Annotated in this window: 108 protein-coding genes and 1 pseudogene (2 of these 109 only partly in view); 46 read left to right on the top strand and 63 right to left on the bottom strand. The window is 66.0% G+C overall.

Annotated elements, in window-relative coordinates:
* Both BTJ49_RS12640 and BTJ49_RS12635 read right to left on the bottom strand, forming a co-directional pair.
* Window positions 1–1,091 carry the 5' portion of a glycosyltransferase gene (locus tag BTJ49_RS12640; protein ID WP_240601830.1) on the bottom strand. The gene continues 1 nt to the left of window position 1, outside the view, so only the first 1,091 of its 1,092 coding nucleotides appear in the window; the start codon lies at window positions 1,089–1,091; its stop codon straddles the left edge of the window (only 2 of its three bases are visible, at window positions 1–2).
* A gap of 184 nt (window positions 1,092–1,275) precedes the next feature.
* Window positions 1,276–1,485: a zinc-finger domain-containing protein gene (locus tag BTJ49_RS12635; protein WP_113065762.1), complete on the bottom strand. Its 210-nt coding sequence runs from the start codon at window positions 1,483–1,485 to the stop codon at window positions 1,276–1,278.
* 224 nt (window positions 1,486–1,709) lie between these two features.
* Here BTJ49_RS12635 and BTJ49_RS12630 point away from each other — a divergent pair, with 224 nt between their 5' ends.
* A complete protein-coding gene (locus tag BTJ49_RS12630) occupies window positions 1,710–2,888 on the top strand; it encodes a Yip1 family protein (protein ID WP_168184743.1) in 1,179 nt (392 codons plus the stop codon).
* A 46-nt stretch (window positions 2,889–2,934) separates the two neighbouring features.
* On the opposite strand, the gene BTJ49_RS12625 is transcribed toward BTJ49_RS12630, so the two are convergent.
* Window positions 2,935–3,492, bottom strand: a complete 558-nt coding sequence (locus BTJ49_RS12625; protein WP_240151780.1) for a YceI family protein — start codon at window positions 3,490–3,492, stop codon at window positions 2,935–2,937.
* 187 nt (window positions 3,493–3,679) lie between these two features.
* Here BTJ49_RS12625 and BTJ49_RS12620 point away from each other — a divergent pair, with 187 nt between their 5' ends.
* The 4 genes from BTJ49_RS12620 (at window position 3,680) to BTJ49_RS12605 (ending at window position 8,256) form a co-directional block, all read left to right on the top strand.
* Entirely contained in the window at window positions 3,680–4,666 is a 987-nt protein-coding gene (locus BTJ49_RS12620; protein WP_113065759.1) for a mitochondrial fission ELM1 family protein, read from the top strand.
* Between the two features lie 51 nt (window positions 4,667–4,717).
* On the top strand, window positions 4,718–6,436 hold the full coding sequence (dnaG, locus tag BTJ49_RS12615; protein ID WP_113065758.1) for a DNA primase: 1,719 nt from the start codon (window positions 4,718–4,720) through the stop codon (window positions 6,434–6,436).
* Between the two features lie 94 nt (window positions 6,437–6,530).
* The gene (locus BTJ49_RS12610) at window positions 6,531–7,172 is read left to right on the top strand and encodes a DedA family protein (RefSeq protein ID WP_113065757.1); all 642 of its coding nucleotides are present in this window, start codon (window positions 6,531–6,533) and stop codon (window positions 7,170–7,172) included.
* A gap of 103 nt (window positions 7,173–7,275) precedes the next feature.
* Window positions 7,276–8,256 carry a bile acid:sodium symporter family protein gene (locus BTJ49_RS12605; RefSeq protein ID WP_113065756.1) on the top strand — a complete coding sequence of 327 codons (981 nt, stop codon included), beginning with the start codon at window positions 7,276–7,278 and terminating at the stop codon, window positions 8,254–8,256.
* Here BTJ49_RS12605 and BTJ49_RS12600 read toward each other — a convergent pair.
* Window positions 8,253–9,443, bottom strand: a complete 1,191-nt coding sequence (locus BTJ49_RS12600) for an FAD-dependent oxidoreductase (protein ID WP_113065755.1) — start codon at window positions 9,441–9,443, stop codon at window positions 8,253–8,255. The two genes, BTJ49_RS12605 and BTJ49_RS12600, sit on opposite strands and share 4 nt — an antisense overlap.
* 164 nt (window positions 9,444–9,607) lie before the next feature.
* Between BTJ49_RS12600 and rmuC the strand changes: the two genes are divergently transcribed.
* From rmuC to BTJ49_RS12580, 4 genes are all read left to right on the top strand, one after another.
* Window positions 9,608–11,047: a DNA recombination protein RmuC gene (gene rmuC / locus BTJ49_RS12595; RefSeq protein WP_113065754.1), complete on the top strand. Its 1,440-nt coding sequence runs from the start codon at window positions 9,608–9,610 to the stop codon at window positions 11,045–11,047.
* A gap of 68 nt (window positions 11,048–11,115) precedes the next feature.
* Complete coding sequence (gene folE, locus BTJ49_RS12590; RefSeq protein WP_113065753.1) at window positions 11,116–11,709, top strand: GTP cyclohydrolase I FolE; 594 nt, start codon at window positions 11,116–11,118, stop codon at window positions 11,707–11,709.
* Complete coding sequence (locus BTJ49_RS12585; protein WP_240601829.1) at window positions 11,709–12,053, top strand: hypothetical protein; 345 nt, start codon at window positions 11,709–11,711, stop codon at window positions 12,051–12,053. The genes folE and BTJ49_RS12585 overlap by 1 nt, the downstream gene beginning before the upstream one ends.
* The gene (locus tag BTJ49_RS12580) at window positions 12,050–13,228 is read left to right on the top strand and encodes an NAD(P)/FAD-dependent oxidoreductase (RefSeq protein ID WP_113065752.1); all 1,179 of its coding nucleotides are present in this window, start codon (window positions 12,050–12,052) and stop codon (window positions 13,226–13,228) included. The genes BTJ49_RS12585 and BTJ49_RS12580 overlap by 4 nt, the downstream gene beginning before the upstream one ends.
* A gap of 24 nt (window positions 13,229–13,252) precedes the next feature.
* Here BTJ49_RS12580 and BTJ49_RS12575 read toward each other — a convergent pair whose 3' ends face one another.
* From BTJ49_RS12575 to BTJ49_RS12525, 11 genes are all read right to left on the bottom strand, one after another.
* Window positions 13,253–13,561, bottom strand: coding sequence for a hypothetical protein (locus tag BTJ49_RS12575; protein ID WP_113065751.1), 309 nt, complete (start codon window positions 13,559–13,561; stop codon window positions 13,253–13,255).
* An 83-nt stretch (window positions 13,562–13,644) separates the two neighbouring features.
* Window positions 13,645–14,958, bottom strand: coding sequence for a TolC family protein (locus BTJ49_RS12570; protein ID WP_113065750.1), 1,314 nt, complete (start codon window positions 14,956–14,958; stop codon window positions 13,645–13,647).
* The gene (locus BTJ49_RS12565; protein WP_113065749.1) at window positions 14,955–15,266 is read right to left on the bottom strand and encodes a DUF3240 family protein; all 312 of its coding nucleotides are present in this window, start codon (window positions 15,264–15,266) and stop codon (window positions 14,955–14,957) included. The genes BTJ49_RS12570 and BTJ49_RS12565 overlap by 4 nt, the downstream gene beginning before the upstream one ends.
* Window positions 15,263–18,346, bottom strand: coding sequence for a CusA/CzcA family heavy metal efflux RND transporter (locus tag BTJ49_RS12560; protein WP_113065748.1), 3,084 nt, complete (start codon window positions 18,344–18,346; stop codon window positions 15,263–15,265). The genes BTJ49_RS12565 and BTJ49_RS12560 overlap by 4 nt, the downstream gene beginning before the upstream one ends.
* A 1-nt stretch (window position 18,347) precedes the next feature.
* Complete coding sequence (locus BTJ49_RS12555; RefSeq protein WP_168184742.1) at window positions 18,348–19,400, bottom strand: efflux RND transporter periplasmic adaptor subunit; 1,053 nt, start codon at window positions 19,398–19,400, stop codon at window positions 18,348–18,350.
* A gap of 80 nt (window positions 19,401–19,480) precedes the next feature.
* Window positions 19,481–20,875 (bottom strand): histidine kinase dimerization/phospho-acceptor domain-containing protein, encoded by a 1,395-nt coding sequence (locus BTJ49_RS12550; protein ID WP_113065746.1) that lies wholly within the window; start codon window positions 20,873–20,875, stop codon window positions 19,481–19,483.
* Entirely contained in the window at window positions 20,862–21,524 is a 663-nt protein-coding gene (locus BTJ49_RS12545) for a response regulator transcription factor (RefSeq protein WP_113065745.1), read from the bottom strand. The genes BTJ49_RS12550 and BTJ49_RS12545 overlap by 14 nt, the downstream gene beginning before the upstream one ends.
* Before the next feature lie 26 nt (window positions 21,525–21,550).
* Window positions 21,551–22,459 carry a heme o synthase gene (locus tag BTJ49_RS12540; RefSeq protein WP_255420388.1) on the bottom strand — a complete coding sequence of 303 codons (909 nt, stop codon included), beginning with the start codon at window positions 22,457–22,459 and terminating at the stop codon, window positions 21,551–21,553.
* A gap of 64 nt (window positions 22,460–22,523) precedes the next feature.
* Window positions 22,524–23,681: a COX15/CtaA family protein gene (locus BTJ49_RS12535; RefSeq protein ID WP_113065744.1), complete on the bottom strand. Its 1,158-nt coding sequence runs from the start codon at window positions 23,679–23,681 to the stop codon at window positions 22,524–22,526.
* Window positions 23,681–24,244 (bottom strand): hypothetical protein, encoded by a 564-nt coding sequence (locus BTJ49_RS12530; protein WP_113065743.1) that lies wholly within the window; start codon window positions 24,242–24,244, stop codon window positions 23,681–23,683. The genes BTJ49_RS12535 and BTJ49_RS12530 overlap by 1 nt, the downstream gene beginning before the upstream one ends.
* Window positions 24,237–24,974 carry an SURF1 family protein gene (locus BTJ49_RS12525; RefSeq protein ID WP_113065742.1) on the bottom strand — a complete coding sequence of 246 codons (738 nt, stop codon included), beginning with the start codon at window positions 24,972–24,974 and terminating at the stop codon, window positions 24,237–24,239. Before BTJ49_RS12525 ends, BTJ49_RS12530 begins: the two co-directional genes overlap by 8 nt.
* Before the next feature lie 59 nt (window positions 24,975–25,033).
* Between BTJ49_RS12525 and BTJ49_RS12520 the strand changes: the two genes are divergently transcribed.
* A complete protein-coding gene (locus BTJ49_RS12520; RefSeq protein WP_206098413.1) occupies window positions 25,034–25,249 on the top strand; it encodes a twin transmembrane helix small protein in 216 nt (71 codons plus the stop codon).
* 137 nt (window positions 25,250–25,386) lie between these two features.
* Here the strand turns inward: BTJ49_RS12520 and BTJ49_RS12515 are convergent, their stop codons facing one another.
* The 5 genes from BTJ49_RS12515 to BTJ49_RS12500 form a co-directional block, all read right to left on the bottom strand.
* Entirely contained in the window at window positions 25,387–26,253 is an 867-nt protein-coding gene (locus BTJ49_RS12515; RefSeq protein WP_113065740.1) for a cytochrome c oxidase subunit 3, read from the bottom strand.
* A 57-nt stretch (window positions 26,254–26,310) separates the two neighbouring features.
* Window positions 26,311–26,439 (bottom strand): hypothetical protein, encoded by a 129-nt coding sequence (locus BTJ49_RS16055; protein ID WP_255420387.1) that lies wholly within the window; start codon window positions 26,437–26,439, stop codon window positions 26,311–26,313.
* A gap of 5 nt (window positions 26,440–26,444) precedes the next feature.
* Entirely contained in the window at window positions 26,445–28,064 is a 1,620-nt protein-coding gene (gene ctaD, locus BTJ49_RS12510; protein ID WP_113065739.1) for a cytochrome c oxidase subunit I, read from the bottom strand.
* Between the two features lie 31 nt (window positions 28,065–28,095).
* A complete protein-coding gene (gene coxB / locus BTJ49_RS12505; RefSeq protein WP_113065738.1) occupies window positions 28,096–29,010 on the bottom strand; it encodes a cytochrome c oxidase subunit II in 915 nt (304 codons plus the stop codon).
* Between the two features lie 145 nt (window positions 29,011–29,155).
* Entirely contained in the window at window positions 29,156–29,644 is a 489-nt protein-coding gene (locus BTJ49_RS12500) for a DUF2244 domain-containing protein (RefSeq protein WP_240151768.1), read from the bottom strand.
* A gap of 239 nt (window positions 29,645–29,883) precedes the next feature.
* Between BTJ49_RS12500 and putA the strand changes: the two genes are divergently transcribed.
* Complete coding sequence (putA, locus tag BTJ49_RS12495; RefSeq protein WP_240601828.1) at window positions 29,884–33,039, top strand: bifunctional proline dehydrogenase/L-glutamate gamma-semialdehyde dehydrogenase PutA; 3,156 nt, start codon at window positions 29,884–29,886, stop codon at window positions 33,037–33,039.
* A 112-nt stretch (window positions 33,040–33,151) separates the two neighbouring features.
* Here putA and BTJ49_RS12490 read toward each other — a convergent pair whose 3' ends face one another.
* Entirely contained in the window at window positions 33,152–34,588 is a 1,437-nt protein-coding gene (locus tag BTJ49_RS12490; RefSeq protein ID WP_113065737.1) for an outer membrane protein transport protein, read from the bottom strand.
* A gap of 202 nt (window positions 34,589–34,790) precedes the next feature.
* Between BTJ49_RS12490 and BTJ49_RS12485 the strand changes: the two genes are divergently transcribed.
* The 3 genes from BTJ49_RS12485 to BTJ49_RS15780 all read left to right on the top strand — a co-directional run bounded on the left by BTJ49_RS12485 (window position 34,791) and on the right by BTJ49_RS15780 (window position 38,770).
* Window positions 34,791–35,030 (top strand): YcgL domain-containing protein, encoded by a 240-nt coding sequence (locus BTJ49_RS12485; protein WP_113065817.1) that lies wholly within the window; start codon window positions 34,791–34,793, stop codon window positions 35,028–35,030.
* Window positions 35,031–35,161: 131 nt separating this feature from the next.
* Window positions 35,162–38,578: an ankyrin repeat domain-containing protein gene (locus tag BTJ49_RS12480; protein ID WP_113065736.1), complete on the top strand. Its 3,417-nt coding sequence runs from the start codon at window positions 35,162–35,164 to the stop codon at window positions 38,576–38,578.
* 24 nt (window positions 38,579–38,602) lie between these two features.
* On the top strand, window positions 38,603–38,770 hold the full coding sequence (locus BTJ49_RS15780) for a hypothetical protein (RefSeq protein ID WP_168184741.1): 168 nt from the start codon (window positions 38,603–38,605) through the stop codon (window positions 38,768–38,770).
* Window positions 38,771–38,792: 22 nt separating this feature from the next.
* Here BTJ49_RS15780 and BTJ49_RS12475 read toward each other — a convergent pair whose 3' ends face one another.
* Together BTJ49_RS12475 and hemB are read right to left on the bottom strand one after the other, a co-directional pair.
* Window positions 38,793–40,610: a monovalent cation:proton antiporter-2 (CPA2) family protein gene (locus BTJ49_RS12475; RefSeq protein ID WP_304598394.1), complete on the bottom strand. Its 1,818-nt coding sequence runs from the start codon at window positions 40,608–40,610 to the stop codon at window positions 38,793–38,795.
* A 318-nt stretch (window positions 40,611–40,928) separates the two neighbouring features.
* The gene (gene hemB, locus BTJ49_RS12470) at window positions 40,929–41,924 is read right to left on the bottom strand and encodes a porphobilinogen synthase (protein WP_113065734.1); all 996 of its coding nucleotides are present in this window, start codon (window positions 41,922–41,924) and stop codon (window positions 40,929–40,931) included.
* A gap of 286 nt (window positions 41,925–42,210) precedes the next feature.
* Between hemB and BTJ49_RS12465 the strand changes: the two genes are divergently transcribed.
* From BTJ49_RS12465 to BTJ49_RS12435, 7 genes are all read left to right on the top strand, one after another.
* Window positions 42,211–42,669 carry a hypothetical protein gene (locus BTJ49_RS12465; protein ID WP_240151767.1) on the top strand — a complete coding sequence of 153 codons (459 nt, stop codon included), beginning with the start codon at window positions 42,211–42,213 and terminating at the stop codon, window positions 42,667–42,669.
* A gap of 59 nt (window positions 42,670–42,728) precedes the next feature.
* Complete coding sequence (rsmG, locus tag BTJ49_RS12460; RefSeq protein ID WP_113065733.1) at window positions 42,729–43,364, top strand: 16S rRNA (guanine(527)-N(7))-methyltransferase RsmG; 636 nt, start codon at window positions 42,729–42,731, stop codon at window positions 43,362–43,364.
* 82 nt (window positions 43,365–43,446) lie between these two features.
* The gene (locus BTJ49_RS12455; RefSeq protein WP_113065732.1) at window positions 43,447–44,238 is read left to right on the top strand and encodes an AAA family ATPase; all 792 of its coding nucleotides are present in this window, start codon (window positions 43,447–43,449) and stop codon (window positions 44,236–44,238) included.
* A 10-nt stretch (window positions 44,239–44,248) separates the two neighbouring features.
* Window positions 44,249–45,127, top strand: a complete 879-nt coding sequence (locus tag BTJ49_RS12450) for a ParB/RepB/Spo0J family partition protein (RefSeq protein ID WP_113065731.1) — start codon at window positions 44,249–44,251, stop codon at window positions 45,125–45,127.
* Window positions 45,128–45,165: 38 nt separating this feature from the next.
* Window positions 45,166–45,708, top strand: a complete 543-nt coding sequence (locus BTJ49_RS12445; RefSeq protein ID WP_113065730.1) for a sigma-70 family RNA polymerase sigma factor — start codon at window positions 45,166–45,168, stop codon at window positions 45,706–45,708.
* On the top strand, window positions 45,695–46,435 hold the full coding sequence (locus BTJ49_RS12440; RefSeq protein ID WP_168184740.1) for a DUF3379 family protein: 741 nt from the start codon (window positions 45,695–45,697) through the stop codon (window positions 46,433–46,435). Before BTJ49_RS12445 ends, BTJ49_RS12440 begins: the two co-directional genes overlap by 14 nt.
* Window positions 46,436–46,504: 69 nt before the next feature.
* On the top strand, window positions 46,505–46,885 hold the full coding sequence (locus tag BTJ49_RS12435) for a VOC family protein (protein ID WP_113065815.1): 381 nt from the start codon (window positions 46,505–46,507) through the stop codon (window positions 46,883–46,885).
* Window positions 46,886–46,975: 90 nt separating this feature from the next.
* Here the strand turns inward: BTJ49_RS12435 and BTJ49_RS12430 are convergent, their stop codons facing one another.
* The 4 genes from BTJ49_RS12430 to BTJ49_RS12415 are packed head-to-tail and all read right to left on the bottom strand — an operon-like array spanning window position 46,976 to window position 49,420.
* On the bottom strand, window positions 46,976–47,464 hold the full coding sequence (locus tag BTJ49_RS12430; protein WP_113065728.1) for a DoxX family protein: 489 nt from the start codon (window positions 47,462–47,464) through the stop codon (window positions 46,976–46,978).
* Window positions 47,461–48,264, bottom strand: a complete 804-nt coding sequence (locus BTJ49_RS12425) for a putative DNA-binding domain-containing protein (RefSeq protein ID WP_113065727.1) — start codon at window positions 48,262–48,264, stop codon at window positions 47,461–47,463. Before BTJ49_RS12425 ends, BTJ49_RS12430 begins: the two co-directional genes overlap by 4 nt.
* A complete protein-coding gene (locus BTJ49_RS12420) occupies window positions 48,239–49,105 on the bottom strand; it encodes a DUF692 domain-containing protein (RefSeq protein WP_113065726.1) in 867 nt (288 codons plus the stop codon). The genes BTJ49_RS12425 and BTJ49_RS12420 overlap by 26 nt, the downstream gene beginning before the upstream one ends.
* Before the next feature lie 3 nt (window positions 49,106–49,108).
* Window positions 49,109–49,420 (bottom strand): DUF2282 domain-containing protein, encoded by a 312-nt coding sequence (locus BTJ49_RS12415; protein WP_113065725.1) that lies wholly within the window; start codon window positions 49,418–49,420, stop codon window positions 49,109–49,111.
* Between the two features lie 159 nt (window positions 49,421–49,579).
* Between BTJ49_RS12415 and BTJ49_RS12410 the strand changes: the two genes are divergently transcribed.
* Entirely contained in the window at window positions 49,580–50,296 is a 717-nt protein-coding gene (locus BTJ49_RS12410) for a glycosyltransferase family 2 protein (protein WP_113065724.1), read from the top strand.
* Between the two features lie 27 nt (window positions 50,297–50,323).
* On the opposite strand, the gene BTJ49_RS12405 is transcribed toward BTJ49_RS12410, so the two are convergent.
* Window positions 50,324–51,316, bottom strand: coding sequence for a patatin-like phospholipase family protein (locus tag BTJ49_RS12405; RefSeq protein ID WP_113065723.1), 993 nt, complete (start codon window positions 51,314–51,316; stop codon window positions 50,324–50,326).
* A gap of 17 nt (window positions 51,317–51,333) precedes the next feature.
* Window positions 51,334–52,317 carry a YafY family protein gene (locus tag BTJ49_RS12400; protein WP_113065722.1) on the bottom strand — a complete coding sequence of 328 codons (984 nt, stop codon included), beginning with the start codon at window positions 52,315–52,317 and terminating at the stop codon, window positions 51,334–51,336.
* 293 nt (window positions 52,318–52,610) lie between these two features.
* Between BTJ49_RS12400 and BTJ49_RS12395 the strand changes: the two genes are divergently transcribed.
* Together BTJ49_RS12395 and BTJ49_RS12390 are read left to right on the top strand one after the other, a co-directional pair.
* Window positions 52,611–54,380 carry an SLC13 family permease gene (locus BTJ49_RS12395; RefSeq protein WP_113065721.1) on the top strand — a complete coding sequence of 590 codons (1,770 nt, stop codon included), beginning with the start codon at window positions 52,611–52,613 and terminating at the stop codon, window positions 54,378–54,380.
* Between the two features lie 124 nt (window positions 54,381–54,504).
* The gene (locus BTJ49_RS12390) at window positions 54,505–55,329 is read left to right on the top strand and encodes a DUF481 domain-containing protein (RefSeq protein WP_338042921.1); all 825 of its coding nucleotides are present in this window, start codon (window positions 54,505–54,507) and stop codon (window positions 55,327–55,329) included.
* A 72-nt stretch (window positions 55,330–55,401) separates the two neighbouring features.
* On the opposite strand, the gene hemC is transcribed toward BTJ49_RS12390, so the two are convergent.
* The 5 genes from hemC to BTJ49_RS12365 form a co-directional block, all read right to left on the bottom strand.
* Window positions 55,402–56,322, bottom strand: a complete 921-nt coding sequence (hemC, locus tag BTJ49_RS12385) for a hydroxymethylbilane synthase (RefSeq protein WP_113065720.1) — start codon at window positions 56,320–56,322, stop codon at window positions 55,402–55,404.
* Between the two features lie 90 nt (window positions 56,323–56,412).
* Window positions 56,413–57,120, bottom strand: coding sequence for a LytTR family DNA-binding domain-containing protein (locus BTJ49_RS12380; protein WP_113065719.1), 708 nt, complete (start codon window positions 57,118–57,120; stop codon window positions 56,413–56,415).
* Complete coding sequence (locus BTJ49_RS12375; protein WP_113065718.1) at window positions 57,117–58,163, bottom strand: sensor histidine kinase; 1,047 nt, start codon at window positions 58,161–58,163, stop codon at window positions 57,117–57,119. The genes BTJ49_RS12380 and BTJ49_RS12375 overlap by 4 nt, the downstream gene beginning before the upstream one ends.
* Window positions 58,164–58,213: 50 nt before the next feature.
* Window positions 58,214–58,912, bottom strand: a complete 699-nt coding sequence (locus BTJ49_RS12370) for an alpha/beta hydrolase (RefSeq protein WP_113065717.1) — start codon at window positions 58,910–58,912, stop codon at window positions 58,214–58,216.
* Window positions 58,913–59,092: 180 nt separating this feature from the next.
* Window positions 59,093–61,264, bottom strand: a complete 2,172-nt coding sequence (locus tag BTJ49_RS12365) for a prolyl oligopeptidase family serine peptidase (protein WP_240601826.1) — start codon at window positions 61,262–61,264, stop codon at window positions 59,093–59,095.
* Window positions 61,265–61,410: 146 nt separating this feature from the next.
* On the opposite strand from BTJ49_RS12365, the gene BTJ49_RS12360 reads away from it, so the two are divergent.
* The 7 genes from BTJ49_RS12360 to BTJ49_RS12330 all read left to right on the top strand — a co-directional run bounded on the left by BTJ49_RS12360 (window position 61,411) and on the right by BTJ49_RS12330 (window position 67,546).
* The gene (locus BTJ49_RS12360; protein ID WP_113065715.1) at window positions 61,411–63,855 is read left to right on the top strand and encodes an LpqB family beta-propeller domain-containing protein; all 2,445 of its coding nucleotides are present in this window, start codon (window positions 61,411–61,413) and stop codon (window positions 63,853–63,855) included.
* Between the two features lie 137 nt (window positions 63,856–63,992).
* Window positions 63,993–64,580 carry a GNAT family N-acetyltransferase gene (locus tag BTJ49_RS12355; RefSeq protein ID WP_113065714.1) on the top strand — a complete coding sequence of 196 codons (588 nt, stop codon included), beginning with the start codon at window positions 63,993–63,995 and terminating at the stop codon, window positions 64,578–64,580.
* A gap of 35 nt (window positions 64,581–64,615) precedes the next feature.
* Window positions 64,616–65,200: a DUF1003 domain-containing protein gene (locus BTJ49_RS12350; protein WP_113065713.1), complete on the top strand. Its 585-nt coding sequence runs from the start codon at window positions 64,616–64,618 to the stop codon at window positions 65,198–65,200.
* Between the two features lie 36 nt (window positions 65,201–65,236).
* Window positions 65,237–65,710, top strand: coding sequence for a GNAT family N-acetyltransferase (locus BTJ49_RS12345; RefSeq protein ID WP_113065712.1), 474 nt, complete (start codon window positions 65,237–65,239; stop codon window positions 65,708–65,710).
* Window positions 65,711–65,940: 230 nt separating this feature from the next.
* Window positions 65,941–66,429, top strand: coding sequence for a DUF2165 family protein (locus BTJ49_RS12340; protein ID WP_113065711.1), 489 nt, complete (start codon window positions 65,941–65,943; stop codon window positions 66,427–66,429).
* A gap of 12 nt (window positions 66,430–66,441) precedes the next feature.
* A complete protein-coding gene (locus BTJ49_RS12335; RefSeq protein ID WP_113065710.1) occupies window positions 66,442–66,885 on the top strand; it encodes a DUF1801 domain-containing protein in 444 nt (147 codons plus the stop codon).
* A gap of 166 nt (window positions 66,886–67,051) precedes the next feature.
* Complete coding sequence (locus BTJ49_RS12330; protein WP_113065709.1) at window positions 67,052–67,546, top strand: DUF427 domain-containing protein; 495 nt, start codon at window positions 67,052–67,054, stop codon at window positions 67,544–67,546.
* Between the two features lie 26 nt (window positions 67,547–67,572).
* Here the strand turns inward: BTJ49_RS12330 and BTJ49_RS12325 are convergent, their stop codons facing one another.
* On the bottom strand, window positions 67,573–68,346 hold the full coding sequence (locus BTJ49_RS12325; RefSeq protein ID WP_113065708.1) for a sulfite exporter TauE/SafE family protein: 774 nt from the start codon (window positions 68,344–68,346) through the stop codon (window positions 67,573–67,575).
* A 195-nt stretch (window positions 68,347–68,541) separates the two neighbouring features.
* Window positions 68,542–69,417: an MBL fold metallo-hydrolase gene (locus BTJ49_RS12320; protein WP_113065707.1), complete on the bottom strand. Its 876-nt coding sequence runs from the start codon at window positions 69,415–69,417 to the stop codon at window positions 68,542–68,544.
* 237 nt (window positions 69,418–69,654) lie between these two features.
* Between BTJ49_RS12320 and BTJ49_RS12315 the strand changes: the two genes are divergently transcribed.
* From BTJ49_RS12315 to BTJ49_RS12295, 5 genes and pseudogenes are all read left to right on the top strand, one after another.
* Entirely contained in the window at window positions 69,655–70,113 is a 459-nt protein-coding gene (locus BTJ49_RS12315; protein ID WP_113065813.1) for a MarR family transcriptional regulator, read from the top strand.
* 28 nt (window positions 70,114–70,141) lie between these two features.
* Entirely contained in the window at window positions 70,142–71,623 is a 1,482-nt protein-coding gene (locus BTJ49_RS12310) for an efflux transporter outer membrane subunit (protein WP_113065812.1), read from the top strand.
* The gene (locus BTJ49_RS12305; RefSeq protein ID WP_113065706.1) at window positions 71,620–72,813 is read left to right on the top strand and encodes an HlyD family efflux transporter periplasmic adaptor subunit; all 1,194 of its coding nucleotides are present in this window, start codon (window positions 71,620–71,622) and stop codon (window positions 72,811–72,813) included. The genes BTJ49_RS12310 and BTJ49_RS12305 overlap by 4 nt, the downstream gene beginning before the upstream one ends.
* A gap of 130 nt (window positions 72,814–72,943) precedes the next feature.
* Window positions 72,944–74,476, top strand: coding sequence for a DHA2 family efflux MFS transporter permease subunit (locus BTJ49_RS12300; RefSeq protein ID WP_113065811.1), 1,533 nt, complete (start codon window positions 72,944–72,946; stop codon window positions 74,474–74,476).
* A gap of 218 nt (window positions 74,477–74,694) precedes the next feature.
* Window positions 74,695–75,108: pseudogene (locus BTJ49_RS12295) on the top strand (MFS transporter); the annotation flags it as partial.
* 197 nt (window positions 75,109–75,305) lie between these two features.
* Here the strand turns inward: BTJ49_RS12295 and BTJ49_RS15555 are convergent.
* The 5 genes from BTJ49_RS15555 to BTJ49_RS12280 form a co-directional block, all read right to left on the bottom strand.
* Window positions 75,306–75,848, bottom strand: coding sequence for a hypothetical protein (locus tag BTJ49_RS15555; protein ID WP_146742338.1), 543 nt, complete (start codon window positions 75,846–75,848; stop codon window positions 75,306–75,308).
* Window positions 75,841–76,188, bottom strand: a complete 348-nt coding sequence (locus BTJ49_RS12290; RefSeq protein WP_168184738.1) for an RHS repeat domain-containing protein — start codon at window positions 76,186–76,188, stop codon at window positions 75,841–75,843. The genes BTJ49_RS15555 and BTJ49_RS12290 overlap by 8 nt, the downstream gene beginning before the upstream one ends.
* Window positions 76,189–76,244: 56 nt before the next feature.
* A complete protein-coding gene (locus tag BTJ49_RS15550; protein WP_146742337.1) occupies window positions 76,245–76,700 on the bottom strand; it encodes a hypothetical protein in 456 nt (151 codons plus the stop codon).
* Between the two features lie 3 nt (window positions 76,701–76,703).
* A complete protein-coding gene (locus tag BTJ49_RS12285; RefSeq protein WP_168184737.1) occupies window positions 76,704–81,314 on the bottom strand; it encodes an RHS repeat-associated core domain-containing protein in 4,611 nt (1,536 codons plus the stop codon).
* Between the two features lie 663 nt (window positions 81,315–81,977).
* Complete coding sequence (locus tag BTJ49_RS12280) at window positions 81,978–82,673, bottom strand: YdcF family protein (protein WP_113065703.1); 696 nt, start codon at window positions 82,671–82,673, stop codon at window positions 81,978–81,980.
* Between the two features lie 154 nt (window positions 82,674–82,827).
* On the opposite strand from BTJ49_RS12280, the gene BTJ49_RS12275 reads away from it, so the two are divergent.
* From BTJ49_RS12275 to BTJ49_RS12260, 4 genes are all read left to right on the top strand, one after another.
* Window positions 82,828–84,021, top strand: a complete 1,194-nt coding sequence (locus BTJ49_RS12275; RefSeq protein ID WP_113065810.1) for a beta-ketoacyl-[acyl-carrier-protein] synthase family protein — start codon at window positions 82,828–82,830, stop codon at window positions 84,019–84,021.
* Window positions 84,018–84,824, top strand: coding sequence for a beta-ketoacyl synthase chain length factor (locus tag BTJ49_RS12270; protein WP_113065702.1), 807 nt, complete (start codon window positions 84,018–84,020; stop codon window positions 84,822–84,824). Before BTJ49_RS12275 ends, BTJ49_RS12270 begins: the two co-directional genes overlap by 4 nt.
* Complete coding sequence (locus BTJ49_RS12265; RefSeq protein ID WP_343125531.1) at window positions 84,821–85,588, top strand: glycosyltransferase family 2 protein; 768 nt, start codon at window positions 84,821–84,823, stop codon at window positions 85,586–85,588. Before BTJ49_RS12270 ends, BTJ49_RS12265 begins: the two co-directional genes overlap by 4 nt.
* Before the next feature lie 131 nt (window positions 85,589–85,719).
* Window positions 85,720–87,303, top strand: a complete 1,584-nt coding sequence (locus tag BTJ49_RS12260; protein WP_113065701.1) for a tryptophan 7-halogenase — start codon at window positions 85,720–85,722, stop codon at window positions 87,301–87,303.
* A 14-nt stretch (window positions 87,304–87,317) separates the two neighbouring features.
* On the opposite strand, the gene BTJ49_RS12255 is transcribed toward BTJ49_RS12260, so the two are convergent.
* The 9 genes from BTJ49_RS12255 to BTJ49_RS12215 all read right to left on the bottom strand — a co-directional run bounded on the left by BTJ49_RS12255 (window position 87,318) and on the right by BTJ49_RS12215 (window position 94,264).
* On the bottom strand, window positions 87,318–87,755 hold the full coding sequence (locus BTJ49_RS12255) for an Sbal_3080 family lipoprotein (protein ID WP_113065700.1): 438 nt from the start codon (window positions 87,753–87,755) through the stop codon (window positions 87,318–87,320).
* A 64-nt stretch (window positions 87,756–87,819) separates the two neighbouring features.
* Complete coding sequence (gene fabG, locus BTJ49_RS12250; RefSeq protein WP_113065699.1) at window positions 87,820–88,557, bottom strand: 3-oxoacyl-ACP reductase FabG; 738 nt, start codon at window positions 88,555–88,557, stop codon at window positions 87,820–87,822.
* 59 nt (window positions 88,558–88,616) lie between these two features.
* Window positions 88,617–89,072 carry a phosphotransferase gene (locus BTJ49_RS12245; protein ID WP_113065698.1) on the bottom strand — a complete coding sequence of 152 codons (456 nt, stop codon included), beginning with the start codon at window positions 89,070–89,072 and terminating at the stop codon, window positions 88,617–88,619.
* Window positions 89,056–91,455, bottom strand: a complete 2,400-nt coding sequence (locus BTJ49_RS12240; protein WP_113065697.1) for an MMPL family transporter — start codon at window positions 91,453–91,455, stop codon at window positions 89,056–89,058. Before BTJ49_RS12240 ends, BTJ49_RS12245 begins: the two co-directional genes overlap by 17 nt.
* Entirely contained in the window at window positions 91,445–92,080 is a 636-nt protein-coding gene (locus BTJ49_RS12235; protein WP_240151765.1) for an outer membrane lipoprotein carrier protein LolA, read from the bottom strand. Before BTJ49_RS12235 ends, BTJ49_RS12240 begins: the two co-directional genes overlap by 11 nt.
* Complete coding sequence (locus BTJ49_RS12230; RefSeq protein ID WP_113065695.1) at window positions 92,034–92,993, bottom strand: acyltransferase; 960 nt, start codon at window positions 92,991–92,993, stop codon at window positions 92,034–92,036. Before BTJ49_RS12230 ends, BTJ49_RS12235 begins: the two co-directional genes overlap by 47 nt.
* Window positions 92,990–93,301, bottom strand: a complete 312-nt coding sequence (locus BTJ49_RS12225) for a hydroxymyristoyl-ACP dehydratase (RefSeq protein WP_240601825.1) — start codon at window positions 93,299–93,301, stop codon at window positions 92,990–92,992. Before BTJ49_RS12225 ends, BTJ49_RS12230 begins: the two co-directional genes overlap by 4 nt.
* Window positions 93,298–93,966: a xanthomonadin biosynthesis protein gene (locus BTJ49_RS12220; RefSeq protein WP_113065694.1), complete on the bottom strand. Its 669-nt coding sequence runs from the start codon at window positions 93,964–93,966 to the stop codon at window positions 93,298–93,300. Before BTJ49_RS12220 ends, BTJ49_RS12225 begins: the two co-directional genes overlap by 4 nt.
* Window positions 93,967–93,991: 25 nt before the next feature.
* Complete coding sequence (locus BTJ49_RS12215; RefSeq protein ID WP_113065693.1) at window positions 93,992–94,264, bottom strand: phosphopantetheine-binding protein; 273 nt, start codon at window positions 94,262–94,264, stop codon at window positions 93,992–93,994.
* Between the two features lie 124 nt (window positions 94,265–94,388).
* On the opposite strand from BTJ49_RS12215, the gene BTJ49_RS12210 reads away from it, so the two are divergent.
* Window positions 94,389–95,378 (top strand): pteridine-dependent deoxygenase, encoded by a 990-nt coding sequence (locus BTJ49_RS12210; protein ID WP_113065807.1) that lies wholly within the window; start codon window positions 94,389–94,391, stop codon window positions 95,376–95,378.
* Window positions 95,379–95,580: 202 nt separating this feature from the next.
* Here the strand turns inward: BTJ49_RS12210 and glmU are convergent, their stop codons facing one another.
* Together glmU and asnB are read right to left on the bottom strand one after the other, a co-directional pair.
* Entirely contained in the window at window positions 95,581–96,954 is a 1,374-nt protein-coding gene (gene glmU / locus BTJ49_RS12205; protein WP_113065806.1) for a bifunctional UDP-N-acetylglucosamine diphosphorylase/glucosamine-1-phosphate N-acetyltransferase GlmU, read from the bottom strand.
* A gap of 57 nt (window positions 96,955–97,011) precedes the next feature.
* Window positions 97,012–98,706: an asparagine synthase B gene (gene asnB / locus BTJ49_RS12200; RefSeq protein ID WP_113065692.1), complete on the bottom strand. Its 1,695-nt coding sequence runs from the start codon at window positions 98,704–98,706 to the stop codon at window positions 97,012–97,014.
* 141 nt (window positions 98,707–98,847) lie between these two features.
* Here asnB and BTJ49_RS12195 point away from each other — a divergent pair, with 141 nt between their 5' ends.
* The gene (locus BTJ49_RS12195; RefSeq protein WP_113065805.1) at window positions 98,848–99,279 is read left to right on the top strand and encodes a GtrA family protein; all 432 of its coding nucleotides are present in this window, start codon (window positions 98,848–98,850) and stop codon (window positions 99,277–99,279) included.
* Here the strand turns inward: BTJ49_RS12195 and BTJ49_RS12190 are convergent.
* Window positions 99,251–99,838 carry a TonB family protein gene (locus BTJ49_RS12190; RefSeq protein WP_113065691.1) on the bottom strand — a complete coding sequence of 196 codons (588 nt, stop codon included), beginning with the start codon at window positions 99,836–99,838 and terminating at the stop codon, window positions 99,251–99,253. The two genes, BTJ49_RS12195 and BTJ49_RS12190, sit on opposite strands and share 29 nt — an antisense overlap.
* Before the next feature lie 541 nt (window positions 99,839–100,379).
* Here BTJ49_RS12190 and BTJ49_RS12185 point away from each other — a divergent pair.
* From BTJ49_RS12185 to BTJ49_RS12170, 4 genes are all read left to right on the top strand, one after another.
* A complete protein-coding gene (locus BTJ49_RS12185; protein ID WP_205300839.1) occupies window positions 100,380–101,348 on the top strand; it encodes a hypothetical protein in 969 nt (322 codons plus the stop codon).
* Between the two features lie 146 nt (window positions 101,349–101,494).
* Entirely contained in the window at window positions 101,495–103,204 is a 1,710-nt protein-coding gene (locus tag BTJ49_RS12180) for an AsmA family protein (protein WP_113065690.1), read from the top strand.
* 169 nt (window positions 103,205–103,373) lie between these two features.
* Complete coding sequence (locus tag BTJ49_RS15775; protein WP_168184736.1) at window positions 103,374–103,886, top strand: DUF3016 domain-containing protein; 513 nt, start codon at window positions 103,374–103,376, stop codon at window positions 103,884–103,886.
* A 164-nt stretch (window positions 103,887–104,050) separates the two neighbouring features.
* On the top strand, window positions 104,051–105,406 hold the full coding sequence (locus tag BTJ49_RS12170) for a DUF2252 domain-containing protein (protein WP_113065688.1): 1,356 nt from the start codon (window positions 104,051–104,053) through the stop codon (window positions 105,404–105,406).
* A gap of 173 nt (window positions 105,407–105,579) precedes the next feature.
* Here BTJ49_RS12170 and BTJ49_RS12165 read toward each other — a convergent pair whose 3' ends face one another.
* From BTJ49_RS12165 to queD, 10 genes are all read right to left on the bottom strand, one after another.
* Window positions 105,580–106,002 carry a F0F1 ATP synthase subunit epsilon gene (locus tag BTJ49_RS12165; protein ID WP_113065687.1) on the bottom strand — a complete coding sequence of 141 codons (423 nt, stop codon included), beginning with the start codon at window positions 106,000–106,002 and terminating at the stop codon, window positions 105,580–105,582.
* 20 nt (window positions 106,003–106,022) lie between these two features.
* A complete protein-coding gene (gene atpD, locus BTJ49_RS12160; protein WP_113065686.1) occupies window positions 106,023–107,459 on the bottom strand; it encodes a F0F1 ATP synthase subunit beta in 1,437 nt (478 codons plus the stop codon).
* A gap of 108 nt (window positions 107,460–107,567) precedes the next feature.
* A complete protein-coding gene (atpG, locus tag BTJ49_RS12155; protein WP_113065685.1) occupies window positions 107,568–108,488 on the bottom strand; it encodes a F0F1 ATP synthase subunit gamma in 921 nt (306 codons plus the stop codon).
* Window positions 108,489–108,555: 67 nt separating this feature from the next.
* Complete coding sequence (gene atpA, locus BTJ49_RS12150) at window positions 108,556–110,103, bottom strand: F0F1 ATP synthase subunit alpha (RefSeq protein ID WP_113065684.1); 1,548 nt, start codon at window positions 110,101–110,103, stop codon at window positions 108,556–108,558.
* Between the two features lie 27 nt (window positions 110,104–110,130).
* Window positions 110,131–110,664, bottom strand: a complete 534-nt coding sequence (locus BTJ49_RS12145) for a F0F1 ATP synthase subunit delta (RefSeq protein ID WP_113065683.1) — start codon at window positions 110,662–110,664, stop codon at window positions 110,131–110,133.
* Window positions 110,661–111,131: a F0F1 ATP synthase subunit B gene (locus tag BTJ49_RS12140; protein WP_113065682.1), complete on the bottom strand. Its 471-nt coding sequence runs from the start codon at window positions 111,129–111,131 to the stop codon at window positions 110,661–110,663. The genes BTJ49_RS12145 and BTJ49_RS12140 overlap by 4 nt, the downstream gene beginning before the upstream one ends.
* Before the next feature lie 100 nt (window positions 111,132–111,231).
* Entirely contained in the window at window positions 111,232–111,537 is a 306-nt protein-coding gene (gene atpE, locus BTJ49_RS12135) for a F0F1 ATP synthase subunit C (RefSeq protein ID WP_113065681.1), read from the bottom strand.
* Between the two features lie 50 nt (window positions 111,538–111,587).
* Window positions 111,588–112,397, bottom strand: coding sequence for a F0F1 ATP synthase subunit A (atpB, locus tag BTJ49_RS12130; protein WP_113065803.1), 810 nt, complete (start codon window positions 112,395–112,397; stop codon window positions 111,588–111,590).
* A gap of 18 nt (window positions 112,398–112,415) precedes the next feature.
* Window positions 112,416–112,778 (bottom strand): ATP synthase subunit I, encoded by a 363-nt coding sequence (locus BTJ49_RS12125; protein ID WP_113065680.1) that lies wholly within the window; start codon window positions 112,776–112,778, stop codon window positions 112,416–112,418.
* 163 nt (window positions 112,779–112,941) lie between these two features.
* Window positions 112,942–113,032 carry the 3' end of a 6-carboxytetrahydropterin synthase QueD gene (queD, locus tag BTJ49_RS12120; protein WP_113065679.1) on the bottom strand. The gene runs 269 nt beyond the window's last position, so the window shows 91 of its 360 coding nt (coding positions 270–360); its start codon lies off the right edge, out of view — the gene reads right to left on this strand; the stop codon is at window positions 112,942–112,944.

The following is a 113,032-nucleotide window of genomic DNA, read 5'->3' as shown; positions in this document are numbered from 1 at the left end:
CAATCCGTGTCTGTATGTGTGAGCAGTTCGTCGTACAGGCGCAGCACATCCATCTGCATGTCCTGCAGACGATAACGATCCAGCGGCGCAATCGACGGCGCCAGACGCAGCAACTCGGCGGCGCGCTCGACCAGCCGCTCCTTGTCGCCCAGCGGCACGCGGCCGGCGGGATACAGCTCGGCGAGCAATTCGCCGACACCGCCGTGGGCATAGCCCAGCACGGGACGGCACAGCGAGAGCGCTTCGATCACGGTGCGACCGAACGATTCGGGCTTGTTGGACAGCTGCAGGATGAGCGATGACACCGCAAAGATGTCGCGCACATCATCGCGCGGCGGCGTCATCACCACCTTGTCGTCCATGCCGCGCGCTGAAATGCGTTGCCGCAACTCGGCGACGTAGGCTTCGCGCCCAGGCTCGATCACGCCCAGCAGCAGCAGTCGTGCCTCGATGCCGCGACTGTGCAGCCCGGCCAGCAGTTCGATGGCGTCGTCGTGTCCCTTGAGACGCGTGCCGCGACCCGGCAGCGTCAGCAGCGGAAACGCATCCAACTGCGGATATTCGCTGAAGAAGCGCTCGCGCCATTCGTCCTCGGGCCGATAGCCATACGGAAAGGCCGCACTGTCGACGCCGCGCGGAATCACGTCCAGGCGCGAACGGTCGAAATCCGGATAGTGCTTGATGACGTAATCGCGCACGCTCTGCGACACCGCGATCACGCGGTCGCCACGCAGCATGATGCGGCTGTAGAACCCCGGCGAGTTGAGCCCGTGCACGGTAGTGACGAAGTGTGGTCGCGGTTTCATGCCGCGAAGGGCCAGGTAGCCCAGCCACGCTGGCATGCGCGAGCGCGCGTGCACGATGTCGGGCTTGATCTCGCGCAGCAGACGGCGCAGCGCGCGCACCTTGCCAAACACGCCCAGCGACTTGCGGCCGATATCCAGGGTGATGTGCCGGCTGCCGCCTTCCTCCAGCTTGTGCACCAGCCGTCCGCCCGCCGAGATCACCACCGAACGATGCCCGGCGGCAACCAGCGCGTTGGCGATTTCCAGGGTCGACCGTTCCGCCCCGCCCGAATGCATGGCAGGCATCAATTGAACCACGGTCATCGGCGACGACGACCGGGCAACGGTAGGTACCCGGTTTGGCATGTTGAAGGGACTCTGCGGCCCGGTGTTGTACATGGCGTCACTGCCTATGTCCCAAGCATCCCTGGAATGTCAAGCAAAGAACATGCCGAATCAGGAGTCAAATATGTGATCCGGAACGCAGATTTCAGTCCGTCAGCACATATTGCGCGGCGCAATAGGGACATACGGCAGTTCCGCCCTCGTCCTCGATGGGCAGATACACCCGCGGGTGCGAGTTCCACAGGTACATGCCCGGCATCGGACACGACAGCGGAAGGTCGCTGTGCGTCACTTTGTAACGATGTTCGGCATTGGCCGGCACCAGTTTTTCCGCGGCCGGATCTTGGCGCTGCATGGGTCAGGCTCCAGGGTCGAAAGTCAGACCGACATGGTACCGCAGCCGGGGTCGCGTCGGCACGATCCGGCCAGGAGCCTGGGCGATAGAAACACATGCGCCTAGTGCCTACGGCCGAATCGGCATCCGTGCACGATGTCCTAGAATGCTACGGAGCGCGACAGGGGTGGAACGCGCCTCGCATGCGCCGTCACGGCCATCGACACATCATCAGGGAGAACGCCATGGATTTCGACAGACTACTGACCCGGATCAAGGGCATTTTGCTGCAGCCGAACCGGGAATGGCCCGTCATCGCAGGCGAAGCCGAATCCGTCGCCTCGCTGTACAAGCGCTACATCCTGATTCTGGCCGCCGTGCCGGTGGTCTTCGCGTTCATCAAGTCCAGCCTGATTGGCTATTACGCATTCGGCATGCACGTGCGCGATTCCTTCGGCCACGGGATTTGGCGACTGATGCTGGGCTATGTCCTCAGCCTTGTGCTCGTGTACGTGGTCGCCGCCGTGGTCAATGCGCTGGCGCCGACCTTCGAAGGCCGCAAGGACCCTATCCAGGCGCTGAAACTCACGGCCTATGCCTGGACCGCATCGTGGGTCGCCGGCATGGCCGTGGTCATTCCCTGGATCGGCTGGCTCGTCATGTTCGCCGGCGGCCTGTACGCCATCTACCTGTTCTACCTGGGTCTGCCGCACACCATGCAGTGCCCGGCCGAGAAGCGTCTCGGCTACACCGCACTGAGCGTCTTGATCGCGATCCTCCTCGGCTGGGTGCTCGCCGCGATCCTCGGCGCCGTGACCGGAGCCGGCATCCTGATGCATCGCCTTCACCACCACGCGGACCGCGCCGCGCAGGCGGATGTCGCCAGCGCGATGGCGCAGCTCGAAGACCGGAACAAGCGAGCGGACGACGCGGACAACAGCGACAAGACGGCCGCCGAGCACATCCAATCGATGGCCCCCGACCGCATGCGCGCCCTGCTGCCCGGCGGTCTGGACGACCTGACGCGCAACAACGCCCGCGCCAGCCGCCAGGACGTGATGAACATGCAGATCAGCCAGGCCCGCGCCACCTACCTCGGCGAGAACGGCCAGCGCGTCGATCTGACCATCACCGACACCGGCGGCGCGCGCTCACTGCTCGCGCTCAGCGGCATGATCACGCAAGACATGGAAACCGTCACCGACGACGGCTTCGAGAAAGTCCGCCACGACGGCGACCGCATCGTGCACGAACGCTGGAACGACAAGACCCGAAGCGGCGAATACGCCGTACTGGTCGGCGGCCGCTATGCGGTGCGCGCACAGGGCCATGCAAAGGATTTCGAGGTACTCAAGGATGCCGTCGACGCGGTGAACCTGGATGCGCTGGAAAAGCTGCGCGACGCGGGCGTCGGCGGGAAGTGAAACGATAGCGCCCGCCGCCGGCTCACGACGGCGGGCGCCGTGGCAATCACTCGCCCTTCATCATCTTCTGCATCTTGGCGTAGGCTTCCGCGCCCAGCGCCTCGACAGTGATATGCACCTTCACCTCGTCGCTGACCATCGGCGCGTAGGCACCCACGCCGAAGTCGCTGCGCTTGAGCGTGGTGGTGGCGTCGAAGCCGGCCGCCGGCGCCTTCAGCATCGGCTGGATGCCGACCTTGTTGACGGTCACATGCAGCGTCACCGGCTTGGTCACGCCGTGCACACTGAGGTTACCGTCGACCGTCAGCTTGTCCTTGCCCGCGGGCGTCACCTTGGTGCTGACGAAGTGCGCGGTCGGGAATTTCGCGACGTTGAAAAAATCGGCGCCCTTCAGGTGCTCGTCCAGCTTGGTGACGTGCGTGTCCAGCCCGGACAGCGGAATATCGACCTTCACCGACGACTTCGCCGGATCGGCGGCGTCATACACCAGCGTGCCGGTGATGTGGGTGAAGTTGGCGTCCGGGTTGGAGAACCCGAAGTGATTCCAGACCACACGGATCTGGGTGTGGTTGGGATCGAGTTTGTAGGTGACCGGCTTGGCCATGACCGGCGCGGCGGATAGCAGACCGATCAGCAGGGTGGCGAAGAAAGTACGCATAGCATCAGACTCCATGAAGGTGAGGACGGGTCGAGGCCGCGCAGTCGATCCGCAACAGCCATGATTCGACATCGGCGTTTCCCAGTGTAGGGGTCCCGTGCGACCCTTCCACCCCCGCCACCGAGAACAGACTGTGCTCGAAAACGACACAAAACCCGTTTCCGGCACCGCACAACGTTGCTGGGTGCTCACCGATGGCGCGGCCGGCAACGAGCGGCAGGCACTGGCCCTGGCGCAGGCGCTGGAACTGCCGGCGCGCAATCTCGTGCTGCCGCTGCGGCCACCCTGGTCATGGCTGGCGCCACGCAGGCTGCCCGGCGGCCGTCTCGCTGTGGACGCCGGACACCGGCACCACCTGGCGCCGCCCTGGCCGGACCTGGCCATCGGCTGCGGACGCGCCGCGGCCTTGCTGACCCGCCTGCTGCCCGACCTCTCCGGCGGCACCACCCGCTGCGTGCAGATTCTCGATCCGCGCATCGACCCGAAGCACTGGGATGCCGTGATCGCACCGCAGCACGATGGGCTGACCGGCCCCAACGTGCTCAACCCGCTGGGTTCGCTGAATCCCATCGACGATGCCTGGCTGGCGAGTGGCCGCGAAGCCTTCGCCCACCTCGGCGAGCTGCCCGGCCCGCGTCTTGGCGTCCTGCTGGGCGGACCGCGGCGCGGCGCACCGCTCGACGAGGCCTGGACCAACCGCCTGGTCGCCCATCTCCGCGCGCGCCGGCAGCGAGACGGCGGCAGCGTGCTGCTGCTGGCCTCGCGTCGCACGCCGGACGCGCTGTTCGAACGCGTGCGCGACGCACTGGAGGGCGTTCCGGGTCTGCAGTGGCGCAACGTCGCGGACGGCCCCAACCCCTACCCCGGCGTGCTCGGCTGGGCCGACCGCCTGATCGTGACGCCCGACTCCGTCAACATGCTCTCCGAGGCCGCCGCCACCGGCGCGCCCGTGCACACCCTGGTTCCGGAGACGCTGCCGCCGAAGCTGGCGCGCTTCCATGCCGCGTTGCGCCAGCGCGGCTTGCTGCACGATCTCGAAGACGAGGCCCCGACCACGACAGCCCCGCTCCGCGAAACCGCCGCCATCGCCGCCGAACTGCGCCGAAGACTCGGGCTCTGAGCATCAAAAGTACGCGCATGCCACGCCGCGGCGTGGCATCCTAGCGGTCCCATGCGTGGCCTGATTCCCGAAAGCTTCATCGACGACCTGCTTACCCGCATCGACATCGTCGAAGTGGTGGAGCGGCGCGTGCCGTTGAAGAAGGCCGGCCGCGAATGGACCGCCTGCTGCCCATTCCACGACGAACGCACGCCGTCCTTCTACGTCAGCCCGCAGAAGCAGTTCTATCATTGCTTCGGTTGCGGCGCGCACGGCAGCGCGATCAAGTTCCTGATGGAGTACGAGCGCCTGGAGTTCCCCGACGCGGTCGAGGAACTGGCGCAGTCGGTGGGACTGGAAGTGCCGCGCGAGGGCGGCGACAACCGTCCGCGCGAGGACCGCAGCGGCTGGTACGAACTGCTCGACCAGGCCGCGACCTTCTACGAGAAGGCCCTGCGTGAAAATGCACCGGCCCGGGCCTATTGCGATCAGCGCGGTCTCGACGCCGACACCATCGCCCGCTTCCGCATCGGCTGGGCGCCGGGCGGCAGCAGCCTGCTGAACCGACTCGGCACCACGCCCGAGCGCAAGCAGTGGCTGGAGCAGGCCGGCATGATCTCGACCGGCGATCGCGGCAAGTACGACCGCTTCCGCGCGCGCCTGATGTTCCCGATCATGGACCGCCGCGGCCGCGTCATCGCCTTCGGCGGGCGCATTCTCGACGGCGACGGCCCGAAATACCTCAACTCGCCCGAGACACCGCTGTTCCACAAGGGCCGCGAGCTGTTCGGCCTGTGGCAATGCAAGCAGGCCAACGCCTCGCTGACGCGGTTGCTGGTGGTCGAGGGCTACATGGACGCCATCGCCCTGCATCAAGCCGGCCTGCCCATCGCCGTGGCCACGCTGGGCACCGCGACCACGCCCGAGCACACCGAGCGCCTGTTCCGCAGCGCGCCCGACGTGGTGTTCTGCTTCGACGGCGACCGCGCCGGCCGCGCCGCCGCCTGGAAGGCGCTGGAAGCCGCGCTGCCACGCCTGCGCGATGGACGCCAGGCGTTCTTCCTGTTCCTGCCCGAAGGCGAGGACCCGGATTCGCTGATCCGCGCCGAGGGCAAGGACGGCTTCGAGCGCCGTCTAGCCGACGCCACCCCGCTGTCGGAATACTTCTTCGATCACCTCGGCGAGGACATCGACCTGCGCTCCATCGACGGGCGGGCTCGCCTGGCCGAACGCGCCCGCCCCCTGATCGCGCGTCTGCCCGACGGCGCGTTCCGCGATCTGATGGGGCAGGAACTGACCGCACGCACCGGCGCGCAGACACGCTTCGAACCCGACGCGCCACCGCGCGCCGAGCGCCCGATGCAGTCGCGCAGCGTGCGCCGGACCCTGGTGCGCAGCGCCATCGCCCTGCTGCTGGCGCGCCCAAGCCTGGCCGAGGAACTGGAACCCCCGTACGGCTTTTCGCGCCTGGACAGACCAGGCGTACCACTGCTGATCGAACTGATCGAACTGATCCGCACCCGCCCCGGCATCCGCACCGGCGTGCTGCTCGAGCACTTCGCCGAGCGCGAGGAGGCCGCGGCCCTGCAGAAACTGGCCATGGCAGATGTCGTCGGCGACGCCGACATGCAGCGCAATGAATTCCTCGACGCGCTGACGCAGATGGAGCGGCAGGCTGACCTGCAACGCATCGAATTCCTGCAGGCGGCCTTTGCCCAGGGCCGCATCGACGCGGACGGCAAGAGCGAATTGCGCGCCCTGCTCGCTGCCAAGTCGAAGAAGGCCTCCTGACCGTGACGCGCGACCGCAGTCTTCGCTCTGTGATCGCACCGCGATCCATGGGAAGATCGTCGTTTCACGCACCGGACGGCCCCTGACGTCACGAATGGACCTGCTCACCCGCCTCATCACCTTCTTTGCCGAGAACGGCTATCTGGCCGTGTTCATGGCCTTGCTGGTATGCGGCATGGGCGCGCCGATCCCCGAGGACGTGACCCTGGTCGCCGGCGGCGTCATCGCCGGCCTGGGCTACGCCAACGTACACGTGATGTTCGCCGTGACCATGCTCGGTGTGCTGGTGGGCGACGCAGGCATGTTCCTGGCCGGTCACCACTACGGTGTGCGCCTGCTGCACAAGCGTCCGCTGAAATGGGTGCTCACGCCCAAGCGCTACAACGCGGTACAGAAGCAGTTCGAACGCTACGGCAATCGGCTGCTGTTCACGGCCCGCTTCCTGCCCGGCATGCGCACAGCGGTGTTCGTCAGCGCCGGCCTTACCCATCGCGTCTCGTTCACCCGCTTCCTGCTGCTGGACGGACTGGCCGCACTCATCAGCGTGCCGGTGTGGGTCTACCTGGGCTATTTCGGCGCCAACAACCACGAATGGCTGCTGACCTGGATACACCGTGGCCAGACCGGCCTGTGGATCGTGCTCGGCGCGCTGGTCGTCGGCATCGCCATCTACGTCTGGCGACGACGCAAACGGCGTCATGCCGCTCCCGGAAACGTCGAGGACGAATCGGCCTGAGTTCCACCCGCGCATCGGGTACCTGCGGGTAGACTTCAGACATCGCCATCGCCTTCGCTTCGCACCGCCATCCGTGTGGATCGCGGACCGCCCGGGAACACGCATGTCCCGCCCCCTGCTCCGCCGCCTCCGCCCGGACAACTTCTCCCTCGCGCTGATCGCCACCATCGTGCTGGCGTCGCTGCTGCCTTGTCGCGGCGGATTCGCACACTTCATGGATGTGCTCACGGACGCGGCCATCGCGGCACTGTTCTTTCTGCATGGTGCCAAGCTGTCGCGGCAATCCGTACTGGCCGGCGCTACGCACTGGAAACTGCATCTGACGGTGTTCGCCTGTACCTTCGTGCTGTTTCCGGTACTGGGACTGCTGACCCGGCCGCTCGGCGAATGGCTGCTGACACCGGGGCTGTACGCCGGCGTGCTGTTTCTGTGCACCCTGCCCTCGACGGTGCAGTCGTCGATCGCCTTCACATCGATGGCGGGCGGCAACGTGCCGGCTGCCGTGGTCAGCGCCTCGACGTCGAGTCTGATCGGCGTGTTTCTGACTCCACTGCTGGTCGGACTTCTGCTGGCACAGCATGGTGGCGTGTCGGGGAAGGCCGTGGTCGACATTCTTCTGCTGCTGATGCTGCCGTTCGTGCTCGGCCACCTCTCGCGACCCTGGACCGGCGTGTTCATGGACCGTCACGCGCGCATGCTCAAGCTCAGCGACCACGGCACCATCCTGCTGGTGGTCTACACCTCCTTCAGCGCGGCCGTGGTCGGCGGTTTGTGGCACGAAACACCGACCAGCGCACTGATCGCGACGTTCGCCATCGACGCGGGCCTGCTCACGGCGGTCATGCTCATCAACGTCTTCGCCAGCGGCCGCCTGGGCTTTTCCCGCGAGGATCGCATCGCGATCTTCTTCTGCGGCTCGAAGAAAAGCCTGGCCAGCGGCATGCCGATGGCGCGCGTGCTGTTCGCCGGCCAGGCCGCGAGTTTCGGCGCGCTGGTGCTGCCGCTGATGATGTTCCACGTCACGCAGCTGATGGTCTGCGCAGTCATCGCGCAACGGCTGGCGGCACGCGCCCGCGTTCGCTAACTCATCGGAATGCGATGCCGCAGATTGTCGCCATCGTACGGCCCCGGCGCGGCAATCAGCTCGGCCGCCGCATCGGTCTGACCCCAGACGTTCCACAGCAGCACGCCGCACACGCGGCCGCCGTCCATGTAGTAGGTCACGCCGCGTTTGTAGGGCTCGGCCCAGTGCTCGACCACTTCCAGGTGCCGCGCGTCGAGATCGCCCACGGCCTCGTAGCCGAGATCGAACAGGTCGGAATAGAAAAACGGCTGCGTGGTGTAGGCGCGATCCTCGCCGGCCATGCCACACCCGGCGTGGTGGCCCATGCTGATGGCGGCATTCTCGTGTTCGACGCGGCGACGATGACCCAGCGCCAACGATGGGAAATTCGCCACATCACCGGCGGCCCAGATGGCCGGATCCGCCGTGCGCAGGCGCGCGTCGACGATGATGCCGTTCTCGACCTTCAAACCGGACTGCTCGGCTAACTCGGTCTCCGGCTCCACGCCCAGCCCCGCCGCCACGGCATCGACTTTCAGCTCGCTGCCGTCCGACAGCTTCAGGGTGACGCCCTCATCGTCGGCCCGACCATCCTCGACGGTCCGTCCGGGACGCAGGTCCACGCCGCGCTCGCGGTAGTACTCGTTGAGAAAATCGCCCAGGCCGTCGGAAAAGCGTCCGGCGCCGATCGCGTCGCCCGGAAAGATCATGCTGACCTTGCAGCCGGCATCGGTCAGCGAGGCCGCCAGTTCGGCGCCGATGAAGCCACCGCCTACCACGGCGACGTGCGCGCCCTCCACCGCAAAACGACGCAGACGCAGATAGTCGTCCTGGATGCGGAAATTCACCACTCGCTCGCCGGAAAACGGCAACGTGCGGGCACGCGCGCCGGTCGCCAGCAGCAGCTTCTCGTAGCGGTAGGTGTCGCCCTGGTCGTCGCGCACGACCCGTTCGGCGCGGTCCAGTGCGACCGCGCGACGGCCCAGATGCATATCCAGCGTGTGCCGGCGCGTGTCCAGATCGACAGATGCCACGTCCTGGTCGCCCTTCCACAGCGCTTTGCTCAGCGGCGGGCGCTCGTACGGCGGCTCGCGTTCGGCGCCGATCAGGCCGATGCGCCCCTCGGCGTCACGCTCGCGGATCGCGCCGACCGCGGCGTCCGCGGTCATGCCGCCGCCGATGATGAGGTACTCGTAGCGGTGTTCCATGTCGCCTCCACTGCTCGAAAAGAGATTGATTCATCTATGCTTTATGGTGGCATGTACGTATATCGCGGGGATGAACCCGACGTGGCTGGCCGATCCGGGCTCACCCTTGGCTCAGCATCTGCGACACGGCGTCGTACACTGACGGGCAACGCCCCGGAGTCCTCATGCCCGCTCAAGAAACCCTGCTGATCGTCATCGCCGCCGCACTCGGCCTCGCCGTACTGCTTCTGCTCGTGATCCTGTGGCGCCAGCGCGCTCCGCAGGCGCTGCTGAACCGCCTGGACGCTCTCAAGGGCGACGGCGAGCGGCTGGAACGCGTGCTGCGCGAGGAACAGCGCGGCGGACGCGGCGAGCTGGCACAGGCCTTCGAGCAGTTTCGCGGCCATGTGCAGCAGCAGCTAAACAGCGCGGGCGCGCAGCAGCGCGAGCGCATCGACGGCTTCGGCACCCGCCTGCAGCAGCTGACCGAGCGCACCGACCGCGGCCTGGAAACCCTGCGCAACGGACTCATCGAGGACGCCCGCAAGGCACGCGAGGAAGCCCAGACCGGCCAGCAGCGCTTCGGCGAACTGCTGCAGCAGCGCCTGAACGCGCTGACCGAACAGAACGAGAAACGCATGGGCGAGATGCGCGGCACACTGGAAGCACAGATCAAGGCGCTGCAGCAGGACAATGCGCAGCAACTGGACAAGATGCGTCAGACCGTCGACGAGAAACTCCAGTCGACCCTGGAAACGCGCCTGGGCCAGTCGTTCAAGCTCGTATCCGAGCGTCTCGAAGCGGTTCAGCGCGGTCTCGGTGAGATGCAGAGCCTGGCCGCCGGTGTCGGCGACCTCAAGCGCGTGCTGACCAACGTGAAGACGCGCGGCACGTTCGGCGAAGTGCAACTGGGCATGCTGCTGGAACAGGTCCTGGTGGCCGAACAGTACGCGGCCAACGTCGCCACCGTGCCGGCCTCCAACGAACGCGTGGAATTCGCCATCCGCATGCCCGGCCAGGAAGCCGACAAGCCGGTGTGGCTGCCGATCGACGCCAAGTTCCCGCGCGAGGACTACGAACGCCTGCTTGACGCGCAGGAAAATGCCGACGCCGACGCCGCCAACGCGGCTGCGCTGGCGCTGGAACGTCGCGTGCGCGATGAAGCCAAGACCATCCGCGAGAAATACATCGCGCCGCCGCACACCACCGACTTCGCGATCCTGTTCCTGCCCACCGAGGGACTCTACGCGGAAGTGATCCGCCGCCCCGGCCTGTTCGAGCAGCTGCAGCGCGAACACCGCGTCACCGTGGCCGGACCGACCACGCTCAACGCCCTGCTCAACAGCCTGCAGATGGGCTTCCGCACGCTGGCCATCGAGCAGCGATCCAGCGAGGTCTGGGAACTGCTGGGCGCAGTGAAGAACGAATTCGGCAAGTTCGGCGGCATCCTCGATTCGGCCATCAAGCAAGTCGACACCGTGCGCAATACGCTCAAGCGCGCCACCGGCAAGACCACCACCATCACCCGCAAGTTGCGCGGCGTGGAATCGCTCTCGGGCGAGGACACTCAGCGCCTGCTCGGCGCGTCGCTGGACGCCCCCGAGCCCGATACGGACGACGGCTGAGCCGTCCGAATGCCGGGCACTCCAGCCGGTTCACGGTACACTGTGCGTCTGACCGCAAAGGATTCACCATGAGCGACCCGACCCATTCCGACGTCACCCGCGAACAGGCCGAGGACGCCGTCCGCGTGCTGCTGCGCTGGGCTGGCGAAGACCCTTCGCGCGAAGGCCTGCTGGATACGCCCAAGCGCGTGGTGAAGGCCTATCGCGACTGGTTCTCCGGCTACGAGGAAGATCCCGGCGAGTACCTGCGCCGTACCTTCGAGGAAGTCGAGGGCTACGACGAACTGGTGGTGCTGCGCGGCATCGAATTCGAGAGTCACTGCGAACACCACATGGCGCCGATCATCGGCCGCGCCCACGTTGGCTACCTGCCGGACAAGAAGGTCGTCGGCATCAGCAAACTGGCGCGCGTGGTGGACGGCTTCGCGCGGCGCTTCCAGGTGCAGGAAAAGCTCACCGCGCAGATCGCCCACTGCATTCTGGAGACGCTGCAGCCGCGCGGTGTCGGCGTGGTCATCGACGCCAGCCACGAGTGCATGACCACGCGCGGCGTGCACAAGCGCGGCGTGTCCATGGTGACCAGCCAGATGCTCGGCACCTTCCGCGAGGACGCGCGCACCCGCGCCGAGTTCCTGCGCTTCATCGACATCGACGGGCACTGATGCACGGCCTGCGCCTGCTGTTGGCGGCGTCCCTGCTGACGCCCGCGCTGGCGCTGGCCAGGCATCCCACCACACTCGGCGCCTACGTGCGCATCATGGACCGCAACGGCGATGGCCGCGTCAGCCTGGCCGAATACCAGGCGCACATGAGCCAGGGCTTCCGCAGCATGGACCGCAATCACGACGACGTGATCGAGGTCGCCGAGCAGCCGCCCGGCCCGCGCCGCCACGGCGCGATCACGCTGGCGCAGTACCGCCATAATCTCGCCGCGACCTTCCAGCGCCAGGACGCCAACCACGACGGCTTTCTCGACGCGCGCGAACTGGCCGCACCACCACGATGAACACCGATGTCATCGTCATCGGCGGCGGCGCCGCGGGACTCATGTGCGCCCTCGTCGCCGGTCAGCGCGGCCGCCGTGTCACCGTGCTCGACCACGCCAATCGCGTCGGCAAGAAGATCCTCATGTCCGGCGGCGGACGCTGCAACTTCACCAATCTTGGCGTGACGCCGGACAACTACCTGTCCGCCAACCCGCACTTCGCCAAGTCCGCACTGGCGCGCTACACGCCGCACGACTTCATCGCCCTGGTCGAGAAGCACGGCATCGCCTACCACGAGAAGGAACGCGGACAGCTGTTCTGCGACATCTCCTCGAAGCTGATCGTGCGCATGCTGCTGGACGAATGCGCGCAGGCCGGCGTGGACATCCGCACCCGCTGCACCATCGAGAAGGTGCAACGCACCGGCGAAGGTTTCGCGCTGCGCACCACGCACGGTCCGATGACCTGTACATCCTTGGTGGTCGCCAGCGGCGGACTGTCGATCCCGAGCATGGGCGCCAGCGGCTTCGGCTACGACCTGGCGAGACAGTTCGGGCACACCGTGCTGCCGACACGAGCCGGTCTGGTGCCGCTGACGCTGAGCGGCAAGCACCTGGATCGCTATCGGGACCTGTCCGGCGTCGCCGTGCCGGAAGTCGAAGCGCGCAGCGAGCGAAAAGCCTTCCGCGCCGGTCTCCTGTTCACGCACCGGGGCGTGAGCGGACCGGCCATCCTGCAGGTGTCCTCGTACTGGCACCCCGGCGAGACCGTGCACCTCGATTTTCTTCCCGGCGAAGATGCTGAAGCCTGGCTCGCCGCCGAGCGCCATGCGCGCCCGGACCGCGAACTCAAGACCACACTGTCCGAACGCCTGCCCAAACGCCTTGCACAACGACTGTGCGAACTCGACTTCGGCAGCCGTCCGCTGCGCCAGTACCCGGCCGCGGACCTGCAGCGCATCGGCCAGCGCCTGCAGGACTGGCCCATCGTGGCCAGCGGCAGTGAGGGCTACCGCACCGCGGAAGTCACGCTCGGCGGCGTCGATACCGACGGTCTCTCGTCGAAAACGATGGCATCGCGCAGTACGCCCGGCCTGTATTTCATCGGCGAGGTCGTGGACGTCACCGGCTGGCTGGGCGGCTACAACTTCCAGTGGGCCTGGGCGTCGGGTCACGCCGCGGGCTTGGCCGTCTAGCGCGAGCTCGACCCGCTAGAGCCATCACTCGATCTTCCGATACACCTTCGGATGCGCAAACGCGTTGTATTCGTGCTTGGACAGCGAACCGTTGCCGTCACGATCGTACTGCCGGAAGTGGCGCCGGAGCCGGTGCATGTCATGCGGCACCTCCGAACGCATCAGACGGCCATCGTGGTTGCGGTCCAGCTGACTGAAGGACGGCGGCGTGGCGTGCTCGGACCGCGACGTTCCCGCACTGTCCAGAACCGGTGCGCTACGCACTGCCGTCGTCGAAAACGCCAACACACCGAGTGCTGCCGCGACGATGATGCTGATTCGTTCCATTGCCATGGCGTCTCCTTTTTCGTGTAGCAGAATCCTTCAAACGATTCAGCATGAGGATAACGACCGAAAAGGCGACTGACCAATGACGATCACAGGTCGGGCAGATGCATAGCCTCGCCCGCATGCTCATCGGGATCCGAACCGCCGGTATGGTGATGCCACATTTCGTGCGCATCGATGCGCACCCGCGCGACACCCTCCAGCGCGTCGACCGCGGCTCGACGCTCGGCCAGCGCCGCATCGAGCGCCGTGCGACGAGCCGCCAGCAATTCGGCCAGACCGCTCTCACCCAATGCATAGGCGCGCTCCGCCTTGGCCGCACTGTCGTCAGCCGCCTTCAGCGCCTGCTCGCGGCTGCGCCAGACGGCACGCGCCGAGCGTGCGCGCGCCACCACTTCGCGCGCATCGCGGGAGACATCGCGCTGCACCATGGCCGAATCAGCCTGTGCGCTGAGCGCATCGGCATCGGCGGCGGCCGCCTTCGCACCCCGCTGCCGCACGCCGATGGGCATGCTGAAGACCAGGCCCACCGCACGCTCGCGCCCACCGAGATCATTCAGCACGCGCACACCCACAGTCGGGTCCGCCAGGCGGTCAGCGCGAGCGCGGCGCGCTTCGGATTCGCGCATGCGCACCACGGCTTCCGCGGCGCCGATCTCATGACTGCGCTGCACGATGAGCTGACTCCAATGCAGATTCGTGCCGCTCAGCTCGGGAGGCATGGCATCCAGTCGGACGCGCGGCGGAAGCGGCAGCCCCGGAAAGGCGCTCTGCAGCATCCGTCGCGCCGAAGCCTCGTCAGCATCGGCTTGAAGCGCCGCGGCACGTGCCTGCGCCAGCGCGGCATCGGCGGCAACGCGGTCGCGCAACGCGGCATCGCCCAGTTCGACACGGCGGGCGATGGCCTTGCGATCGCGCTCCCACACATCAACCTGCAGGTGCTGCTGCCGCGCCGTCACGCTGGCGCGCTGCCACATAGCCCACAGCGCCAGCAACCGACGCGCACCGGCATGATGAGCATCGGCCAGATTCAACTGCGCCGCCTCCACGCCGTACTGACCGATCTCGCGGTCCAGCCGCGCCTTGCCCGGCCAGCGCACGGCACGACTGATTTCGGCTTCCCACTCGTTGAACGTGGGGCCTCCCTCGACACGGCGACGCTGCGGGATCGCGCTGAGCTGGAATTCGTGCGGCCCCACCCTGCGCAGGCGCGCATCGGCTTCCGCACGCGCCAGAGCCGCCGCGGCTAACTGCACTTCGGGCGTCCGTTCGATCGCGCGTAGCGCCAGGGAAGCCGGTGGCAGCGACGAAGGCTTCGCTGCGGACTCCTTATGCTGCGCCCAGGACGACACCGGAATCAGCGCGATCACGAACATCATTGAACACAAAAAGCTGCGCTTCATGCCAGTTTCCCCATCGCATCCACGGGTTCCACCCACCAGATGATGTCCGGATGCGGCATGCTCCGGCTCAACTGCGTGAGCGTGCGTTCCACGTCCTCTTCCGGCAGCACCAGCCAGACCATGCTGCGATCGATGCGCCCGCGCACCTGCTCCTGCGCACGCGCGCCCTCGAAACTCTCCCCGTGCCCGGAGACCGCCAGCGTGGTGAAACCCGGCAGTGCCGGTTGCATCTCCAGCAGCGTCTCCAGTACGGGATCCTCGAGATCCCGCGGCGACAGGATGGTCAAACGTTTCAGTTTCACGTTCATGCGTTCTTCTCCACCCGACGCGCCTCACCGAAGCGGCGGAACAGGGTCGGCAGCAGCAGAAGGGTCAATGCCGTGCAGGTCACCAGGCCGCCGATCACCACGATGGCCAGCGGCTTCTGCACTTCCGAGCCGGGACCGCTGGCGAACAGCAGCGGCACCAGACCGAGCGCGGCGATGGAAGCGGTCATCATCACCGGCCGCAGACGACGCAGCGCACCCTCGCGGACCACCTCGTTCATGGCCATGCCGGTGGCGCGGAGCTGATTGAAATAGGAGACCAGGACCAGACCGTTCAATACCGCAATGCCCAGCAGCGCGATGAATCCGACCGAGGCCGGCACCGAGAGGTACTGCCCCGAAAGCCACAATGCGACGATGCCGCCGACCAGCGCGAACGGCACATTGCAGAGGATCAGCACGGCCTGGCGAATCGAGCCGAACGTGGAGAACAGCACCAGGAAGATCAACGCCAGCGAGACCGGGATCACCAGCGTCAAGCGCGCAGCGGCCCGCTGCTGGTTCTCGAACTGGCCACCCCAGGTCACGCTGTAGCCGGTCGGCAAATGAATATCGCGCTCGACCGCAGCCCGCACTTCGTCGACGAAACCGACCAGATCGCGCCCGGCTACATTGGCCTGCACCAGGGCGAAACGCGATCCGTTCTCGCGCCGGATCTGCACCGGACCCGTGGTCGCCTTGAGTGCGGCGATGCGATCCAGCGGCACCTGTCCGCCATCGGGGGTCGCCAAGTTCATGCGCTCGAACAGGGTCGGCGTGTCGGCCATGCGGGCGTCGCCGCGGACCAGAACCGGGACGCGACGCTGCTGTTCCAGCACGGTCCCGGCACGCATGCCCTCCAGCTGACCGCGCAATTCGTCCTGGACCGCCGACACATCCAGCCCATGACGACCGGCCGCCTGACGGTCAATGCGCACGCCCAGGTAGCGCACGCCCTCCTGCGTCTGCGCGATCACGTCCTGACCGCCCGGCGTCTTCTGCAACATCGCGGCAATGCGGTTGGCAATCTGGTTGAGCGTGGACAGATCCGGACCGAACACCTTCACCGCGATGTCGCCGCGGCTGCCCGTCAGCATCTCCGAAACGCGCATCTGGATCGGCTGGGTGAAACCGTACTCGATGCCGGGAAAATCCTTCATCACCGCGCGCAACTGATCTTCCAGCCAGACCTTGTCGGGCACGCGCCAGCTCGCCTTCGGCTTGAGCTCGAGGAACATGTCGGTCTCATTGAGGCTCATCGGGTCCAGACCCAGCTCGTCCGAACCCAGTCGGGCGACCACGTGCGCGACTTCCGGAATACGCGCCTTGATCGCGCGCTCGATGGCCATGTCCTGATCGCGCGATGCCTGCAGGCTGATCGACGGCTGCTTGGTCAGCTGCATCAGCACGTCGCCTTCGTCCATGGTCGGCATGAAGGTCTTGCCGGTACCGACATAGGCCAGCACACCGAGTACCAGCGCAACGCCGGCGATCGCCCCCATCCAGCGCGTGTGCTTCAGCGACCAGTCGAGCAGCGGCCGATAGCCGCGTTCGATCTGACGCATCAGCCACGGCTCCTTGTGCGGCCGCTCGCGCAGCAGCATCGAGCACAGAACCGGCACCACAGTCATCGACAGCAGCAGCGAAGCGGCCAACGCGAAAATGATGGTCATCGCCACCGGACCGAACAGCTTTCCTTCCAGTCCCTGCAGCGTCAGCAGCGGCATGAACACTAGGCAGATGATGGCAATGCCCGAAACCACCGGGCTCGCCACCTCGCCCACCGCGCGATAGATGCGATGCGGTTTTGGCAACTCGCTGGCACTGCGTCCGGGCACCAGGTGGCTGACGGTGTTCTCCACCACCACCACCGCGGCATCAACCAGCAGGCCGATCGCGATGGCCAGGCCACCCAGGCTCATCAGGTTCGCGCTGAGACCGAACACATGCATCATCAGGAACGCGATCAGCACCGCCAGCGGCAGGGTCAGCGACACCACTACCGCAGCGCGGACGTCACCGAGGAACAGCAGAAGCAGGATCACCACCAGCACGGTGGCCTCGATCAGCGCGCTGCGCACGGTGTCCACGGCGCGCTCGATCAATGCGCCGCGATCGTAGAACACTTCGATGCGCGCACCCTTCGGCAGGCTCGACTGCAACTGGTCCAGGCGCGCACGCACGGCGTCGACCACCTTCGAGGCATCGGCGCCGCGCAGTCCGACCACCAGTCCTTCCACCGCCTCACCGAGGCCATCGCGAGTGACTGCACCGTATCGGGTCAGACTCCCGTAACTGACGCGGGCCAGATCATCCACGCGCAGCGTCATGCCGTCCCGGGTCGCCACGACCACGCGCCGCAGATCGTCCAGGGTAGAAACCGCGCCCTCGGCACGCACGATCAGCGCATCGTCACCATCGCGCAGGCGACCGGAACCGTCATTGCGATTGTTGCGTTCGATCGCATCGACCACATCGCGAAAATGCAGGCCGGCGGCGGACAGACGCGCGCGGTCCGGCGTCACCAGGAAAGTACGCACCTTGCCGCCCAGCGCGTTCAGATCGGCCACGCCCGGAATCGTCCGCAGCGCCGGACGGATGGTCCAATCCAGCAGCGTGCGGCGCTCGGCCAGACTCAGGCCTCCGCCTTCGATCGTGAACATGAACATGTCCGACAACGGCGTGGCGATCGGTGCCAGACCGCCGCTGACATCGCCGGGAAGCTCTCCGGCCGCGGCCGCGAAACGCTCGGAAACCTGCTGCCGCGCCCAGTAGATGTCGGTGCCTTCGTCGAAATCGAGCGTGACATCGGCGATCGCGTACTTCGACGTCGAACGCAGCATCTGCGCATGCGGAATGCCCAGAAGCTCCATTTCCAGCGGCACCACCACGCGCGTCTCGACTTCCTCCGGCGTCATGCCCGGCGCCTTCAGAATCAGCTTGACCTGCGTGGGGGCGATGTTCGGATAGGCATCGATGGGCAGCTTCAAATAGGCCCACACGCCCGCACCGACGATCGCCAGTGCGCCCAGGAGCACCAGCAGTCGCTGCGACAGAGAGAATCCGATCAGGCGCTGCAGCATGTCACTCTCCCGCCACCAGCATGGCCTTCAGGGCGCCCGCACCCGCGATCACCACGCGGCTGTCCGCAGCCAATGCGCCGGTGACCACGCTGCGGCCCGCTCCAGTCTGTGCCTGCACCGCCACCGGCACGGCCTCGAAACCCGTACCCCTGTCGACGAACACGATCTTGCGGCCGTCGAAGTCGGCCACGGCGTCGGACGCCAGTGTCCAGGCGTGCGCCGGCGGCGGCAGCTGGATCGTGGCGCTGGTCTGCTGGCCGGGCAGCAGCATTTCGCCCTTCACGCTGGCGCGCACCAGCACCGTCTGGCTGGCGCGATCGATCGCCGCGCCGATTTCGCTCAGCGTGCCGGACGCCCCGTCGGCGGTACGCACCGGCAATCCCGGTCGCAGACGCGAGGCGTACCGGGCCGGCACCTGCATTTCCAGCATGCCGCGGCCGGGCTCGGCGACCATGAACGCCTTGTCCAGCGCCGCAACCGGCTCGCCCAGGCGCAGACTGCGCTCGATGACACGCCCCGCCAAGGGCGAACGCAATTCATAGGTGCCCGGCGCCGCTCCGGCCGCTTTCGGCGCCATGGCCCGGGCCGCCTTCAATTCCTGCAGACGCGCCGCGGCCGCATCGCGACGCGCATCCGCGGCCTGCGCACGGCTCGAAGGGATGATGCCCTCGGCCAGCAGCTGACGATCGCGCTCGGCCTGCGCACGAGCCACACGATAGTCGCCCTGCGCCGAGGCCAGATCAGCGCCCAGTCGCATCGCCTCGCGGCTCTGAATGCGCGCCAGCGGCTGACCGCGCTCGACCTGCGCGCCCTCGCGCGCCAGCACTGCGACCGTGATGCCGGCATAGGGCGCCGTGACCACGGCACTCTCGTGCAGCGGCGCGCGTACCGTCGCCGGCAGGCCGTCCACCGGCACGTGTCCCGCCGCTTTCACCGCGGCCGTACGAATGCCCATGGCCTGACGCTGCGAAGCGGAGACCTTCAACAGCGTCCCGGCCATCACGGGACTCGCGAAAACAGCCAGCAGCAGGCCGGCCAGCAAACCTCGACGCATGACGAACCTCGATATATCCATCCGTATGATCGAGGATCCGGAGATCGGCTTTGAACAAGCTTAAGATGCCGCCAAAGCCCTCAATCGGGCACGTCCAGACGATTCAGACCGCCCAGTTCGGCCCACAGCCAGCCACCGTCCAGACGGAAATCCAGACGCAGCCCGAGCACCTCGGCCAGACTCTGCGCCAGCGCCAAACCCAGCCCTCCATGACGACTGGCCTCACGCGCGGGCGACTTGCGCCAGAAGCGTTCGCCGAAACGCTGCAGATCGCCCGGCTCCAGGTCCGGCGCCGGATTGCCGATGCGCACATCGACGTGCGTCCCCGCACATCTCAGTCGCACCAGCACCTCACTGCCTTCCGGGGTGTAATCGGCGGCGTTCAACAACAGATTGTCGATCACGCGCTCGAGCAGCGCCGGGTCGGTCTGCGTCCAGCATTCAGGCGGCGCATCCAGATGCATGCGCACACGCCGCCGTTGCGCCGAGCCGGCGGCCAGTTGCAGGGAACGTTGCACCGACGCCGACAGATCGACCGGCTCGAGCTGGGCTTCCTGCATGCCCGACTCATAGCGAGACAGGGACAGCAGACCGTCGATGCACCGGCTCATGCGCTCGGTGGAGTCCAGCGCTCCTTCCAACGCCGGCGACGCCTGCGCATCGCGGCGCGCCAACTCCACCGCGGTACGGATTTCGGCCAGCGGCGTGCGCAGTTCATGCGCCACGTCGCGCGCGAAACGGCGCTCCCGCTGCAGCGCGCGACGCAGACCGCCGAATGCATCGTTCAGCGCATGCGCCAACGGACGCAGTTCGCGCGGCAGCGTGTCCGCCTGCAGGTCCGCCGACTCGGCCCCGTCCCGTGCAGCACCGCCGAACGCGAGCAAAGGGCGCAGGCCGCCGCGAACGGCCAGGAAAGCCAGCACCACGGCCATCAACGATGTCAGCATCACGCCGCTCACCAGCGCGACGTGCACCTGCCGCTCGAGCGCATCGACCTGCTCGCGCTCCTCGGCCACGGCGAGAATGGCGTCGCCGCTGCGCCCCTGCAGCGTCACACGCACAGCGATCGCACGGCCGTGATGCCCATCGGGAAGCACCAGATCGTAGTAATACGGCGCGTTGGCCGGCACCGCATCCGGCGGCGTCAGCTTGGCGTCGCGATTGCTCCCCGACGTCAGCAGCGTGTGTCCCGACGCATCCCACAGTTGCAGGAAGTCGGTATGCCCGCCGCCGGCGTACTCCGGACTCATCGCCTGCAGCTCCGCCAGCGCTTCCTGGGTCGGGCGCGACTCCAGCAGCACCGTGATCGCATGCGCGCGGGCTTTCAGGCCTTCATCGAGCCGTCCGTAGATCTGCCGATCCAGTCCGCGATCGAGCAGCAGAAAAAGCCCGAGCATGACGATGCCCAGACCGGCGAAAAGAAACAGCAGCAGGCGTAGGCGGATCGAAAGCGGGTGCCGTTCACTCGACCACATAACCGTACCCTCGGCGAGTCTGGACCAGGTCGGTCACCCCGGCCTTGGACAGTTTCCCGCGCAGCGTGCTGACCAGCACCTCAATGACCTTGTCCGAGGATTCACTGCGCGCATCGTACAGATGCTCGAACAGCGCCGTCCGCGTCATGACCCGCCCGCGCTCGGTACTCAGAGTCTCCAGCAAGGCGTATTCCTTCGGCGTCAGCGCCAGCACCTCGCCGTCCACGCGCACCTGCCGCGCGCGCGGATCGATCTCCACCGCGCCCAGGCGCAGCACGGGATCCGACTGCACGCTGCGCCGCGCCAGCGCCTGCAGGCGGGCGGTCAGTTCCTCGTAGGAGAACGGCTTGACCATGTAGTCGTCAGCGCCCAGATGCAACGCCTCGATGCGATCCTCGACCTGATCGCGTGCCGACAGCACCAGAACCCGCGGTCGCGGCTCACGGCCGTTCAGCCAGCGCAGCACCGCCCAGCCGTCCACACGCGGCATCATCAGGTCCAGGACCACGGCGTCGTAGGCATAACTGGCCAGAAACTGCTGCGCCTGGGCGCCGTCGGCGGCGAGATCCACGGCATGTCCGTCCCGCGCCAGCGATTCGCGCAGGTCGCGTCCCAGGTTCGGCGAATCCTCGACCACCAGCAGACGCATGCCGTGCCTCCCTCGTTCAGTCCATCCTAGCCGGCCATCGTGCCCAGATGCACCATCGGGTCGACCAGCCAGTGATCGAGCAGCAGGAAGGCGAACAGCGCCATCAGGTAGGTGATCGAGTAGCGGAACACCTTCATCGGATAGAACTCGTCCGGCGGATTCATCAGGCGCACGGCGTAATACAGGAAGCCGCCGCCCAGCACCATCGCGCCGCCCAGGTACAGCACGCCGCTCATGCCGGTCAGCACAGGCAGCAGCGTCGCCACCACCAGCAGGATGGTATAGAACAGCACATGCCAGCGCGTGTAGTGCACGCCGTGCGTGACCGGCAGCATCGGCACCTGCGCACGCGAGTAGTCTTCGCGGCGGAAGATCGCCAGTGCCCAGAAATGCGGCGGCGTCCACACGAAGATGATCAGCACCAGCAGCAGTGCATAGGCCCAGTCGCGCTCGCCGGTCATGCCAGTGATCGCCGACCAGCCCAGCAGCGGCGGTGCGGCGCCGGCGATGCCGCCGATGACAATGTTCTGCGGCGTGGCGCGCTTCAGGAACGCGGTGTAGATCACCGCGTAGCCGATCAGCGAGGCGAAGGTCAGCGCCGCCGTCATCCAGTTGACCAGGAACACCAGGATCAGCATCGACACCACGCCCAGCGCAAACGCGAAGGCGAACACCTGACGCCCCCGCAGCTGGCCAGTCGCCAGCGGACGGTGCGCGGTGCGGCTCATGAGCTTGTCGATGCGCTCGTCGATGAGATGGTTGAAGGCCGCCGCCGACGCCGAGGCCATCCAGATGCCCAGCGAGCCGAACACCAACGGCTTGAGCGGGGGCAGCCCGGGCACGGCCAGGAACATGCCGATCACGGCGCAGAACACCAGCAACGCGACGACGCGTGGCTTGGTCAGCTCCCAGTATTCGGCGAATGGCATCTTCACGGCGGCTCCGGTCGGCTTGCGGCGCGCGCAGCGGTCAGCGACCGTCACGCGCGAACCGCACAGTCTACACGGCTTCGAGCCGCTTCTGGGTCCGCGCCAGGGTCGCCAACAGGCTGAACAGCAGCAGCGCAGCCATGCCGTTGTGCGCGGTCGCCACCGGCAGCGGCAGACCGAAATGCACATTGCTGATGCCCAGCAGCACCTGCGCGATCAGGGTCGCGCCGATGGCGATGCCGAACCCGCGCAGGCCGGCGCGGGCGACCTTGTGCGACAACCAGCCCAGGTACACAAACACCACCAGCGCGCCGATGCGGTGCGCCATCTGGATCGCGGTGCGCGCCGGCCCGTCGAGGATGCCGCCCTCGTAGTTCACCCCGATGCCGCGCCACAGGACAAAGCCCTGGTGGAAATCGGTCGCCGGCCACCACTGCCCCAGGCAATGCGGAAAGGCGCTGTCGCCCACGCCGCAGGCCAGTGCCGCGTAGTTGGTGCTGGTCCAGCCGCCAAGGAAAATCTGCGCCGCCAGCAGCACGATGCCGACCGCCACGAACCGGCGCAGCCGCGCATGCTCCTCGCCCACGGCGCCGATCGGCGTCAGTCGAAGGGCGATGTAGCCCAGCAGGGCGAACGTCGCCATGCCGCCGAGCAGATGGCCGGTGACCACGATCGGCTTGAGCAGCAGCGTCACCGTCCACATGCCGAGCATGGCCTGGAAGATCACCAGCGCCAGCGCGACCACGGCGATGCGCCATGGCGGCGCACGGGTCAGCTTCGCCGCCACGAACAGCGGCGCGGCGATGGCGACCGCCGCAAGCACCGACGACACCACATGCTCGCCACCGATGTACATGCCCGTGCCCAGCGCCGCCGCGACAGCGCTGCCGATCACCGCCCAACGCGCCCACCGGCGACGCCAGACGGCCACCAGCGCCAGCGTCAGCACCAGCACGCCGAGCGTGCCGGCGATCATGCGATGGAACTGCTCGCGCCAGGGCTTGCCCGGCTCCACCGGTCGCTGCGGGAAGGCCGCATCGGCCTGCGCGACTTCATGCGCGTGGTGCGGCCAGGCGATCTGGCCATAGCAGGTCGGCCAGTCCGGGCACGACAGGCCGGCGTTGGACAGGCGCACGAAGGCGCCGAACATGACCACGCCGAACGCGAAGATAGCGGCGAACCAGGCCAGCCGCGCCGGCCACGAAAGACGGGAAATGGCACGCAGCATCAGCGGATCACCTTCTGCAGATCTTTCTTCAGACCATTCGGATCGAAGCCGGCCCGGTACAGCGTCAATGCCGTGCCGTTGGACTCGACCAGAATCGCGGCCACGCTGTCCGGACCACGCGGGCGGAACGAGGCCAGCTTGTCGCCGACGTCGCTACCGATCTGCCAGTCCCGCATCACCGCCGCCGCCTTCGGACCGTGCGGCGGCTCGCCCACGTAGAGCAGGCGCAGCCGGTCGGCGTTCTTGTTCAGGGTGATGCGCGCATTGCTCATCAGGTGCAACAGGCGCATGCAGTTGTCCATGCAGTCGCTGCCGGGCAGCGCCAGCAATGTCATGCGCGGCTCGCTGTCCTTCCACGGATAGTTCTTGCCGTCGGCGAGACGGATGTCGATCTTGGCGAAGCTGCGCTGCGGCTTAATCGCCGCACCATGGCTGCTCGTACCCGGCTGCCAGCCGACCAGCGTCAGCACCATCGCGACCAGCAGCGGTGCGGCGAACACCGACGCCACCAGCAGCAGCTTGATGCGACTCATCTTGCGCGCGTCGGCGCGGGGTTCATTCATCGTCGTCTCCGGTTTCGTCCTTCTTTCGATGAAGGATCACGAAGATCGCCAGCGCCGCGACGGCGAAGGCGAACCACTGGAAGGCATAGCCGTAATGCCGCGCCGGCGGCATGAAGCCCGGCGTCCACTCGCGCACGTAGGCCGCCGCCGGGTCGGGATCGAGCAGCAGCGCACGCGGATACAGTTTGGCGTCGAGATCCGTGGCAATCTGATTCAGGTCGATGTAGGTCGTCAGCTTCGGCCACGTCTGCTGTTTCTTCAACGCGTCGCCACCCAGCTTCAGACCCGCCGCCGGCGGCGGCACATAGATGCCACGCAACGTCGTTTCGCCCGGCTTGATCGGCGGCAGCTGCGGCAGCTTCAGGTCTGGACCTTCGCGGGGCAGAAAACCCAGGTCGACCAGCACCAGGCGCGCATAGCCGTCGGGGCGGAACGGCGCATAGACCTGCACGCCCGGGCGATGCCCGTGATTCTGGTCGTCCAGCATGTAGCTGCGCCCAGGCACGAAATGCCCTCGTACCTGCAGATGCGGGTAGCGTTCGGGCAACGCCCCGCGCTGCACGGTGGAAAAATCCTGGATCGGTGCGGACGCCGCTGTGGCGAAGCGTCGCAGCAACACTTCCTTCTCGGCGGCGCGATGCAGCTGCCAAATGCCCAGTCGCACGAAAAACATCACACCGACCAGCGTCAGCAGCACGGCGAACCATGAAGGGCGGCGCAGACCCATCATGCAGCGGCCTGCAATCGCGGCGTTATACTGCAGAACTGGAGTCGCACTGGAATCATCCTGTGGAAACCGCAACCAAAGTGGTCATCATGATCGTGGTGGCCATCGTCATCTTCAATCTGGGCCAGGCGCTGTTCTTCATGATGAAAGGGTCCGGTGACAGCGACCGGGTCGTGAAAGCGCTCACCCGCCGCATCGCCCTGTCGCTGCTGGCGATCGTGCTGGTCATCATCAGCATCTGGGCCGGCTGGATCCATCCGCACGGCGTCGGCGGATAAGCCCGACATTCTACCGCCCCGCACGCCCGAACGCTCGCGGGGCGCGACAGTTGGTCGCGTAACCGCGACCGCCTGGCTTTCGCACCTACGAAAAACCCGCCATTCGGCGGGTTTTTCGTAGGTGCGGAAGCGTTCCGCTACATGATGTAGACGAACAGGAACAGGCACAGCCAGACCACATCGACAAAATGCCAGTACCACGCCACGGCCTCGAAGCCGAAGTGGTTCTCCTTGCTGAAGTGGCCCTTGGCGCAGCGGAACCAGATCACGATCAGCATGATCGTGCCCAGGGTCACGTGCAGGCCATGGAAGCCGGTCAGCATGAAGAAGGTCGAGCCGTACACGCCACTGTGCAGCGTCAGGTTCAGATGCTCGTAGGCCTCCATGTACTCATGCGCCTGGAAGTACAGGAAGGTCGCGCCCAGCAGCACAGTCAGCGCCTGAAACACCAGCAGCTGCTTGCGACGACCGGCGCGCAGCGCGTGGTGAGCAATGGTGATGGTCACGCTGGAGGTCAGCAGGATCAGCGTGTTCAGCAGCGGCAGGCCCCACGGCGACACCGTGCTGAACGGACCGCCGACATCGCCCGGGCCGTTGGTCGGCCATGCCGGCGCGTACTGATCCCACAGGTAGTGATGGGTGAAGAGGCCGTGTCCTTCGCCGCCCAGCCACGGCACCGAGAACACGCGGGTGTAGAACAGCGCGCCAAAGAACGCCGCGAAGAACATCACCTCCGAGAAGATGAACCACATCATGCCCATGCGGAAGGAAACGTCGACCTGGCTGTTGTAGTTGCCCTTGATCGACTCGCGGATCACCGAGCTGAACCAGCCGAACAGCGTGAAGATCACAACGGCCAGACCGATGAAGAACATCGGGCGGCCAAGCGCACCCTGGTCGTTCAGCCAGTGCGCGGCGCCGAACATGGTGGTGAACAAGCCGACGGAGCCGACGATAGGCCACACGCTGTGATGCGGTACGTAGTAGGCGCCTTGCTGAGCCATGGTTTCAATTCCCGTGATGAACTTGGGCGGGGCAAGCCCCAATGCACTCGATCCGTTTCAGACGATGAACTGCAGCAGGAACAATCCGAGGATCACGACGATCACCGCGACCAGAATCCCCACCGTGCGGCGCACCGCAGCGCGCCGCTCGGCCGGATCGAACTGTGCCTGCTGCGGACGATTCATGCCGCTCAATGCGTCACGTCGCCGTGGGCCAGCTGGCTGTCATCGATCACCGGCGGCACCGCGAAGGTGTGATGCGGCGCCGGCGACGGCACGGTCCACTCCAGACCCTTGGAGCCTTCCCACACGCGGTCGGTCGCCTTCTTCTTGGCGAAGAACACACAGTGGATGATGACGCCGACGAAGATCAGCTGGGTGGCGCCGAACACGAAACCGCCGATCGAGCTGATCATGTTGAAATCGGCGAACGCCACGTTGTAGTCCGGGATGCGACGCGGCATGCCGGCCAGACCCAGGAAGTGCTGCGGGAAGAACAGCACGTTGACCGAGACCACGCTCAGCCAGAAGTGGATCTTGCCCCAGCGCTCGGAATACATGTTGCCCGACCACTTCGGCAGCCAGTAGTACACCGCCGCCATGATCGAGAACGCCGCACCGGTCACCAGCACGTAGTGGAAATGCGCCACCACGAAATAGGTGTCCTGGTACTGGAAGTCGGCCGGCACCAGCGCCAGCATGATGCCGCTGAAGCCGCCGATGGTGAACAGGATCACGAAGGCGACCGCGAACAGCATCGGGGTCTCGAAGGTCAGCGAGCCCTTCCACATCGTGGTGACCCAGTTGAACACCTTCACACCCGTCGGCACCGCGATCAGCATGGTCGCGTACATGAAGAACAGCTCGGCGCCCAACGGCAGGCCGACCGCGAACATGTGGTGCGCCCACACAATGAACGACAGGAACGCGATCGACGCAGTGGCGTACACCATCGCCTTGTAGCCGAACAGCGGCTTGCGGCTGAAGGTCGGGATAATCTCCGAGATGATGCCGAACGCCGGCAGAATCATGATGTAGACCTCGGGGTGCCCGAAGAACCAGAACACGTGCTGGAACAGCACCGGGTCACCGCCGCCTGCGGCATTGAAGAAGCTGGTGCCGAAGTACTTGTCGGTCAGCAGCATGGTCACCGCGCCGGCCAGCACCGGCATCACCGCGATCAGCAGGAACGCCGTGATCAGCCAGGTCCAGACGAAGATCGGCATCTTCAGCAAATCCATGCCCGGCGCACGCATGTTGAGGATGGTCGCGATGATGTTGATCGCGCCCATGATCGAGCTGATGCCCGACACGTGCACGAAGAAGATCAGGAACGCGATGGAATCGCCGCCCTGGATCGACAGCGGCGGATACATCGTCCAGCCACCGGCGGGCGCGCCGCCCGGCAGGAAGAACGAGGACAGCAGGATGGTGAAGGCGAACGGCAGCAGCCAGAACGACATGTTGTTCATGCGCGGCAGCGCCATGTCGGGGGCGCCCACCATCAACGGGATCATCCAGTTACCCAGACCGACGAAGGCCGGCATGATCGCGCCGAAGATCATCACCAGCGCGTGCATGGTGGTCAGTTCGTTGAAGAAGTACGGCTGGACCAGCTGCAGACCGGGCTCGAACAGCTCGGCGCGGATCAGCATCGCCATCGAACCGCCGATGAAGAACATCAGCAGGGCGAATATCAGGTACAGGGTACCGATGTCCTTGTGGTTGGTGGACATGAACCAGCGACGGAAGAACCCGGAGGGCGCCTCGTGATGGTCGTCGTGGTGGTCCTGGGAGGCTGCGTGCGCCATGACCTTCTACCTCTGCCTAAAGTTTGTCCGGTTAACCCTGGCTGTCGTCGCCGGGCGTGCTGTCGGCCTGCGCGGTGCGCGAAGCCTTGTCGAGCTGCGCGGCGCTCTCCTGAGCGGCCAGCCACTTCTCGAACTGCGCCTTCGGCACAGCCTTGACCACGATCGGCATGAAGCCGTGGTCCTGACCGCACAGTTCGGCGCACTGGCCCCGGTAGATGCCGGGCTTGCTGATCTTGGTCCAGGCGGCGTTGACGATGCCCGGGATGGCGTCCATCTTCCAGCCCAGATCCGGCACCCACCACGAATGGATGACGTCGCCGCCAGTGATCAGGAAGCGGATCTTCACGCCGGCGGGCACCACCAGCGGATGATCGACATTGAGCAGATAGTCGTTGGTGCCGTTGGCGTCGACGACCGCCTTCGGGTCGAGGCCGGAGTCGAGCTGACGCGTGGCGTCGCTCTTCTTGTCCAGACGCGACATGAAACCGACCTTCTTCACGGTCTTGCCGTCGTAGTCGACGTAGTCGTAGCGCCACTTCCACTGATAGCCGGTGACCTTGACGGTCATCTGGGCGTCAGCGGTGTCGGTGGTATTGACCAGCACCTTGGTTGCCGGCCAGGCCAGGCCGATCAGGATCAGCACCGGGACGATGGTCCAGACCAGCTCCAGCTTGGTGCTGTGCGACCACTTCTCGGCCACCGCACCCTTGGACTTGCGGAAGCGGAACATGGCGATGATCATCGCGCCGAACACGATCACGCCGATCACGACGCAGACCAGGAACGAAGCCATGTTCAGGTCCCACACCTCATGCGAGGTCTGGGTCACGCCCTTGGTCAGGTTCAGCTGCCACGGATGGGGATTGGCCCACGCCGAGCCACTGAGCAGCGCACTTGCCGCCACCGCCCACGTGGTCGCTCGTCCTCGAATGCCGCCAAATTTCATGTCTTGCACCCTGAAATTGAATTTCCGCCAGGCGAGACCGTGATCGTCTGCCGACCGGTTCGCGACGCAGCGCCGCTTCCCCCGTCCGGACCCGCACCGCTGCATGCTACCCCCGCTGCGCCACGGTCACCGAATCGCCGATTGTTCAGTTGGTGCGCCGCGGCGCGGTCTGTTGCGCCAGCAGCACACGCAATCTGTGCATCGCATCGACCCGTTCCTCTTCCCCCAGGAACGCACCGACTTCCACCTCGCCTCCGTGCGAAGTGAGAACAAGCCGTTGCCTGTTGCCGGACTCCCGCATGCGTACACGCACCCAGTAGGACTGGAACGTCGCGCGGCGATGCCCGGGCAGGCTCTCCACTTCCAGCGAACGTTCATCGATGGTGATGCGTTCGCTGCGACCACCGGCACGCCAGGCCAGCGTCAGGGCGTACACCACGGCGGCTGATTCGACCAGCGCGAACAGCGGGGCGTAGACATTGCCCGCACGCGCGCAGAGTGTCGCGACTGCAACCGTGACCCCCACCAGCACCGCGCTCCAGCGACGCAAACCACGCCGACTAAGCGAGCGATTCGGCCGCAGCCACATCGTGACGCGCGCCGCTTCCCCAGTGGTTGACTCGAGGACAATCATGCGTTCATGGCCTGTCCTGATTCGTCCAAGCATAGTGTGCCCCCTGCACAGGGGCAAGACTGTTTGCCGCACGCGGCATATTGTCGCAGGTCATGCGGCGGCATTCAGCAGGGAACCGCTATCAGGCTGCGCCGCAAAGCGATCGGAACGGGGCCAAAAAAAGAGGTTGGATAGCCCCCTCCGCGGGGCATACAATCGCGCAATTCGCCCTCCGCCCTTATTAAGGTACGCGCACGCACGTGAACGCTCAGATCCTCAGCCCCGAACTCGTCGACGTCGATCAACCGGCGCGTCAGCGCATCACCGAAGCCTGGCTGCGCGACGAGTCCGAAACCGTCCAGGCCCTGCTGGCCGAAGCCGAACTGCCCGAAGCCGAGCGCAAGCAGATCATCGAACGCGCCACCAATCTGGTACTCCGCGTGCGCGAGCGGGCGGATGATCAGGACGCGATCGAAGCGTTCATGCGCCAGTACGACCTGTCCAGCGAGGAAGGTGTGCTGCTGATGTGCGTGGCCGAGGCATTGCTGCGCATTCCCGATACCGACACCATCGACATGCTGATCCGCGACAAGCTCGGCGATGCGGACTGGCAGAAGCACCTCGGCGGTAGCCACTCGGTGCTGGTCAATGCGTCTACCTGGGGCCTGATGCTGACCGGTCGCATGGTGCAGATGGCCGAAGACACGCGCACCGATGTGCGCGGCGCCATGCGCCGCCTGGCCGGCCGCGCCGGCGAACCCATGATCCGCGCCGCCGTACATCAGGCCATGCGCATCATGGGCAAGCAGTTCGTGATGGGCCGCCGCATCGACGAGGCCGTCGAGCGCGCGGACAAGAAGGCGAACCGCCCCTACCGCTACTCCTTCGACATGCTCGGCGAAGCGGCCCTGACGCAGCCGGATGCCGAGCGCTACCAGCAGGCCTACCGCAACGCCATCGTCGCACTGGGCAAGGATCCGGACGCCGGCAACCTGATCGAGGCGCCGTCGATCTCGGTCAAGCTGTCCGCCCTGCACCCGCGTTATGAGCACGGCAAGCGCGAGCGCGTGCTCGTGGAACTGACCGGGAAAGTGCTGGAACTGGCGCAGATGGCCAAGGAACAGGGCATCGCCCTGACCATCGACGCCGAGGAAGCCGACCGCCTGGAACTGTCGCTGGATGTCGCCGCCGAGGTCTTCGCGCATCCCTCGCTGGAAGGCTGGGACGGTCTGGGCATGGCCGTGCAGGCCTACCAGAAGCGTGCGCCCGCCGTCATCGACTGGCTGGCCGACATGGCGCGCCGGCACAAGCGCCGCTGGTTCGTGCGCCTGGTCAAGGGCGCCTACTGGGACACCGAGATCAAGCGCGCGCAGGAACTGGGCTTCACCGGCTATCCGGTCTACACGCGCAAACCGAACACCGACGTCGCCTACCTGGCCTGCGCCAAGCGCCTGCTGGATGTCGGCGCGGACCTGATCTATCCGCAGTTCGCCACGCACAACGCCCACACCATCGCCTACGTGCACCACATCGCCGAAGGCCGCCCGTACGAATTCCAGCGCCTGCACGGCATGGGCGAGGACCTGTACGCGGAAGTGATCGGCAAGAACAAGCTGAACGTGCCGTGTCGTGTCTACGCGCCGGTCGGCAGCCACGAGGACCTGCTGCCGTACCTGGTGCGCCGCCTGCTCGAGAACGGCGCCAACACCTCGTTCGTCAACCGCATCTTCGACGAGGACGTCAGCATCGACGAGCTGGTGGCCGACCCGTGCGAAACCGTGCGCGGCTTCAAGACCTTCAACCATCCGCGCATTCCGATGCCGGTCGATATCTACGGTGAACAGCGGAAGAACTCCATGGGCGTGAATTTCTCCAACGAAGACGACATCCGGCAGCTGGCCGAGGACATCAACGCGCACAAGGGACCGTGGAAGGCCGCGCCGCTCGTTCCGGGCGCGAAGATCGGCAAGGAAACGGTGAAGGTCACCGACCCGGCCGACCACCGTCGCGTGGTCGGCGAATGGATCGGCGGCGACGAGAGCGTCGTCGACACCGCCATCACCAACGCTGTCGCCGCGCAGCCGGACTGGGACCGCGTGCCCGCCGAAAAGCGCGCGCAGATCGCCGAGCGCGCCGCCGAGATGATCGAGGCCAACCGCGGCGAATTCGTCGCCATGTGTGTGCGCGAAGCCGGCAAGACCCTACCCGACGCCATCGCCGAAGTACGCGAGGCGGCGGACTTCTGCCGCTACTACGCCGGCATGGCGCGCAAGCTGTTCGGCCAGCCCGAAGACATGCCCAGCCCGACCGGCGAAACCAATCGCCTGTTCCTCAACGGCCGCGGCGTGTTCGTGTGCATCAGCCCGTGGAACTTCCCGCTGGCGATCTTCATGGGCGAAGTGATGGCCGCGGTGCTGGCCGGCAATACCGTCGTCGCCAAGCCCGCCGAGCAGACCTCGCTGATCGGCTACGCCGCCGTGAAGCTGCTGCACGAGGCTGGCATTCCGCAGCACGTGCTGCAGTTCATTCCGGGCGACGGCGCCAGCGTTGGCGCGGCCCTGACCCGTGATCCGCGCATTGCCGGCGTGGCCTTCACCGGCTCGACCGAGACCGCCTGGGTCATCAACAAGACGCTCGCCGCGCGCAAGGGTCCGATCGCCACGCTGATCGCCGAGACCGGCGGCCAGAACGCCATGATCGCCGATTCCTCGTCCCTGCCCGAGCAGCTGGTCAAGGACGTCATGGCCTCGGCTTTCGGATCGGCCGGTCAGCGCTGCTCGGCCGCGCGCATCCTGTTCATCCAGGACGACGTCGCCGATCGCGTGATCGAAATGCTCGGCGGCGCGATCGACGAGCTGAAGGTCGGCGATCCGGGGCTGCTGTCCACCGACGTCGGCCCGGTCATCGACCACGACGCGTTGGAAGGGCTGCAGAAGCACGTCGACCGCATGAACCGCGAAGCGAAGCTGATCCGCAAAGCGACCGTCGACGCCGAGGTGGCCGAGCACGGCACTTTCCTGGCACCGCACGCCTTCGAGATCCCCTCACTGGACATGCTCGAGCGCGAGGAATTCGGTCCGATCCTGCACGTGGTGCGCTGGAAGGCCGGCGAGCTGGACAAAGTGCTGGACCAGATCAACGCCACCGGCTACGGCCTGACCCTGGGCATCCACAGCCGCATCGACGACACCATCGCCTACGTGCAGAAGCACGCCCGCGTGGGCAACTGCTACGCCAACCGCAACCAGGTCGGCGCGGTGGTCGGCGTGCAGCCGTTCGGCGGCGAAGGCCTGTCCGGCACGGGCTTCAAGGCCGGCGGTCCGCACTACATGCTGCGCTTCGCGACCGAGCGCGTGCTGACCGTCAACACCACGGCGGCCGGCGGCAACGCCAGCCTGATGATGCTCGGCGACTGAAGCACGCCGCGGACACCGAGGCACAGCTCAAAGAAAAGCCCCCGCATCGCTGCGGGGGCTTTTTTGTTGCTCGTTGCCGACCGGCCCGCGCAAGGCGGGCCGTCGCGACCGATCAGAAGTGATAGGCCGCCGAGAACGCCAGCAGGTTGCCCTTGTCGCTGAAGTTGCCGACCAGACGGTCGCCCGTCGGGCTGAGGTTGTTGACGTGCGCATCGCTGACGAAGATGTGCGCGTAACCGACGTTCAGGTCCAGCTTCTGCGTAGGCTTGTAGCCCAGACCGACGCTGATCCAGCGACGGGTGCCGTCCGGCACGCGCGGATCACGATGCGCCTGCGAAGTCGGCGAGCCGTCCACGGCCACGCCGCCGCGCAGCGTCAGCTTGTCGTTGACGTAGTACTCGCCGCCGACCGAGACAAACAGGGTGTTCTCCCAGTCGAAGGTTTCCACCGAAGCCGGCTGCGCCGGGTTCGCGTAGTTCACCCGAAGCTCCTTGAAGGTGCTCCACTTGGTCCAGGTCACGTCCGCACCGACACCGTACTTCTCGCCCTGATGCCAGTAGCTCAGGTTGGCGAAAGCAGGCGTGGTGAACGGCGCGGTGCCCGTGGTGTTGCTGAACGGCACGCCGCCGGCACCCGCCAGCAGCGGCGCCACCGTCGGGCTGCTGAGCAGCGCGGTAACGTTGCTGGGCATGGTGAAGCGTGCGTTGCCTTTCAGCGTGTGCGAGATCTTGGAATGGTAGTCCAGCGCCAGACGGTCACTGTCGGTCAGCTTCCAGAACGCGCCCAGCTGCCAGCCGTAGCCCCAGTCGTCGCCCTTGATGCGCGCCTCGCCATCACTGCCCGGCGGCACCACAGCATTGATGGTCGACAGGTAGGTCGGCGCCGCGGCGGCCGGCAGCACGCCACCGGCGACGGCCTGCTGGATCAGTCCCGCGGCCACGCCGTTGTAGTTCACCGCCGAGGTCAGTTCCGCCTTGGTGTGCTGGGCGATGACGCTGGCACCGATGCTGAAGTTGTCAGTCAGGTCGTAGGACGCCGACAGCGTGGCGTCGAGCGACTGGAAATCCGACTTCAGCGCGTGATAGCGACCCACCCAGCCCGGGTTGTAGTTGGTCTTGAAGCCGAACGGCGCGGTGACAGCGAAGCCGATGTGCGTGCGGTCGTTGACCTGCGTGGACAGGAAGAACGCCGGCACCGGGATCGTGGTACCGCCGTCGCCGCCGTTGCCGCCACCCAGCGGACGACCGAAGGCATCGGTGCCCGTGCCGCTGAACTTGGTGCTGAAATTGATGGCCGTGACATCGGCCTGGAACACCGTGCCGGTCAGCATGGTCATCGCGGCCGGATTGTTGACGACGACCGAAGCGTCATCCCCCGCCGTGGCCGAACCCGCGAACGAGCGACCGAGCGCCTTGGCGCTGTTTTCCTTGAGCTGAAACGCGCTGGCGTGGGCCGCCTGCGGCATCCCCAGCGCCGCGGCTACGGCCACCGCCAGCACGGCGAATGCCGTGGGACGGGCAGCTTTGACAAACGAGTTTCTGATGGACATGTATACCTACTCCTGACGTTCGGACGCCTTCGAATCTGCGACCCTGAAACGGGCCCCTCCTCCATTCATACAGACGTTTGAAGCCTGTCGCGGCACTTTGACGAGAGCGCAGCGCGAATGCAAGTGCCTGCTTGCATGCCCGGCACTGACGACCGCGCCCCGAATGCGTATGCTGTGCAGCCCGCACCGTCTACGATCCATCATGCACTGCCACGTCTACGCCAGCCGCCGCAAAACCGAAACCTATCTCTGGCTGCGCGACCCGGAGCAACTCGAACACCTGCCCGAAGCGCTGCAGACGCTGCTGGGCGAACTGCGTTTCGTGCTCGAGGTCGAACTGGACGCTGCGCGCAAGCTGCCGCATCAGGATACCGAGCAGGTACTGTGCAATCTCCGCGAGCAGGGCTGGCATCTGCAGCTGCCTCCGGGCGAAAACGCCTGAACGCCCGCTGACGTCCGCCACCCGATCTGTCCTGCCTCGTGCGCCCGAAGGTTTCGGGCGCACCGCACATGCGCGTAGTATCGTGACGCGCAAGCCCAATCCTCGCCCCGACCCGGATCGCACCGCCCGACATGTCGCCGACCAAACCGCGCCGCCGCACACCGCTGCAGACCATCCTGGTCTGGTTCCTGCCTGCTCTGGCCATGATCGCCGCCGCCGTCGTCGTCGCTTCGCCGACCGCCCTGATTCCGCTGCTTCTCGCCAACACGCTGATGCTGGGCGCCATGTGCCACGCCATCGGCTTCGATCCGGAACCCACCTTCACCCGCACGGTGCTGCGCCGCGGCGTGGCGCATCTGATCCTGTTCACGGCCTATACCGCGCTGGTGCTTGTGCTGATCGCATGGCCGCTGGTCATGCTGACGCAGACGCCCTCGCTGGCCAGCAGCATCGTGCTGTCGATCGCACTGGCCCTCGGTGCGGCCCTGCTGTGGCGGGCCTGGCCCGCCTTCGGTCTGGCGTTCCTGTGGGACGACGCGTTTCCGGGCAGCGCCGGCAAAGGTTCGCTGATCCGCGCGGCGCTGTCGCGCAGTCTGCAATTCGCCCGCCACCTGTCCGGCGAGGAACGTTTCTTCAGCCACTTTCTTCCCGTTTCGCTGTGCACGCTGATCGCCGCCTTCGGCGCGCTGGCGCTCAGTGTGCTGGTCGGCGTGGTACCCGATGAGCTGCGCACCGCCGGCGTGCTGTTGTACGGGCTGATCCTGCTGCCATTGTGCTGCCTGGTCATTACCAATCGCACGCTGCGCGCACTGCTCTACGAAGGACAACAGCGAGGCGGAGGTTCATCGACGACCGCCGAGCCGGACCCGGACCGGGAACGAAGCCGCGAACTCGATGAGGCGCCCGCCGCGAGTTCGCCGGAAACCGAAACGGGCGCGGCAAGCGACGATGACCTGCTGGAGGCCGTGCGTGCCGGCCGCGTCGATGCAGCGCTGACGCTGCTGGAAGCCGGCGCCGATGCCGACGCCATGGCGCATCCATCGGACCGCGATCAGCGCTCGGCGCTGATTCTCGCCGCCCTGCTTCCGGAAACTCGGCTGCTGCGCGCAATGATCGCGCACGGCGCGGACGTCAACCGCGTCCAGGCCGGCCTGACGCCCTTGCTCGCCGCCACGCGCGACAGCTATCACGGCCGCGCCGAGGCGGTGATGACGCTGCTCGCGAACGGTGCCGACCCGTGCCAGGCCGATGCCGACGGCAACACCCCGCTGCACGGCGCGGCGCTGAGTGCCGAACCGACGGTGGCGGCCATGCTGATCGACGCCGAAGCCGACCCCAACGTACTCAACCGCCAGGGCCTCACGCCGCTCGCCGCTGCCTGCCGCGCCGCCAACTGGCCGCTGGCGCAGTTCCTGCTCGAACACGGCGCCAAGCCGGCGCTGGACAGCGGCGAACCCGCGCTGGTCGCCGCTGCCGGCATCGCCGAGGACGATCCGGAAGGCGTGCGCCTGCTGCTCAAGCACAAGGCCTCCGTGCACGCCGCCAACACGATTGGCCGCACCGCACTGATGGCCGCGGCACTGGAAGGTCACGCCGACATCGCCCGCGCGCTGGTTGGCGCCGGCGCCAAGACCGATGTCGTCGACCATCACCAGACCAGCGCACTGATGGAAGCCTCGCGCTCGGGTGCACTGGGCGTCGTGAACGTGCTCGCCGCCGCCGAGGCGAGCGTCGACCTGCGCGACAAGCACGGTCGCGACGCATTGATGCTGGCCTGCCAGTCACCGCGCACGCAAGCTGGCATTGTGCGCGCGCTGCTCGATCTCGGCGCCGACCCGCGCGCCGTGGGCAACGACGAACGCAGCGCGCTGGACCACGCCGCCGCCACCGGCCGCTGGGACCTGGTCGCGCTGATGGACCCGCAGACGCCGCTGCCGGCCAATCTCGACATCGGCGCAGAACCGGAAGCCGGCGCGGACACGCCCGAACACCTCGCCGACGCCCTGCGCTTCGGCCACTGGGCCATCGCCTCGACCTTTTCTCGACGCGCCCGCGAGTGGCCGCAACGCGATCTGGCGAACATGTATCGGCAACTGGCCGGGGATGCACCGGCCACCGCGCGCCGCTGGCTGCTGGAACATGGCCTGTCGCCACACGCCACGCTCGAGGACGGTCAACCGCTGCTGGATGCCTTGCTCGATGCGCTTCCAGACAGCGCCGATGCCGTTCACGACCTGATGGACGCCGGGGCCAGCTGTGCCGGCGCCGGGCGCATCGCACGCAGTCTGGACAACCTCGACAACGACGCCTGCAGCGAACGCCTCGTGCTGCGCATGCTCGACGCCGGCGGTGACCCGTTCGGCGCGCACCGCGACGGCATCACCCCCCTGCACCACGCGGCCGCCAACGGCCAGCGGACCCTGCTGCAGGTCTTGCTGAACCTGGGCAGCAACCCCAATGCGCAGGATGCCGCCGGACGCACACCGCTGCACGCCGCGCTGGAGCACGCCGATCCACTACCGCAGATTCGCGCCCTGATCCGCGCCGGCGCCGACCCGGAAGCCCCGGCGGCCAACAGCGAAACGCCGCTGGGCAGCGTGCTCGATCAGGCCGACCCGGAACTCACTCGCTGGCTGCGCTGGGACGAGCGCTGGCCGTTGCCGCGCCGGGCACTGCGCCCGCACGACCTTCCCGCCGCCGCGGCGACCGGCGACAACGAAGCCGTCTGCAAGCTGCTCGACCTCGATTTCGCCGTGGACAGCCGCGACAGCCAGGGTGCGAACGCCCTGCTGCGTGCCGCCGGCATGGGGCATACCGAAACCGCGCGACTGTTGATCGAGCACGGCGCCGACCTCACCCTCAGCGCCCGCTCCGGCGTGACCGCGCTGGCCGCCGCCGCCAATGCCGGGCGCAGCGACATGGTGGCGCTGCTGATCGAGAGCGGCACGCCGATCGACCAGCCGCTACCCGGCCAGGCCACCGCACTGATGCTGGCGGTGGCACGTGGACACGTCGATATCGCCGAGCAGATGCTCGAAGCCGGCGCCAACGTCCATGTGCGCGACATGTACGGACGCAGCGTGCTGCACCCCGCCGCGCAGCTGTGTTTCGCCGGCCGCGACAGCCTGCGTGCACGGCGTCTGCTCGATGTGCTGCTGAAACGCGGCGCCGATGCCAACCATGCCGACCAGGACGGTCGCACTCCCTTGCTGCTGCTGCTCGGCTCGCATGCCAAGCCCGGTGCGGACTGCGACAGCACCCACATCGGCGCGCTGCTGCCCGCGCTGCTGGACGCCGGCGCCGATCCCCGCCACGCCGACCGCCGGGGCGTCACGCCGCTGCATGCCTGCGCCATGCATATGCTGACCGCGCCGGCGCGGGTTCTGCTATCGCGCGGCGCGGCGCGCGACGCCGTCGACGAACTCGGTCGCACGCCGGCCGAGCTGGCCCGGGCGCTCGGCTACATCGATGTCGCCGTGGAACTGGAAGCGCGCGGACATGCCGTGCCCGGCGTGCACCAGACGCTGCGCCAGCCCGCGGCCGACTGACACCACCGATCCGCATCCAGCGCGGTGCACGATGGTTTTCTCGACGGCTTCGCCGCCTGCCTGGAAGCCTGGCTCGATGCCGGCCTGACCTCAGCGATCCTGCGCAACGGCGGCATGGCCTCACCCGCACATGCCATCGGTGCGCTACACCAGACCGTGTCGAAGCAACAGCTTGCCACGCTGACAACCTGAAGACACCGAGCGAAGGTCGTCTTCAGATACGCTCGCCCTCTTCCTCGCTACCCGCATCGCGCTGCCCGCTGTCGGCCTCGAAGATGCGCTCCAGATCGGCCAGCGCCTCGCGCGAGGACTGTACCAGCGCGGTCTCGTCGTCGTAGACGAGATACTGGGTCTTCAGCAGCGCCTCGTCGTGCTCGCGGAAGCGCTCGACCTGCTGCGCCGCGTCGGCCTCCGACGCACCCAGCGCCGACAGCACCTGTCTGGTCATTTTCAGGCTGGAATCGAAGGTCTCGCGCACCGGCTCGTCGATGCTCAGATCCATCAGGCGGAAGACATGCTGACGGTTGCGCGCCCGTGCCACGATCTTGAGGTGCGGAAACTGCCGCTTGACTACGCGCGCCGTGCGCAGATTGGCCTGCGGATCGTCCGTGGCCAGTACGAAGACCTCGGCCTTGTCGGCCTGTGCCGCGCGCAGCAGTTCCGGACGCGCCGGGTCGCCGAAGAAGATCGACGTGCCGCCGAAGCGGCGCGAGAAATCCACCTGCTCGACCGAGGCCTCCAGCGCCACGAACGGAATGTGCTGGGCGCGCAGCACGCGCGCCACGATCTGACCGACGCGGCCGAACCCGGCGATGATGACCCGCGGCGCATCGGTGTCGATGTGATCGTATTCGCGCGTCTGCGGCGTGTCGCGCTCGCGCAGCAGACGCGCCAGCGCCGTCACCAGCAACGGCATCAGCGCCATCGACAGACTAACCGCCAGCACCAGAAGATCGCGCTGGCGCGGCTCCAGCAGATGCTGACCCAACGCCAGGTTCAGTACCACAAAGGCGAATTCGCCGCCGCTGGCCAGCAATACCGCCATGCGCAATGCATCGGCGCCACTCAAACTCCCGGACAGGCGCCCCACCGGCCAAAGCAGGACCCCCTTGACCAGCAGCAGTCCGAGCACCAGTCCGGCCACGACCCACGGTGCCTGACGCAACAGCGACAGATCCAGCGACATGCCGACGCTGATGAAGAACAGGCCGAGCAGCAGCCCCTTGAACGGTTCGATGTGCGATTCCAGCTCGTGCCGATATTCGGAATCGGCCAGCAGCACGCCGGCAAGGAACGCGCCCAGCGTCGCCGACGCACCCGCCAGCTCCATGACCCAGGCCGTGCCCATCACCACCAGCAGCGCGGTCGCCGTGGACACCTCCTGCATGCGCGTACGCGCGACGATGCGGAACAACGGCCGCAGCAGATACCGGCCGCCGACCATCACCACCACGATCGTGGCGACCACGCGCAGCGCGCCCATCCACATCGGATCGCCCGTTTGCGCGGTGCCGTACCCCAGCAACGGCACCACCGCAATCAGCGGAATCGCCGCCAGATCCTGGAACAGCAGCACCGCGAAAGCCTGCCGGCCGTACGCGGAACCGGCCTCCTTGCGCTCGGCGAGAATCTGCAGACCGAATGCCGTCGACGACAACGCCAACGCCGCCCCCACCACCACGGCCGCACGCAACGACAAACCGAAACCGTAATAGGCGACGGCCAGCAATGCCGCACCGCACACCAGCACCTGCAGCAGACCGGTGCCGAACACCGCGTGGCGCATCACCTTCAGGCGCGACGGCGAAAGCTCCAGACCGATCACGAACAGCATCAGCACGACGCCCAGTTCCGACACCTGCGCGACGCGGCCGGTATCGCCGACCAGTCCCAGCGCATGCGGCCCGATGGCGATGCCTGCCAGCAGAAAACCCAGCACAGCGGCCAGCCGGAACCGTTTCGCCAGCGGCACCGCCAGCACGGTCGCCAGCAGAAACACCACGGCCATCTGCAGCATGTGTTCGGTATGCACTCGCTTCCCTTGAACGAACCCGCCACGCGCATCGCGTGCGTCCAGAGTACGTCAGGCGGCGAGCGCTGTCCCTCCCGGAACGACATCGGACTGCCATTTCACGAACAGCGCCCGTCATCGCCCCCTGACCGGAATGGGAGACGCAGGCCGAGGATCAGGAATCGATGCATCCCGCATCGGCGGCACCATGTTTCGAATGCACGGCGCGCGAAGACGGGCCGACGCCTTCCGGCGCACTTTGTCACCATCGATGTCGACGGGCCGACGCGCTGAACAAGCGTCGTTCAGTGCCGAAAATCCAACGAGGTGGTCATGTGGTCAGTCCGCCTCGCGCAGCCAGCGCGCGGCGTCGAGCGCGAAATAGGTGAGGATGGCGTCGGCGCCGGCGCGCTTCATCGCCACCAGCGACTCCAGCACACAGGCGCGTTCGTCCAGCCAGCCGTTGGCGAAGGCGGCGCGCAGCATCGCGTACTCGCCGCTGACCTGGTAGACGAAGGTCGGCGCGCCGAACGCGTCCTTCACGTGGCGCACGATGTCCAGATACGGCATGCCCGGCTTCACCATCACCGCGTCGGCGCCCTCGGCCAGATCCAGCTCGACCTCGCGCAAGGCCTCGTCGCTGTTGGCCACGTCCATCTGGTAGGTGTGCTTGCCGCCACCGCCCAGACTGGCCGCCGAGCCCACCGCATCGCGGAACGGGCCGTAGAAGCTGGAGGCGTACTTGGCCGCATACGCCAGGATGCGCGTGTGGATGTGCCCGGCGGCTTCCAGCGCGTCGCGGATGGTGCCGATGCGGCCATCCATCATGTCCGACGGCGCGACGAAGTCGGCGCCGGCCTCGGCCTGCGCCAGCGCCTGCTTGACCAGCACCTCGACGGTCGGCTCGTTCATCACGTAGCCGGCGGCGTCGATCAGACCGTCCTGACCGTGCGTGGTGTACGGGTCCAGCGCCACGTCGCAGATCAGACCCAGTTCGGGCAAGGACTGCTTCATGGCGCGAATGGCGCGCTGCATCAGGCCATCGGGGTTGTACGCCTCGGCGGCGTCCTCGCTCTTGGTCGACGCGTCCGGGACCGGGAACGGGGCCAACGCCGGAATGCCCAGACTCAGCGCCTGTTCGCCCACGCGCAGCAATTCGTCGATGGACACGCGCTCCACACCCGGCATCGACGGCACCGGCTCGCGCACGCCCTGCCCCTCGCGCACGAACACCGGAAGGATCAGATCGGCGGGCGTGAGGACGGTCTCGCGCATCAACGCACGGGAAAAAGCGTCACGGCGCATGCGACGCATGCGAACAGCGGGGAAGGTCATGGGCGGAATCCGGTCCAGAGAACAGGTAACGACCGTTCATTGTACGCCGCCCCTCGGCATGTCCCCAGCGGCAAGCCGCCGCGGGCTTCACCAAACGGCCCCATCCCGCCTCGGGAATGCCTCGAATCGACCGAGCACGGCCGCATTCGTCGTGCACCGTTCGAGGCGTGAATCACAGAAAAGCACTTGTTGTTAAAAGAAAATTAATCTACTGTAGATCAAGACGATGCACCCTGATTTGCAGTCCTATCCCAAGAACTGGTTTCAAGTCACGGATTTTACTGACATGTTCTCCTCAGTCGCTCTGACCTTCCTGATCGCCTTCAGCGCACTCACGCTGGGCATGTCCGTCAAGCGCATCCCCGAGGGCCAGGTCTACACGCTGCGCCGCATGGGCCACAGCGCGCCGCGACTGCTGCAACCCGGCACGCACTGGATTTGGCCTGTTCTGGAACACGTCACCCACCGCATCAGTCTGGTCGGCCGCTCGCTGGAGCTGGATGGCGAAGGCCAGGACGCCCTGCACGGCACGGTCTACTGGCAGGTGCTGGAGCCGGAACGCGCCGATGCCGTGATCGAGCGCGCCGAAGCCTTCATCCGCGAACAGGCGCAGCTGGCCGCGCCGCAACTGGCGGTGCTCGACAGTGACGCCGCACGCAATGCCGCGCTGAAGGATCGCCTCAACGCCACCCTGACCCAGCACGGTCTGTTCGTGACGCGCGCACGTCTGCGCGAGCGCGCCTGAGACTGGCATCCGCCCGCCGTCGCGGGGATACTTGTCGGTTCCACTCCACGGAATCACGCATGTCCCGCGCCACGCTGCAAACCCGACTCGACCAGGGCCTCGCCGCCCTCGGCCAGACCCTGGCCGAGGATGTCCGCGCGCGACTGGTCGACTATGTGGAGCTGCTGGCGCGCTGGAACGCGGCCTACAACCTCACCGCCGTGCGCGACCCGCAGGACATGGTGACGCGCCACCTGCTCGACTCGCTGGCCATCGCACCCTTCGTGACCGGCACCACCCTGGCCGACGTCGGCAGCGGCGCCGGCCTGCCCGGCCTGGTACTGGCCATCATCGCACCCGAACGCGCGGTCACCCTGATCGACACCAACGGCAAGAAGTCCCGCTTCCAGCGCGAAGCGGTGCGCAGCCTGCGTCTGGACAACGTCGAGGTGATCCATGCCCGCGTCGAGCAGGTCGAGGGCACGTTCGACTGCGTCACCGCGCGCGCCTTCGCCAGCCTCGGCGACATGCTGACCTGGGGCGGCCACCTGCTCGCCGCGAACGGCCGCTGGCTGGCCATGAAGGGACGCCGCCCAGACGACGAACTGACGGCGCTACCGGACGGATTCCGGCTCGAACGCGAACACGAAGTGACCGTGCCCGGCCTGGACGCCGAACGCCGCCTTCTGGTGCTGGCGCGGTCGGACGCGCCGTGATGGTACGCTTCCACTCCCTGTCCGTGCCGAACGCCGCCCTGCGCGCGGCGACGGACGCGACGGTCGACGCAGCGAGGGGACCATGACGCGCATCATCGCGATCGCCAATCAGAAGGGTGGTGTCGGCAAGACCACCACCGCCGTGAACCTGGCTTCGGCGCTGGCCGAGGCCCGGCGCAAGGTGCTGCTGGTCGACCTCGATCCGCAGGGCAACGCCACCATGGCCTCGGGCGTCGACAAGGACGACGTCAAGCCGAACGGCTGCGAGGTGCTGCTCGAGGAAGCGCCGATCGAGGACGCCATCCTCACCACCGAGGCCGGCTTCGATCTGCTGCCCGGCAACGGCGACCTGACCGCCGCCGAACTGAAGCTGATGGACGCGCTTGCGCGCGAATCGCGCCTGTCCGAGCAGCTGGGCAAGCTCGGCGACCGCTACCACACCATCCTCATCGACTGCCCGCCGTCGCTGCATCTGCTCACGCTCAACGCACTGACCGCGGCCGACGGCCTGCTGATTCCGGTGCAATGCGAGTACTTCGCGCTGGAAGGCCTGTCGAGCCTGCTCGACACCGTCCGCGCGGTGCAGCAGCGACTCAACCCGAAGCTGGAGATCGAAGGCCTGCTGCGCACCATGTTCGACGTACGCAACAACCTCGGCAACGAAGTCTCGGCCCAGCTGACCAAGCACTTCGGCGACAAGGTGCTGCGCTCGATCATCCCGCGCAACGTGCGCCTGGCCGAAGCCCCCAGCCACGGCCAGCCGATCAACCTCTACGACCGCGGCTCGCGCGGCGCGATCGCCTACCTCGGGCTGGCCGGCGAAATGATCCGCCGCGAGCGCACTGCGGCAGCCGCCACGACGGCAACGAACTAGGAGCACATTCATGGCGGCCAAGAAACGTGGACTCGGACGCGGACTCGACGCCCTGCTGGGCGGCGAAGACGCCGCGGCGACGGGCAAGGACGGCAGCAAGACCGAAGGCGAGCTGCGCACGCTGCCGATCCAGCACATCGGTCCGGGCAAGTACCAGCCGCGCCAGCACTGGAACGAGGAAGCGCTGACCGAACTGGCCGACTCGATCCGCGCCCAGGGCCTGATCCAGCCTGTGGTGGTCCGTTCCATGGGCCGCAACAAGTACGAACTGATCGCCGGCGAGCGCCGCTGGCGCGCCGCGCAGAAGGCCGGCCTGTCCGAGCTGCCGGCGCTGGTGCGCGACGTGCCCGAGCAGTCCGTGCTGGCGATGGCGCTGATCGAGAATATCCAGCGCCAGGAACTGACTCCGCTGGAAGAGGCCCAGGCGCTGGAGCGCCTGATCGACGAATTCAGCCTGACCCATCAGCAGGCCGCGGAGGCCGTAGGCCGCTCGCGCGCCTCGGTGTCCAACCTGCTGCGCCTGCTCGACCTTCCCGACGCCATCCGCGAGCTGCTCGACGAGGGCAAGCTGGAAATGGGCCACGCCCGCGCCCTGCTGACGCTGGACGCCGACATCGCTACGCCGCTGGCGCGCCAGGCCTCGCGCATGGGCTGGTCGGTGCGCGAGCTGGAGGAAGCCGTGCGCCGCGCGCAGAACGGCAGCGGCAAGTCGGGCAAGTCCGCCAAGGGCGCGCCGCGCGATCCCGACGTCGAACGGCTGGAAAATGAGCTGGCCGAGAAATTCGCTACTCGTGTGCAGCTGGCCCACGGTCGCGGCGGCAAGGGCAAGCTGGTCATCCACTATCACAGCCTGGACGAACTGGACGGCATCCTCGGCAAGATGCGCTGAATGCAGCTGCGACGATCTGTCCAAGGCAGGGGTGAAAGATGAAGCCGTCTGACCCGGTCCTACAAGATGTGAACGCCCGACAGCATCAGTTCGAAGCCCTGACCCGCGCCCATGCCGCGGATCTGTTCCGTTTCGCCTGGTGGCTGTGCGGGCAGGAAGCCCTGGCCCACGACCTGGTGCAGGAAACCATGCTTCGCGCCTGGAAGAACATCGACAGCCTGCGTGACGCCGACGCCGCCAAACCCTGGCTGCTGACCATCCTGCGTCGCGAGCACGCGCGTCTGTACGAGCGCAAGCGCCTGGATCTGGTCGAACTGGAGGACAACGTCGCCGAAAACGCGGCATGGGCCGACCCCGAACGGCAAGGACGCACTGCCGAAATACGCCGAGCCATGTGGAAACTGCCGAAAAAATACCGCGAGCCGCTGCTGCTGCAGACCCTGGGCGGCTTCAGCTGCGAGGAAATCGCCAACGAGCTGGGCGAGAAGCCCGGCGCGGTGATGACGCAGCTGTTCCGCGCCCGCCAGCAGCTGAAGGCACTGCTCGATGACGACCGGGAGGCCGCGCATGGACTGTCTTGAGTTTCGCCGCATCCTGACCGCGACGCCGCACAGCGACGACCCGGCCTTCATCGCGCATCGCCGCGAGTGCGCCTCCTGCGCCGCAGCCTGGGAACGGGCGCAGGCGTTCGAGAACGAACTGATGCAGGCCCTGAATGTGCCGGCCCCCGAGGGGCTGACCGATCGCATCCTGCTGGCGCAAACGACCGGCCGTCGCCAGCGCATCTCGCGCGGCCGCCGCATCGCCCTGTCGCTGGCAGCCTCGGTGCTGGTGGCGCTCGGCGTCGGCGGCGTGGTCTGGCAGCAGGTCGATGCGCACTCGCTGCCGGCGCTCGCCGTGGCGCACATGCCGCCGGAAATCGAATCGCTGAACCTGACCGAGCCGCTCACTACGCAGGCCGTCGCCGCCGGATTCGCCGGCCGAGACCTGGCCCTGCGCGGCCCGGTGCCGACCGGCACCACCTACGTGCACGACTGCGAAGTCGGCCGGTACAAGGCCGTGCATCTGGTCACGCGCCGCGACGGCGAGCCGGTGGTGGTGCTGTACATGCCGGACAAGCGCGTGGCGAAGACCCGCGACTTCGACCGCCACGGCTGGGTCGGTCGCGAGATGCCGATGGGCACCGGCTCGCTGGTGCTGCTGACCAACCGCGGCACGCGCGCCCCGTTCGACGCCGTCGCCGCCGACTGGCGCAAGGCCATCCAGGGACCGGGTGCGGACGCCGGGCGTGCACCACTGGCGCCCTGAACGACGCTAACGTTGCGCTGACACTCCCTCTGCTATGACTGCGCCCTCACATACGTGGAGGGCGCGATCATGCACGGCAATCCGGTGGGATGGTTCGAGATCTACGTCCACGACATGGCTCGGGCACGGGCCTTCTACGCCAGCGTCTTCGGCGTCGAATTCGAACGCCTGAACGACCCCAACGACAGTGGCATCGAGATGCAGGCGTTCCCCTCCGACATGGAACGCTACGGCGCCGGCGGCGCGCTGGTGAAGATGGCCGGCGTCGCCGCCGGCGGCAACGGCACAGTGGTGTACTTCGCTTGCGAGGACTGCGCGGTCGAGGAATCCCGCGTAGCCGGGGCCGGCGGCACGGTGCAGCGCACGAAGATGTCGATCGGTCCCTACGGTTTCATCTCGCTGATCGTCGACACCGAAGGTAACCTTTTCGGGCTGCACTCGATGGCCTGATCGCTCCTGCGCCTCAAGCACGCGGACAGAGCAGAAAAAAGCCGGCGCGGAAAATCGCGCCGGCCTCGGACTCTCCGTGCGTCGAGCGAGTCAGGCGTGGGCCGTAGCGCGCGACTTCAGCACCCGACTCAGCAACGCATCCAGCGACCAGCGACCCGCTCCCCACGCCACCAGCGCCAGCAGCATCAGGCCCCAGGCCTTGTGATCGGCGAAATCGCTGCCGATCAGGCCATGCCAGAAGCCGTTCGGCCACAGCGCCGGGTACGAGATCACGGCAATGAGGTTGTACACGAACAGAAACGCCGCCATCAGTCGCGTGCCCAGTCCCAGCGCCAGGAACCACGGCACGATCAGCTCGACCCAGGTGCCGAGGAACGCCGCGACCGAGGCCGACAGCAGCGGTACCTGGTATTCCTCCGAGAACAGGTAGTGGGTGCCGGTGGGATCGTCGATCTTGACCACGCCGGCGCGCCAGAAGGCAACGGCGACGAACAGGCGGAACAGCAGCAGGACCAGCGGTGAAAGTCCTTCGAGCAGTCCGGTGGTGCGCGCCCACAAGGGCAGGATGCGTGCATTCATGACAGAGCCTCCGGGGCGGTCGTGTCGGCCGCGTGAACGGTGGATGCGGCGAGCAGGGCGTGCTCGAATACGGGCTGCAACAATGCGGGCAACCGCGCGGGATCGGCGTCCGCGCCGAGCGCTTCGGCCAGCAAACGTCCCTCGCGCAGGGCCTGCAGGAAACGAGCAGCGTCGGGCGTGACCGGCTGCATGATGATCTGCGTCGCGTGGCGCCACAGCAGCACGCTCTGCGGCGCGCCGCGCGGATCGGGTGCATCGCCCTGCGGGTCGCGCGCCCAGGTCCACAGGTCCAGCGCCGGCACGGCGGCCTGCAGCACACGCACGTGCGGCTGCAGCGGAAGATGCAGTCGCTCGGCGGGCACCTCGTCGAGCGCGCGCAACAGCGCCTCGATATCCGCGACAGGATGCTCGGCGGCCAGTAGCGCCTCCTGGCGCAGCCATTCCAGCTGCGCGACGTCGACCAGCCATGCATACCCGGCCAGTTCCGGCTGCGCGCCGAGGAACACCGCGAAGTCGCGACCGAAATGCTGCAGGTTGCCGCCGTCGCTTCCGCGACGCGCGGTGTAACGCGTGGCCAGACCGTCGAAGCTTTCTTCGCCAATCAAGGCGCGCACCGCCGGGAATACGGCTTCGAGCGCCTCGACATGGATGGCGTAGCCGGCGTTGCGGTAGATGCGCAGCCGCGCCTGCGGATCGATGCCGCGCGCGGCGATCCACGGCGTCAGCATCGGTGCATCGCCCTCGATCAGACTTGCGGCGAAGGCGCGTTGCAGCTCATGCAGGGACGGCGGCGCGTGCATGCAAATGCTCCGTGGCGATGCGGGCCTCGTCCTCGAGCACCGCGAAATCGGGGAGGTCCTGATCCCATTCGATCAGGGTCGGTTTCGGACCAAAGCGCCGCACAGCGGTGACGTACAGGTCCCACACCGCATCGTCGACACGGCGGTTGTGCGAATCGATCAGCAGCTCACCGCCCAGCCCCTGCTTACGGGTGAAGCCGGCCAGGTGCATCTCGCCGACCCGCTCACCGGGGACGCCATCGAGGAAATCGAGCGGATCGAAGCCGTGGTTCACGCTGTTGACGTAGACGTTGTTGACGTCCAGCAGCAGGCCGCAGCCGCTGCGCCGGGAAAGCTCGGCGAGGAATTCCCATTCGCGCAGCGTCGAATGGGTGAAATGGATGTAGCTGGAGACGTTCTCGACCAGGATCGTCCGGCCCAGCATCTCCTGCACCTGCTGCACGCGCTGCGTCATCAGCGCCAGCGCCTCCTCGGTGTACGGCAGCGGCAGCAGGTCGTTGTAGTGCCGTCCGTCGACCGCACCCCAGCACACGTGTTCGGACACCAGCCCCGGCTCGACATGCGCGACCAGCGCGCGCAACTGCGCCAGGTGATCGGCATCCAGCGCATCGGCCGCGCCCAGCGACAGCCCCACGCCGTGCAGGCTCAGCGGGTAGTCCGTGCGCAACGCATCGAGCAACTCGCGATTCGGCCCGCCGGCGGCGAAGAAGTTCTCGCTGTGCAGCTCGAAGAACGGCACCGCCGGCCGCTGCGCCATGACGTGATCGTGATGCGGGGCGCGCAGCCCGATCCCGACAGCCGTCGGGACCGGGCGCACGCACGAGGTGTGCGACAGCGGCATGGATCAGCTCTTCTTCATCATGCCGTCGTGTTCCATCATCGCGCCGCCCGGCTTCGTGGAACCGCCGTCCAGCTTCTCGCACAGCCCGGCCGGCACCGCGACGAAGGCGTGCGGATCGCGTGCCTTGGAATCCTGACCGGCGCAGGAATGACCCGGCGACTGGCAGTCGTTCTTGTTGGCCGCGTTGACGCCGTAGCACTTGACCAGCTTGTCGTGGCCCATCTTGTCGCCCGCATGTGCGCTCGCGGCGGTGCCGATGGCGCCGGCGGCCAGCAGGGTCATCAGGGTCGATTTCAGAATGGTGTTGGCTTGCATGGGTCGTCTCCCTTGGCATTTTTGTCGGACGCCGGCACAGCGCCGGCATGCAAGGGGACCCGGACTCGGACGGATTCCTTACACGCATCGGCCGAATGGCCTGCGCCGAAGCCGTGCTTGCGCGATAATGCACAGCCGAACCCTTCGCGGAACAAGCCCATGCCCGATCTGTCCGTGGTCGTGCCCGTCTACAACGAGCGCGACAACATCCCCCCGCTGCTGGCCGAAATCGCCACCGCCCTGCGCGGAAAGGTCGATTACGAGGTGGTCTACGTCGACGACCGCAGCAGCGACGACAGCCGGGACGTGCTCCAGGCGCAGAAGGCCGAACACCCGGAACTGCGCGTGCTGCACCACCTGAACCAGAGCGGCCAGAGCACCGCCGTGCGCAACGGTGTGAAGGCCGCGCGCGGCACGTGGATCGCCACGCTGGACGGAGACGGTCAGAACGATCCGGCCGACATTCCCAAGTTGATCGCCGAACGCGATGCGTCCGACCCGAACGTGAAGCTGTTCGCCGGCTGGCGCGTGAACCGCAAGGACACGGCCAGCAAGCGCCTGGGCTCGCGCTTCGCCAACGCCCTGCGCAGCCGTCTGCTGCGCGACGAGACCCCGGACACCGGCTGCGGCATCAAGCTATTCGAGCGCGCCGCGTTCCTCGACCTGCCCTACTTCGACCACATGCACCGCTACCTGCCCGCACTGATGCAGCGTGCCGGCTGGAAGGTGAAGTCGGTACCGGTCAACCACCGCGCGCGCAACGCCGGCAGCTCCAAGTACACGAATCTGGGCCGCGCCATCGTCGGCATCTCCGACCTGCGCGGCGTGGCCTGGCTGATCAAGCGCTCCAAGCGCACCGGGATCGAGGAACACTGAGTCCCCGCGCGGTCGCGAGACCGTGCGTCAGGTCGATGCGGATTCGTCCGGGTCGGCCTCGGCGTCGTCCACGGATGCGTGGCTGCCGTGCAGATGATGCGGCGTCCAGTTCTGCAGAATGCGGCCGGCGCGCATGCGCCCCAGCTCGATCAGTTCGCGTGCGCGATGAAATTCGTAGGCTGTGGACACATTGGCCGGCATCTCGATCAGCAGATCCGGCTGGTAGGCCGCCAGACGCAGCTGCGCCAGATTGGCCTGCATCAGATCCAGCGACAGGCTGAGCAGTTCCAGCGCGCCCTGTTCGCGCGGTTTCTCCTCGCCTTTCGGCATCATCTTGCCGACGAAATCGGCGATGCGCTTGCGGTAGCTGTCGGCGTCCTCGTGTTCCTGTTCGTGCGCATCGATGTCGGCCGTCGACGGCAGCGCTTCGATCGGGCCGTTGACCCCGACCGCGACCATGTAGTCCCAGGACGCACTCAGCAACGGCGTCACCGGCAGCGGGTTGAGCAGGCCACCATCGACCAGTCGCCGACCGTCGATGCGATGCGGGCGGAAAATGGACGGAATCGCGATCGACGCGCGGATGGCATCGAACAGCGGGCCTTCGGTCAGCCACATCTCGCGACGACGGTCGATGTCGGTGGCCACGGCCGTGTAGGCCATCGGCAGATCGCCGATGTCGATCTCGCCGATCAGTTCGCGCAGCGTCTCGATGATGCGCTCGCCCTTGATGAGCCCGCCGCCGGACAGTGTCCAGTCGACCAGTCGCAACACGTCGATGCGCGCCAGCGAGCAGACCCAGTCGCGGTAGACGTCCAGCTTGCCGGCTGCATAGATGCCGCCGATCAGCGCACCCATCGAACTGCCCGCAATGGCCACGATCTCGAAACCGCGACGATCCAGTTCCTCGATGACGCCGATGTAGGTCAGCCCCTTGGCGCCACCGGCGCCCAGCGCCAGTGCGATACGCGTGGGCCGGCCATCCTTGACGGCGGCGAGCGAGGTCGATGCGGTGCCCATAGGAATGCTCTCCGTGTTCAGCGCGGAGGCGACTGGTACACGCCCTGCGCCAGCTGCAGCAGGATTTTCATCTCCTCGCGCAGCGGGGCCGGCGCCACGACCTCGGCGTCGGGGCCGTACTTGAGCATGTCCATCAGCAGTTCGCGCGAATTCGAATACGGCAGTTTCAGCTCGTAGCGCCCGTCCGGCAGCCACTGGCCCTGCTGCTGCGAATGCCAGTGTTCGTCGGCGACCCAGCGCGCCGCATGCGAGGAGAAACGCAGCGTGGCCCAGGCCTTGGGTGTGCCAGCGAAGATGCCGTAGCTCGACGCCAGCGTGTCGTTGAGTTCGGATTCCGCGACTTCATGCGCCGGCTCGTCGAGCGCGTGCGCATCGACGATGCGGTCGACGGCGAAGCTGCGCAGCGCCTCGCGATCGTGGTCCCAGGCGTCCAGGTACCAGTTGTCGCGGTAGTGCGTCAGGCGCTGCGGCGAGACCAGGCGGCGGCTGTCGGCGTCGGTGGTCCGCGCGCGGTAGCGGAAACGCAGCTGGCAGCGCTCCAGCACCGCGCCGGCAACGACGCGGAACGCATGCTGATCCAGTTTGCGCGCACCGTAATTGATGACGCGGATGCGCTCGACGGGCAGTTTCTTGCCACCGGCGTGATCGGCCAGAAGCCGCTCGATGCGCGAGGTGATCGGTGCCAGCGCGCCCGACAGCACGCCCGGATCGGAGCGCTGCACCAGCGCCTGCAGCGCCATCAGCGCCGACAGTTCGTCGGAGGTCAGCCACAGGCCGGGCAGTTCGAAGCGGTCGCCCTCGCCCGCCTCGTAGCGGAACGCGGCGTGCTCGCCTCCTGCGCTCTCGACCGGCGCGCCGAGCGCGTCACGCAGAAAGGCAATGTCTCGGTACAGCGTCGCGCGCGAACAGGAGAGCTCGTCCATCAGCCGCGACAGGGTGACCGGATAGCGGGCCGACTTGAGCAGGCGATGCAGCGTGAGAATGCGTTCGTATCGATCCATGGTCGCGTTCCCATCAGTGGACGTGGGGCGTGGGTACACCGGGCCTTCCATGCTCCCACAACCGGCTTCGCGCCGGAAGCACCCGCGCTGCGCATGGCGGACTGTGCGAAAATGCGCCTCCCTATCCGCCCATGCCCGACGCACGGACCGCATGCCGGTGCCGAACGCCGCGCGGTCCGCTAGCATGGTTGCGGCACGACCTCCCTTCGGATCGCCGAGAACGTCGCTTTGAACATCCGTATCGCCATCATGTCTGGCGGTCGTCCCACGACCCCGCCCCGGGAGCCACGTCCGTGAGCTGGCAGGCCTGGGCCACTGTCGCCATCATCGTGGTGACCATGGCGCTGTTCGCCAGCGAGCGCGTGCGCATCGACGTGGTCGCGCTGATAGCGCTGGCGGCGCTGGCCGTGCTCGGCATCGTCACGCCGGCGGAAGCGCTGTCCGGCTTCAGCAACGAGGCGACCGTGACCGTGGCAGCGATGTTCGCGCTCAGCCTCGGCATCGAGCGCTCCGGCGTACTCGAACCGCTGGCGCGTCTGCTCACGCGCATCCGAAAACCCTGGCTGCTGACGCTGGCGATCATGCTGGTGATCGCGCCGCTGGGTGCCTTCATCAAGAACATCGCGCTGGTCGCCACCTTCCTGCCGCTGGCGCTGCGTGTGTGCTCGCAGACGCGCACTTCACCGTCACGCGTGCTGATGCCGATGGCCTACGCCGCGCAGATGGGCGGCGTATGCACACTGATCGGCACCTCGTCGAACCTGCTCGCCGACAGCCTGGCGCGCGACGGCGGCCTGCCCGGCTTCAACGTCTTCGAATTCACCGGCCTGGGCGCGCTGCTGGCCGTGGCTGGCATCACCTACATCATGCTGATCGGCCGCTGGATGCTGCCGCGCGAGAGCAATCTGCCGGAACAGGAAAACGAGGAAATCGGCAAATACGTCACCGAACTTCGCGTGACCGAGAAGTCCTCCCTGCTCGACCAGACCATCGCCGAAGCCGTGCTGGGCGAGAACCACGGCGTGTATCCGCTGGAGCTGCTGCGTGGCGAACGACGCATGTGGTCGCCGCGCTCGCAGAAGTTGCAGGTCGACGACGTGCTGCTGGTGCGCGGCAGCTGGGACAAGATCGAGACCTTCCGCAACCGCGCCCACCTGGAGAATGCACCCGAGGCGCGCTATGCGCGGGGTGCCAGCGAGACGCCGCGCGTGGTGGCCGAGGTGATGGTCGCGCCGGCCAGTCCGATCGAAGGCCACCGCCTCGGCGAAACCGCGCTGAACTGGCGCTACGACGCGACGGTGCTGGCCATCCATCGCCGTGGTCACATCCTGCGCGACAAGCTCAGCAACGTGTCGCTGGCGGTCGGCGACGTGCTGATGGTGCTTGTGGACGAAGCCGCCATGCCGCGCCTGCGCGCCGACGAGAATCTCATCGTGCTGAGCCAGCGTGAGAGCGTGCGCCCGATTCCGCGCAAGGCCGTGATCGCCGTGGCCATTCTCGCTGCCGTGGTGCTGGTGTCCGGGCTGAAGCTGCTACCGATCCCGATCGCCGCGGTGTGCGGTGCGGCGGCGATGGCGCTGACCGGCTGCTTCGGCACCAAGGACGTCTACGAAGGCATGGACTGGAAGATCATCGTCCTACTCGGCGCGATCCTTCCGCTGGGCACGGCGATCGAGAAGACCGGCCTGTCGCATACCGTGGTCGAGGGCGCGATGAGCCTGGTCGGCTACCACAGTCCATTGGGCGCGCTGCTGATGGTCTACTTGCTGACCGCGCTGCTGACCGAGTTGATGGGCCACAACCCGGCCGTGGTGCTGATGGTCGGCATCGCCATTTCGGTGGCGCACGCCATCGGCGTCAGCGCACAGCCCTTCGTGGTCGCCGTCGCCTTCGCCGCCGCGACCTCGTTCGCGACGCCTGTGGGCTACCCGACCAACACCATGGTGTACTACGCCGGCGGCTACCGCTTCACCGACTTCATGAAGATGGGCATTCCGCTAATCGGGCTGTTTTGCGCCCTGTCGATGTGGCTGATTCCGCTGTTCTGGCCGTTCCATCCCTGAACTGAACGGTCGCCCCGGTCATCACTGGAAGGCAGCGACGGCCATGACGTACCCTGCCTGCTGATCTGCGCGGCCCCGGCGGCCGCGGCCCTCATAAAATCCCCCCAACCCCGGAACGGACGACATGAATCACGTTTCACGCCTACTGATCGCCCTGTCCCTGGCACTGCCGCTGACCGCGATGGCGCAGGACAACCCCGCCAGCAGCAATTCCAGCGACGCCACCAACAGCGGCGGCTGGTCCGGCAGCGGCGAACTCGGCTACGCCGCAGCACGCGGCAATTCACGCACCGAGAACCTCAACGCCAAGCTGAGCCTGAAGAAGGAAACCGAGCTCTGGAAGGACAGCTTCTACCTGACCGGCCTGCGCTCGAAAGGCAACGTCACCGTGACCGATGCCAACGGCAACAGCGTGGCGCAGTACACCACCACCGCCAACCGCTACGAGGGCGGCGCCTCGGTCGGCTACAAGTTCAGCCCGCGCAGCTACGTGGTGACCGCGGGCCGCTACGAGCACGACGAGTTCGGCTCCAACCTGTGGCAGGGCGTGGTCTCGGTCGGCTACGGCTACATCGCGCTGAAGAATGCGCGCACGGAGTTGTCGTTCGAAGCCGGCCCCGGTTACAAGCGCTACCGCCCCGCCGACAAGACCGTCACCGTCAACGGCCAGAGCATGAAGGTGGCGTCGCCGGTCAAAGACGAAGGCGTGCTGCGCGGTCTGATCAACTGGAAGTACCAGCTGACGGCCAACACCAAGCTCGAGAACACGCTGCTGGTCGAAGCGGGCTCCAGCAACCGCTACTACCAGAACGACGCCGGCCTGTCGGTCAGCATGACCGAGAAGCTGGCAATCAAACTGGGCTACCAGTTGCGCTACAACAGCAACGTCGAGCCTGGCGTGAAGCACAAGGATCAGCTGTACACCACCAACGTGGTCTACAACTTCTGATCGCCTGAGATCACGCGAAAAAACTTCGCCGGAGCGCGCCGCACGCGCTCCGGCGCATGTCCTGGAAGTCGATCAGCGCGGTTCGAGAAACGCCCCGGCGCCCTGATCGAGCAGCATCTGCGCCACGTTCCTGCCCAGCGCGGCAGCACCGTCCAGCTCGGCCTCGGCACGTGCGCGGACCACCTGGCCGCTGGCGACGTCACCGACCAGTCCCATCAGGGTCAGGCCGCGCTCGCCCACCACGCACCAGGCGCCGACGGGCACCGTGCAACTGCCGCCGAGCGCGGCATTCATGGCGCGCTCGGCGCCCACCGCAAGGCGGGTTTCGGCATCGTCCAGCGGCTTCAGCAGCTCGGCGATGCGACGGTCGCCTTCGCGAAGCTCGACGGCGATCGCCGCCTGCCCCGGTGCAGGCAGCCAGTCCGGCGCATGCAGCCGCGAACGGACACGCTCGCCCAATCCCAATCGATCCAGCCCGGCGCAGGCCAGGATGATCGCGTCGTAGTCGCCGGCATCGAGCTTGGCCAGCCGCGTGTTGACGTTGCCGCGCAGATCGCGAATGTCGAGATCCGACCGCAGGGCGCGCAGCTGCGCAGCGCGGCGCAACGACGAGGTTCCCACACGCGCGCCCTCCGGCAAATCGCCGGGGCGTTCGAAATGTGCGCTGACAAAGGCATCCGCCGCATCGGCGCGCGGCAAGATCGCACCAATGGCGAAGCCCGGCTCCAGCGTAGCCGGCATGTCCTTGAGCGAATGCACGGCAATATCCGCACGCCGCTCCAGCATCGCCACTTCCAGCTCCTTCAGGAACAGGCCCTTGCCGCCAATGCGCGCCAGCGGCTGGTCCAGCACCTGATCGCCGCGCGTGCTCATCGGTACCAGCTCCACATTCAGGCGCGGATGCGCCTTGCGCAGCAGGGCGGCGACGTATTCGGCCTGCCACAGGGCAAGCGCGCTCTTGCGAGTGGCGATTCGGAGCGTGTGGGCTGTCATCGGGAATCCGGTTGGGGCGATCGCGGTCACGCGATGCAAACCCGCATTCTACGATCCGCGTTCGCATGGCTCCACCGCCATGCGACGCGCTCAGGTATCGCCACGCACATGGCGGCGCACCGCGGGCAGGCTGCGGCGGCTGACTTCCGGCGTCTGCTCGGTGCCGGCCAGCCGCACCACGCTGCGACCGTCATCGAGCGTGCGGATACCCAGCAGGCGCGCGCTGGCGACCAGGCAGTTTCGATGCACGCGCAGCAGGTGCTCGGGCCAGGCCTGCTCCAGTTGGCGCAGCGAGTCCTCGATCAGCGCCTCACCATGGTCGTGATGCACGGTGACGTACTTCTCGTCGGCGACCAGGAAGATCACCTCGGCCAGCGGAATGCGGCGTTCCTCGTCGCGCGAGCGCGCAGTCAGCGCCGGCGCCGCGCCGGGCGCCGCGTCGATGCGAAGACGCGCCCGTTGCAGCGCCTCGCGCAGCCGTTCCAGGCGCACCGGCTTGAGCAGGTAGTCGACCACACCGAGTTCGAAGGCGCGCGGTGCGAACTGTTCGTAGGCGGTGCAAAACACCACCTGTGGCGGACGCGGCAACCGCGCCAGCCGCTGCGCCAGCGCCGTACCGTCCATGCCGGGCATGTTGATGTCCAGCAGCAGCAGATCCGGCTGCGCCTGCATGCAGATCGCCAGAGCCGCTTCGCCGTCGCTGACGCTGGCGATCACGGCGGCGTCCTCGCACTCGCCCAGCAGCGCCTCCAGGCGCGCGCGCGCCAGCGGTTCGTCGTCGACGATGATGATCTTCATGCCGGACTCCGGGGCAGGATCACGCGCACCGTGTAGCGTCCGTCCGCGTCCTCGACCATCAGCCGCCCGCGCTCGCCGTAATGGTAGGCGATGCGCTGGCGCACGCTGTGCAGGCCGTGACCGTGACCGTCCTCGTCCAGCGTGGTGACCGGCTCGCGCGGCACGGAGTTGTCGATGGCCATGCGGACCTCGTGTGCGTCGGCGCTGACCGCGATACGCACCGTGCCACCCTCGCGGCTGGGCTGGATGCCGTGACGTACCGCATTTTCCACCAGTGGCTGCAACAGCAGGCGCGGCAGCGTGAAGTCGGTCGGCGGATCGACGATGTCGCGCTGTACGCGCAGACGGTCGCCGAGGCGGCGCTGTTCGATGTCGAGGTAGCGGTCGACCAGGTCCAGCTCCTCGCCCAACGTGCCCTCGCTGTCGCTGGCCAGCGCCGCGCGGAACAGGTCGGCGAGGTCTTCCACGGTGCGCTCGGCCGCGGCGGGATCGACCCGCACCAGCGCCGCGACCGTGTTCATGCTGTTGAACAGGAAATGCGGCCGGATGCGCGCCTGCAAGGCCTGCACCTGCGCGCGCGATACCGCCGCCAGCCGCGCGCGCCACTGCATCAGCACGTAGAAATAGCGCAGCAGGGCCGCGGCGATCAGCGCCACCAGCGTGCCGTTTATCAGGGTGAAACGCGAGGTCGTCTGATGCGTCAGGCCAAGCTGCAACGCATGATCGATCCAGCCGATCGACGCGCTCAGCAACACCGTCATCGCCACCATCCACGACCAGACGGCGAAATACGGCAGCGTTGACGGAAGCCGCTCGAACCAGGGCCGGAGCATGCACACCGAAGCCGCCAGCACGACCGACAGCCACACCGCGAACAGCATGCCGACGCTGAAGGCGCGCCAGCCAGGCCGTGCGCCCGGCGCCAGCTGCATCACCGTGATCGTGATGCCCGCCACCAGCACCAGGGCGAACAGGCCCTGCATGCTGCACAGATCCGGCAGCGGCACACGCGTGTCGTCGCGGTCTCGATGGTCGCGGTTCATGGCTTCATCGTCTGCATGCCGCCCCGGTCGGCGCAGGAGATGGGAGCACTCTACCCGTTTGCGCCGGCGTCCGCCGCCTGCGTCGCGCACAGCCGCTCACCGAGCCAGCCGCGCAGATCGGCGATCTCCTCGACACTGACCTGGTGCGCCATCGGATAGCTGTGCCAGTCCACGCCATAGCCGAGCTGCGCCAACGCATCGCGGGACTGCTCGCCCAACGCCTGCGGCACCACCGGATCCTGACTGCCGTGCCCCCAGAAGATCGGCGTGTCGGCGTTGGCCGCACTGCGTTCGTCGGCCAGCGACTCCGCCAGCGGCAGATAGGTCGACAGCGCGACGATCCCCGCCAGTCGCTGCGCATGGCGCAGGCCGGCGTTCAGGGCAATCGCGCCGCCCTGCGAGAAACCCGCCAGCACGATGTGCTCGACCGGCACACCGCGTTCGATCTCGCGCGCGATCAACGCCTCGACCGCCTGCATCGACGCGTGGATGCCCTCCGCATCCTGCTTGTCGGCGATGTCCATGCCCTTGATGTCGTACCAGGCACGCATCGCCATGCCGCCGTTGACGGTCACCGGCCGCACCGGCGCATGCGGGAAGACGAACCGCAACGCGGGCCACTCCGGCGCCGTCAGCACCGGAATGATCGGCATGAAGTCGTTGCCGTCCGCGCCCAGGCCATGCAGCCAGATCACGCTGTGGGTCGGGTTCGGAGCGGTCTCTTTTTCTACGGTTTCAAGCAGCGTCATGACTTCTTTCTTGGCATCACAAAAGCCAAGCGTAGCGTCTTCGGCAGAACTTTTTCAGTGCGTGCGCCGCACCTTGACTGCATGGGCATGATCGGGCCGAAGCGGTTGCCCCGGCCCTTTGTTTGCCATGCGGCGTTCCGACCACGACATGCAATCACGCCGTGGCCGGAGCGTTCCCGGTCAGTGCACGTCCAGCCCCAGCTCGCCGGCGAAGAAGCTCAGCGCCAGCGCGGTGTTGCCCACGCGCTGCGCGAACGGCGCGCCGATGCCGTGACCGGCGTTCATGCGCGTCAGCAACAGGATCGGCTGTCCCGAGTCGCTGGCGTTCTGCAGCGCGGCGGTGAACTTGCGCGACTGCCACGGCGCCACGCGCGGGTCGTTCGCGCCGGTGGTCATCAACACGGCCGGGTAGGCCGTCTTCGGCTTCACGTTCTGCAGCGGTGAATACTTCAGCGTCGCGCGGAACTGCGCCGCATTGGAGACCGAACCGTACTCGCTGACGTTGTACTTGCCGTTAGCGAAGTTGGTCTCGTGGCGGATCATGTCGTAGATGCCGACCATCGACACCACCGCGCGATACGCCTTCGGATGCTGCACGATCTGCGCGCCCATCAGCAGGCCGCCGTTGCTGCCGCCCATGATTCCCAGATGCGCGGTATCGGTCCACTTGGCCTTCTTCAACGCCTGCCCGGCGGCGTAGAAGTCGTCGAACACGTTCTGCTTGTGCAGCTTCTGGCCCTGCGCATGCCAGGACTCGCCGAACTCGTTGCCGCCGCGGATGTTGGCGTAGGCCAGCACGCCGCCATGCTCCAGCCAAGCCATGTACGGACCGATGAAGCGCGGCGCGATGGGAATGTCGAAGCCGCCGTAGCTGTACAGGATGGTCGGCCGCTTGCCGTTCGGCGTCACGCCCGGCATCGACAGCACGGTCACCGGAATGTGCGTGCCGTCCCGGGACACGCCCTCGACACGCTGCACGCGGATCTTGGCGTAGGCATCGGTCGCCGGCTTCACTTCGAACACGGTCTTCAGCGCACCCGTCTTGGTGTCGTAATCGACCCATCGCGACGGCAAGCTCCAGCCACCGTAGCTGATCAGCGCGTGATCGCGCCCGTGCTCGGCCGCGATGCCGCCGATGCCGATGCCGCTCTTGGGCAACGGCACGCGGCGCACGAACTTGGCATGGTCGTCGTACTGATCGATCCACCAGTCCGGACCCCAGCTGCGCACCACCGCAAAGCCGTCTCCCATCGGCGTCACGCGCTGCACCGCGCCCTTGCCCGGCTTCAACAGCACGTGCAGTTCGCCGGACGGCTCGCGCACCAGCAGGCGTCCGCGCGACGCGTCAGCGTATTCCAGCAGCACCAGGCGCTGGCCGACCCAGGCCGCGCCGCGCACGTTGGAGCGGCGCCCCAGCAGCTTGCTCCAGTGTCCGTCGCGGCGCAGGTACACTTCCGCCGCGCCGCCGTCACCGATGTTGGCCAGCATCGCCAGCCGCTTCGCGCCGGGCGAACTCAACAGGCGGTATTCGGCCACCGCCGAATAGCCCTTGCCGAAGACGACCTTGTCCGTGTCGGCCTGGCTACCCAACGCGTGATGCACCAGTTCGGCATTGAACTGCTTCACCTTCTTGCCGGTCGGCGGCACCGGGAAGCGCACATAGACGAAACCGTGCTCGTCCGCGTCCCAGGCCAGCGCCTGCGGCGTGGTGCCGCCGCCGGCGTACGGCAGCGTGTCGTCGAGCCGCTTTCCGGTCTTCACGTCGAGTACGTGGATGGTGGTCAGTTCGCTGCCGCCCTTGGCGGTGCCGTAAGCCAGATAGCGCCCGCTGGGCGAGGGCCAGTAGGCGGTGATCGCCTCGCCGCCACCGTCCTTGTTCAGGTCCACCAGCGCACGCGCCTTGCCGTTCGGCCAGGCCTGCGCCATCAGCACCGGCTGCGGCTGCGGCGGCGTCTCCTGCATGTAGAAAAGCGTGCCGCCGGCCATCTCCGGCGCCGAACGCGTGGTCGAGGTGATCGCCAGTTCGCGCACGCGCTTGCTCAACGCCGCGTTGCCCGGCATGGCGTCGATGACATGCTCGGTGTAGCCGTTCTGCGCCTTGATCCATCGCTGCACCGCCGGATCGCCCGGGTTCTCCAACCAGCGGTACGGGTCCTGCACGACGACGCCGTGCAGCGTGCTGCTGGCGGCATGGCGCGCGGTGTGCGGCGGCGGCACGTCCGGCGGCGGGGCCTTGGTATCGAGCAAGGTCATCTCGGTGGACGAGCGGGTATGCACGGCGCTGTCCTGGGCATGGGCGACGCCCGCCCCCATAGCCAACGCCGCAAGGACGGCAAGCGGAAAGACTCGCATGGTGATGACACCTCCAACGGACTGCACAGGCTCCGAAGCGTAGCGCCATGCGCGCTCCTGCTCGACCCCTGACTTTCGGCACATGGCGCGCGCAACGGCGAATCGAGGCGGTATCCTCGGGGTTTGTTCGCACTGGGGAAACACGCATGCGTCGCATTGCCTTCTTCGCCGCGCTGGCGCTGACCTGCGCGCCCGCGCTGGCCGCACGGCTCACGGTCGACCAGATCATGGCCAATCCGGACTGGATCGGTCCGGCCGTCGAATCGCCGCACTGGAGCGCCGACAGCCAGTTCATCTACTACCGGCTCAAGCGCAAGGGCAGCGACATCCGCGACCTCTATCGCGTCGACCCGGTCAGCGGCCAGAGCGTGAAACTCGATGGCGCGCAGCAGGCCCAGGCTGACGGCGCACCGATCCTCAACCGCCAGCACACGCGCGCTGCCTTCCTGCGCCACGGCGACGTCTTCGTGCGCGATCTGTCCACGCACAAGCTGACCCAGGTCACGCGCACCGCGCAGCCGGAAAGCGGCGTGCAGTGGAGCGCCGACGGCGACACCGTGCAGTACCGCGCCGGCAACAACTGGAGCACCTACGACCTGCGCACCGGCACCACGACCAGCGTCGCCGTACTGAAAACCGCCGACAACCCGCAGGATGCCAAGCCCGACCAGATGGAGCGCCTGCAGCTGAGCCTGTTCTCGACGCTGCGCCACATGAAGGCCGAGAAGGACGCCGAGCGCCAGCGCGACGCGCAACTCGACCGCACCGACGCCACCCGCGCCGCGCAGCCGTTCTGGCTCGGCAAGGGCGTCCAGATCGCCGACACCGAGCTGTCGCCGGACGGCCGCTGGATGATCGTCGTCACCCAGCCCAAGGACTACGACGCCGGCAAGTCGCCGGTGGTCAACCACTACGTCACCGATTCGGGCTACATCCACCCGGAGAAAGCACGCACCTATGTCGGCCGCAACGACCCCGCGCCGCAATCGCTGGTGCTGCTCGACCTGAACGCGCACAAGCAGTACGCGCTGTCCCTGAACGCCCTGCCCGGCATCCACGACGACCCGCTGGCCGCGCTGCGCGCCAAGCGCCAGGCCGAACTGCGCAAGCAGGGCCATGATGCCGAGGCCAAGGCGCTCGACGCGCCCAAGACCCGCGGCGTGCGCATCGCCGACTACGGCCCGGCCACACTGGCCTGGAGCGACGACGGCCGCGCCGCCGCCGTGATGTTCCGTGCTATCGACAACAAGGACCGCTGGATCGCCAGCGTCGACTTCGCCGCGCACAAGCTGGTGCCGCAGCACCGCCTGCACGACAAGGCCTGGATCAACTGGAACTACAATGGCTTCGGCTTCGTCCCGCACAGCCACACGCTGTGGTACGAAAGCGAGCAGAGCGGCTATGCGCAGCTGTACGTGAAGGCCCTGAACGGCCGCGCCAAACAGCTGACCTCGGGCCATTTCGAAGTGCGCACGCCGCAACCCTCGCCGGACGGCAAGTGGTTCTACGTGCTCGCCAACAAGCAGGCGCCGTACGCCTACGACGTCTACCGCGTGCGCAGCAGCGGCGGCGATCTCGAACGCGTGACCGCCTACGAAGGCATGTACGACGTCGAAACCCCGGTGCCGTTCCGCCTGTCGCCCGACGGCAAGCGCCTGGCCGTGCTGCATTCGTCGGCCTACGTGCCCGACCAGCTCGCCGTCATCAACGTCGATGGCACCGGCGGCCGCGAGCTGACCGACACCCGCACGGCGAAGTACAAGGCCATGCGCTGGATCCAGCCGCAGATCGTGCAGGTGGCGTCCAGCCACGGCGACTTCAAGATCTACGCCAAGCTGTACAAGGCCGCCGACTACGACGCCTCCAAGCCGCACCCGGCCGTGCTGTTCGTGCACGGCGCCGGCTACCTTCAGGACGTCACCAAGGGCTGGTCGTACTACTTCCGCGAGCAGATGTTCCACAACCTGCTGGCGCAGGAAGGCTACGTCGTGCTGGACATGGACTACCGCGGCTCGGAAGGCTACGGCCGCGACTGGCGCACGGCGATCTACCGTCACATGGGCCATCCGGAGCTGGAAGACCTGCTCGACGGCAAGGCCTGGCTGGTCAAGCACTACCACGCCGACCCGCAGCGCGTGGGCATCTACGGCGGCAGCTACGGCGGCTTCATGACCGAGATGGCGCTGCTGCGCGCACCCGGCCAGTTCGCCGCTGGCGCGGCGCTGCGTCCGCCGGCCGACTGGACCAGCTACAACCACGAGTACACCTCGAACATCCTCAACGATCCGCAGCTCGATCCCGAGGCCTACAAGATCAGCTCACCGATCGAATATGCGCAGAACCTGCAAGACCCGCTACTGATCTGCCACGGCCTGATCGACAACAATGTCATGCCGACCGACTCGATCCGCCTGTACCAGCGCCTCATCGAACTGCACAAGCACAACTTCTGGATTTCGCTGTATCCGATGGAGCGCCACGGTTTCGTCCACGCCGATTCCTGGCGCGACGAATACACGCGCATCCATGACCTGTTCACGCGCTTCGTGCTGAACAAGAAGGACAAGGACACGGCGGCCGCCAAACCCTGACGTCCCGGGTGATTCGGAATCACGGCATGGGCCGGGCTTGCGCATGCGAGCCCGGCCCGTTCTTTTTTCTGGCCCGGCATGCGACGCACCAATGACCGACATGCTCAAATGAAACGACGCAACGTGCCGAACCGCCCATGACACGCCAGCCGACCCTCGCCACCGAACGCCTCGTGCTTCGCCCGTTCGCCGCCGCCGATGCGGAAGCGGTGCAGCGACTGGCCGGCGACGCGCGCATCGCCGACACCACCGCGCACATTCCGCATCCGTACCCGGATGGCGCGGCCGAAGCCTGGATCGCACAGCACCCGGCCGACTTCGCTGCCCGCCTTCGCGCCGTGTTCGCCGTGACACTGCGCCGCGATGCGCGATTGGTCGGCACGGTTTCGCTGAACGGGATGTCCCGCCCGGATGCCCGCGCCGAGCTGGGCTACTGGATCGGCGTCGAGCACTGGGGCCAGGGCTACGCCACCGAAGCCGCCGCGCGCCTTCTCGCGTTCGGCCACGAAGCGTGGGGGCTGAGCCGGTTCGTCGCCCACTGCCTGGCGCGTAATCCAGGCTCGGCACGGGTCATGGAAAAACTGGGCATGAAACAGGAAGGCCGCCTGCCGCAGCACCTGCGCAAGAACGGGCGCTTCGAGGACATCCTGCTGTACGGGCTGAACCTGCCTTCACGCGGCCGCGACGCACCCAACGGCGCGCGGCCTCGAAGCCGGACGGAGTAGACTCCCCGGCTTGCCCTCGCCGTCTGGAGCCCGCCATGCCCATCACGCCCCGCATTCCCCGCCCCTGGGTCGACCGACAGGCGACCGCGCGCACATTGATGGAAACCGAGCTGGAAAAGCTGCCGGCAGACGAGCGCGAGATCGTCGAACGCTTCATCCGCCGCAAGCACATCGCGCGCAACGTGCTGAAGGAATTCGATCAGAGCATGAGCTTCGGCGAGCGCCTGTCCGACCGCATCGCCGAGATCGGCGGCAGCTGGACCTTCATCCTGCTGTTCCTGTTCTTCCTCGCCGCATGGATGGTCTTCAACAGCTTCGTGCTGCACAAGCAGGCCTTCGATCCGTATCCGTACATCCTGCTGAACCTGGCGCTGTCGTGCCTGGCTGCGCTGCAGGCGCCGGTCATCATGATGAGCCAGAACCGGCAGGCCGACGCCGACCGCGCGCAGGCCAAGAACGACTACGAGGTCAACGTCCGCGCCGAGCTGGAAATTCTGCAGGTGCATGAAAAGATCAACGCGACCCGTGAAACCGAACTCACCGAACTGCTGGAGATCGCCCGTCGTCAGGAAGAAATGATCGGCGCATTGCAGCAACGGCTTGCCGCAAGCTCTTCCTGACATGCTCTTCCACACCCTCGCACGCACAATCCGACCATGCTTCCCGATATCCGCATCGACACCCGCCTCGGCCCGGACGTGGCTTGCCTCCTCGATGAACACCTGCGCGACATGCGCGCGGTGTCGCCGCCGGAAAGCAAGCATGCGCTGGATCTGGACAGCCTGCGCGCACCGGACATCACCTTCTGGACCGCCCATCGCAACGGCCGGCTGATCGGTTGCGGCGCATTGAAGGCGCTGGACGCCGAGCACGGAGAGATCAAGTCCATGCGCATCGACGCAGCCTGCCGCGGACAGGGCGTCGGTTCGATGCTGCTGCAGCACATCGAACAGGAAGCCCGGCGCCGCGGCTACACCCGGCTCAGCCTCGAAACCGGCTCGATGGATTTCTTCCTGCCCGCGCGTGCGCTGTACGCACGTCACGGCTTCACGCCCTGCCCGCCGTTCGCCGCCTACCGGCCGGACCCGAACAGCGTGTTCATGACCAAACGGCTGTCCGACTCGCGCTGAGCCGTCGCACAGCGGGCTGTTCCGCACACCGATTCCGACTTCCTTGCTAGGCCGCATGGCCGAACGGCCAGCGCTTGCCGCGGCGGACGACACACTCTATACCTCGATGCGGGGCATGTCCGCGGCATGCATCGCTCGGCTCGACCGCCGCCGCATGCCGGCTGCCGAACCTCCGGTTCGCGCAACTTTGGTCCGGTTTCCCGTCGTTCGATCCAACACAGGAGCGCATCATGGCCATCCGCTATCTGAAGCTCGTTCTCGTCGCCTTCGTCGGCCTGCAGGGCTGGCTCTACGTCGCCGGCAATCTGGCCAACTGGCATGCAGGCGTCGGCGCCATCTCCTATGTGATCGGCATGCAGGACCATGCGATCTACCCGCACCACATTGCACCGGTGCTGTCGGGACCGATGTGGGCCAGTCTGGTCTTCGTGCTGATCCTCTGCGGTGAATTCCTGGTCGGTGCGCTCTCGCTGAAGGGAGCATGGGACCTGTGGGCCGCGCGCGGCCAGCCCGCCATCGGCTTCAACAGCGCCAAAAAATACGCCGTGCTGGGACCGGGCATGGCGATGGTGGTCTGGTTCGGTGGCTTCATCGTGCTCGGCGGCGCGTGGTTCCAGATGTGGCAGACCCAGATCGGCGACGGCTCCTTCAAAGACGCCTTCGTGTATGCCGTCACCGCAGGACTCATCCTTCTTTTCGTCCAGCACGCGGACGACTGAACGCACCACCCGATGACTACCAACAAGAACCGTCCCACACACATCCCGGTCGACGATTTCCTCGCTTCCGTGACGGATGAGCGCCGCCGCGCGGAATGTCGTGACCTGCTGGCGATCTTCAGCCGCATCACCGGTCACGATCCGGTGATGTGGGGGCCCGGCATGATCGGTTTCGGCAGCTATCACTACCGCTACGCGTCCGGACGCGAAGGCGATTTCCTCGCCACGGGCTTCGCCCCCCGCAAAGATGCAATCAGCATCTATCTGATGGCGGACTTTCCCGGCCAGGAGGCGCTACTCGAACGACTCGGCAGACACCGCCGCGGGAAATCCTGCCTCTACGTCCGCCGCCTCGACCAGGTCGACCTGGCGGCACTCGAGGCCCTGATCGCCGGCGCCTTCACCGAAATCGGCCAGCGTCACGGCGGCATCCGCACCGCGCCCCACGGTTGCTGACGCGCCGAGATACCCGCCGCGGCCTGCATAATGTTGACGCAAATCACATTTTGCGTCGCCTTTCGTGCATCCTTGGGACTGCCGGCCGCGTATGGATGCATGTAGGGCCGCACGCATCGCTCGGCACTGCAGTGTCCACCGTCAGGGAAAAGTCGGGAGAGCCGCCATGGATGAGACCACCGCCGCAACGGTCACGAAGACCGAATCGGTCTGGGACTACCCGCGCCCGCCGCGCATCGAGCCGGTGCAGGCGCATCTTCAGGTCGTGTTTGCCGGTGTCGTCATCGCCGACAGCATTCGCGGTTACCGTGTGCTGGAAACCAGTCACCCGCCGACCTACTACCTGCCTGCCGAGGACGTCATCGCCGCCCATATACGTCCCACGCACGGCCAATCGCTTTGCGAGTTCAAGGGGCTGGCGTTCTACTGGAACGTGAAGGTCGGCGACCGTATCGCCGAACACGCGGCATGGAGCTACCCGGAGCCATCACGCGCTTTTCGGACCCTCGCGCATTACCTCGCCTTCTATCCGGGCCGCATGGACGCCTGCTTTGTCGATGGGGAGCAGGTCGAGGCGCAGCCTGGCGATTACTACGGCGGCTGGATCACCGCCGACATCCGCGGGCCATTCAAGGGCGGTCCGGACACTGCAGCGTGGTAGCCGGTCCGCGTTGATGCACGCGCTGTTCAGAAGGCCTTGGCGCTCTTCCACAACATCAGGCACGCCACCGCGACAATGGCCACCGCGAAGATCAGATTCAGCGCGCCGCGCGTGCGCGCCAGCCGCTTCGCCCCGAGCACGCCGAGCCAGCCGCCGAGGATGCCTCCGGCAATGAACTCCAATGCCACGCCCCACTCGATCATGCCCGATGCCGCGTAGTTGATCGCCGTAGTCAGACCAAATGTGCCCACCGCAAACAGGGACGTGCCCACGGCGTAGATGATCTCCATGCCGCTGGCGAACATCAGACCGGGCACGATCAGGAAGCCGCCGCCGATGCCGAAGAATCCCGACAGCGCGCCCGCGCCGACACCCACGGCGCCCAGACGCGGATACATGTGCGGCTTCGGCTCGGTACCGCCCGCGCCATTGCGCCGACCGCGGATCATCAGGAAAGCCACCACCAGCATCAGCAGGGCGAACAGGAACAGCAGTCGCTGACCGTCCACGACCTTGCCGATGCTCGACCCGAGCACCGCACCGACCACGCCCGCCGGCGCGAACACGAAGGCCGCCTTCCAGCGCACGTGACCGGCTCGCGCGTGGGGAATCAGATTGGCGAAGGCATTGACCGCCACCGCCAGCGCGCTGGTGCCGATGGCCAGATGCGCATCACGCACGCCGACCACGTACAACAGCAGCGGCACGGCCAGAATCGAGCCGCCGCCGCCGATCAGCGCCAGCGAGAAGCCCACCAGAGTGCCGCAGAGCACGGCAACGATATCCACGGAAGGGATCATGTTCGGTTTCCTTTTTCACGTCGTCCACGGCGCACTGCACCCGCGGATGACGTCGCACGCTCGCCCGCTGTTCGCTTGCTGGACGGCAAGTCTTCGATGAACCGTCGCACCCACGACGGAGAGATGCCCCGCCGGCGCGCCCGAATCGCCCTCATGCGATCCGCCTCGACACCGACGATTTCGTATCGACCGCGCTCAACCGGAAAACTGGTTGAGCGGGATCTTCAGGTAACGCACACCGTTGTCCTCGGCCGGCGGAAGCTGCCCCGCGCGCATGTTCACCTGCACGGAAGGAAGGATCAGCGTCGGCATGGACAGCTTCGCATCGCGCGCCTCGCGCATGGTCACGAACGCGTCCTCGGACACCCCCGTGTGTACATGCACATTGGCGCGCTTCTGCTCGCCGATGCTGGTCTCGTATACGAATTCCTCGCGTCCCGGGGCCTTGTAGTCGTGGCACAGAAACACGCGCGTGGCATCCGGCAATGCGAACAGGCGCTGGATCGAATTGTAGAGCGTGTGCGCATCGCCACCGGGGAAATCGCAGCGCGCCGTGCCGTAGTCCGGCATGAAGATGGTGTCGCCCACGAATGCCGCGTCGCCGATCACATGCGTCATGCAGGCCGGCGTGTGACCCGGCGTGTGCATGGCGACGGCCTCGATGTTGCCGACACGGTAGGTCTCGCCGTCGCGGAACAGATGGTCGAACTGGCTGCCGTCACGCGCGAACGCCGTGCCGGCGTTGAACAGCTTGCCGAAAGTGTTCTGCACCGTGGTGATGTGCTCGCCGATGCCGAGCTTGCCGCCCAGCGCCTCCTTCAGGTACGGAGCGGCGGACAGATGATCGGCATGCACGTGGGTATCGATGATCCACTCGCACTCCAGGCCCTTCTCGCGCACGAACGCGATGATGCGGTCGGCGCCATCGCAACGGGTCGTGCCGGATGCGGGATCGTAGTCCAGCACACTGTCGATGATGGCCGCACGCAAGGTGTCCGGATCCCACACCACGTAGCTGAACGTGTTGCTGGGGTCATCGAAAAAGGCCTTCACCTCGGGATGCTTGCTCATGCGCCTGCCTCCTCATTGTTGATAACGGCAACGCGGGACGAAACTTCGCCACCGAATCTGCCGCACGATACGCGGAACGACGGGACCCGTCGTTATATTCAATAGTTCTAATATAAAGTCCTGTCCCCATCATCGCAAGCCCGCATCTCGCATCGTGCCGTTCGATGCGACCCGGCATATAGCTGCCACCCATATAGTTGCCTTGACAATTATAAATGCGACTATATTATGTGCGGCATGGAAAAGCCCACGAACCCAGCCGAAACGCACGATCTCAGCTTCGGCCTGCTGATCAGCATGATCCGCACCGAGCTGGTCCGCGCGCTCGAAGCCGAACTGCAAACCGAAGGCGTGGACCTGCGCTTCACCCAGTTCCTGGCCCTCAAGCGCCTGGCCCTGGACGGCCCGATGTGCGCCGGCGAACTGGCCCGCGCCGTCGATCACGACGCCGGCGCCATGACCCGCGTGATCGATCAGCTGGAAACCAAGGGCTATGTGCGCCGGCAACCGCATGAACAGGATCGACGTTCGATGCGCATCGCCGTCACCGACGCCGGCATGGCCACCTGGCGACACATCGCCAAGGCGCACGAACGCACGCTGGAGCGCGCCCAACAGGAACTCTCGCCGGACGAGCGTGCGCAATTGATGGACTCCCTCGAACGCGTTCTTGCGGCCCTGCGCGCCGCGGAATGAATCAAATTCTGCCCAGGCAATGAAATTCATGCGACGCACTCCCCTACTGCTCACCGCTGCCCTGACCGCCGTCCTCGCCGGCTGCGCCAGCACCGGTGGCCTGCATTCGGACGCCAAGACGCTGCAGGCCGACCAGCTGGCCGCTTCGCGCAGCCTCGGTCATGCCGACGTCTCCCACGACTGGCCCGCCACCGACTGGTGGACCGCGCTGGGCGACAAGCAACTGGACGGCCTGATCGACGAAGCGCTGAAGAACAACCCGGACCTGGCCATCGCCCGCGCCCGCGCCCGTGCCGCCGAGGCACAGGCCGGCGCCGCCGAGGCCACGACCAAACCGACCCTGAACGCAGGCGCCAGTGTGGCCGGCGCGCGCCTGCCCTCGACGCTGGTGCCCGCGCCGATCGGCGGTCACTTCAGCTGGATCAAGTACGGCTACCTCAGCTTCAATTGGGACATCGACCTGTGGGGCGGCGAACGCGCCGCCTGGGAAGCCGCCGTGGGCCGCGCCCGCGCCGCCGCCATCGACACCCAGGCCGCGCGCCTGGAGCTGTCGGCGAACGTGGCCCGCGCCTACGCCCAGTTCGGCTATGCCTGCAGGCAACAGGACCTGGCCCGCGAGCAGCTCGCACGCGCCACCCATGTGCGCAAACTGACCGACCAGCGCGTGCAGGCCGGCATCGACAGCCGCCTGCAGCTGCAGCAGTCCACCGCCGAGCAGGCCACGGCCGAACAACAGCTGGCTGCCGCCGACCGTCGCGTGACGTCCGCCCGCAACGCGCTGTCCGTGCTGCTGGGCAAAGGGCCGGACCGCGGTCTTGACATCGCACGCCCGCAGCCGCTGTCCCCGGCGTCCGTAGCGCTGCCCTCGACGCTGCCGGCCCAGTTGCTGGGGCGCCGTCCGGACGTGATCGCCGCGAAGCTGCGCGTGGAAGCGGCCAGCAAGGACATCCAGTCCGCCAAGACGCGCTTCCTGCCCAACCTGAGCCTGGGCGCACTGGCCGGACTGGCCGCCGGCGGCGGCGACAACCTGTTCCAGCTGCCCGCACGGTTCTATCAGGTCGCCCCGGCCGTGAGCCTGCCGATCTTCGAGGGAGGCCGCCTGCGCGCCAACCTCGCCGGCCGCGATGCCGCACGCGATCTGGCTGTGGCGCAGTACAACAAGACCCTGATCGGCGCGCTCGACGCCATCGCCGACAAGCTCGATGGCGTCAAGGCGCTCAAGCAGCAGGCCGCCGCGCAGCAGCGCGCCCTGGATGCCGCGCGCGAGGCCTGGAAGCTGGCCATGGACCGCTACAAGTCCGGCATCGGCAGCTACCTGCAGGCGCTGACCGTGCAGCGTCAGCTGCTGGCGGCCGAGCAGAGCGCCGCCGCGCTGCATGCCGAGCAGGTCGACCTCTCCGTACAGCTGATCGAGGCCCTGGGCGGCGGCTACCGCCCGGCCGATGATCCCTCCAACGTCTCCCCCACCGCGACCGCTGCGAACACCGACTCCTCCCGAGGCACCCCATGAGCAACGAGCAGAACATCGCCGAAACCAAGAACGCAGAAGCACCCAAGAAGGGCCGCCGCGGCTTCCTGCTGCGCGCGCTGCTGATCGTCATCGTACTGGCCGCCATCGGCTGGACGCTGTGGTATGTCTTCGAGGGCCGCTGGTACGCCGACACCGACGACGCCTACGTCAACGGCAACGTCGTGCAGATCACGCCGCGCGAACCCGGCACCGTGGTCAGCATCGGCGCCGACGACGGCGACCTGGTCCACGCCGGCCAGGTGCTGGTCAAGCTGGACCCGAGCGACGCCGAAGTCGCGCTGGAAGCCGCCGAAGCCAACCTCGCCCGCACCGTGCGCCACGTTCGCGGCCTGTACAGCAACGTCCAGGGCGCGCAGGCCGACATGGAGGCGCGGCAGGTCGCGCTGGCCAAGGCGAAGGCCGACTACAAGCGGCGTGAGAGCCTGGCCAAGACCGGCGCCATCTCCAGCGAGGAACTGGCCCACGCCCGCGACGCGCTGGACGCCGCCCGCAGCGCGCTGAGCGCGTCCGAACAGCAGTACAACAGCAGCAAGGTGCTGGTCGACGACACCGTGGTTGCCTCGCAACCGGACGTGAAGGCCGCCGCCGCCAAACTGCGCGCGGCCTACCTCGAAAAGGCCCGCACCACACTGGTCGCGCCGGTCACCGGCTACGTCGCCAAGCGCACCGTGCAGGTCGGTCAGCGCGTGCAGCCGAGCGTGCCGCTGATGGCCGTGGTGCCGCTGCACCAGGTCTGGGTCGACGCCAACTTCAAGGAAACCCAGCTGGGCAAGATGCGTCTGGGCCAGCCGGTCGAACTGGAGTCGGATCTCTACGGCAGCGGCGTGACCTTCCACGGCAAGATCGTCAGCCTCGGCATCGGTACCGGCAGCGCGTTCTCCCTGCTTCCGGCGCAGAACGCCACCGGCAACTGGATCAAGATCGTGCAGCGCATTCCGGTGCGCATCGACCTCGATCCGAAGGACGTGGCCAAGCATCCGCTGCGCATCGGCCTGTCGATGACCGCGTCGGTGAACCTGCACGACCAGACCGGCCCCGTGCTGCCGAAACAGGCGCCGACCAAGCCGCTGTTCACCACCAACGTCTATCAGAAGCAGATGAACGCGGCGAACACGCTGATCGAGCAGATCATCCACCGCAACATGGGACACGCCGCCAAGCACGGCTGAGCGCCCCGACCGAAACAGGAAACCTCCGGCCGCCCGCGCGGCCGGAGACAGGGAAGGTGCACTCGCACGCACGTCTCCGTCGGGCCTGATGCCCGCGACGCCCCCTCACCGATCCCCGGACATGCCCGCCATGGAAACGCATTTTCGCCCCCCCAATCTGGCACTGACCACGATCGGCCTGTCCCTGGCCACGTTCATGCAGGTGCTGGATACAACCATCGCCAACGTGTCGCTGCCGACCATCGCCGGCAACCTCGGCGTCAGCAACGACCAGAGCACCTGGGTCATCACCTCGTTCGCCGTCAGCATGGCCATCTCGCTGCCGCTGACCGGCTTCCTCACACGCCGCTTCGGCGAGACCAAGCTCTTCGTGTGGTCCACGCTGCTGTTTTCGCTGGCTTCGTTCATGTGCGGCGTCTCGCAGAGCATGGGCATGCTGCTGCTGTTCCGCACCATCCAGGGCGCGGTCGCCGGACCGATGTACCCGATCACGCAGAGCCTGCTGATCGGTGTCTATCCACCGGAAAAACGCGGCATGGCGCTGGCCCTGCTGGCCATGGTCACCGTCGTCGCGCCCATCGCCGGACCGATCCTCGGCGGCTGGATCACCGACAGCTATTCATGGCCGTGGATCTTTTTCATCAACGTGCCCATCGGCATCTTCGCCAGCGTGGTGATCGCCAACCAGCTGCGCGCCAAGGTCGAGCAGACCCAGCGACCCAAGATCGACTACGTTGGCCTGATCACGCTCATCATCGGCGTCGGCGCGCTGCAAATCGTGCTCGACAAGGGCAACGACGCGGACTGGTTCCACTCCACGTTCATCATCGTGATGACCATCGTCTCGGTAATCGCGCTCGCCATCTTCCTGATCTGGGAGCTGACCGACGACGACCCCATCGTCGACCTGAAACTGTTCCGCCACCGCAACTTCGCCGCCGGCACACTGGCGCTGGTACTGGCCTACGCCGCGTTCTTCGCCATCGCCCTGCTGGTGCCGCTCTGGCTGCAGCAGAACCTGGGCTACACCGCGACCTGGGCCGGCTACGCCACCGCGCCGCTGGGCGTGATCCCGGTGCTGCTGACCTTCTTCGTCGGCAAGTACGCCACACGCATGGACCTGCGCATTCTCGCCGGCATCTCGTTCCTGGTCATGGGCGCAACCTGCTTCATGCGTTCGAGCTTCAATCTCGACGTCGACTTCGGCAGCGTGGCGATGGTGCAGTTGTGGCAGGGCCTCGGCGTGGCGCTGTTCTTCATGCCGGTGCTGACCATCCTGCTGTCGGACCTAAAGCAGAACGAGATCGCCGCCGGCTCCGGCCTGGCCACCTTCCTGCGCACCCTCGGCGGCAGCTTCGCGGCCTCCCTCACCACCCTCGCCTGGACCCGCCGCGCGGTGGATCACCACGCCCAGCTGACCGAACACATCACCGCCTACAACCCGCAGGCGCGCGAAGCCATGCAGGCCCTCGGCCACGGCAACCCCGAACTCGGCGGCCGCATCATCAACGGCATGATCACCCAGCAGAGCTTCCAGATTTCCTTCAACGAGGTCTTCCACGTACTGGGCTGGATCTTCATCGCCCTGATCGCCGTGATCTGGTTCGCCAAGCCGCCATTCGGAGCGAAGGGCGGGAAGCCTGCGGGTGGCGGGGCGCACTAAGGCCCTCTGCTAGGCAAGCATGCACAACATACGAAGGCCGCCCTCGGGCGGCCTTATTCATAAGTGAATTTGGAGCCGTTAATCGCTCTTATCCAATTACAAGCACAAACAACCGATCCTTGCCCGGGGTTTCAGGAAACTTCTCTATATATGCAGACGCCTCCCTCAAACTTCTTTTCACATAATTATTGCAAAACGGTCCCTGACACCGTTTTACTCTGTTCTTCATGCCGGTGCTGACCATCCTGCTGTCGGACCTCAAGCAGAACGAGATCGCCGCCGGCTCCGGCCTGGCCACCTTCCTGCGCACCCTCGGCGGCAGCTTCGCGGCCTCCCTCACCACCCTCGCCTGGACCCGCCGCGCGGTGGATCACCACGCCCAGCTGACCGAACACATCACCGCCTACAACCCGCAGACGCGCGAAGCCATGCAGGCCCTCGGCCACGGCAACCCCGAACTCGGCGGCCGCATCATCAACGGCATGATCACGCAGCAGAGCTTCCAGATCTCCTTCAACGAAGTCTTCCACGTGCTGGGCTGGATCTTCATCGCCCTGATCGCCGTGATCTGGTTTGCCAAGCCGCCGTTCGGAGCGAAGGGCGGGAAGCCTGCGGGTGGTGGGGCACATTAGCCCTTCGTCGCATCGGAACATGAATAAGGCCGCCCTCGGGCGGCCTTATTCATAAGTGAACCTGGAACTGTTATTCGACGTGGCACCGATCTCCCCGACAGCGGGGAGACAGGCGTTTATGGTTCTATTGATGGGGGCGGCGAAATGGTGACACCTGTTTTCCCACCCTGCCTTCCCTGCTTTCCCTGCTTACGAAGCTACTTGCAAATGGAAAATCGGAATATGAGCTGAGTAAAGTCAGGCGGCGAAGACAATCCATCACTACACCGGAATAACCAGCAATCCTTACCATCCTCCTCGACGAGGAAACCAGCATTCCCCGTCCATTTCTCTTCTGTCATTCGCCCATCGGGCCAGCTTCTATGATATACGTTCCATAATTTTATAACTCCATCATTAGATTTATACGAATATTCAATAAAATCCTCATAAGATGGTTCGTGCCATGTCCGAAGTGTATTTACGAATCCGCCCCCAGGCAATGCGATTGCACCATCCTCTATCTTTACATCCACACCTTGAGAGGGTTCTCTTGGCGCAGAGATAAACTCGAGCCGAAACCGACCTTCCTTGGGAGCGATAATTTCAAAACCAGCTCGAACAGCTTTTCCATTCCATAAAATATACTGCGGACGAGTGACCCGATCTGGATGATCTTTCGCATGTCGGATCATTGCAGCTTGAATATCAATTCCATCCGACCCAAAGTCATTTACTTTCACGCCCTTTAATTTACTCATTTACAAAAACGGTCCCTGACACCATTTTCGGATCGGTGACGCCGGTGACACGATCCATGGCGTCGTAGGCCATGGTGCTCTGCGTGTTGGCGGTGTCGGTATCGGTGCCGTTGTAGTTGCGGATCACGCTGACCAGGCGGTTCAGCGCGTCGTAGCCCATCTCCTTCTCGATGCCCAGCGCGTTGGCGCTGTGCACCAGGTTGCCGTCGGCGTCGTAGCTGTCGCTGAAGCCGGCGTTGAACACGGTGTGGTTCAGGCCGTCGACCACGGACGTCAGCTCGCCCAGCGTGTTGAAGGTGCGCGAGGTCGTGCGCAGGGCTGTGCCGGTACTGTCGAGCATCTGATTTAGTTTGCCGCCCAACTCATTGAGAGAAATGAATCCGATCCTTATTTTGTTCAGAAAATCTCGCCTTCCATCTCTATAACAAAATCGCTGAAATCCACGACACCTACGCCATCGCTGCAGCCCAAAACAACAGATTTTTGACATTTATTTATTGTCATTCCAGCATTCCCAACCCACGCCTGAATTAACCCACCCATACGCCATACATTCCAAAATTTTAGCTTACAATTTTTTTTAGGAATGATTTTAACCTTAATTAGTTTAGGACTATTATCCGACCACAAAATAAATTCGCCCCCCTTCTCTCCATTTATTTCAATGACGCCATTTTCAATTTTCAACCTTAACCCCTGAACAGGGTTAAGTTTTGAATTTATACGTCGAAATAAAAAATCTTGCTCACCCTCACCAACAATCACTTCGTATATGGGGTATGCAGTAACTCCTCCCACATCCACGGGAGAGCCTTTTGATTTCTGAAATTTTGAAGCAAGCGTGCTATTCATGGTTTAGTAATTCACGTAACGGTACGGATCAATAGCCGCATGATCTTGCGGCCAACGAGGAACAAAATACCTCCCGCCCTCACGGGCCGGCACTGGCTCATGACTCAATTCCATAGACTCCATACCCCCTTTATCAAGGTTATAACGCTGCGGAGCCCTACCTCTCCTCATTCGCTCAATATTTTCTGCGCCCCACCAATCTTCTGCGCCAGGCATGGCCGCCAAACTTTTCCAAGTCCGTGCACGCACAGTTGACCATGAAGGCTCATTACCACGGGCTGTACGAGCGTAGATACCATCACCGATTCGCCAGAGACGAGGCGAATTGTCTGGATCCGGTGTAACACCCGGATTTGAACATTCGCCAAAATCAAGCCTCAGGTATCCAGGCGGCGGCCTCCAATTTGGAGAAGACTCCGGAATAATTTCTCGCAAAGGACGCCTTAAGGGGTCATCCCATATGGCCCATGGATCATTCGTCTCAGCATCAGCATCGGGATCGCCTTCTTGCAGCCCCATTGAATCGTAGCCGTTGATCGGGCCAGATCCAACATAAGCATACATATCGAATCCACCCGCCAGCCCCAACGGATCATCCTGTACGTAGCGTCCAGTAATCGCTTCATATGTGCGGTTCAGGTTGTACGCAAGACCGGTCTCCGAGTCGTAATACTGCCCCGGGAAGCGCAGGTTGAACACAAATCCCGACCCACTCGTCGGCTGCTGCTCCCCGAACGGATTGCCCCGCCTGGCCCAGTTCCAGATCGGGTTGCCGCTCGCATCCGTCACCACGCGCGGGCTGCCCAGGTCGTCGGCGACGACGTAGCTTTCCGTGCTGGCGCCGTTTGCGGCCGGTTCATCCACCAAAGCCACGGGCAGAGTGCCCAGCCAGATGTAGTCGCGCGTGCCGTCGGCCCGGCTGCGGCTCAGCAGATGGCTGGCTTCGTCGTACTGGAAACGGTCGGTGACGGTCGCGTTCGCCGTTTTGCGAATGCGCTCGCCCAAGGCGTTGTAGTTGTAGGCCACCGGCGTGCCCGTGCCTTGCTGCGCCGTCGCCATGCGCTGGCGGGCGTTGTAGGTGAAGCTGTAGGTCGTTCCCGCGCGCTGCATCGACGTGGTTTCGCCGTCCGCGTCCACGCTGTATGGCGCCGTGCCGACCTCGATCAGGTGATGCGTGTTCGCGGCGTAGCTGTACGCGCCCGTCGCCTGGCCGCTGCCGGTCTTGCTCAGGCGATCGCCAGTCTTGTTGTAGGTGTAGCTCTCCAGCGTGCTGCCGTCGCTTTCGGTGACGGCGGTCAGGCGCTGCAGTGGATCGTAGCTGTAGCTCTCGTTGGCCGGGTTCGTGCCCGGCGCATCGCCCATCGCGGTGATGTTGCCCAGCGCGTCGCGCGCGTAGTGCAGGTTAAGCAGTGGGCTGGTGAGGTCGGTCAGACGGTAGTCGGCGTCGTAGCTGCGCGTGATCGTCTGGCCGTTGCCCAGGGTGTAGCTTTCGATCGGGCCGAACGGCAGGTAGCTGACGCTGCTGACCGCGGCGATGGCCGTGGCCGACGTGTGGTCGGGCGGGATCAGGCTGAGCGACTGCATCCTTCCGTCACTGTCGTAGGCGTAGTCGGCCTCGGTGCCGTCCGGGTAGGTCACGCTCTGCAGACGGTCGCCGCCGGAATAGCCGTAGGCGACGGTCGCCACGGTGCCGTTCTGGTTCTGCGTCTTCTTCGTGACGTTGCCGTGCGCGTCGTAGCAGTAGGTCGTGGTGGTGTCGCCCTTGACGATGCGCGTCAGGCGACCGACCGGATACGAACCGCTGCAGCCGGTCACGCTGTCGGCCTCGTCGTAGTGGTAGGCCACGTCCAGCGTGCTGTCGGTGTACTGCTGGGTGGCGAGACGGTTCAGTGCGTCGTAAGTGGACGTGCTGACCTGCCCCTTGGCGTCCGTGTGCGTGAGGCGGTTGCCGGCGGCATCAAAGGTGTCGGTGCTGGTGCCGGTGTCCGGGCTCTGCAGGCTGGTGCGGTCGCCGAGGCCGTCATAGGTGTAGATCGTGGACAGGTTGTCCGGATCGGTGACGCCGGTGACGCGATCCATGGCGTCGTAGGCCATGGTGCTCTGCGTGTTAGCGGTGTCCGTGTTGGTGCCGTTGTAGTCGCGAATCACGCTGACCAGGCGGTTCAGCGCGTCGTAGCCCATTTCCTTTTCGGTGCCGAGCGCGTTGGCGCTGTGCACCAGGTTGCCATTCGCGTCGTAGCTGTCCGTGAATCCGGCGTTGAAGACCGTGTTGTTCAGGCCATCGACGACGGAGGTGAGTTCACCCAGCGTGTTGAACGTGCGCGAGGTGGTGCGCAGGACCGTACCGCTGCTGTCGAGTACCTGCTCTTTCGTCTTGTTGCCCGCCGCGTCCAGGGTGTAGTGGATGGAATTGCCCTGCGCGTCGGTGATGTCGGTCAGGCGATGGGCGTCGTCGTAGGTGTAGCTCGTGGTGACACCGTCCGGATCGGTGACCGAGGCCACGGCGCCGTAGGGCGTGTACGTGAAACTGGTGGTCGCACCGCCCACGCTGCGTGAGGCCAGCCAGCCACGCGGGGTGTAGGTCAGGTCCGTGTGCACGCCGTTGGGATCGGTGGTGCGGGTGACGCGGCCGTCGGCATCGTAGGAGTCGATGGTCGTGACGTGGCCCAGCGCATCGGTGACGGTGTGCAGGTCGCCCGGCTGGTGGCAGGCACCGCCCGGCGTGCCGCAGCCGGTCGTGGCGCTGTCCATGTAGTAGCTGTAGGTGGTGGTCTGCGTCAGATCCGTGCGTGGACCCGTGGCCGTGAGGACCAGCCCCACCAGCGGGCATTGCGTGGTGTCGACGGCATCGCAGTAGGTGTAGGTCCAGCGGCGCACGCCGGCCGGGGGCGTGCCGGTGGCGGCGCAGGTGTAGCTGCTGGCCTGGGCGTCGTCGATGTCGCACTTGGCCAGGACCTGGCCGCGGGTGTTGTAGACCCAGGCCGTGTCCGAAACCGTCGTGCCGCTGGCGTTGGTGACCGTGCGGTGCAAGGGCAGGCGCAGCGCGGTGTCCCATGTGGTGCTGGCCGTGCGCTGGTCAGGTGTTCCCTGTGCATCGATCTCTTGAGTCTTCAGACCCGATGCGTCATAGCTGGTCGCCGTTACATTCCCATTGAAGTCAGCTGTCGATGCCGGATATCCATTGCTATCGAGCGTTTCGTTGCTGAATTGCTGACCACAGCCGATACCGCATAACGCACTCACGGCACTGATGTTGGGGCTTCCTTGCGGCTCGATGAAAGTCGCAGTGGACTGATGACCCAACGGATAGGTTACCGTCGCACTCGTTCCGTCCGTGGTGTAGCTCATGGAGGTCAATCCAGCACCACCCGCATGCTGCGTCGAGATCGCTCGTCCATCAGACTGGTAGCCGAAGGTGGCGAAGCGACGTCCATTTTCGTCAACGATGCCGGTAAGCTTGCCTTGGTTGGAGCCTGCGGAGCTGTAGGCAGGTTCGTCGTAGAGATATTCCCGTGAAGTCTGATCGGGATAGGTGACGCTATTCAGATAGTCCGAGGCGCTGTATCCATAGGTTATCTGCCGCTCATCCGGCAAAGTCACAGACGTGATCCGATACTGATCGTCGTACCCGAAGGTCAGCGCTCGTCCATACGCATCGACAACTTTCCACAAAAGCCCCTTCTGAAGCACGACACCGCTTGACGAAAGCTGGCTTCCGTCCGTACGGACCGCGGTGACGAGAACATGACTGCCATCGCTGATGGATTGCCATTCTCCCGTTGCCGAATAGTTCTCGTAGAGATGTGTTGCAGCGACGTAAAGCCGCCAGGATGCGACCGTTCCATCGGCATTTTGATTCTCTGTCAAGACATCCGAAACATCCGTATCACTGATCCACGCACCATTAGATTTGGTGTATGCGAGCTCGCGCCCATCCGGGCGCTGGACGGTTACCGAAGTAGGCGTGGAGGTTTGCGAGTAAGCGATGCTTCGATCATAGGTATTCAGCCACGCAATACCCGTATGTGCGCTTCGTACATTTACACCACTGTTGTAATAACGGACAAACGATAGATCACCCACCGAATAATCAATATGCTCCTCAAATTTGCCGCCGGTCGCAATATTTATTGGATTGCCCGACAGCAGCGAATTGGACGACTTATTACAGCCACACCCCAAAGCCTTGACTGTCTTATACGGAACACATGGCGCTCCGGTCGGTATATTTGAATCACCGCAGTAAAAAATTATTTGATAATAAAACCCAAGGTTATCGTATGTTATATCCGCTTGAGCCCCATCAGCGTAAGGCCCCTCATGCACATATGCATGTATATAAAACTGCTTATTTAGATCATTATATGGAACACCCTTTTCGACACACACCTGATCAGTCACGTGCCAATATGGAGATATCGATTCGATATCTTCTTTATTCCATGCCTTATCACCTTCGCACGCAGCTTTCGCGGCCGCCCTGCTGTTATAAGTCGTCTGCGCATATGGCGGCGGCGGCAATGCAAAGGCGCTTGAAAAAGCGCCCGAAGCAAGCAACAACATGAATAAGAGAAGAATCTGAGACGCCACCTTTTTCATTTCACCGAACTCCATTCGTCCATCATCCAGCCGCCTAATAACCCACAAAATAAATGAGCGCTTTGCCCTCCGATGCATACGCAATCAAAAGCTGGGCGCAACACACCATCAGACGCAGTTGCGCTGACCATCGACACACAATTGCTGTTGGACAGCACGAAGTGGCCGACGCCTACCGATGACGACCTGCGTCTTCACGGACTTCGCGCGACTTTTACCCGACATTCCGACGAGCCACACTCGCAACCAGAATGGCTGCTCCAACTTGGTGTTCCGAAGACTTGAAAGACAGAACTGACGCCAGCGCGATGTGCTGCAACACGGCGCGCAAGCACGAAGATACGCGGCACGCCTACTGATCATGTGCAGTCTTTGCACTTAAAGCCCCTGTTCCTTGGATTCTTGCACTTGCTGAGAAATGCCCACGACCATCGGATAACGCGTAGATCAAGGCAGTGGTTTGCCCCGACCATCCTCACTCTGAAGCTACGCTTGCAGGCGTATAGTTTTCGTGAAGTGATGCACACGCTTGCCTCATCGCTTTTACGCTCGGCTGCCGGATCTGCAGCAGTCTTGGACAACGACATGCGAGCTGAAGCGTGACCGTTTCAGCTCACAACCATCAAGCAATCAGAACTGCCCGCCGATCGCGTCATAGACACACATCAGCTGCAATTCCTAACGAATCCTCGCCGCCATGCGCTCGTGCCCGATCAGGTGCGCCCAGCGCAGGCCGATGTCGATCCACATCAAGTAGCCCGATTCCAGCACCATGCGCAGGCGGTAGCGTGCGTGGCCGGGCAGGCGATCTTCCGCGGCGATGGGCTGGGCGTCGAATCCGAGGCGGCGGGCCAGCAGCAGGCAGCGGGCCAGATGGTAACGGCTGGTGACGAGGGCGACCGGCGGACGTTCGTCGTGTCCGAGCAGTTCGCGCGCGTGGCGCAGGTTTTCGAGGGAGTCGGTGGACGCCTGTTCCAGTTCCATCGGCACGTCGCTCGGGAAATCGGCCGCGTGCAGCCAATCGGCGCCGGCGCGGGCTTCCGTGATGCGACTGCCGCTGTTGCCGCCGAGCAGCAGCACGCGTTCGATGTCGGCCTCGCGTGCCAGGGTCAGGCCGCGCTGCAGGCGGTGGATGTAGTCCTGTTCCGGGCGCTCGCCTTCCAGCTTGCGGCCGAAGATCAGCAACACGCGCGCACGATCGGGTTTCAATGGACTGCGCGCCGCCGTGCGCCAGACGTGGATCAGATAGGCCAGCCAGACCAGCCCGCCGCTGAGCACCATCACCAGGAGCGCCACGCACAGGGAATGCAGCACGTCGGCATCGCGCAGATAGCGCCAGGGACCGCGTCGCAGGGGGGCCAGGGGGTCGCTCATGAAGGCTTCGGCTGATCGGGAAATGGGCAGCCTACCCCATCGTCACAGGGATTGAGCGCCGGGACCACGCATGCGCGGCCGAATCGCCGCCCCGGTCACACGGCACGAGAAAATTCAGCCGGGAAAAGCTACCCTGCACCGGATGCCCGACACGATGCCCGCGCTGGCCGTCAGCGCCCACACCGCCACCTCCGCGCTCGGACGCGGACTGGACGCCCACGAGGACGCGCTGCGCCGCATGCGCGGCGGGCTGGCGCACAACAATTTCAGCAGCGCGCCGCTCGATTGCTGGATCGGTCGCGTGGCCGGACTGGAAGCCGCGACGCTGCCCGCGACACTGAACGAGTGGGAATGCCGCAACAACCGCCTGGCGTGGATGGGCCTGCAGCAGGACCGCTTCATGGATGCGGTGCACCGTGCCGCGTCGCGCTACGGCAGCGACCGTATCGCCGTGCTGCTGGGCACCTCCACCGGCAGCATCGCCAGCACCGAACAGGGCTATCGCCATCTCGACGTCGACGGCCGCCTGCCCGCCGAAGTGCGCCGTCCGATCATCCACTGCCTGCACTCGCTGAGCGCGTTCGCCCGGACCGCGCTGGAGCTGTCCGGCCCGTGCCTGACCGTGTCCACGGCGTGCTCGTCCAGCGCCAAGGTCTACGCCATGGCCGCGCGCATGATGCAGGCGGACCTGATCGATGCGGCCGTGGTCGGCGGCACCGACACGCTGTGCGACAGCGTGCTGTTCGGCTTCAATTCGCTGGGACTGGTCTCGCAGCAGGCCTGCCGACCGTTCGATGTCGAGCGCGACGGCATTTCCATCGGCGAGGCCGCCGGTTTCGCCCTGCTGGAGCGCGCCGAGCGAGCGCCGGACGCCACGCGACTGGCCGGCTACGGCGAGTCCAGCGACGCGCACCACATGTCCACGCCGCACCCGGAAGGGCTCGGCGCCGAACGGGCGATGCGCGATGCGCTGGCGCGCGCCGGGCTGCGTCCCGAACAGGTCGACTACATCAATCTACACGGCACTTCGACGCGCAAGAACGACGAGGTCGAGGCAGCGCTCATCGCCCGCCTGTTCCCCGAGACCACGCGCAGCAGCTCGACCAAGGGCTACACCGGCCACACCCTCGGCGCGGCCGGCGCGCTGGAAGCCAGCATCGCCCTGCTCGCGCTCGAACGCGGCCTGCTGCCAGGCAACCTGGGCTGCGACACGCCCGACCCGCTGTGCGAAGACCGCCTGCAGCCGGAAACGCGTGCGCGTAACGTGCGTGTGGCGCTGAGCAATTCCTTCGGCTTCGGCGGCAACAACGCCTGCCTGGCGTTCGTGCGCGCGGAGGAGGCCGCATGAACGGCGATCTGAATCTGTGGGTGGAAGGCATCGGCATCTGGACACCCGGCCTGCCCGACTGGAATCACTTCCTTGCCCACCTGGACGGCCAGCCTGCCACCGAGGACGCCCCGGCGCGACCGGCCGCCAGCTTGCTGCCGCCCGCCGAACGACGCCGCGCACCGGACAGCGTGCGCCTGGCCGTCGAGACCGCCACGCAAGCCGTGGCGATGAGCGAGCGCGACGCCGCGCACCTGTCCAGCGTGTTCGCCTCGGCGCACGGCGATGCCATCATCATGGACTACATGTGCGCGACCCTGGCCGATACGCCACTGGACATGTCACCGACGCGTTTCCACAATTCCGTACACAACGCCGCCGCCGGCTACTGGACCATCGCCACTGGCTGCCATCGCAGCTCCAACGCGGTGTGCGCCAGCGAGGCCAGTTTCGGCGCGGGCCTGCTGGAAGCGGCCACGCTGGCCGTAAGCGAGAACGAGCCGGTGCTGCTGTCCGCTTTCGATGTGCCCGGCAAGGGTCCGCTGGTGGAAATGCTGAGCACGCACGTGCCGTTCGGCTGCGCCCTGGTGCTCAGCCCCGAGCGCGGAACGCATGCGCGCGCTGCCCTGCGCCTGCGATTGCATGCATCGAGCCAGCCGCAACAACCGCCCTCGGACCCGCACCTGCGCCGCCTGGCGCGGGAGAACGCCTGCGGCGATGCACTGACGCTGCTGGAAGCCCTGGCCACACCGCGCCCCGGCAGCACATGCATTGCGGCGGGCGACGGGCTGACCCTGCACATCGAAACGGATGTTCCCGCGTGAGCGCCGTCCCCGAGACCATGACCGAACCCGCTGCCTGCTGCGTGCTGATTCCCTGCCTCAACGAGGCGCTCGCCATCCGCGGCGTGATCGAATCGGTGCTGGCGCTGAACCTGCCGGTGATGGTGGTCGACGACGGTTCCGACGACGGCACGCCGGAGATCGTGTCCAGGCTCCCGGTGACGCTGATCCGCCACCCCGAACGGCGCGGCAAGGGCGAAGCGCTGCGCACCGGTTTCCGCGCCGCGCTCGAACACGGCTATTCGGCGGTCATCAGCATGGACGGCGACGGCCAACACGTGGCCGATGACATCCCCCGTCTGCTGGCGGCGGCGCAGCGCTACCCGAACCACATCATCAGCGGCGCGCGCATCCGCCATCGCGAACGCCAGCCAAACTACCGCCGCCGCGCCAACGACTTCGCCGACTGGGGCATTTCCTGGGCCGCCGGGCAGCGCCTGATCGATACCCAGTGCGGCCAGCGCTACTACCCGCGCGCAGCGCTGGAACTGGCCGACATCAAGAGTGGCGGTTTCGCCTTCGAGACCGACATCCTGATCGAGGCCGCGCTGCAACGTGACGTGCGCGTGGCCTCGGTGCCGATCGAATCGCGCTACCAGGGCGACATGCGCCTGAGCCACTTCCGGCCGGTGCGGGACTTTTCACGCATCACCGCGCGGGTGGTCTGGCGCATCCTGCGCGCCGGCCTGATGCGCGACCACCTGCGCCAGATCCGAAACCAGCAACCGTTGATCGTCGATCCGTAACCCTGCCCCGGCAGACGCGCGCGGCACTGTCCGCGCACCCTCGACCCGCGCACGAATCCCGCAACAGCGGATGACGCGGCCCGAGCACTTCGGGCATCATCGAAACACGAGCTTCGGCGAGGAAGGAACGCATGGCGAGCACCACCACGCACGACGCAATCATCCTGGGCGGCGGTCTGGCCGGACTGACCCTGGCGCTGCACCTGCGCGCCGATCATCCGGATCTGGACATCCTGGTCATCGAGCGCCGCCGGCATCCGCTGCCTGCCGCCGCGCACAAGGTCGGCGAATCCACGGTCGAGATCGGCGCGCACTACTTCGCCGAGACGCTCGGGCTGCGCGAACACCTCGAACACGACCACATCCGCAAGTTCGGCTTCCGCTTCTTCTTCTCCGATGGCCGCGACGACCTGGAGAACGTCACCGAACTGGGCGTCAGCAAGGTGCTGCCGACGCCGAGCTACCAGATCGATCGCGGCATTCTGGAAAACTTCCTCACCGACGAGGCGCGCCGGCGCGGCATCGACGTACGCGACGGCACCACCATCAGCGGCCTGAGCATGGGCGAACACGGCGCGCGGCACACCGTGCGCTACCGCGACGAGGACGGACAGCACACGCGGCAGACGCGCTGGGTGCTGGACGCATCCGGACGCGCCGGCCTGCTGCGCCGTCATTTCAAGCTGACCCGCGACAACGGCCACCGCGGCAACGCGGTGTGGTTCCGTCTCGACGACCGCATCGACATCGACGGCTGGTGTGCCGACGCCGACTGGAGCGACCGCTGCTCGCCGCCGGAACGCTGGCGCTCGACCAATCATCTGGTCGGCCCCGGCTACTGGTCTTGGCTGATCCCGCTGTCCTCGGGCGCGCACTCAGTCGGCATCGTCGCCGACGCCGGCATGCATCCGCTGGAATCGATGCGCGACTTCGACCGCACCGTGCAGTGGCTGGGGCAGCGCCAACCGGCGCTGGCGCGGGCCGTGGCCGAACGCCGCGACGCGCTGCTCGATTTCAGCTTCCTGCGCGACTATTCCTACGGCTGCGCACAGCTATTCTCCGCCGACCGCTGGGCGCTGACCGGCGAGGCCGGCGCGTTTCTTGATCCGTTCTACTCGCCCGGCAGCGACTTCATCGCCATCGGCAACACCTACATCTCCGCGCTGATCGGCCAGGACCGCGCCGGCCGCAACCTGGCGCCGCACGCCACCATGTACGACCAGCTGTACCAGTCGTTCTACGCCAACAGCCTGCCGCTGTTCCGCAAGCAGTACGCGCTGCTGGGCGATGCCGAGGTGCTGCCGGTGAAGGTGACCTGGGACTACAGCTACTACTGGGGCGTGCTGTGTCCGCTGGTGTTCCAGAAAGGCCTGACCGACCTGGAACTGCTGGGGCGCGTGCGCGCCGACCTGGAACGCGCGCAGGCGCTGAACCTGCGCATGCAGGACCTGTTCCTGCGCTGGCACGCCGCCAGCGCCAACCGCAACCCGCGCGCCATGCTCGATCAATACGAACTGCGCTGGTTCGCCGACCTCAATGGCCACCTGCACGACGAACTGGACCGCGACGCCACCGTCGCGCGCCTGCGCACCCACGTCGATCTACTCGAAGCGCTGGCCGACGCCATCGTGCTGCAGGCCACCGGCAGCGACCCGGCGCTGCAGGCGCCGCTGTCCGGACGGCAGCGACCACCGCTGTTCGCCGCGGCGGCCTGAGGCGTTCAATCAGCTCAATTCTGACCCGCTAACAGCTTGTCGATGACGGGGCCTATCTTGGCCTCCGTGCCTTGCCATTTGGTCAACGCCAACCCGCCCTTGCCACGCAAATGATAGTCGGCAGAGGCCACTCCACGTCCATCTTTTTGCAGCCACAAGTGGGCGACAGAGAGGTACGGCGAAAAGTCCCATGAACGGCGAGCTGTATACGTCAGGACATAATGACAATCATCGGGCTTCGTGCCATCGAACACGCGACTCGCGATGCCGTGCGCATCGATATGCCGCTGCAGGACCATGACAAAGTCATCCACTTTGACTGCGGGATTTCGTTGAATGCAGATCAAATCCACCTTGTCTTTAGTTACTAGCGGCCTGACCTGTACCGACGTGCACGAAGCCAACATCAGGCCCGTGAATGACAAAAGTAAAAGCGACGTCACTAAGCGCATGCCCCCCCCTCATTGATGCAGCTCACCCATCGAATGAGTATGTCGGATCATTGCAGAGCCCGCATCAACCCATCCCGCCATTGACGCCGATCACCTGTCCGTTGACGTAGCCGGCCGATTCCGAGCACAGAAAGGCGACCAGCGCGGCGACATCCTCCGGCGCGCCGATGCGCCCGGCCGGCACCATCGCCTTGATCTGCTCCGGTGCGAACAGGGTTTCGGTCATGCGCCCGGCGATCAGCCCCGGCGCAACCACGTTCGCGGTGATGCCGCGCGAGGCCATCTCGCGCGCCAGCGATTTCACCGCTCCGTGCAGGCCGGCCTTGGCCGCCGCATAGTTGGTCTGACCGCGATTGCCGAGCACACCGGCCACCGACCCGATCGCCACCACGCGACCAAAACGCGCGCGCGCCATCGGCAGCAGCAGCGGCTGCACCAGATGGAAGAAGCCGTGCAGCGAGACGTCGATCACCCGCTTCCACTGCGCTTCCTGCATGCCCGCCATCGGCGCGTCGTCATGGATGCCGGCGTTGCTGACCGCGCAATGGATCGGCCCGGTCTCGAGCAGCGCCTCCAGCGCGGCCGCGCTGGCCTGTGCATCGGCGACATCGAACGCCACCGCCTCGGCACTGCCTCCCTCGGCCCGGATCGTCTCGACGACTTCCTGCGCGCGCTCGATGCGCGTGTTGGCGTGCACGATCACATGCTGGCCGGCGGCGGCCAGCGCCTTGCAGATCGCCGCGCCAATGTCGCCGCTGCCGCCACTGACCAGGGCGCGACGCGGGTCGCTGGATGCCTTCATACCGAACGCTCCGAATGCAAAGAGGGAAAGTCTAGCAAGCGTGCCGGTGCGGCACGTTTTCAGCCCGCGGAAGGAGCCAAGTCATCGCCGCCGTGGATCACGGCGCAGCGCCCCTGCGCCAGCAGCACGCCGTCGTGCTCGATGCGGAAGGCGTACTGGGTGCCCGCGTCGTCGGCATACAGGCACTCGGCGTGAACCTGCAGCGCACCGGGCAGATCATCGACGTATTCGCACGCCAGGCGCACATCGCGCAACGCCACCAGCATGCCCGGACGCGGCGCACCGACGCCGGCCTCGCGTGCCCGCAGCGCGCCGTGCACGGCAGCGGCCTGCGCGCCGTATTCAGCCAGATGCAGCGCATGCAGGCGACCGTCCCGGCGTAGCGGGTTCGCGGGATCGCGATGTCCCTCGCTGCACGCGTGGATGGCGGTGTCATCCCAGGCCTCGACCGCGTCCAGCAGGCACATACCGCCGGCGTGCGGGATCAGGTGCGCCCAGTCACTCTTCGGCAGCACGGTCGCTCTCCGCATGCGGCGCCATCAGGATCGACAGGCAGAAATGGAAGGCCACGCCCAGACTCACGGTCAGGCCGATGGCGCGCAGCACCGGAATCGACGACCACGCCAGCATGCCGAACACCAGCAGCGCCGAGAGCACGCAGACCACCGTCGCATGCAGGGTGCGTCGCTGTTCCGCCGGATCGCCGGTCTCGCGCTCGAAGAACAGCGCATAGTGCAGACCCAGGCCAGCGGCGAGAATCAGCGCGACCAGATGGAACAGGGAAATCTCGATGCCGGCCATGCGCTCGACCGCCAGCACCAGGAACGTCGCCAGCGTCATCGGACCCAGCACGTGCCAGGCACGACGCAGACTGCGCAGAGCCACGCTGACGGTGACGATCAGCAACAGGATCGCCACGCCCAGCGCCTTCAGGATGCGCGAGCGGTAGGCGGCAACCAGCGACTCCGAAGCCTGCTTGATGTCCAGCAGGCGTACCTTGCCGTCGGTCTGCGCCGACAATGCGGCCAGCGCCGCCGGATCGTGCACGCCGCTCAGCGTGGCCAGGCCGACCCAGGACGTGGATGACGCCGTGACAGGCGTTCCGCTGGCACCCTGCCCCCGGACCTGCGGGTTGCCGCCACGCCTCACCAGCATCGAAGCCAGCCGCTGACCCAGCGGCGAACGCTCGAACATCGCCGGCGTCAGCAGCGGCAGTGCGCGGGCCTTGTCCACATCGCGCACAAACGGCGCGAAAACATCCTCGCGGAACGGCATGCCGGCGGTGGCCTGCTTCAACGCGGCCACCAGCGCGTCGTGATCGGGCAGCTTCCGCTGCCGCGCACGCTGCACCGCCCGCGGCGGCAAATAGCGCGACGGCAGCTCGACGCCGTCCAGCGCGCCCTGCTTCACCAGCGCATCCAGTTTCGGTCGCACCTGCTCGGAAAGCGCCAGCACGCCGTCCGCCGTCGGTGCATCCAGCACCAGCAGGTAGCGCACATCGGGCGCGCCCAGGGCGGCGCGCAGACGGGCGTCGGTCTTCAGCAGCTTCGCCGGCAGCGGCGTCAGTTTGGCCAGATTGTTCTGCCAGAACGTGCCGGGCGCGAAGATCAGCATGACCGCGACGCCCGCTGTGACCAGCACGGGAATCCAGCGCGGGCGCGGCAGGTTGTCGAGGAACCGGCGGAAGCGCGCCAGACCGGGCGTGTCGGCCACGTCAACGAAGCGCTGCGGCAACACGCGCGGCAACGCGTAACGCGTGGTCAGGCCCGCGCCGAGCAGACCGCAGATCGTGAACACTGCCAGTTGCTGCAGTCCCGGCACGCCCGAGGCGTAGAACGCCAGATAGGCGATGCAGGCCGAGGCAATGGCCGTCATCAGCAGCGGCCACAATCCGCGCACGCTCTGCAGGTTCGACGCACCGGCGCGGCGGTGGCTGAGCAGGCGGATCGGATATTCCTGCGCCACGCCGAGCAGCGTGAAGCCGAACGCCAGGGTGATGCCGTGCACCTGCGGGTAGAAGGTCACCAGCGCGGCGAGACCGGCCAGCGCGCCGCTGGCAATGGGCAGCGCGCCCAGCACCAGCGCGCTCGGACTGCGGTAGGCCAGCAGCAGCAGCAGGATGAAGCCGATGGTGGAGACGTAGCCGATCCAGTCGGCCTGATGCCGGGTCTGTTTGTTGATGACCACGCTGAAATAGCCCGGCCCGCTCAGCGTCAGCGTCGCCGCCTCGTGCCCCGGCAACCCGTCGAAGGCCTTGCGCAGGGCCGCGATGGCCTCCTGCTGCGCGCCCGGGTCGAAACCGGCGGCGCGAGTCTGCACCAGCAGCAGCGCCTCGCCCTGCTTGTCGATCCACACGCCGTCGCGCACGGTCGGTGCATGCGGCGGCGACCAGCGTTGCGCCAGCTTCAGCGCTTCCAGAGTCGGATCGCGCGGCAACCAGGTCTCCAGAAGGCCACCGGCCGGCGAGGCCAGATCCTCCAGCCGCTGTTGCAATTGATCGTGCAGATAGGCCGCATCGAGACGATGCGTATCCAGCGTCGGCGAGAGCAGGTAGCGGTAGGGCAGCAGCGAGGACGGCAGGCTGTCGGGCCGGAAGTCGCCGTTGACGACCTGACTGAAGCGCGCATCCTGCTTCAGCGCATCGGCCAGGCCGCGACTGAGGTCGGCGAGCTTCTCCGGCTGGGCGCCACCAAGGGCGACCAGCAACAGTCGCGAACCCGGACCGCTGCCGATCTGGTCCATCAGCAACCGCTGGTCGGCCGTGGCGGGCGGCGGCATGAAGCTGCGCAAATCGGTGCTGACGCGCAGCGTACGCATCACGTACAGCCCCAGCAGCGCCAGGACCAGCAGCCAGACGCTCAGCAGCGCGACGCGTGCGCGCAGGGAACTATTCGGCATGCCGGCACAGCGCCGTCAGGTTGGCGCGGGTCGGCTGCGTCGGCATGCGCGCGGCCAGCGGGCCGAGCAGATCGACGCTCAGCGTGCCGTTGGCCTCGGTGATCAGCATGCAACGCAGCCCCCGATCGTCGCCGTCCAGGCGGATGTGCGCGAGGCTGCGCGCCAGACGCGGCGATTTCGGCTTTAGCGTCAGGGTCCAGCCCTGACCGCCGCCGTCTTCGTCCAGTCGCGGCGTGAACACCTTCGACAAGCGCGCGCGATCGCCCGACAGCACCGCGACCAGGCTATCGAGCAGCGCCTTGAGCGGCGGCGCGCGATCCAGCGAGAAATGCCGCGTGCCGCGCCCGGCCCGGTGCATGCTGACCTCACCGTCGACGATGCGGGTGGTTTCCACGTAGGGCGAATCGACATGCCTTTGCAGACGGTCGCCGCCTTCCCACGACAACTGACCCGACACCACCAGCGGGCGGCTCAGCAGGGCCGAGAAACGCGCCTCGGCGAAGGCCACCTGCGTCGGCGGCTGCTGCGCGAGCTTGGCGATCGGCGCCAGCGCGTCGGGCTTGTCGACGACGGCGGTCTCAGGCGCGCGCGCCCACGTCGCGGCCGACGCCAGCGCCAGCATCATTCCCAACGACCTGCGTAGTGTCATGCCAGAAATCATAGAAATTAAACCAGTTGTAGGGATGCGTGCGCGCAAGACTCTCCAGGCGCGCCGCGTACTCGCGCACGTAGCCGCGCACGGCCTTGCGCCGACCTTCGCGCGGAAGCTCGCGGGTATCCGCGAACGGCTCGAACACCAGCTTATAGCGATTGCCGCCAAGGTACAGTCCGAAACACAACACCACCGGAATGCGCAGGCTGGCCGCCAGCAGCCAGGGTCCCACCGGGAAGGCGGCGTCCTCGCCCAGGAACGGCACCCGCAGCATCGCCTCGTCCTGCCGCCCGCGATCGGCCAGCAGCGCCACCATGTGGCCCTGCCGCGCGGCCTCGCCCAGCGCCAGCACCACGGAGGCCGGATCCTGCGCGCCGTCGATGACGCGCTCGCCGATGTCCGGCGCCAGCGCCTCCAGCAGCGCCGTCATCGCCGGCGTCTGCTGCTTGTTCAGCACGATCCGCAGAGGCGCTTTCTGGTAGCGCTGCGAAAGCATGCGCAGGGCCTCGAAACTGCCGTGGTGCGAGCCCATCAGCATCGCGCCGCGGCCTTCGTCGATGGCGTCGTGCAGGTAATCCAGCCCTTCGACTTCGAGCCGGAATCCGCGTTCGCCGCGCGCCAGCATGAACACGCGGTCCAACGTGATCGAGGCGAAACTGTGGATGTGACGCAGGATCTGCCACACCGTCGCGCGCTGCCCCAGCGCACGCGTCAGGAACTGGCGCGACGCGCGACGCTCGGGACCGCGACGGAAGAAGAAATACAGGGTAATCGGGTACAGCACCACGCGCGCCGCCGGACGGCCGCAGCGCAGCGCGATGGTGCGGATCAGCCACAACGCGAAGAAACCGCCGCCCTCGGGGCGCTGGCGCCAGTGCGCGCTCATGCCTGCACCTCCACCCGGCCCCGCGCCAGCACGCCGGCCTCGCCATGAATCTCGAAGCGCAGCCGCGGCGCGGCGCCCTGCACGCGGATCTCGGCCTCGGTCTCGGGCCACACCGGCGCGACGAACTTGGCGTCGACGACGCGGGTCAAGCGCCAGCCATGCTCACGCCGCAACAAGGCGGCGAGCTCGTCCAGCAGCACCACGCCCGGCACCAGGGGCCGACCGGGGAAATGCCCCGGCAGGCACGGATGGTCCGCGCCGATGCGGAATCGGTGCGCGGATGCCATGGGTTCGGACGGGCCGGTCATGAATGCACCGTATCGCGGGCGTCCCGCACGATGCGAGGCCAGTTGCGCACCAGGCGATGAATGAACTCGTGCGGACGCGGATGCGGCAGATCCCTGAATCGCCAGCGGCGCACAGCGTATTCAGCCGCCATGGCCAGCACCGGCAGGGTATAACCGCCCACATGCAGCCAGCCGCGCGCCCACGCCTGCATCGGACCGTCGGCGATCAGCAACGCCCAGCAGGCCGCCAGCAGCAGACATTGCAGCGCCATCAGTATCGCCCAGTACCAAGTCACCTGGCGGGTGTAGCGCAGGACGCGCGCGTCTTGCAGCCGCTCCTCGCCTTCGACCGCACGCACCACGCGGCGAACCAGCGGCTCGCGACCGGCACGCAGCGTGCGGGCGAACAGCCAGGCCAAGCCGGCCGTGATCAACATCGGCACCAGATTCAGCACCCAGTGCGCATGGCCGCGCGCATCAAGCCAGAGCATCACCGCCGCCAGCAGCAGCCAGAGCGCCAGCACGGGCGCACGCCGCAACGGCAGCACCGCGGCCAGCACGAGAACCAACACCGGCACCGCAAGATGATAGGCCCATTCGCCGCCGCCCAGCGCACCGGTGAAGACCAGTGCCGCATAGCCGAGCAGCAACCCGGGAAGCAGGCTGCGAAAAAAACCGGATTTCATCGTGGACACGGCGAATACCGCGTCGTCAGGCTTGCGGGCGATGCTGCTCGATATGGGCCGAGAGCGCGCGCAGGCTGGCGAAGATCTGTTTGTTGTCGGGATTGTCCGAGCGCAGCTGGAAGCCGTAGTGCTTCGACACCGCCAGGGCGATTTCCAGGGCGTCGATCGAGTCCAGGCCCAGGTCGCCACCGAACAGGGGCGCTTCCGGATCCATGTCCGCAGGCGCGACATCCTCGAGATTGAGATTTTCGACGATCAGTGCGGCCAGCTCGCGCTCGGCCTCGGTTTGCTTGCTCATGCTCGGTTTCCCACTCCCCCAAGAGACTGCCCGCTCCCGGTGCAGCGGGCGCGGAGTGTACCATAGGACACTTTGCCGACTGCTGGAAATGCCGCTGCGCCGGCACGGCCCCGAAGGACCCTGCATGAACCAAGCAAGCTCGCCGATCCGAACCGCCGCCCATGTCCGCCCCCGCGTGTCCTATCGCCCGGCCGACACGGCGCGGGCCTTGCTGCAGGCATCGGGCACGCTGGCTCTGTTCGATTTCGGCGCCGCCGCGACCAGCGACGATCCGCGCTGGCTGCATGTCCCGCTGCATGCCCCCGGCGCCCAGCCCGCGCCGCTGGAACTCTGGCAGGTCGATGCCGCCGTCGAATACGGCCGCGAAGGCGACGTGCAGTGGTCCTGCGGCGGAGGCTGGCTGTTCGCCGCGCTGACCATCGACGAACGCGATCACGGCGGCCCGCAACCCGCCGCCGAGCACGCCTACACGCAGCTGTGCGCATTCCTGGAAACGCGCCCGCAGCGGCACGTGCAGCGTCTGTGGAACTACCTGGCGCAGATCAACGAAGGCGAAGGCGACGCCGAGCGCTACAAGCAATTCTGCGCCGGCCGCCTGCAGGGCATGCGCGATTTCTTCCAGCAGGGCTTCCCCGCAGCCACGGCGATCGGCCATCGTTCGGACACGCCGTTGCTGCAGGTCTACTGCCTGGCTGCCGCGGAACCCGGCGAGCGCGTGGAGAACCCGCGCCAGATGAGCGCCTGGCGCTATCCGCGCCAGTACGGACCGACGCCGCCCAGCTTCGCCCGCGCGATGCGCCTGCAGGGCGATACGTCACTGGCGATTTCCGGCACCGCGTCCATCACCGGACACGCCTCGCAGCATCACGGCGACCTCGAGGCGCAGCTGACCGAGACGCTGACCAACCTGCGCACGCTGCTGCGCCACAGTGCGCTGCCGGAATGTTTCGGCCAGAACGACCCGCTCAAGATCTACGTGCGTCATGCCGAGGACGCGGAGGCTGTCGAGGACTTCCTGCAGCGCCACGTCCCCGATGCACCGCACCTGCTGCTGCTCGGCGACGTCTGCCGCCGCGAACTGCTGGTCGAGATCGACGGCTGGCGCTTTGCGTGATGATCGAAAACCGGGAAGCTTTCTGAAACCGCAATCCTGGCGAAGCCGGGCAAGCGCCTGACACACAGCACATCCACGAGATGGGGCCGAAGGGCGAACCCAGCGCCCGGCGGCTTTCATCGCGACTAGGGACTACTCTCCGGCTTCCCAGAAGTCCGATACGAATGACTTGGAAAATCGGGCCGAACCGCCCCGCGTTCGCCTATTCGCTGGGCTTCTTCGTCGGACGCTTCCACCCCTTCAGCGTGACCTGACGGGCGCGCGCGACAGTGAGCTGACCGTCCGGCGCGTCACTGCCGATGACCGATCCGGCGCCGATGGTCGCCTGCGCACCGATGGTCACGGGCGCGACCAGCGCCGCGTTGGAACCAATGAATGCACCGTCGCCGATCCGGGTCAGGTGCTTGTTCACGCCGTCGTAATTGCAGGTGATGGTGCCGGCGCCGATATTCACGCCCGCGCCGATCTCGGCATCGCCGAGATAGGTGAGATGGTTGGCCTTGCTGCCCCGCCCCAAATGGGCTTTCTTCATCTCCACGAAATTGCCGACATGCGCGTCGGCAGCGAGCCGTGCGCCGGGACGCAGGCGCGCATACGGGCCGATGGTGCAGGCTCCCTCGGTTGTCGCGCCTTCCAGGTCGCAGTGCGCGCGCACCTCGGTGCCTGCCGCCAACTCGACATCGCGCAGCCGGCAGAACGGCCCGATGCGCACGCCGTCGCCCAGCGTCACCTCGCCTTCGAGGATCACGTCGACATCGATCTCCACGTCGCGCCCGACCGTGATGTTCCCGCGCGCATCGAAACGCGCCGGATCGGCAATACGCACGCCGGCTTCGGCCAGCTCGCGCGCGCGACGCTGCCGGTATTGCGCCTCCAGTTCGGCCAGCTGCCAGGGATTGTTCGCTCCCGCCGCTTCGCGTGCATCCGCCAGCCGCACGCACAGCGCGGGATCGCCGTCCGCGGCGGACAGGCCGAACACGTCGGTCAGATAGTACTCGCCCTGCGCGTTGGCATTGCCCAGCTGCGCCACCCATGCACGCAGCGGCGTGGCGTCCGCGGCGATGATGCCGGTGTTGGTCAGACGCACCGCACGCTGCTCCGGCGTGGCGTCCTTTTCCTCGACAATGGCTTCCACGCGCTGCTGCGCATCCAGCATCACGCGGCCGTAGCCGGTCGGATCCGGCTGTTCCGCCGCCAGCACGGCCAGCGGCGCGTCGGCTTCAGCCAGCGCGCGCAGCGAATCCGCACGCAGCAGCGGCACGTCCCCGTACAGCACCAGCACGCGGGCGTCGTCGGGGACATTCTCCATCGCCAGACGCACAGCATGCCCGGTGCCCAACTGTTCGGCCTGCTCGACCCAGACCAGTCCCGCCCGCTCCGCGAACGCCTTGCGCACCTGCTCTCCGTGATGACCATGCACGACATGCACGCACGCCGGCGCGAGTTCCTGCGCGACATCCAGCACATGCGCCAGCAGCGGGCGGCCGGCCAGCGGCAGCAGCACCTTGGCGGTGGACGATTTCATGCGCTTGCCTTCGCCGGCGGCAAGCACGATGACGTGGAGCGGTGCAGTCATGTTGCGACCCTGCATGAATTTCAGGTCGCCACTTTGCCGCAAACTGCCGTCGAATACCTAATCGCGCAGCACATCCGCATCGGCATCAGCGCCCGTCGCCGCGCGGTGCACGCCAGCGATGGCCCGACCGGACGGGTCGGCGTTGCCCGCGAACGCCTGCGACCAGCGGTACGCCGTCGGCGTCGAGCAGGCGATACTCGGGCCGCCCGGCACGGTGCGCGCGGCGGCGTCGCCGGGATAGTGCTGCTCGAACAGCACGCGATAGAAATAGGCTTCCTTGCTTTCCGGCGGATTCACCGCGAAGCGCTGCGAGGCCAGCAACATCTGCGCGTCGCTGACCTGCGCGGCGGCGTAGTCCTTGAGCGCGTCGATCCAGCCATAGCCGACGCCGTCGGAGAACTGTTCTTTCTGACGCCAGAGGATGGCCTCCGGCAGCAGCCCCTTGCCGGCCTCGCGCAGAATGTGCTTCTCGATGCGTCCGTCCGCCGGGCGCTTGGCCGAAGGCGCGGTCCGCATCGCGGCGTCGAGGAAATCGCGGTCCAGGAACGGCACGCGTGCCTCCACACCCCAGGCCGCCATCGCCTTGTTCGCGCGCAGGCAGTCATATTGATGCAGCGCGTCGAGCTTGCGCACCAGCTCCTCGTGAAACTCGCGATCGTTCGGCGCCATGTGGAAATACAGGTAGCCGCCAAACAGCTCGTCCGCGCCTTCGCCGGACAGCACCATCTTGATGCCCATCGCCCGGATGCGCCGCGCCAGCAGATACATGGGCGTGGACGCGCGGATAGTGGTGACGTCGTAAGTCTCGATGTGGCGAATGACGTCAGACAGCGCGTCCAGGCCCTCCTGCACGGTGAAGTGGAACTCGTGGTGCACGCTGTCGATGGCCTTGGCCACAGTCTGCGCGGCGGCGAGATCCGGCGAGCCCTCCAGTCCGATGGAGAAGGTATGCAGCCGCGGCCACCAGGCAGCACTGCGGTCGTCGTCTTCAGTGCGGCGCGCGGCGTAGCGCGCGGTGATCGCGGCGATCAGCGAGGAATCCAGTCCGCCCGACAGCAGCACGCCGTAGGGCACGTCGCTCATCATGTGGCCGTGCACGGAACGTTCCAGCGCGGCGCGCAGCGCGGGCGCATTGGCCGGGCCGTTCTCCACCGTCTCGTAGGCGCGCCAGGACGGCTGGTAGTAGCGCTGTGGCGCATCCATGTCCGAGGTTTGCACGCAGCCGGGCGGGAACACCTCGACGCTGACACAGACTCCACTCAGCGCTTTCATCTCCGAAGCCACGTACAGTCGGCCGCGGGCGTCACGACCGGTGTACAGCGGAACGATGCCGATCGGATCACGCGCGATGAGCCAGCGACCGCGCGCCCGATCCCACAGCACGAACGCGAACATGCCTTGCAGGCGACCGACAAAATCGGCGCCGTGCGCGCGGTAGAGCGGCAGGATCACCTCGCAGTCCGAATCGGTGCGGAAGGGATAGTCGGGAAAATCCACGCGCAGCGCGCGGTGATTGTAGATCTCGCCGTTGACCGCCAGCACCTGCTGCTCGTCGCCGGCCAGCAGCGGCTGCGCGCCGTGGATCAGATCGACGATGGCCAGACGCTCGTGCGCCAGGATGGCGTGCGCGTCGGCGTAGACGCCGCTCCAGTCCGGACCGCGATGACGCAGACTGCGCGCTTGCTCCAACAACGCCGGACGCAACGCGCTGACGTCGCCGGACGGATCCAGTACCGCCACAAAACCACACATATCGGTTCTCCCTCGCGAACCGCCATGCTCGCACGCGCCTGCCGCGAACGGATATGAACTTTGGTCAGATGTCGGCCCATCCATATGGCCGACTCATGGCGTTCATGCCACAGATACGTGGCTCGGCGTACGGTGGAACGCATGTCTCGACGGCACGACCCCGTCCCCGATGCCACCGACCGTCCCGCACGGTTCGCGCAACTGCTGCGCCAAGGTGCGGGGTTCGGCGCTGTGGGCGGCCTGCAACTGCTGCTGGACTGGGGCGTGATGATCGCGCTCAGTGCCGCCGGTCTGCCGCTTCCCGCTGCCAACGTGGCCGGACGCGCAGCAGGGGCCTGCCTGGGCTTCTGGGCCAACCGGCACATCACCTTCCAGGGCCACGAGCACGCCCCCATGCCGCAGCTCGTTCGTTTTCTGGTGCTGTGGTCCGTACTGACCGTGGTCAGCACTCTGTCTCTGATCCTGGTCGCCCAACACGGCAGTCTCGCCGGCGCCTGGGCACTGAAACCGCTCATCGAGGCCAGCCTGGCTGTCGTCAGCTTCTTCAGTTGCCGACAGTGGGTCTATCGCTGAGTCGCTCGATGCCCTGCGTGCGCGGTGGTGCCCCGGCGCTGACCACAGGCTTGCCGTCGCGAATCTCGAACTGGAAGCGATAGCGCTGACTGAATGGCTTGGCGGCGGCCGTTTCACGGTGGGAGTTGCCCTGCGCATCCTCGACCCAGGTGGCAATACGCAATGGCGTGAACCGCCATTGCATCGCCGCGGCGCGGACCGCGGCATCGAATTCCCGCTGTTCGGGATCGTCGCTGGCTTCCGACGCGATGCGCACGTCCTCGACGCGCCCCTCCGCATCGACGATCAGCAACGCCGAAACCTGGACCGGCGGCAACTTGCGCGCCACCAGAGATGCCGGATAGACCGGAGCCGGATTATCCGGGCGTTGCGCCGGTGCCACGGTCGTCTGCCCGGAAGACAGCGTGTAGTGCTTCAGATGCTTATCGACCACGGCTTCGTAACGCACCTGACCGTGCGCAGCCGGTTTCTGCGGCAGCGGTCGCGGCTGGGAAGTACTGCACGCCGCCAGCACCGAGGCCACCCCCAACATCGCCCCCATCGAATAGATCACATTCATTCGTTCTCCCCTTCACCCTGCCCGCGGCATTGTCGACACCCGCAAGATGCCCCAGATACAGCATTCAATCCTCGCTCCAAAAACCCGTTCCGTGCGCCCCATCATGAATCCATCGATGGCGCCCCTGCCTATATCTTATGGTCTATGTCCTATGCACGATTCTGACGTGAAATTCATGTTCGGCTAACTTTCGATCTGGGATAGTGGCGAAGTCAGCGCAAGTCAGATGACTGATTTGACTTAACATTTATCGAGACGCCTTCTATACGGGAGGGGACGTTCCCACACCGGGTTCCACACACCGGAACTGGTCGAACGTCATAGACCGTGTACCGATCGCTGACCGTGACCTCCGCCCGGCCCTGACCGACGTGCAGGTTCTCGTAGGGACGAACTTTCATCACGTGCCCGGAAAGGCACTTCCAGCTCACGACGTCGCGTTGTCGCGACGCCGACGCTGCCGTTCGGCCCGCGGCGGACCGCCGCGCGCCTTCCCGAATCGGGCCAGGACGGCCCACCCAAGCTCGAAGGTCTATCGATCATGCATTCCGCACTACCGAGAAAAACATTTCTACCCTTCCTGGCCAGCGCTGCGCTGCTCGCGTTCTGCAGCCTGTTCGCTACTTCCGCCAGCGCCGCGCCCGTGCCGCTGAAGACGCCGATCTACGGCGTGACGCTCGACACCATGTCGCATTTCCACAAGACGCTCGTGTCGCTGGAAAACCTGCCATACAAGCCCACCGTCCGCGTGGTGTTCGACATGGGCACGCCTGCCTCCGACTATCGCCGCAAGCTGGTCAAGCTGCACAAGCACGCCTACGTGATGGGCGAAGTGATGGATTCGTACTACTTCCCGACCGACCTGGCGACCTACAAGGCGCGCACCCAGGAGCTGGTCAACGAACTCGGCGATGTCGTCGACGTGTGGGAAATCGCCAATGAGATCAACGGCGAATGGCTGCGCGCCAATCCGAACGGCAGCAACGCCACCGTCAACGCCGAAGAGGCCGAAATCGGCCAGATGGTCGACGCCGCCAACACCATCGTCAAGAACGCCGGTGGCAAGACCGCCATCACGCTGTACTACAACGACGATGGCAAGGGCACCAACTGCTGGGAGAAGCCGGTCGACGACTGGCACACCTGGCCGGCCTCGTTCCTGTCCGCCACAGTGCGCAACCAGGCCGACTATGCCTTCTTCAGCTACTACCCGTACAAGGACTGCCCCAACCTGAACCCGTCGTGGAACACCGATTTCGACACCCTGGGCAACCTGTTCCCGAATGCCAAGCTGGGCTTCGGCGAGATGGGCACTTCGCAGAAGAAGGCCGCCTGGTCGATCCAGTCGAATCTGCTGACGACGTACTACACGATGCTCGGCAAGATCCAGAATCCGCGCTACGTCGGCGGCGTGTTCTGGTGGTACTACGCCGAGGAGATGGTGCCGTACACCGGCAAGTACTGGCAGCTGCTGGACCAGACCATCTCGACGCTACCGGCGCCGCAGTAAACCACTGCTCCGGTCAGTAACCCCTCGGAAAAGCCCCTTCTCGGGGCTTTTCCTTTTTCCGTGCGGCGCGAATTCGCTTCTTCTCCGCACGCGCACTAGCATGAGTGGCCTGCGCACATTGTGCCGATGCTGACCGGAGGCGCCTCATGAAACGTCTGTTGATTGTTCTCGTCGCCGTGGTTCTCGGTGTCCTGATACTCGGCGCTGGAGCGCTGCTGCTGGTCGACGCCAATCACTTCCGCCCGCAGATCCAGGCCTCGCTCAGCCAGGCGATGGGGCGCAAAGTGACGCTGGGCAAGCTGCATGTCTCGGTGCTGTCCGGCTCGCTCGACGCCGACGACATCACCATCGGCGACGATCCCGCCTTCAGCAAGCAGCCGTTCGTCAGTGCGAAATCGCTGGCCGTGGGTGTGCGCCTGTGGCCGCTGATCGTCCATCGCGACCTCCACATCACTTCGCTGACGCTGGACCGCCCCTACGTGCACCTGCGCGAGAACCGCGCGGGACGATGGAATTTCGCCAGCCTCGGTGCCGGCGATGCCTCGCCGCCGAAAGACACCGCCACCTCCGACAGCGTGCCGGCGTTGCGCGTGGACAGCCTGCGCATCCGCGACGGCCGCATCGAACTGACTCGCGCCGCTGGCGACTCGCGCACTTACAGTCACGTCCAGCTTAGCGCCGACCGCATTGCCACTGACGCCGCCTTTCCGTTCTCGATGCGCGCCGACATCGCCGGTGGCGGAACGCTGCAACTGGACGGCGATCTCGGCCCCTGGAACGCCGGCAACGCAGCGCAGACGCCGCTCAAGGCGCACCTGGTCATGAAACAACTCGACCTGGTCGCCGCCGGTATCATGAGCAAGAGCGATGGCGTCGGCGGCATCCTCGACCTCGACACGCAGATCGCCTCGCGCCAGGGCGTGCTGCATTCGAAGGGTCGCATCGACGCCCGCAAGCTGCAGCTGGTCGCATCCGGATCACCCGCCCCACGTCCGATCCGCCTCGACTACGAAGCGAACTACAACCTCGCCGGCGGAACCGGCACCATCAGCAACACGACGCTCGGCACGGGCAAGGCCCGACTCGCCCTGGACGGCCGCTTCGACAGCCGCGGCAAGGTCATGCAAGTCAATCTGCGCATGCGCGGCAGCAAACTGCCCATCGATGACCTGCAACCGCTGCTACCGGCTTTCGGCGTCGTGCTGCCGAAGGATTCGCGTCTGAGTGGCGGCACGCTGAACCTGGATCTGCGTGTGCGCGGCCCGATCGACGCCCTGGTCATCAGCGGCCCGGTCCGCGCCGACAACACGCGTCTGGCCGGCTACAGCCTTGGCCGCAAGCTCGGCGGTGCGCTGTCGCTGGCCGGCATCAATGCACCACAGGACACGGTGATCGAGCAGGCTGAAGCCAGCCTGGTGATTGCCCCGAGCGGCATTCGCGCCGACCCGGCCAAGGCCACGATCCAGGGGCTGGGCAATATGGCCGGGAAAGGTCGCATGGCAGCCAGTGGTGCGCTCGATTTCGACATGCTGGTAAAACTGGATCAGAACCTGGCCAGCAACGCCGCATCCGGCAAGCTGCTCAGCCAGTCGAAGGCCGGGCGTGTGCTCGGCGGCCTTCTCGGCGGCAGCAGCCAGAACGGCATCGGCGTGCATGTCGGCGGCACTGCCAGCGACCCGAAGTTCCGGCTCGATCCCAGCGCGGTCGCCGGCCTGCTCCGCTCGGGTCTGGGAGGCGGCACGACGCAAGGCAGCAAGACATCCCCGCAACCGGCCTCCAAACCAAGCACCAAGGATGTGCTCGGCAATCTGCTGCGCGGCGCGCTGGACAAGCAGAAGGACGGCAAGAACCCATAACAGCCACCCGTTTGGTTGCCTCACCACGGCAACCAAACGGACGATCTGCCTGCCTACATGCGTTCGCGCGCTGGCGCATCGCGATCGTCCTATACTGGTTTCCGCTGCCGCTTCGGCGCCGCGATCTGTCCCGAGCGGCCGCACTGCATCCATCGTGCGAGGTCCCGCCATGTACGCCTTCCGCATCGCTTTCGCTGCTGCGCTTCTGCTGATTTCCTCCGCTTCGCTCGCGTCGCCAACGCAGAACACACCGTCCGTGCAGGTCCGCTACGACGATCCGGCACACTTCACCGAAGCCCGCACGACACCGCCATCCGAACGTACCGGTGCCGACGATTACCTGGTCTCGCTCAAGCGCTACATCGAACACCGCGCCGCGCGCATACTCGCGCCTGGACAGCATCTGTCCATCGTCATCACGGATATCGACCGCGCCGGCTCCTTCGAACCGCGCATGAGCACCGCTGGCCACTGGATCCGCGTCATCCGACGCACCTATCCGCCCCGCATCGACCTCCGTTTCACGTTGACCGATACCAACGGCAAGGTATTGCGCGAGGGTACGCGCAAGCTGACCTCGCCCAATTTCATGACCCTCGTGAGCCCGACCGACACCGACAACCTGCGTTATGAGAAGCTGTTGATCGATCGCTGGCTGCGCAAGGGTACGCAGGGGCTCTGAGCCTCGCGCCGCTACTGTCGCTGCACACATGGCCAGATGCCATGTGCGCGGCATGGCGGTTCTCACGCAGATGGCATCCATGACGCGATCTTCGCGGAGCGCGTCATCATCGCTCAACAATCCGCGGGCATGCTCCAGGCACATTGCCGCTATGGAGAGACCGCATGAAATGCCTCGCATGGACCCTGCTAGGATGCCTCGCACTGGGCGCCGCCGCCCACGCCGCCGCGCCGCGATCGAACTACGTCATCCAGGACATCTACCACGTCAATCATCCCTATGCGGCACAATCGCCGCAGGAACTGGCGACCAAGATGCGGAAGATGAGCGCGGATCCGTTCGCCTTTTATCGCGGCACGGCCGACCTGTTCTATCGCGATGTCGCCTCGCGCAGCTCGGCCTTCGTCAACACGGCAACCTCGCGCGTGTGGCTGGACGGCGATGCGCATCTGCAGAATTTCGGCGCGTTCCGCGACTCGCACGGCAACGACGTGTTCGCGCTCGACGATTTCGATGAAGGCTACTTCGGACCGTATGTCTGGGACGTGTGGCGCGAAGCCGTCGGCATCCAGCTTGCCGCCGAGCAGATGGGCATCGGCGCCAGCGACCGCGACGCCATCGTCGATACCTTCGTCGAGGCATATCTCGACAAGATGACCGACTTCAAGGGCAACGACGACGAATTGGACTACCGTCTGACAACCTCCGACACCAGCGGCGCCGTGAAGGACCTGATCCAAGCCGTCGGCGACGACACGCGTAGCCACCAGCTCGACAAGTACACCGAAATCGACAACGGCGCACGCCGTTTCCAGAACACTGCCAAGCTGGCTACCGTCGACAGCACGCGCTACGCGGCCATCGCGGCATCGATGACCGCCTACGTCGAGTCGATCCCGAGTTCGCGTCGCTATGCGAGCAGCTACTACACGGTCAAGGACATCCGCGCCAAGCTCGGCTCCGGCATCGGCAGCCTGGGACGCTATCGCTACTGGGTGCTGATCGAGGGACCGAGCAGCAGCAACGACGACGATGTGATTCTGGAGATGAAGCAGGCCGCGCCCAGCGACGTCGCCCTGGCCAATCCGGGCGGCATGCCCGGCAGCGCCTACGACAACCAGCAGGGCTACCGCGTCGTGCGCACGCTGAAGGCGCAGCTGACTCATGCCGACGTGCTCGCCGGCTACACCACCATCGGTGGCGATCCGTTCTTCGTGCACGAGAAGTCACCGTTCCAGGAAGACTTCGACTACACCCAGCTCACCAGCGTCGGCAAATGGGAGACCGCTGCTGAGTACATGGGCAAGGCACTGGCCAGCGCGCACGCGCTGTCCGACAAGGATTACGACGACACACTGATCCCGTACAGCGAGGACAAGGAAGTCGCCGATATCACCGACCACCACCACGACGCATTCCGCGCCGAAGTGCGCGCCTTCGCCGACGACTACGCGCAGCAGGTCAAGGACGACTACCAGTCATTCGTCGCTGCTTACGACAGCGGCGCCACGCTGTATTGATCGAGCATCCGGCCCCGCGGCGCTCCATCACGAAGCGCCACAAGGTCGAATCGGCCGCCAGGTCGCCGACGTGGTGAGTGTTTGGCATCCCACCCACGAAAAAACCGCCAGCTCCCTGCGGAGACTGGCGGTTTTCATTCGGCACCCGGCATTGAATCGCCGGCGCCGGGTCTTCAGTGCTTGAGGTTACGGCGCATGCGCTCCAGCGCCTGCAACTGCGCCATGGCCTCGGCCAGCTTGGCCTGCGCCTCGGCCACTTCCATGGCGTCGGTGCGGTCGGCCAGCGCCTTCTCGGCCTCTTCCTTGGCGGCCTGTGCCGCCGCCTCGTCGAGGTCGTCGGCGCGTGCGGCCGCATCGGCCAGCACCGTGACCACCTGCGGCTGCACCTCAAGGATGCCGCCAGAGACGTAGAACGACTGACGTTCGCCGTTTTCCTGGATCACTTCGACGTGCCCGGCCTTGAGACGGGTGATCAGCGGCGCATGACGCGGCGCGATACCCAGCTCGCCCTGCTCGCCGGTGGCGATCACCAGGGTCGCCTCGCCGTGAAAAATCTCGGCTTCGGCGCTGACGATGTCGCAACGGATGGTGGTCATCTAGCTTCTCCCGTGCGGGTTCAGGCCGCCTTTTTGGCGCCCATCTCCTCGCCCTTCTTGATCGCGTCTTCGATGCCGCCGACCATGTAGAAGGCCTGCTCGGGCAAGTAGTCCACCTCGCCCTCGACGATCATCTTGAAGCCGCGGATGGTCTCGCTCAGCGGCACGTACTTGCCCGGCGCGCCGGTGAAAACCTCGGCGACGTGGAACGGCTGGCTGAAGAAGCGCTCGCACTTACGAGCTCGGGCCACGACCTGCTTGTCCTCTTCGGACAGTTCGTCCATGCCCAGGATCGCGATGATGTCCTTGAGTTCCTTGTAGCGCTGCAGCGTGCCCTGCACCTTGCGGGCCACGTCGTAGTGCTCGCGACCGACGATGTTCGGGTCCAGCTGGCGGCTGGTGGAGTCCAGCGGATCCACGGCCGGGTAGATGCCCAGGCTGGCGATGCTGCGCGACAGCGTCACGGTGGAGTCCAGATGCGCGAAGGTGGTGGCCGGCGACGGATCGGTCAGATCGTCCGCAGGCACGTACACGGCCTGGATCGACGTGATCGAACCGGTCTTGGTCGAGGTGATGCGCTCCTGCAGGACGCCCATTTCCTCGGCCAGCGTCGGCTGGTAACCCACCGCCGACGGCATGCGGCCCAGCAGCGCGGACACCTCGGTACCGGCCAGCGTGTAGCGGTAGATGTTGTCGACGAAGAACAGCACGTCCTTGCCCTTGCCGGACTCGTCCTTCTGGTCGCGGAAGTACTCGGCCATGGTCAGACCGGTCAGCGCCACGCGCAGACGGTTGCCGGGCGGCTCGTTCATCTGACCGTAGACCATCGCCACCTTAGACTCGGACAGGTTGTCCGGCTTGACCACGCCCGACTCGATCATCTCGTGATAGAAGTCGTTGCCTTCGCGGGTACGCTCACCCACACCGGCGAACACCGACAGTCCCGAATGCTCGGTCGCGATGTTGTTGATCAGCTCCAGCATGTTCACGGTCTTGCCCACACCGGCGCCGCCGAACAGGCCGACCTTGCCGCCCTTGGCGAACGGGCAGACCAGATCGATGACCTTGATGCCTGTCTCCAGCAGCTCGCTGGACAGCGACTGTTCGTCGAATGCCGGCGCTTCGCGATGGATCACGTTGTGGTCCTTCGCCTCGATCGGGCCGACTTCGTCGATGGGACGGCCGAGCACGTCCATGATGCGACCCAGGGTCGCCTCACCGACCGGCACCTTGATGCCTTCGCCGGTGTTGGTGGCGACCAGACCGCGCTTGAGGCCTTCGGTCGAGCCCAGGGCGATGGCGCGCACGACGCCGTCGCCGAGCTGCTGCTGCACCTCGAGCGTGATTTCGGTGCCGTCGACCTTCAGCGCGTCGTACACGGTCGGCACCTGGTCACGCGGAAACTCCACGTCGACCACGGCGCCGATGATCTGAACAACTTTGCCCTGACTGCTCATCGTTGTGTCCTCGAAAACTCTCTGATAACTCGTAAATTTGCAGGAACGCCGCCCTGGCGCGTGTCGTGCACAGTCGCGGCTCCGGGCCGCTCCTGCAGGTGTCCTGAATCAGACGGCGGCCGCGCCACCGACGATTTCCGAAATTTCCTGGGTGATGGCGGCCTGACGGGCCTTGTTGTAGACCAGCGTCAGTTCGTCGATCACCTTGTTCGCGTTGTCGGATGCGCTCTTCATGGCGACCATGCGCGCGGCGTGCTCGCTGGCCAGGTTCTCCAGCGTGGCCTGATACACCAGCGACTCGACGTAGCGCGTCAGCACATGCTCGAGCACGGTCTCGGCGTCCGGCTCGTAGAGGTAGTCCCAGTCGTGCTCGCGCTTGACGTCGATGGCCTGCACCGTGTCGCCTTCGCCCTCTTCCTGACGCGCCACAATTTCCTCGGCGGCCACCGGCAGCGGCAGCATCGCGTCCAGGCGCGGCTTCTGCACCATGGTGTTGAGGAAGTCGTTGTAGCCCAGGATCACGCGATCCAGCTTGCCCTCGGTGTAGGCATCCAGCATGACCTTGATCACGCCGATCAGCTGCTCCATACGCGGACGCTCGCCCAGGTGCGTGGCCGTGCCCAGCAGGTTGATGGACGCGATGCGGCGGAAGAACTGCACCGCCTTCTGGCCGATCACGACCATGTCCACTTCCACGCCCTTGGCCTGCCACTCCTTGATTTCCATCAGGGTCTTGCGGAACAGGTTGGCGTTGAGTCCGCCGCACAGGCCGCGGTCGGTGGCGACGATGACGTAGCCCACGCGCTTGACCTGCTCGCGCTCGACCAGGAACGGATGACGCACTTCGGTGTTGGCCGCGGCCACGTGCGCGATCACGTTGCGCATGGCGTGCGCATACGGACGCGACGCCTTCATGCGGTCCTGCGCCTTGCGGATCTTGGAGGCCGAGACCATTTCCAGCGCACGCGTCACCTTGCGCATGTTCTGCGTGCTCTTGATCTTGGTTTTGATTTCGCGTCCGCTTGCCATCTTCTTCGCTCGCTGTTTTCGCTACACGTGCGTCGCGCCGCCGACGGTGATCGGCGGCGCGGGCGACTTACCAGCTGCCGGTCTTCTTGAACTCGTCCAGGGCGCTCTTGAAGGTCGCCTTGATTTCGTCGTTCCAGTTGCCGGTCTCGACGATCTGGTTCATCAGTTCCGCATGATTCTGATGCATGAAGGCGTGCAGCCCCTTCTCGAACGGCAACACCTTGTCGATGGCCAGGTCGTCCAGATAGCCCTCTTCGGCGGCGAACACCGAGACCGCCAGTTCGGCGATGGACAGCGGCGCGTACTGCGCCTGCTTCATCAACTCGGTCACGCGCTGGCCACGCTCCAGTTGGGCGCGGGTGGCCGCGTCCAGATCGGAGGCGAACTGCGCGAAGGCCGCCAGCTCGCGGTACTGCGCCAGCGACAGCTTGATGCCGCCGGACAGCTTCTTGACGATCTTGGTCTGCGCCGAACCGCCCACACGCGACACCGAGATACCGGCGTTCACGGCCGGGCGGATGCCGGCGTTGAACAGGTCGGTCTCGAGGAAGATCTGGCCGTCGGTGATCGAAATCACGTTGGTCGGCACGAACGCGGACACGTCGCCGGCCTGGGTTTCGATGATCGGCAGCGCGGTCAGCGAACCGGTCTTGCCCTTGACCTCACCGTTGGTCTGCTGCTCGACGTACTCCTCGTTCACGCGCGCGGCGCGCTCGAGCAGACGGCTGTGCAGGTAGAACACGTCGCCCGGGTAGGCTTCGCGGCCCGGCGGGCGCTTCAGCAGCAGCGAGATCTGGCGGTAGGCCACGGCCTGCTTGGACAGATCGTCGTAGATGATCAGGGCGTCTTCGCCGCGATCGCGGAAGTATTCGCCCATGGCGCAACCGGAATACGGCGCGATGTACTGCAGCGCGGCCGATTCGGACGCCGAGGCCACCACCACGATGGTGTGCGCCAGCGCGTCGTTCTCTTCCAGCTTGCGCACGACGTTGGCGATCGAGCTGCGCTTCTGGCCGATGGCCACGTAGATGCACTTGATGCCGGTGTTCTTCTGATTGATGATCGCGTCGACGGCCAGGGCGGTCTTGCCGGTCTGGCGGTCGCCGATGATCAGCTCGCGCTGGCCGCGGCCGATCGGAATCATCGAGTCGACCGACTTGTAGCCGGTCTGCACCGGCTGGTCGACGCTCTTGCGCCAGATCACGCCGGGCGCGACCTTCTCGATCGGGCTGGTGCCCTTGGCGTCGATCGGACCCTTGTCGTCGATCGGGTTGCCCAGCGCGTCGACCACGCGGCCCAGCAGGCCCTCGCCGACCGGCACTTCGAGAATGCGGCCGGTGGTCTTGGCGGTGTCGCCTTCGCGCAGGTGCTGATAGTCACCCAGGACCACGGCGCCCACGGAGTCGCGCTCCAGGTTCAGGGCCAGCGCGTAGGTGTCGTTCGGCAGCTCGATCATCTCGCCCGACATCACGTCGGCCAGGCCGTGGATGCGCACGATGCCGTCGGACACGCTGATCAGCGTACCTTCGTTGCGGGCCTCGGCGTCGAGCTTGAACGACTCGATGCGGGTCTTGATCAGTTCGCTGATTTCAGAGGGGTTGAGCTGGGTTGCCATAGTTGTTTCCCGGCGATCTCGATGCTTTTAATGAGTCAGGGCGGAGGCCAGTCGCTGCAGGCGGCCGCGCGCGGAACCGTCGATCACCTGCTCGCCGGTGTCGATGATGATTCCGGCCAGAAGGGCCGGATCGACGTCGGCGGCGATGTCGATCTCGCGCTGATAGCGGCGCTTGAGCGAAGCCTTGAGCTGTTCGGTCTGCGCATCGTCCAGCGCCATGGCGCTGGTCACGCGGACCTTGAGGACCGATTCGGATTCACGCTTGAGTGCGTCGAACAGCGCCTGCACCTCGACCAGCAGATGCATGCGGCCATGCGCCGCCATCTCGGCGAGAAAACGCGCAAACAGTGCGTCTTCGCCGATTTCGGCCGGCAGGTGCATGGCCACGAGCTGTGCATCCTCGACGCGCGGATCGCTGCACAGGGCGGCGATCCGCGGGTCCGAAGCCACGGCGGCGGCAAAGGCCAACGCCTGCGACCACTCGTTCAGCGTGCCTTTCTCCTGCGCCAGCTCGAAGGCGGCGCGGGCATACGGACGGGCGAGCGTGAGCGCTTCCATCAGATTTCCGCCGCCAGCTGATCCAGCAGCGCCTTGTGCGTGCCGGCGTCGATTTCACGCTGCACGATCTTCTCGGCGCCCTTGACCGCCAGCGAACCGACCTGCTCGCGCAGTTCGACGCGGGCACGCTCGGCCATGGAGGCGATCTCCTCCTCGGCCATCGCCTTCTGGCGATTGATCTCGGTGACGGCGTCGGCACGGGCCTTGTCGAGGATCTGATTGGCCTGCTGCTGCGCCTTGTCGATGATCTCGGAAGCCTGCACGCGGGCCTTCTTGATCTCGTCGGCGACGCGGGCGTCGGCATCCTTCAGTTCGGCTCGCGCCTTCTCGGCGGCGGCCAGACCGTCGGCGATCTTCTTCTGCCGTTCTTCGATCGCATTGTTGATGTGCGGCCAGATGAACTGGACGCTGAACCAGATCAGGATGGCGAAAGCGATCATTTCGCCGATCAGGGTCGCGTTGAATTCCATCGCTCGCTACCTGTGGATAGGAAAAATCATGAACCTGCGCGCCGAGGCACACATGCGTACCGCACGACGTCGCAAGTTCGACGTCGTGCGGTTCAGGCCGTTACTTGGCGGCGCCCAGAGCGTGCATATGATCCAGAGCGCTGGTCACCATCGGGTTGGCGAACGCCAGCAGCATGGCCAGGGCCACACCGATCAGGAACGCGGCGTCGATCAGGCCGGCCAGCAGGAACATGGAACCCTGCAGCATGGGCTTGAGCTCCGGCTGGCGCGCGGCGGACTCGAGGAACTTCGAACCCATCACGCCGATGCCGATGCAGGCGCCCAGCGCGCCGAGGCCGATGATGAGACCGATACCGATGCCGGTGAGGCCTTCGATCTGGCCGAGAAGGTTGGCGATGTGCTCCATGATGTTCTCCTGAAGAAAAGCTTCGAGTAGTTAAGGGTTGAACGTAATGCTCAGTGGTGATCGTGGGCCATGGAGATGTACACCACGGTCAACACCATGAAAATGAACGCCTGGATCGAGATGATCAGGATGTGGAAGATGCCCCAGGCGGTGTAGCCGACGATGCCGAAGCCGTACAGCAGCCAGCTGCCCGCGCTGAACAGTCCGGCGATCAGCATGAACACCATCTCGCCGGCGTACATGTTGCCGAACAGTCGCATCGACAGGCTGACCGGCTTGGACAGCAGCTCGACGATGTTCAGCAGAATATTGAACGGAGCCAACCAGGGGCCGAACGGCGCCGTGAACAGCTCCTTCATGTAGCCACCGGCGCCCTTGGCCTTGAAGCTGTAGAAGACCACCAGCACCAGCACGGTGATGGACATGGCGAAGGTGACGTTGAGATCGGCGGTCGGCACGGCGCGAAAATGGCTGGCGCCGGTATGTTCCGCAATCCACGGCAGCAGGTCGACCGGCAGCAGATCCATGAAGTTCATCAGGAACACCCAGACGAAGATCGTCAGGGCCAGCGGACCGAGCACGCGGCGGTCACCATGGAACACATCCTTGACCTGGCCGTCGACGAATTCCAGCACCAGCTCGACGAAGGCCTGCCCCTTACCCGGGACACCCGGGGTGGCCTTGCGTGCCTTCATCCAGAACCACGCGCTGAACAGCACGCCGAGAACCAGCGAAACCAGGATCGAATCCATATGCACCGACCAGCTCCAGAAACCACCCTCACCGACGTGGGGAAGGTTCCAGAACTTCATGTGGTGCTGGATATATCCGGTGAATCCACCTTCGGGCGCATTCGCCAACATGTTCAGTCCCATCGCTTATTGCTTGAATCGGAGCGCGAACAGATTGACCAGCACGGCCATGATCAGTCCCGCTATCGCAGGCGCCGGCGGTAACTGCCAGCGCACCATTATTACGTAAACCCCCGTGAAGACCACGGCCCACTTCAGCAGCGTCCCCAGGATCAACCGCGCCAGAGCCACTCCCGCTCCACCCGGACTGAATGCACGCGCCCCCGCGAGCGCGTTGCCCAGCGCCACGACAAGGGCGCCGGCCAGAGCGGCGAGCGCAGCCCGCCGGCCCTGTATCAGAAAGATGAAACCCGCCATCGCTGCCACGCCGAGCTGCCATAGAACAAGGCGCAAGGCGAGACGACGACCGGCGGCGAGGCTGTTAAGCACGCGGTTCTCCTGGAAGCGGCCGCACTTTTCGGCGCGGCCCGCGCATCACCAGGCCACGGTCAAGTTAAAAAATTATAGCAGGCGCTCGAAGCGCGTCACAAGTCATGAGCGCCCCGAAAAAACCTCCTCAGCATGAGGAGATACGCTCGTTCGCCCCCACCACTCAGACTGGCCCGGTACAGACCGCGCCCGCCGTGCAGGTTTCATGCACCACCACCCGCTCCAGCGCCGGAAGGTCGGCTTTCAGACGCGTG

The organism is Oleiagrimonas sp. MCCC 1A03011 (assembly GCF_003267965.1).
Lineage (GTDB): Bacteria > Pseudomonadota > Gammaproteobacteria > Xanthomonadales > Rhodanobacteraceae > Oleiagrimonas > Oleiagrimonas citrea.
The sequence above is the reverse complement of the archived record's forward strand: the minus strand, read 5'-3'. Positions and strand labels throughout refer to the sequence as shown.

Bases quoted from the DNA above. Each gene is read 5' to 3' on its own strand.
- BTJ49_RS12635 (WP_113065762.1), bottom strand. From the start codon at position 1,485: ATGCAGCGCCAAGATCCGGCCGCGGAAAAACTGGTGCCGGCCAATGCC.
- BTJ49_RS12630 (WP_168184743.1), top strand. From the start codon at position 1,710: ATGGATTTCGACAGACTACTGACCCGGATCAAGGGCATTTTGCTGCAG.
- BTJ49_RS12625 (WP_240151780.1), bottom strand. From the start codon at position 3,492: ATGGCCAAGCCGGTCACCTACAAACTCGATCCCAACCACACCCAGATC.
- dnaG (WP_113065758.1), top strand. From the start codon at position 4,718: ATGCGTGGCCTGATTCCCGAAAGCTTCATCGACGACCTGCTTACCCGC.
- BTJ49_RS12610 (WP_113065757.1), top strand. From the start codon at position 6,531: ATGGACCTGCTCACCCGCCTCATCACCTTCTTTGCCGAGAACGGCTAT.
- BTJ49_RS12605 (WP_113065756.1), top strand. From the start codon at position 7,276: ATGTCCCGCCCCCTGCTCCGCCGCCTCCGCCCGGACAACTTCTCCCTC.
- BTJ49_RS12600 (WP_113065755.1), bottom strand. From the start codon at position 9,443: ATGGAACACCGCTACGAGTACCTCATCATCGGCGGCGGCATGACCGCG.
- rmuC (WP_113065754.1), top strand. From the start codon at position 9,608: ATGCCCGCTCAAGAAACCCTGCTGATCGTCATCGCCGCCGCACTCGGC.
- folE (WP_113065753.1), top strand. From the start codon at position 11,116: ATGAGCGACCCGACCCATTCCGACGTCACCCGCGAACAGGCCGAGGAC.
- BTJ49_RS12585 (WP_240601829.1), top strand. From the start codon at position 11,709: ATGCACGGCCTGCGCCTGCTGTTGGCGGCGTCCCTGCTGACGCCCGCG.
- BTJ49_RS12580 (WP_113065752.1), top strand. From the start codon at position 12,050: ATGAACACCGATGTCATCGTCATCGGCGGCGGCGCCGCGGGACTCATG.
- BTJ49_RS12575 (WP_113065751.1), bottom strand. From the start codon at position 13,561: ATGGCAATGGAACGAATCAGCATCATCGTCGCGGCAGCACTCGGTGTG.
- BTJ49_RS12570 (WP_113065750.1), bottom strand. From the start codon at position 14,958: ATGAAGCGCAGCTTTTTGTGTTCAATGATGTTCGTGATCGCGCTGATT.
- BTJ49_RS12565 (WP_113065749.1), bottom strand. From the start codon at position 15,266: ATGAACGTGAAACTGAAACGTTTGACCATCCTGTCGCCGCGGGATCTC.
- BTJ49_RS12560 (WP_113065748.1), bottom strand. From the start codon at position 18,346: ATGCTGCAGCGCCTGATCGGATTCTCTCTGTCGCAGCGACTGCTGGTG.
- BTJ49_RS12555 (WP_168184742.1), bottom strand. From the start codon at position 19,400: ATGCGTCGAGGTTTGCTGGCCGGCCTGCTGCTGGCTGTTTTCGCGAGT.
- BTJ49_RS12550 (WP_113065746.1), bottom strand. From the start codon at position 20,875: ATGTGGTCGAGTGAACGGCACCCGCTTTCGATCCGCCTACGCCTGCTG.
- BTJ49_RS12545 (WP_113065745.1), bottom strand. From the start codon at position 21,524: ATGCGTCTGCTGGTGGTCGAGGATTCGCCGAACCTGGGACGCGACCTG.
- BTJ49_RS12535 (WP_113065744.1), bottom strand. From the start codon at position 23,681: ATGCTGCGTGCCATTTCCCGTCTTTCGTGGCCGGCGCGGCTGGCCTGG.
- BTJ49_RS12530 (WP_113065743.1), bottom strand. From the start codon at position 24,244: ATGAATGAACCCCGCGCCGACGCGCGCAAGATGAGTCGCATCAAGCTG.
- BTJ49_RS12525 (WP_113065742.1), bottom strand. From the start codon at position 24,974: ATGATGGGTCTGCGCCGCCCTTCATGGTTCGCCGTGCTGCTGACGCTG.
- BTJ49_RS12515 (WP_113065740.1), bottom strand. From the start codon at position 26,253: ATGGCTCAGCAAGGCGCCTACTACGTACCGCATCACAGCGTGTGGCCT.
- BTJ49_RS16055 (WP_255420387.1), bottom strand. From the start codon at position 26,439: ATGAATCGTCCGCAGCAGGCACAGTTCGATCCGGCCGAGCGGCGCGCT.
- ctaD (WP_113065739.1), bottom strand. From the start codon at position 28,064: ATGGCGCACGCAGCCTCCCAGGACCACCACGACGACCATCACGAGGCG.
- coxB (WP_113065738.1), bottom strand. From the start codon at position 29,010: ATGAAATTTGGCGGCATTCGAGGACGAGCGACCACGTGGGCGGTGGCG.
- BTJ49_RS12500 (WP_240151768.1), bottom strand. From the start codon at position 29,644: ATGATTGTCCTCGAGTCAACCACTGGGGAAGCGGCGCGCGTCACGATG.
- BTJ49_RS12490 (WP_113065737.1), bottom strand. From the start codon at position 34,588: ATGTCCATCAGAAACTCGTTTGTCAAAGCTGCCCGTCCCACGGCATTC.
- BTJ49_RS12485 (WP_113065817.1), top strand. From the start codon at position 34,791: ATGCACTGCCACGTCTACGCCAGCCGCCGCAAAACCGAAACCTATCTC.
- BTJ49_RS12480 (WP_113065736.1), top strand. From the start codon at position 35,162: ATGTCGCCGACCAAACCGCGCCGCCGCACACCGCTGCAGACCATCCTG.
- hemB (WP_113065734.1), bottom strand. From the start codon at position 41,924: ATGACCTTCCCCGCTGTTCGCATGCGTCGCATGCGCCGTGACGCTTTT.
- BTJ49_RS12465 (WP_240151767.1), top strand. From the start codon at position 42,211: ATGTTCTCCTCAGTCGCTCTGACCTTCCTGATCGCCTTCAGCGCACTC.
- rsmG (WP_113065733.1), top strand. From the start codon at position 42,729: ATGTCCCGCGCCACGCTGCAAACCCGACTCGACCAGGGCCTCGCCGCC.
- BTJ49_RS12455 (WP_113065732.1), top strand. From the start codon at position 43,447: ATGACGCGCATCATCGCGATCGCCAATCAGAAGGGTGGTGTCGGCAAG.
- BTJ49_RS12450 (WP_113065731.1), top strand. From the start codon at position 44,249: ATGGCGGCCAAGAAACGTGGACTCGGACGCGGACTCGACGCCCTGCTG.
- BTJ49_RS12445 (WP_113065730.1), top strand. From the start codon at position 45,166: ATGAAGCCGTCTGACCCGGTCCTACAAGATGTGAACGCCCGACAGCAT.
- BTJ49_RS12440 (WP_168184740.1), top strand. From the start codon at position 45,695: ATGGACTGTCTTGAGTTTCGCCGCATCCTGACCGCGACGCCGCACAGC.
- BTJ49_RS12435 (WP_113065815.1), top strand. From the start codon at position 46,505: ATGCACGGCAATCCGGTGGGATGGTTCGAGATCTACGTCCACGACATG.
- BTJ49_RS12430 (WP_113065728.1), bottom strand. From the start codon at position 47,464: ATGAATGCACGCATCCTGCCCTTGTGGGCGCGCACCACCGGACTGCTC.
- BTJ49_RS12425 (WP_113065727.1), bottom strand. From the start codon at position 48,264: ATGCACGCGCCGCCGTCCCTGCATGAGCTGCAACGCGCCTTCGCCGCA.
- BTJ49_RS12420 (WP_113065726.1), bottom strand. From the start codon at position 49,105: ATGCCGCTGTCGCACACCTCGTGCGTGCGCCCGGTCCCGACGGCTGTC.
- BTJ49_RS12415 (WP_113065725.1), bottom strand. From the start codon at position 49,420: ATGCAAGCCAACACCATTCTGAAATCGACCCTGATGACCCTGCTGGCC.
- BTJ49_RS12410 (WP_113065724.1), top strand. From the start codon at position 49,580: ATGCCCGATCTGTCCGTGGTCGTGCCCGTCTACAACGAGCGCGACAAC.
- BTJ49_RS12405 (WP_113065723.1), bottom strand. From the start codon at position 51,316: ATGGGCACCGCATCGACCTCGCTCGCCGCCGTCAAGGATGGCCGGCCC.
- BTJ49_RS12400 (WP_113065722.1), bottom strand. From the start codon at position 52,317: ATGGATCGATACGAACGCATTCTCACGCTGCATCGCCTGCTCAAGTCG.
- BTJ49_RS12390 (WP_338042921.1), top strand. From the start codon at position 54,505: ATGAATCACGTTTCACGCCTACTGATCGCCCTGTCCCTGGCACTGCCG.
- hemC (WP_113065720.1), bottom strand. From the start codon at position 56,322: ATGACAGCCCACACGCTCCGAATCGCCACTCGCAAGAGCGCGCTTGCC.
- BTJ49_RS12380 (WP_113065719.1), bottom strand. From the start codon at position 57,120: ATGAAGATCATCATCGTCGACGACGAACCGCTGGCGCGCGCGCGCCTG.
- BTJ49_RS12375 (WP_113065718.1), bottom strand. From the start codon at position 58,163: ATGAACCGCGACCATCGAGACCGCGACGACACGCGTGTGCCGCTGCCG.
- BTJ49_RS12370 (WP_113065717.1), bottom strand. From the start codon at position 58,912: ATGACGCTGCTTGAAACCGTAGAAAAAGAGACCGCTCCGAACCCGACC.
- BTJ49_RS12365 (WP_240601826.1), bottom strand. From the start codon at position 61,264: ATGCGAGTCTTTCCGCTTGCCGTCCTTGCGGCGTTGGCTATGGGGGCG.
- BTJ49_RS12360 (WP_113065715.1), top strand. From the start codon at position 61,411: ATGCGTCGCATTGCCTTCTTCGCCGCGCTGGCGCTGACCTGCGCGCCC.
- BTJ49_RS12355 (WP_113065714.1), top strand. From the start codon at position 63,993: ATGACACGCCAGCCGACCCTCGCCACCGAACGCCTCGTGCTTCGCCCG.
- BTJ49_RS12350 (WP_113065713.1), top strand. From the start codon at position 64,616: ATGCCCATCACGCCCCGCATTCCCCGCCCCTGGGTCGACCGACAGGCG.
- BTJ49_RS12345 (WP_113065712.1), top strand. From the start codon at position 65,237: ATGCTTCCCGATATCCGCATCGACACCCGCCTCGGCCCGGACGTGGCT.
- BTJ49_RS12340 (WP_113065711.1), top strand. From the start codon at position 65,941: ATGGCCATCCGCTATCTGAAGCTCGTTCTCGTCGCCTTCGTCGGCCTG.
- BTJ49_RS12335 (WP_113065710.1), top strand. From the start codon at position 66,442: ATGACTACCAACAAGAACCGTCCCACACACATCCCGGTCGACGATTTC.
- BTJ49_RS12330 (WP_113065709.1), top strand. From the start codon at position 67,052: ATGGATGAGACCACCGCCGCAACGGTCACGAAGACCGAATCGGTCTGG.
- BTJ49_RS12325 (WP_113065708.1), bottom strand. From the start codon at position 68,346: ATGATCCCTTCCGTGGATATCGTTGCCGTGCTCTGCGGCACTCTGGTG.
- BTJ49_RS12320 (WP_113065707.1), bottom strand. From the start codon at position 69,417: ATGAGCAAGCATCCCGAGGTGAAGGCCTTTTTCGATGACCCCAGCAAC.
- BTJ49_RS12315 (WP_113065813.1), top strand. From the start codon at position 69,655: ATGGAAAAGCCCACGAACCCAGCCGAAACGCACGATCTCAGCTTCGGC.
- BTJ49_RS12310 (WP_113065812.1), top strand. From the start codon at position 70,142: ATGCGACGCACTCCCCTACTGCTCACCGCTGCCCTGACCGCCGTCCTC.
- BTJ49_RS12305 (WP_113065706.1), top strand. From the start codon at position 71,620: ATGAGCAACGAGCAGAACATCGCCGAAACCAAGAACGCAGAAGCACCC.
- BTJ49_RS12300 (WP_113065811.1), top strand. From the start codon at position 72,944: ATGGAAACGCATTTTCGCCCCCCCAATCTGGCACTGACCACGATCGGC.
- BTJ49_RS15555 (WP_146742338.1), bottom strand. From the start codon at position 75,848: ATGAGTAAATTAAAGGGCGTGAAAGTAAATGACTTTGGGTCGGATGGA.
- BTJ49_RS12290 (WP_168184738.1), bottom strand. From the start codon at position 76,188: ATGCTCGACAGTACCGGCACAGCCCTGCGCACGACCTCGCGCACCTTC.
- BTJ49_RS15550 (WP_146742337.1), bottom strand. From the start codon at position 76,700: ATGAATAGCACGCTTGCTTCAAAATTTCAGAAATCAAAAGGCTCTCCC.
- BTJ49_RS12285 (WP_168184737.1), bottom strand. From the start codon at position 81,314: ATGGAGTTCGGTGAAATGAAAAAGGTGGCGTCTCAGATTCTTCTCTTA.
- BTJ49_RS12280 (WP_113065703.1), bottom strand. From the start codon at position 82,673: ATGAGCGACCCCCTGGCCCCCCTGCGACGCGGTCCCTGGCGCTATCTG.
- BTJ49_RS12275 (WP_113065810.1), top strand. From the start codon at position 82,828: ATGCCCGCGCTGGCCGTCAGCGCCCACACCGCCACCTCCGCGCTCGGA.
- BTJ49_RS12270 (WP_113065702.1), top strand. From the start codon at position 84,018: ATGAACGGCGATCTGAATCTGTGGGTGGAAGGCATCGGCATCTGGACA.
- BTJ49_RS12260 (WP_113065701.1), top strand. From the start codon at position 85,720: ATGGCGAGCACCACCACGCACGACGCAATCATCCTGGGCGGCGGTCTG.
- BTJ49_RS12255 (WP_113065700.1), bottom strand. From the start codon at position 87,755: ATGCGCTTAGTGACGTCGCTTTTACTTTTGTCATTCACGGGCCTGATG.
- fabG (WP_113065699.1), bottom strand. From the start codon at position 88,557: ATGAAGGCATCCAGCGACCCGCGTCGCGCCCTGGTCAGTGGCGGCAGC.
- BTJ49_RS12240 (WP_113065697.1), bottom strand. From the start codon at position 91,455: ATGCCGAATAGTTCCCTGCGCGCACGCGTCGCGCTGCTGAGCGTCTGG.
- BTJ49_RS12235 (WP_240151765.1), bottom strand. From the start codon at position 92,080: ATGATGCTGGCGCTGGCGTCGGCCGCGACGTGGGCGCGCGCGCCTGAG.
- BTJ49_RS12230 (WP_113065695.1), bottom strand. From the start codon at position 92,993: ATGAGCGCGCACTGGCGCCAGCGCCCCGAGGGCGGCGGTTTCTTCGCG.
- BTJ49_RS12225 (WP_240601825.1), bottom strand. From the start codon at position 93,301: ATGACCGGCCCGTCCGAACCCATGGCATCCGCGCACCGATTCCGCATC.
- BTJ49_RS12220 (WP_113065694.1), bottom strand. From the start codon at position 93,966: ATGAAATCCGGTTTTTTTCGCAGCCTGCTTCCCGGGTTGCTGCTCGGC.
- BTJ49_RS12215 (WP_113065693.1), bottom strand. From the start codon at position 94,264: ATGAGCAAGCAAACCGAGGCCGAGCGCGAGCTGGCCGCACTGATCGTC.
- BTJ49_RS12210 (WP_113065807.1), top strand. From the start codon at position 94,389: ATGAACCAAGCAAGCTCGCCGATCCGAACCGCCGCCCATGTCCGCCCC.
- glmU (WP_113065806.1), bottom strand. From the start codon at position 96,954: ATGACTGCACCGCTCCACGTCATCGTGCTTGCCGCCGGCGAAGGCAAG.
- asnB (WP_113065692.1), bottom strand. From the start codon at position 98,706: ATGTGTGGTTTTGTGGCGGTACTGGATCCGTCCGGCGACGTCAGCGCG.
- BTJ49_RS12195 (WP_113065805.1), top strand. From the start codon at position 98,848: ATGTCTCGACGGCACGACCCCGTCCCCGATGCCACCGACCGTCCCGCA.
- BTJ49_RS12190 (WP_113065691.1), bottom strand. From the start codon at position 99,838: ATGAATGTGATCTATTCGATGGGGGCGATGTTGGGGGTGGCCTCGGTG.
- BTJ49_RS12185 (WP_205300839.1), top strand. From the start codon at position 100,380: ATGCATTCCGCACTACCGAGAAAAACATTTCTACCCTTCCTGGCCAGC.
- BTJ49_RS12180 (WP_113065690.1), top strand. From the start codon at position 101,495: ATGAAACGTCTGTTGATTGTTCTCGTCGCCGTGGTTCTCGGTGTCCTG.
- BTJ49_RS15775 (WP_168184736.1), top strand. From the start codon at position 103,374: ATGTACGCCTTCCGCATCGCTTTCGCTGCTGCGCTTCTGCTGATTTCC.
- BTJ49_RS12170 (WP_113065688.1), top strand. From the start codon at position 104,051: ATGAAATGCCTCGCATGGACCCTGCTAGGATGCCTCGCACTGGGCGCC.
- BTJ49_RS12165 (WP_113065687.1), bottom strand. From the start codon at position 106,002: ATGACCACCATCCGTTGCGACATCGTCAGCGCCGAAGCCGAGATTTTT.
- atpD (WP_113065686.1), bottom strand. From the start codon at position 107,459: ATGAGCAGTCAGGGCAAAGTTGTTCAGATCATCGGCGCCGTGGTCGAC.
- atpG (WP_113065685.1), bottom strand. From the start codon at position 108,488: ATGGCAAGCGGACGCGAAATCAAAACCAAGATCAAGAGCACGCAGAAC.
- atpA (WP_113065684.1), bottom strand. From the start codon at position 110,103: ATGGCAACCCAGCTCAACCCCTCTGAAATCAGCGAACTGATCAAGACC.
- BTJ49_RS12140 (WP_113065682.1), bottom strand. From the start codon at position 111,131: ATGGAATTCAACGCGACCCTGATCGGCGAAATGATCGCTTTCGCCATC.
- atpE (WP_113065681.1), bottom strand. From the start codon at position 111,537: ATGGAGCACATCGCCAACCTTCTCGGCCAGATCGAAGGCCTCACCGGC.